This window comes from Kaistella yananensis, assembly GCF_026107505.2.
In the GTDB taxonomy this organism is placed as follows: domain Bacteria; phylum Bacteroidota; class Bacteroidia; order Flavobacteriales; family Weeksellaceae; genus Kaistella; species Kaistella yananensis.
Genome location: NZ_JAPCHZ010000006.1, coordinates 57,672 through 173,014, shown reverse-complemented (window position 1 = coordinate 173,014; position 115,343 = coordinate 57,672). Strand labels below are relative to the sequence as shown.

At 39.1% G+C, this 115,343-nt stretch carries 126 protein-coding genes and 2 pseudogenes (1 of these 128 only partly in view); 54 read left to right on the top strand and 74 right to left on the bottom strand.

Annotated features, from left to right (window positions below):
* Positions 1-153 precede the first annotated feature (153 nt).
* From OK344_RS12125 to OK344_RS12080, 10 genes are all read left to right on the top strand, one after another.
* Complete coding sequence (locus OK344_RS12125; RefSeq protein ID WP_265145022.1) at positions 154-606, top strand: hypothetical protein; 453 nt, start codon at positions 154-156, stop codon at positions 604-606.
* 283 nt (positions 607-889) lie between these two features.
* Positions 890-1,933, top strand: a complete 1,044-nt coding sequence (locus OK344_RS12120; protein ID WP_265145021.1) for a tetratricopeptide repeat protein — start codon at positions 890-892, stop codon at positions 1,931-1,933.
* 228 nt (positions 1,934-2,161) lie between these two features.
* The gene (locus tag OK344_RS12115; protein WP_265145020.1) at positions 2,162-3,562 is read left to right on the top strand and encodes a M48 family metalloprotease; all 1,401 of its coding nucleotides are present in this window, start codon (positions 2,162-2,164) and stop codon (positions 3,560-3,562) included.
* A gap of 175 nt (positions 3,563-3,737) precedes the next feature.
* Positions 3,738-4,241 carry a hypothetical protein gene (locus OK344_RS12110; protein WP_265145019.1) on the top strand — a complete coding sequence of 168 codons (504 nt, stop codon included), beginning with the start codon at positions 3,738-3,740 and terminating at the stop codon, positions 4,239-4,241.
* Positions 4,242-4,303: 62 nt separating this feature from the next.
* Entirely contained in the window at positions 4,304-5,137 is an 834-nt protein-coding gene (locus tag OK344_RS12105; protein WP_265145018.1) for a helix-turn-helix domain-containing protein, read from the top strand.
* Positions 5,138-5,246: 109 nt separating this feature from the next.
* On the top strand, positions 5,247-6,539 hold the full coding sequence (locus tag OK344_RS12100; protein WP_265145017.1) for a TolC family protein: 1,293 nt from the start codon (positions 5,247-5,249) through the stop codon (positions 6,537-6,539).
* Between the two features lie 11 nt (positions 6,540-6,550).
* The gene (locus OK344_RS12095) at positions 6,551-7,702 is read left to right on the top strand and encodes an HlyD family secretion protein (RefSeq protein ID WP_265145015.1); all 1,152 of its coding nucleotides are present in this window, start codon (positions 6,551-6,553) and stop codon (positions 7,700-7,702) included.
* 1 nt (position 7,703) lies between these two features.
* A complete protein-coding gene (locus OK344_RS12090; RefSeq protein ID WP_265145014.1) occupies positions 7,704-9,314 on the top strand; it encodes an MFS transporter in 1,611 nt (536 codons plus the stop codon).
* 98 nt (positions 9,315-9,412) lie between these two features.
* Positions 9,413-10,087, top strand: a complete 675-nt coding sequence (locus tag OK344_RS12085; protein WP_265145013.1) for a YceI family protein — start codon at positions 9,413-9,415, stop codon at positions 10,085-10,087.
* 199 nt (positions 10,088-10,286) lie between these two features.
* Positions 10,287-10,706, top strand: a complete 420-nt coding sequence (locus OK344_RS12080; RefSeq protein ID WP_143756224.1) for a pyridoxamine 5'-phosphate oxidase family protein — start codon at positions 10,287-10,289, stop codon at positions 10,704-10,706.
* Between the two features lie 80 nt (positions 10,707-10,786).
* Here OK344_RS12080 and OK344_RS12075 read toward each other — a convergent pair whose 3' ends face one another.
* The gene (locus tag OK344_RS12075) at positions 10,787-11,056 is read right to left on the bottom strand and encodes a hypothetical protein (RefSeq protein ID WP_265145012.1); all 270 of its coding nucleotides are present in this window, start codon (positions 11,054-11,056) and stop codon (positions 10,787-10,789) included.
* Positions 11,057-11,098: 42 nt separating this feature from the next.
* Here OK344_RS12075 and amyA point away from each other — a divergent pair, with 42 nt between their 5' ends.
* The 4 genes and pseudogenes from amyA (at position 11,099) to OK344_RS12050 (ending at position 15,774) form a co-directional block, all read left to right on the top strand.
* Positions 11,099-12,571 (top strand): alpha-amylase, encoded by a 1,473-nt coding sequence (gene amyA, locus OK344_RS12070; protein WP_265145011.1) that lies wholly within the window; start codon positions 11,099-11,101, stop codon positions 12,569-12,571.
* Between the two features lie 13 nt (positions 12,572-12,584).
* Positions 12,585-12,974 carry a barstar family protein gene (locus OK344_RS12065; protein ID WP_265145009.1) on the top strand — a complete coding sequence of 130 codons (390 nt, stop codon included), beginning with the start codon at positions 12,585-12,587 and terminating at the stop codon, positions 12,972-12,974.
* 63 nt (positions 12,975-13,037) lie between these two features.
* Positions 13,038-14,614, top strand: a pseudogene (locus tag OK344_RS12060) (Na+/H+ antiporter).
* A gap of 101 nt (positions 14,615-14,715) precedes the next feature.
* Complete coding sequence (locus OK344_RS12050) at positions 14,716-15,774, top strand: NAD(P)-dependent alcohol dehydrogenase (protein WP_265145008.1); 1,059 nt, start codon at positions 14,716-14,718, stop codon at positions 15,772-15,774.
* Between the two features lie 66 nt (positions 15,775-15,840).
* Here the strand turns inward: OK344_RS12050 and OK344_RS12045 are convergent, their stop codons facing one another.
* Entirely contained in the window at positions 15,841-17,106 is a 1,266-nt protein-coding gene (locus OK344_RS12045) for an alkaline phosphatase family protein (protein ID WP_265145007.1), read from the bottom strand.
* Between the two features lie 203 nt (positions 17,107-17,309).
* On the opposite strand from OK344_RS12045, the gene OK344_RS12040 reads away from it, so the two are divergent.
* On the top strand, positions 17,310-22,220 hold the full coding sequence (locus OK344_RS12040) for an FIDD domain-containing protein (protein ID WP_265145006.1): 4,911 nt from the start codon (positions 17,310-17,312) through the stop codon (positions 22,218-22,220).
* Between the two features lie 71 nt (positions 22,221-22,291).
* Here the strand turns inward: OK344_RS12040 and coaE are convergent, their stop codons facing one another.
* From coaE to ruvB, 5 genes are all read right to left on the bottom strand, one after another.
* Positions 22,292-22,912, bottom strand: a complete 621-nt coding sequence (coaE, locus tag OK344_RS12035) for a dephospho-CoA kinase (protein WP_265145005.1) — start codon at positions 22,910-22,912, stop codon at positions 22,292-22,294.
* 12 nt (positions 22,913-22,924) lie between these two features.
* A complete protein-coding gene (locus OK344_RS12030) occupies positions 22,925-23,791 on the bottom strand; it encodes an MBL fold metallo-hydrolase (RefSeq protein WP_265145004.1) in 867 nt (288 codons plus the stop codon).
* A 76-nt stretch (positions 23,792-23,867) separates the two neighbouring features.
* Positions 23,868-24,473 (bottom strand): FMN-binding negative transcriptional regulator, encoded by a 606-nt coding sequence (locus tag OK344_RS12025; RefSeq protein ID WP_265145003.1) that lies wholly within the window; start codon positions 24,471-24,473, stop codon positions 23,868-23,870.
* Positions 24,474-24,509: 36 nt separating this feature from the next.
* Entirely contained in the window at positions 24,510-24,881 is a 372-nt protein-coding gene (locus tag OK344_RS12020) for a four helix bundle protein (protein WP_265145002.1), read from the bottom strand.
* A 35-nt stretch (positions 24,882-24,916) separates the two neighbouring features.
* A complete protein-coding gene (gene ruvB, locus OK344_RS12015) occupies positions 24,917-25,939 on the bottom strand; it encodes a Holliday junction branch migration DNA helicase RuvB (protein WP_265145001.1) in 1,023 nt (340 codons plus the stop codon).
* Positions 25,940-26,088: 149 nt separating this feature from the next.
* On the opposite strand from ruvB, the gene hutI reads away from it, so the two are divergent.
* The 15 genes from hutI (at position 26,089) to guaB (ending at position 37,077) form a co-directional block, all read left to right on the top strand.
* On the top strand, positions 26,089-27,312 hold the full coding sequence (hutI, locus tag OK344_RS12010; RefSeq protein WP_265145000.1) for an imidazolonepropionase: 1,224 nt from the start codon (positions 26,089-26,091) through the stop codon (positions 27,310-27,312).
* A 36-nt stretch (positions 27,313-27,348) separates the two neighbouring features.
* Positions 27,349-27,630: a 1,2-phenylacetyl-CoA epoxidase subunit PaaB gene (gene paaB / locus OK344_RS12005; RefSeq protein WP_243550462.1), complete on the top strand. Its 282-nt coding sequence runs from the start codon at positions 27,349-27,351 to the stop codon at positions 27,628-27,630.
* Positions 27,631-27,714: 84 nt separating this feature from the next.
* A complete protein-coding gene (paaC, locus tag OK344_RS12000; protein WP_265144999.1) occupies positions 27,715-28,464 on the top strand; it encodes a 1,2-phenylacetyl-CoA epoxidase subunit PaaC in 750 nt (249 codons plus the stop codon).
* A gap of 20 nt (positions 28,465-28,484) precedes the next feature.
* Positions 28,485-28,949, top strand: a complete 465-nt coding sequence (gene paaD / locus OK344_RS11995; protein WP_265144998.1) for a 1,2-phenylacetyl-CoA epoxidase subunit PaaD — start codon at positions 28,485-28,487, stop codon at positions 28,947-28,949.
* Between the two features lie 76 nt (positions 28,950-29,025).
* Positions 29,026-29,823, top strand: coding sequence for an enoyl-CoA hydratase-related protein (locus tag OK344_RS11990; protein WP_265144997.1), 798 nt, complete (start codon positions 29,026-29,028; stop codon positions 29,821-29,823).
* An 81-nt stretch (positions 29,824-29,904) separates the two neighbouring features.
* The gene (locus OK344_RS11985) at positions 29,905-31,038 is read left to right on the top strand and encodes a 3-hydroxyacyl-CoA dehydrogenase NAD-binding domain-containing protein (protein ID WP_265144996.1); all 1,134 of its coding nucleotides are present in this window, start codon (positions 29,905-29,907) and stop codon (positions 31,036-31,038) included.
* 19 nt (positions 31,039-31,057) lie between these two features.
* Entirely contained in the window at positions 31,058-31,258 is a 201-nt protein-coding gene (locus OK344_RS11980; RefSeq protein ID WP_265144995.1) for a hypothetical protein, read from the top strand.
* A 23-nt stretch (positions 31,259-31,281) separates the two neighbouring features.
* Positions 31,282-31,695: a PaaI family thioesterase gene (locus OK344_RS11975; protein WP_265144994.1), complete on the top strand. Its 414-nt coding sequence runs from the start codon at positions 31,282-31,284 to the stop codon at positions 31,693-31,695.
* A gap of 77 nt (positions 31,696-31,772) precedes the next feature.
* Positions 31,773-32,066 carry a type II toxin-antitoxin system HigB family toxin gene (locus OK344_RS11970; protein WP_265144993.1) on the top strand — a complete coding sequence of 98 codons (294 nt, stop codon included), beginning with the start codon at positions 31,773-31,775 and terminating at the stop codon, positions 32,064-32,066.
* Between the two features lie 4 nt (positions 32,067-32,070).
* The gene (locus OK344_RS11965) at positions 32,071-32,427 is read left to right on the top strand and encodes a helix-turn-helix domain-containing protein (RefSeq protein ID WP_088469867.1); all 357 of its coding nucleotides are present in this window, start codon (positions 32,071-32,073) and stop codon (positions 32,425-32,427) included.
* A gap of 109 nt (positions 32,428-32,536) precedes the next feature.
* Positions 32,537-33,046, top strand: a complete 510-nt coding sequence (locus OK344_RS11960) for a GFO_1088 family ECF-type sigma factor (protein WP_265144992.1) — start codon at positions 32,537-32,539, stop codon at positions 33,044-33,046.
* The gene (locus OK344_RS11955; protein WP_265144991.1) at positions 33,021-33,689 is read left to right on the top strand and encodes a hypothetical protein; all 669 of its coding nucleotides are present in this window, start codon (positions 33,021-33,023) and stop codon (positions 33,687-33,689) included. The genes OK344_RS11960 and OK344_RS11955 overlap by 26 nt, the downstream gene beginning before the upstream one ends.
* 11 nt (positions 33,690-33,700) lie before the next feature.
* Positions 33,701-34,966, top strand: coding sequence for a DUF4252 domain-containing protein (locus OK344_RS11950; RefSeq protein ID WP_265144990.1), 1,266 nt, complete (start codon positions 33,701-33,703; stop codon positions 34,964-34,966).
* Positions 34,967-34,977: 11 nt separating this feature from the next.
* The gene (locus tag OK344_RS11945; RefSeq protein ID WP_265144989.1) at positions 34,978-35,499 is read left to right on the top strand and encodes a DUF4252 domain-containing protein; all 522 of its coding nucleotides are present in this window, start codon (positions 34,978-34,980) and stop codon (positions 35,497-35,499) included.
* A 117-nt stretch (positions 35,500-35,616) separates the two neighbouring features.
* A complete protein-coding gene (guaB, locus tag OK344_RS11940; RefSeq protein WP_265144988.1) occupies positions 35,617-37,077 on the top strand; it encodes an IMP dehydrogenase in 1,461 nt (486 codons plus the stop codon).
* A 69-nt stretch (positions 37,078-37,146) separates the two neighbouring features.
* Here the strand turns inward: guaB and OK344_RS11935 are convergent, their stop codons facing one another.
* Both OK344_RS11935 and OK344_RS11930 read right to left on the bottom strand, forming a co-directional pair.
* Positions 37,147-37,839: a T9SS type A sorting domain-containing protein gene (locus OK344_RS11935; RefSeq protein WP_265144986.1), complete on the bottom strand. Its 693-nt coding sequence runs from the start codon at positions 37,837-37,839 to the stop codon at positions 37,147-37,149.
* A gap of 3 nt (positions 37,840-37,842) precedes the next feature.
* Positions 37,843-38,424, bottom strand: a complete 582-nt coding sequence (locus OK344_RS11930; protein WP_088469689.1) for a phage tail protein — start codon at positions 38,422-38,424, stop codon at positions 37,843-37,845.
* A 166-nt stretch (positions 38,425-38,590) separates the two neighbouring features.
* On the opposite strand from OK344_RS11930, the gene OK344_RS11925 reads away from it, so the two are divergent.
* The 4 genes and pseudogenes from OK344_RS11925 to OK344_RS11910 all read left to right on the top strand — a co-directional run bounded on the left by OK344_RS11925 (position 38,591) and on the right by OK344_RS11910 (position 41,652).
* Complete coding sequence (locus OK344_RS11925; protein ID WP_265144985.1) at positions 38,591-39,040, top strand: DUF6759 domain-containing protein; 450 nt, start codon at positions 38,591-38,593, stop codon at positions 39,038-39,040.
* 130 nt (positions 39,041-39,170) lie between these two features.
* Positions 39,171-40,190: pseudogene (gene nirK, locus OK344_RS11920) on the top strand (copper-containing nitrite reductase); the annotation flags it as partial.
* Positions 40,191-40,235: 45 nt separating this feature from the next.
* The gene (locus OK344_RS11915) at positions 40,236-41,072 is read left to right on the top strand and encodes a formylglycine-generating enzyme family protein (protein ID WP_265144984.1); all 837 of its coding nucleotides are present in this window, start codon (positions 40,236-40,238) and stop codon (positions 41,070-41,072) included.
* Position 41,073: 1 nt separating this feature from the next.
* Positions 41,074-41,652, top strand: coding sequence for an SCO family protein (locus OK344_RS11910; protein WP_265144983.1), 579 nt, complete (start codon positions 41,074-41,076; stop codon positions 41,650-41,652).
* Positions 41,653-41,706: 54 nt separating this feature from the next.
* Here OK344_RS11910 and OK344_RS11905 read toward each other — a convergent pair whose 3' ends face one another.
* Both OK344_RS11905 and OK344_RS11900 read right to left on the bottom strand, forming a co-directional pair.
* Positions 41,707-42,327: a tetratricopeptide repeat protein gene (locus OK344_RS11905; RefSeq protein ID WP_265144982.1), complete on the bottom strand. Its 621-nt coding sequence runs from the start codon at positions 42,325-42,327 to the stop codon at positions 41,707-41,709.
* Between the two features lie 26 nt (positions 42,328-42,353).
* Complete coding sequence (locus OK344_RS11900; RefSeq protein ID WP_265144981.1) at positions 42,354-43,424, bottom strand: DUF4407 domain-containing protein; 1,071 nt, start codon at positions 43,422-43,424, stop codon at positions 42,354-42,356.
* Positions 43,425-43,694: 270 nt separating this feature from the next.
* Between OK344_RS11900 and OK344_RS11895 the strand changes: the two genes are divergently transcribed.
* The 3 genes from OK344_RS11895 to OK344_RS11885 all read left to right on the top strand — a co-directional run bounded on the left by OK344_RS11895 (position 43,695) and on the right by OK344_RS11885 (position 46,263).
* Positions 43,695-43,943, top strand: a complete 249-nt coding sequence (locus OK344_RS11895) for a hypothetical protein (RefSeq protein ID WP_265144980.1) — start codon at positions 43,695-43,697, stop codon at positions 43,941-43,943.
* A gap of 366 nt (positions 43,944-44,309) precedes the next feature.
* Entirely contained in the window at positions 44,310-45,716 is a 1,407-nt protein-coding gene (locus OK344_RS11890; RefSeq protein WP_265144979.1) for a hypothetical protein, read from the top strand.
* A 13-nt stretch (positions 45,717-45,729) separates the two neighbouring features.
* Positions 45,730-46,263 carry a phage tail-like protein gene (locus OK344_RS11885; RefSeq protein ID WP_265144978.1) on the top strand — a complete coding sequence of 178 codons (534 nt, stop codon included), beginning with the start codon at positions 45,730-45,732 and terminating at the stop codon, positions 46,261-46,263.
* A gap of 53 nt (positions 46,264-46,316) precedes the next feature.
* Here OK344_RS11885 and ruvC read toward each other — a convergent pair whose 3' ends face one another.
* Positions 46,317-46,871 carry a crossover junction endodeoxyribonuclease RuvC gene (gene ruvC, locus OK344_RS11880; RefSeq protein ID WP_265144977.1) on the bottom strand — a complete coding sequence of 185 codons (555 nt, stop codon included), beginning with the start codon at positions 46,869-46,871 and terminating at the stop codon, positions 46,317-46,319.
* 96 nt (positions 46,872-46,967) lie between these two features.
* On the opposite strand from ruvC, the gene OK344_RS11875 reads away from it, so the two are divergent.
* Positions 46,968-47,897: an MBL fold metallo-hydrolase gene (locus tag OK344_RS11875; protein ID WP_265144976.1), complete on the top strand. Its 930-nt coding sequence runs from the start codon at positions 46,968-46,970 to the stop codon at positions 47,895-47,897.
* On the opposite strand, the gene OK344_RS11870 is transcribed toward OK344_RS11875, so the two are convergent.
* Positions 47,898-49,016, bottom strand: coding sequence for a serine hydrolase domain-containing protein (locus OK344_RS11870; protein ID WP_265144975.1), 1,119 nt, complete (start codon positions 49,014-49,016; stop codon positions 47,898-47,900).
* A 93-nt stretch (positions 49,017-49,109) separates the two neighbouring features.
* Complete coding sequence (locus OK344_RS11865) at positions 49,110-52,472, bottom strand: methylmalonyl-CoA mutase family protein (RefSeq protein WP_265144974.1); 3,363 nt, start codon at positions 52,470-52,472, stop codon at positions 49,110-49,112.
* A gap of 225 nt (positions 52,473-52,697) precedes the next feature.
* Between OK344_RS11865 and OK344_RS11860 the strand changes: the two genes are divergently transcribed.
* The 4 genes from OK344_RS11860 to rpsB all read left to right on the top strand — a co-directional run bounded on the left by OK344_RS11860 (position 52,698) and on the right by rpsB (position 54,985).
* On the top strand, positions 52,698-53,030 hold the full coding sequence (locus OK344_RS11860) for a hypothetical protein (RefSeq protein ID WP_265144972.1): 333 nt from the start codon (positions 52,698-52,700) through the stop codon (positions 53,028-53,030).
* A 172-nt stretch (positions 53,031-53,202) separates the two neighbouring features.
* Positions 53,203-53,658, top strand: coding sequence for a 50S ribosomal protein L13 (gene rplM / locus OK344_RS11855; RefSeq protein WP_027376676.1), 456 nt, complete (start codon positions 53,203-53,205; stop codon positions 53,656-53,658).
* 5 nt (positions 53,659-53,663) lie between these two features.
* Entirely contained in the window at positions 53,664-54,050 is a 387-nt protein-coding gene (gene rpsI / locus OK344_RS11850) for a 30S ribosomal protein S9 (RefSeq protein ID WP_088469673.1), read from the top strand.
* Positions 54,051-54,217: 167 nt separating this feature from the next.
* A complete protein-coding gene (gene rpsB, locus OK344_RS11845) occupies positions 54,218-54,985 on the top strand; it encodes a 30S ribosomal protein S2 (protein ID WP_265144971.1) in 768 nt (255 codons plus the stop codon).
* Positions 54,986-55,094: 109 nt separating this feature from the next.
* Here rpsB and OK344_RS11840 read toward each other — a convergent pair whose 3' ends face one another.
* The 16 genes from OK344_RS11840 to OK344_RS11765 all read right to left on the bottom strand — a co-directional run bounded on the left by OK344_RS11840 (position 55,095) and on the right by OK344_RS11765 (position 73,907).
* Positions 55,095-55,709, bottom strand: a complete 615-nt coding sequence (locus tag OK344_RS11840) for a DUF6759 domain-containing protein (RefSeq protein WP_265144970.1) — start codon at positions 55,707-55,709, stop codon at positions 55,095-55,097.
* Between the two features lie 34 nt (positions 55,710-55,743).
* Positions 55,744-56,421, bottom strand: a complete 678-nt coding sequence (gene trmB / locus OK344_RS11835) for a tRNA (guanosine(46)-N7)-methyltransferase TrmB (RefSeq protein WP_265144969.1) — start codon at positions 56,419-56,421, stop codon at positions 55,744-55,746.
* A gap of 80 nt (positions 56,422-56,501) precedes the next feature.
* A complete protein-coding gene (locus OK344_RS11830; protein ID WP_265144968.1) occupies positions 56,502-57,251 on the bottom strand; it encodes a DUF6759 domain-containing protein in 750 nt (249 codons plus the stop codon).
* A gap of 161 nt (positions 57,252-57,412) precedes the next feature.
* A complete protein-coding gene (locus OK344_RS11825; protein WP_265144967.1) occupies positions 57,413-58,204 on the bottom strand; it encodes a hypothetical protein in 792 nt (263 codons plus the stop codon).
* A gap of 200 nt (positions 58,205-58,404) precedes the next feature.
* On the bottom strand, positions 58,405-61,338 hold the full coding sequence (locus OK344_RS11820) for a reprolysin-like metallopeptidase (protein WP_265144966.1): 2,934 nt from the start codon (positions 61,336-61,338) through the stop codon (positions 58,405-58,407).
* A 254-nt stretch (positions 61,339-61,592) separates the two neighbouring features.
* A complete protein-coding gene (locus OK344_RS11815; RefSeq protein WP_265144965.1) occupies positions 61,593-62,252 on the bottom strand; it encodes a DUF6048 family protein in 660 nt (219 codons plus the stop codon).
* The gene (locus OK344_RS11810) at positions 62,218-62,697 is read right to left on the bottom strand and encodes a DUF6452 family protein (RefSeq protein ID WP_088469666.1); all 480 of its coding nucleotides are present in this window, start codon (positions 62,695-62,697) and stop codon (positions 62,218-62,220) included. The genes OK344_RS11815 and OK344_RS11810 overlap by 35 nt, the downstream gene beginning before the upstream one ends.
* Positions 62,698-62,710: 13 nt before the next feature.
* Positions 62,711-64,120, bottom strand: a complete 1,410-nt coding sequence (gene rlmD, locus OK344_RS11805) for a 23S rRNA (uracil(1939)-C(5))-methyltransferase RlmD (protein ID WP_265144964.1) — start codon at positions 64,118-64,120, stop codon at positions 62,711-62,713.
* Positions 64,121-64,309: 189 nt separating this feature from the next.
* Entirely contained in the window at positions 64,310-64,606 is a 297-nt protein-coding gene (locus OK344_RS11800; protein WP_265144963.1) for a hypothetical protein, read from the bottom strand.
* Positions 64,607-64,683: 77 nt separating this feature from the next.
* Positions 64,684-66,189, bottom strand: coding sequence for a TlpA family protein disulfide reductase (locus OK344_RS11795; RefSeq protein WP_265144962.1), 1,506 nt, complete (start codon positions 66,187-66,189; stop codon positions 64,684-64,686).
* Positions 66,190-66,367: 178 nt separating this feature from the next.
* On the bottom strand, positions 66,368-67,135 hold the full coding sequence (locus OK344_RS11790) for a succinate dehydrogenase/fumarate reductase iron-sulfur subunit (RefSeq protein ID WP_265144961.1): 768 nt from the start codon (positions 67,133-67,135) through the stop codon (positions 66,368-66,370).
* A 22-nt stretch (positions 67,136-67,157) separates the two neighbouring features.
* Positions 67,158-69,170 carry a fumarate reductase/succinate dehydrogenase flavoprotein subunit gene (locus OK344_RS11785; protein WP_265144960.1) on the bottom strand — a complete coding sequence of 671 codons (2,013 nt, stop codon included), beginning with the start codon at positions 69,168-69,170 and terminating at the stop codon, positions 67,158-67,160.
* 54 nt (positions 69,171-69,224) lie between these two features.
* Complete coding sequence (locus tag OK344_RS11780) at positions 69,225-69,890, bottom strand: succinate dehydrogenase cytochrome b subunit (RefSeq protein ID WP_265144959.1); 666 nt, start codon at positions 69,888-69,890, stop codon at positions 69,225-69,227.
* A 116-nt stretch (positions 69,891-70,006) separates the two neighbouring features.
* Positions 70,007-71,683: a ComEC/Rec2 family competence protein gene (locus tag OK344_RS11775; RefSeq protein ID WP_265144958.1), complete on the bottom strand. Its 1,677-nt coding sequence runs from the start codon at positions 71,681-71,683 to the stop codon at positions 70,007-70,009.
* A 147-nt stretch (positions 71,684-71,830) separates the two neighbouring features.
* Positions 71,831-72,937, bottom strand: a complete 1,107-nt coding sequence (gene lpxB / locus OK344_RS11770) for a lipid-A-disaccharide synthase (protein ID WP_265144957.1) — start codon at positions 72,935-72,937, stop codon at positions 71,831-71,833.
* A gap of 10 nt (positions 72,938-72,947) precedes the next feature.
* Complete coding sequence (locus OK344_RS11765; protein ID WP_265144956.1) at positions 72,948-73,907, bottom strand: dipeptidase; 960 nt, start codon at positions 73,905-73,907, stop codon at positions 72,948-72,950.
* 58 nt (positions 73,908-73,965) lie between these two features.
* Here OK344_RS11765 and OK344_RS11760 point away from each other — a divergent pair, with 58 nt between their 5' ends.
* Both OK344_RS11760 and OK344_RS11755 read left to right on the top strand, forming a co-directional pair.
* Positions 73,966-74,475 (top strand): DUF2480 family protein, encoded by a 510-nt coding sequence (locus OK344_RS11760; protein ID WP_265144955.1) that lies wholly within the window; start codon positions 73,966-73,968, stop codon positions 74,473-74,475.
* A gap of 96 nt (positions 74,476-74,571) precedes the next feature.
* The gene (locus OK344_RS11755; RefSeq protein WP_265144954.1) at positions 74,572-75,234 is read left to right on the top strand and encodes a DUF937 domain-containing protein; all 663 of its coding nucleotides are present in this window, start codon (positions 74,572-74,574) and stop codon (positions 75,232-75,234) included.
* Between the two features lie 28 nt (positions 75,235-75,262).
* Here OK344_RS11755 and OK344_RS11750 read toward each other — a convergent pair whose 3' ends face one another.
* Both OK344_RS11750 and OK344_RS11745 read right to left on the bottom strand, forming a co-directional pair.
* The gene (locus OK344_RS11750) at positions 75,263-75,562 is read right to left on the bottom strand and encodes a 30S ribosomal protein THX (protein ID WP_265144953.1); all 300 of its coding nucleotides are present in this window, start codon (positions 75,560-75,562) and stop codon (positions 75,263-75,265) included.
* 72 nt (positions 75,563-75,634) lie between these two features.
* Complete coding sequence (locus OK344_RS11745) at positions 75,635-76,123, bottom strand: thermonuclease family protein (protein WP_265144952.1); 489 nt, start codon at positions 76,121-76,123, stop codon at positions 75,635-75,637.
* A gap of 377 nt (positions 76,124-76,500) precedes the next feature.
* On the opposite strand from OK344_RS11745, the gene aspS reads away from it, so the two are divergent.
* Positions 76,501-78,255 (top strand): aspartate--tRNA ligase, encoded by a 1,755-nt coding sequence (aspS, locus tag OK344_RS11740; protein WP_265144951.1) that lies wholly within the window; start codon positions 76,501-76,503, stop codon positions 78,253-78,255.
* Positions 78,256-78,481: 226 nt separating this feature from the next.
* Here the strand turns inward: aspS and OK344_RS11735 are convergent, their stop codons facing one another.
* Genes OK344_RS11735 through paaZ form a run of 4 tightly spaced genes read right to left on the bottom strand, consistent with a single transcriptional unit; the run spans position 78,482 to position 83,201 of the window.
* Positions 78,482-79,210: an SDR family NAD(P)-dependent oxidoreductase gene (locus OK344_RS11735; protein WP_265144950.1), complete on the bottom strand. Its 729-nt coding sequence runs from the start codon at positions 79,208-79,210 to the stop codon at positions 78,482-78,484.
* Positions 79,211-79,229: 19 nt separating this feature from the next.
* Positions 79,230-80,000: an enoyl-CoA hydratase/isomerase family protein gene (locus OK344_RS11730; protein ID WP_265144949.1), complete on the bottom strand. Its 771-nt coding sequence runs from the start codon at positions 79,998-80,000 to the stop codon at positions 79,230-79,232.
* Positions 79,997-80,683 (bottom strand): SMUG2 DNA glycosylase family protein, encoded by a 687-nt coding sequence (locus tag OK344_RS11725; RefSeq protein ID WP_265144948.1) that lies wholly within the window; start codon positions 80,681-80,683, stop codon positions 79,997-79,999. The genes OK344_RS11730 and OK344_RS11725 overlap by 4 nt, the downstream gene beginning before the upstream one ends.
* A 25-nt stretch (positions 80,684-80,708) precedes the next feature.
* Positions 80,709-83,201, bottom strand: coding sequence for a phenylacetic acid degradation bifunctional protein PaaZ (paaZ, locus tag OK344_RS11720; protein WP_265144947.1), 2,493 nt, complete (start codon positions 83,199-83,201; stop codon positions 80,709-80,711).
* Between the two features lie 189 nt (positions 83,202-83,390).
* Between paaZ and OK344_RS11715 the strand changes: the two genes are divergently transcribed.
* Positions 83,391-83,633 (top strand): hypothetical protein, encoded by a 243-nt coding sequence (locus tag OK344_RS11715; RefSeq protein ID WP_265144946.1) that lies wholly within the window; start codon positions 83,391-83,393, stop codon positions 83,631-83,633.
* Here the strand turns inward: OK344_RS11715 and OK344_RS11710 are convergent.
* Together OK344_RS11710 and eno are read right to left on the bottom strand one after the other, a co-directional pair.
* The gene (locus tag OK344_RS11710) at positions 83,609-84,895 is read right to left on the bottom strand and encodes a citrate synthase (RefSeq protein WP_265144945.1); all 1,287 of its coding nucleotides are present in this window, start codon (positions 84,893-84,895) and stop codon (positions 83,609-83,611) included. The two genes, OK344_RS11715 and OK344_RS11710, sit on opposite strands and share 25 nt — an antisense overlap.
* A gap of 78 nt (positions 84,896-84,973) precedes the next feature.
* On the bottom strand, positions 84,974-86,266 hold the full coding sequence (gene eno / locus OK344_RS11705; protein ID WP_265144943.1) for a phosphopyruvate hydratase: 1,293 nt from the start codon (positions 86,264-86,266) through the stop codon (positions 84,974-84,976).
* 174 nt (positions 86,267-86,440) lie between these two features.
* Here eno and OK344_RS11700 point away from each other — a divergent pair, with 174 nt between their 5' ends.
* The gene (locus tag OK344_RS11700) at positions 86,441-86,869 is read left to right on the top strand and encodes a hypothetical protein (protein WP_265144941.1); all 429 of its coding nucleotides are present in this window, start codon (positions 86,441-86,443) and stop codon (positions 86,867-86,869) included.
* 85 nt (positions 86,870-86,954) lie between these two features.
* Here OK344_RS11700 and rplQ read toward each other — a convergent pair whose 3' ends face one another.
* The 35 genes from rplQ to OK344_RS11525 all read right to left on the bottom strand — a co-directional run bounded on the left by rplQ (position 86,955) and on the right by OK344_RS11525 (position 106,515).
* Positions 86,955-87,491 (bottom strand): 50S ribosomal protein L17, encoded by a 537-nt coding sequence (rplQ, locus tag OK344_RS11695; protein ID WP_265144940.1) that lies wholly within the window; start codon positions 87,489-87,491, stop codon positions 86,955-86,957.
* A 6-nt stretch (positions 87,492-87,497) separates the two neighbouring features.
* The gene (locus tag OK344_RS11690) at positions 87,498-88,493 is read right to left on the bottom strand and encodes a DNA-directed RNA polymerase subunit alpha (protein ID WP_265144939.1); all 996 of its coding nucleotides are present in this window, start codon (positions 88,491-88,493) and stop codon (positions 87,498-87,500) included.
* A gap of 33 nt (positions 88,494-88,526) precedes the next feature.
* Positions 88,527-89,135, bottom strand: coding sequence for a 30S ribosomal protein S4 (gene rpsD, locus OK344_RS11685; protein WP_088469643.1), 609 nt, complete (start codon positions 89,133-89,135; stop codon positions 88,527-88,529).
* Between the two features lie 18 nt (positions 89,136-89,153).
* Positions 89,154-89,543, bottom strand: a complete 390-nt coding sequence (gene rpsK, locus OK344_RS11680; RefSeq protein ID WP_088469642.1) for a 30S ribosomal protein S11 — start codon at positions 89,541-89,543, stop codon at positions 89,154-89,156.
* A gap of 12 nt (positions 89,544-89,555) precedes the next feature.
* Complete coding sequence (gene rpsM / locus OK344_RS11675; protein WP_055041710.1) at positions 89,556-89,933, bottom strand: 30S ribosomal protein S13; 378 nt, start codon at positions 89,931-89,933, stop codon at positions 89,556-89,558.
* A 9-nt stretch (positions 89,934-89,942) separates the two neighbouring features.
* Positions 89,943-90,059, bottom strand: a complete 117-nt coding sequence (gene rpmJ / locus OK344_RS11670) for a 50S ribosomal protein L36 (RefSeq protein ID WP_007839480.1) — start codon at positions 90,057-90,059, stop codon at positions 89,943-89,945.
* Between the two features lie 139 nt (positions 90,060-90,198).
* Positions 90,199-90,414: a translation initiation factor IF-1 gene (infA, locus tag OK344_RS11665; RefSeq protein ID WP_031503426.1), complete on the bottom strand. Its 216-nt coding sequence runs from the start codon at positions 90,412-90,414 to the stop codon at positions 90,199-90,201.
* A gap of 7 nt (positions 90,415-90,421) precedes the next feature.
* Positions 90,422-91,801 (bottom strand): preprotein translocase subunit SecY, encoded by a 1,380-nt coding sequence (secY, locus tag OK344_RS11660; protein WP_265144930.1) that lies wholly within the window; start codon positions 91,799-91,801, stop codon positions 90,422-90,424.
* Between the two features lie 9 nt (positions 91,802-91,810).
* Complete coding sequence (gene rplO, locus OK344_RS11655) at positions 91,811-92,257, bottom strand: 50S ribosomal protein L15 (RefSeq protein ID WP_265144929.1); 447 nt, start codon at positions 92,255-92,257, stop codon at positions 91,811-91,813.
* A 71-nt stretch (positions 92,258-92,328) separates the two neighbouring features.
* Positions 92,329-92,505: a 50S ribosomal protein L30 gene (gene rpmD / locus OK344_RS11650; protein ID WP_088469638.1), complete on the bottom strand. Its 177-nt coding sequence runs from the start codon at positions 92,503-92,505 to the stop codon at positions 92,329-92,331.
* A gap of 10 nt (positions 92,506-92,515) precedes the next feature.
* Positions 92,516-93,037 (bottom strand): 30S ribosomal protein S5, encoded by a 522-nt coding sequence (gene rpsE / locus OK344_RS11645; protein ID WP_088469637.1) that lies wholly within the window; start codon positions 93,035-93,037, stop codon positions 92,516-92,518.
* Positions 93,038-93,055: 18 nt separating this feature from the next.
* Positions 93,056-93,403 carry a 50S ribosomal protein L18 gene (gene rplR / locus OK344_RS11640; RefSeq protein WP_255930717.1) on the bottom strand — a complete coding sequence of 116 codons (348 nt, stop codon included), beginning with the start codon at positions 93,401-93,403 and terminating at the stop codon, positions 93,056-93,058.
* Between the two features lie 17 nt (positions 93,404-93,420).
* A complete protein-coding gene (gene rplF, locus OK344_RS11635; protein WP_088469635.1) occupies positions 93,421-93,966 on the bottom strand; it encodes a 50S ribosomal protein L6 in 546 nt (181 codons plus the stop codon).
* Between the two features lie 17 nt (positions 93,967-93,983).
* Entirely contained in the window at positions 93,984-94,382 is a 399-nt protein-coding gene (gene rpsH / locus OK344_RS11630) for a 30S ribosomal protein S8 (protein WP_055041716.1), read from the bottom strand.
* A 143-nt stretch (positions 94,383-94,525) separates the two neighbouring features.
* Complete coding sequence (gene rpsN, locus OK344_RS11625; protein WP_031503409.1) at positions 94,526-94,795, bottom strand: 30S ribosomal protein S14; 270 nt, start codon at positions 94,793-94,795, stop codon at positions 94,526-94,528.
* A gap of 3 nt (positions 94,796-94,798) precedes the next feature.
* Positions 94,799-95,350: a 50S ribosomal protein L5 gene (rplE, locus tag OK344_RS11620; protein WP_055041717.1), complete on the bottom strand. Its 552-nt coding sequence runs from the start codon at positions 95,348-95,350 to the stop codon at positions 94,799-94,801.
* Between the two features lie 11 nt (positions 95,351-95,361).
* A complete protein-coding gene (rplX, locus tag OK344_RS11615) occupies positions 95,362-95,688 on the bottom strand; it encodes a 50S ribosomal protein L24 (RefSeq protein ID WP_055041718.1) in 327 nt (108 codons plus the stop codon).
* A gap of 18 nt (positions 95,689-95,706) precedes the next feature.
* On the bottom strand, positions 95,707-96,075 hold the full coding sequence (gene rplN / locus OK344_RS11610; protein ID WP_031503404.1) for a 50S ribosomal protein L14: 369 nt from the start codon (positions 96,073-96,075) through the stop codon (positions 95,707-95,709).
* The gene (gene rpsQ, locus OK344_RS11605; RefSeq protein ID WP_088263399.1) at positions 96,075-96,332 is read right to left on the bottom strand and encodes a 30S ribosomal protein S17; all 258 of its coding nucleotides are present in this window, start codon (positions 96,330-96,332) and stop codon (positions 96,075-96,077) included. The genes rplN and rpsQ overlap by 1 nt, the downstream gene beginning before the upstream one ends.
* Positions 96,333-96,344: 12 nt before the next feature.
* Entirely contained in the window at positions 96,345-96,533 is a 189-nt protein-coding gene (gene rpmC, locus OK344_RS11600; RefSeq protein ID WP_055041719.1) for a 50S ribosomal protein L29, read from the bottom strand.
* Positions 96,534-96,545: 12 nt separating this feature from the next.
* Complete coding sequence (gene rplP / locus OK344_RS11595; protein WP_031503399.1) at positions 96,546-96,971, bottom strand: 50S ribosomal protein L16; 426 nt, start codon at positions 96,969-96,971, stop codon at positions 96,546-96,548.
* Between the two features lie 81 nt (positions 96,972-97,052).
* On the bottom strand, positions 97,053-97,787 hold the full coding sequence (rpsC, locus tag OK344_RS11590) for a 30S ribosomal protein S3 (RefSeq protein WP_055041720.1): 735 nt from the start codon (positions 97,785-97,787) through the stop codon (positions 97,053-97,055).
* A gap of 7 nt (positions 97,788-97,794) precedes the next feature.
* The gene (rplV, locus tag OK344_RS11585) at positions 97,795-98,196 is read right to left on the bottom strand and encodes a 50S ribosomal protein L22 (protein WP_031503600.1); all 402 of its coding nucleotides are present in this window, start codon (positions 98,194-98,196) and stop codon (positions 97,795-97,797) included.
* A gap of 2 nt (positions 98,197-98,198) precedes the next feature.
* On the bottom strand, positions 98,199-98,477 hold the full coding sequence (rpsS, locus tag OK344_RS11580) for a 30S ribosomal protein S19 (protein ID WP_048499083.1): 279 nt from the start codon (positions 98,475-98,477) through the stop codon (positions 98,199-98,201).
* A gap of 2 nt (positions 98,478-98,479) precedes the next feature.
* On the bottom strand, positions 98,480-99,301 hold the full coding sequence (gene rplB, locus OK344_RS11575; RefSeq protein WP_265144927.1) for a 50S ribosomal protein L2: 822 nt from the start codon (positions 99,299-99,301) through the stop codon (positions 98,480-98,482).
* A 19-nt stretch (positions 99,302-99,320) separates the two neighbouring features.
* Positions 99,321-99,611, bottom strand: a complete 291-nt coding sequence (gene rplW, locus OK344_RS11570) for a 50S ribosomal protein L23 (RefSeq protein WP_055041722.1) — start codon at positions 99,609-99,611, stop codon at positions 99,321-99,323.
* A gap of 3 nt (positions 99,612-99,614) precedes the next feature.
* Positions 99,615-100,244, bottom strand: coding sequence for a 50S ribosomal protein L4 (rplD, locus tag OK344_RS11565; RefSeq protein WP_055041723.1), 630 nt, complete (start codon positions 100,242-100,244; stop codon positions 99,615-99,617).
* The gene (gene rplC / locus OK344_RS11560) at positions 100,235-100,861 is read right to left on the bottom strand and encodes a 50S ribosomal protein L3 (RefSeq protein WP_265144926.1); all 627 of its coding nucleotides are present in this window, start codon (positions 100,859-100,861) and stop codon (positions 100,235-100,237) included. The genes rplD and rplC overlap by 10 nt, the downstream gene beginning before the upstream one ends.
* A 264-nt stretch (positions 100,862-101,125) precedes the next feature.
* The gene (locus OK344_RS11555) at positions 101,126-101,257 is read right to left on the bottom strand and encodes a low affinity iron permease family protein (protein ID WP_265144925.1); all 132 of its coding nucleotides are present in this window, start codon (positions 101,255-101,257) and stop codon (positions 101,126-101,128) included.
* 127 nt (positions 101,258-101,384) lie between these two features.
* Positions 101,385-102,212 carry a GLPGLI family protein gene (locus tag OK344_RS11550; RefSeq protein ID WP_265144924.1) on the bottom strand — a complete coding sequence of 276 codons (828 nt, stop codon included), beginning with the start codon at positions 102,210-102,212 and terminating at the stop codon, positions 101,385-101,387.
* Between the two features lie 125 nt (positions 102,213-102,337).
* Positions 102,338-102,643: a 30S ribosomal protein S10 gene (gene rpsJ, locus OK344_RS11545; protein WP_031503579.1), complete on the bottom strand. Its 306-nt coding sequence runs from the start codon at positions 102,641-102,643 to the stop codon at positions 102,338-102,340.
* 19 nt (positions 102,644-102,662) lie between these two features.
* Positions 102,663-104,780: an elongation factor G gene (fusA, locus tag OK344_RS11540; protein WP_265144922.1), complete on the bottom strand. Its 2,118-nt coding sequence runs from the start codon at positions 104,778-104,780 to the stop codon at positions 102,663-102,665.
* A gap of 6 nt (positions 104,781-104,786) precedes the next feature.
* Entirely contained in the window at positions 104,787-105,263 is a 477-nt protein-coding gene (rpsG, locus tag OK344_RS11535; RefSeq protein ID WP_055041728.1) for a 30S ribosomal protein S7, read from the bottom strand.
* Positions 105,264-105,288: 25 nt separating this feature from the next.
* Positions 105,289-105,702, bottom strand: a complete 414-nt coding sequence (gene rpsL / locus OK344_RS11530) for a 30S ribosomal protein S12 (RefSeq protein ID WP_031503575.1) — start codon at positions 105,700-105,702, stop codon at positions 105,289-105,291.
* Positions 105,703-105,819: 117 nt separating this feature from the next.
* On the bottom strand, positions 105,820-106,515 hold the full coding sequence (locus OK344_RS11525) for a DUF8728 domain-containing protein (protein ID WP_265144921.1): 696 nt from the start codon (positions 106,513-106,515) through the stop codon (positions 105,820-105,822).
* Positions 106,516-107,511: 996 nt separating this feature from the next.
* On the opposite strand from OK344_RS11525, the gene OK344_RS11520 reads away from it, so the two are divergent.
* The 6 genes from OK344_RS11520 to OK344_RS11495 all read left to right on the top strand — a co-directional run bounded on the left by OK344_RS11520 (position 107,512) and on the right by OK344_RS11495 (position 113,814).
* Positions 107,512-109,140: a leucine-rich repeat domain-containing protein gene (locus tag OK344_RS11520; RefSeq protein WP_265144920.1), complete on the top strand. Its 1,629-nt coding sequence runs from the start codon at positions 107,512-107,514 to the stop codon at positions 109,138-109,140.
* Positions 109,141-109,221: 81 nt separating this feature from the next.
* A complete protein-coding gene (locus tag OK344_RS11515) occupies positions 109,222-109,698 on the top strand; it encodes a Dps family protein (protein WP_265144919.1) in 477 nt (158 codons plus the stop codon).
* 90 nt (positions 109,699-109,788) lie between these two features.
* The gene (pncB, locus tag OK344_RS11510) at positions 109,789-110,967 is read left to right on the top strand and encodes a nicotinate phosphoribosyltransferase (RefSeq protein ID WP_265144918.1); all 1,179 of its coding nucleotides are present in this window, start codon (positions 109,789-109,791) and stop codon (positions 110,965-110,967) included.
* 32 nt (positions 110,968-110,999) lie between these two features.
* Positions 111,000-111,500, top strand: a complete 501-nt coding sequence (locus OK344_RS11505; protein WP_265144917.1) for a YciI family protein — start codon at positions 111,000-111,002, stop codon at positions 111,498-111,500.
* 48 nt (positions 111,501-111,548) lie between these two features.
* Entirely contained in the window at positions 111,549-113,027 is a 1,479-nt protein-coding gene (locus OK344_RS11500) for a DNA recombination protein RmuC (RefSeq protein WP_265144916.1), read from the top strand.
* Between the two features lie 19 nt (positions 113,028-113,046).
* Complete coding sequence (locus OK344_RS11495; RefSeq protein WP_265144915.1) at positions 113,047-113,814, top strand: TrmH family RNA methyltransferase; 768 nt, start codon at positions 113,047-113,049, stop codon at positions 113,812-113,814.
* Positions 113,815-113,872: 58 nt separating this feature from the next.
* Here the strand turns inward: OK344_RS11495 and OK344_RS11490 are convergent, their stop codons facing one another.
* Positions 113,873-114,142, bottom strand: a complete 270-nt coding sequence (locus OK344_RS11490; protein WP_265144914.1) for a hypothetical protein — start codon at positions 114,140-114,142, stop codon at positions 113,873-113,875.
* A 180-nt stretch (positions 114,143-114,322) separates the two neighbouring features.
* Between OK344_RS11490 and OK344_RS11485 the strand changes: the two genes are divergently transcribed.
* Positions 114,323-115,343 carry the 5' portion of a hypothetical protein gene (locus OK344_RS11485; protein WP_265144913.1) on the top strand. The gene runs 149 nt beyond the window's last position, so only the first 1,021 of its 1,170 coding nucleotides appear in the window; it begins with the start codon at positions 114,323-114,325; its stop codon lies beyond the right edge, outside the window.

The following is a 115,343-nucleotide window of genomic DNA, read 5'->3' as shown; positions in this document are numbered from 1 at the left end:
CGGTGATGTTGCTTTTTTTTAATATTGACTTCGAATCTCTCAGCGAACCGCTGATGAACTGTTAACATAATAGCACTTCGCTACCAAACTATTTCCAAATCATAATTTCGTTATCTCTATCCGGGTCGACAATCGATAAATGAAAACAAACAAATGATGAATACTCAGAAAATTATAATCCGGATTTTAACAGGCATGCTGGCTTTAGTTATTGCTTTTCATTTTCTGATATTTTTCAAAATCATTCCTTTCAATATTGTATGGGGTGGACGGCTACAATCCGAACAGGAAATGTATATATTTGAAGGTGTCTCGATTATTTTAAATCTGTTGCTGATCTGGATACTATCATTAAAAGCAAAAAATGTTAACCGTAAATATGTTGACATCATCCTTTGGATTTTCTTCATCATATTTTCATTAAATACAATCGGTAATTTATTTGCTCAAACGAACTTTGAAAAATATTTCTCAATCCTGACCCTGATCTTCGCATTACTTTTATGGAAAATTCTTCGGGAGAAAAATGAAGAACAGCTTACAACAAAAAGAAACCAAAGACTATCTGAGCCAAAAACAGATAGTGAACTACATGGAACAAAATGAGAATAGAAAGGATTCCGGAAAATGAGAAAAACGCGTATGCCCAACTACAGATAATGAATGGAACCAAAAAAAATGTCGGCTAATGTTCCTTTACCGGAATGTGTGACTGAAGTTTTATAGAACATTTGTTTAATTAATGTTTTTTTGGGTGATTGTTCATTTTATTTTCAAAGGAATCAGAGAATTTAGGGTTTTGTTTCACATTTTTAATTAAATTAGTTTCAAGAAAAATTAATAACCCCACAAAGTTTTTACCATAATATTTGTCATTTAATCCCCACAGATGAGAAAAATCTATTACCTGTCCCTATTTGTTACCAATATCCTCCTTGCACAAAATGCAGAGCACGCCTATAAAAAAGTTGATGAAGGAATTGAACTTCACGATGCAGGAAAATACGACGAGGCTCTATCCAAATATAACGAAGCTTTAATCTTGGATAAAGACAATTCTTTTGCACTGTATGAAAAGGCAATGACCCTAGAAGCTTTAAAAAGATACGATGAGGCTGTTGAAACTTCTAAATATATTTTGAAGTTATATCCGAATGATGACAACAAAACAGTATATGTTACTTATGGAAATGCTTTAGATCATATGGGCAAACCAGATTTAGCTTTAAAAATCTATGATGAAGGACTAAAAAAACATCCTTCTTATTACCATTTATATTTTAATAAAGGAATTACTTTAGCTACTAGCAGGAAAAATGAAGAGGCAATAAAAGCTTTTCAGGCTTCTACAAAACTAAATCCCAACCATCCGGGTTCATTTAATGCTTTAGCGGTATTAAGTTCTTCTAACAGGATAGCTTCCATCTTAGCCTCAAGCAGATATCTTATTCTAGACAATAAAAGCACCCGGGCAAAAGGTAATCTCGATGCGATTATTTCGTTAATGAATAAAGGTGTTTCTAAACAGGGTGACAATTCAATTTCGTTAACAATAGATGAAAACACGCTGAATAAAGTAAATAAGAAAAGGAAATCAGAGAATGATTTTGCGACAGCTGATGTGGTTTTATCAATGTCTGCGGCGTTGGATTTTGATGAAAAAAACAAGAACAAAACTGATATTGAGAAATTTGCAGAGAAGTTCAAAAGTATCTGTGGTGCTCTGGATGAAACGAAAAAAAATCAACAGGGTTACTTCTGGGAATTTCTGGCTCCCTATTTCATTGAAATGAAAAACAGAAATTTAATTGAACCTTTTTCAAACATCATATTTCTATCTGCAAATAATGGTCATGCTACAGAATACAGCAGCCTAAACCCAGACAAAATCGACGAATTTTATCTCTGGTCAAAAAACTATGATTGGAAATAACCGCTCTTCTCCAAAAAGCGTATTGGCGTAAAGAAGTTTTAAATACAGCATTGCCTGGTTCCCGTAAATTTACTATTTCATATAGTTTTCAATTGATTTAGACAATCTGAATAGGCATTTGCCTCAGTCTGTTTTTTCACTTTTGGTTTCGGCCTTCCCGTTCTTCACATTTTTTCTTAATTAATTTTTTATCCAACTTCGGTCATCAAAAAATAATAAAAACAAAACATGAACATTCAAATATCATCGAACTTCAAAAAAATGACGGGTAAGGCTGTTTTTGCTATTATTTTGTTCATACTTGTTTATCTGCTTCTTTTGTCTTTAGCAGTTGGAATAACCGTTCTCTGCGTTATTGGAGGAATTGCGCTGATTGCAGCAAAACCCAGTATAATAACATTGGGACTGGGAATTGGCCTGGCGAGTCTTGGCTTTTTCATTATTATCTTTTTGTTTAAATTCCTTTTCAAACAGCATAAAATTGACAGAAGCCATCTGATTGAGATTTCTGAGCATGAAGAGCCAAGGCTGTTTTCTATTATAAGAGAAATTGTAGATGAAGTGCAGACGGACTTTCCTAAGAGAATATATCTGTCCAGTGATGTAAATGCCTCTGTATTTTACGACTCTAATTTTTGGAGCATGATATTTCCTGTTCGTAAGAATCTACAGATTGGATTAGGCTTGGTGAATACAGTTTCAGAACAGGAGTTCAAGGCAATCTTAGCTCACGAATTTGGCCATTTTTCGCAACGCAGCATGAAAGTGGGCAGCTATGTTTACAATGTAAATCAGGTGATATTTAATATGTTAAATGATAATGATTCATTTGACAATATGATGCAGAAATGGGCAAATATTAGCGGATACTTTTCAATATTCGTTGCCATTGCAGTAAAGTTAATCCACGGCATTCAGTGGGTTTTAAGAAAAATGTACGATTTTGTAAATGTCAGTTATATGGCATTGTCGAGAGAAATGGAATTTCATGCGGATGAAATTGCTGCAAATGTTGCAGGATATGTACCTCTGAAAGAATCTTTGCTAAGAATAGATTTAGCAGAGCATTCCTATAGCACGGTATTAAACTATTATGAAGCAAAAATACCGGAGAACATTAAAAGTAAAAACATATACAGGGAGCAGGAATTTATTATGAATTTTTTAGCAACCCAAAATAATCTTTCCTTCCGGAATAATTTGCCGGTCGTATCTGAACTGGACTTGAGTAAATATAATAAATCAAAATTAACAATTAAAGACCAGTGGGCATCTCACCCAAGTACCGAAGAAAGAATAAAGGCATTGGAATTGACTGGCATCCATAAAACAGGAGTTGAAAAACCCGCAATTCTATTGTTTGAAGACCAAGAAAATATACAGGAGAAAATCACAGAAAAACTGTTTTCTTCGGTTACATATGATCACAGTGCCTTGTCTTTGGATTTTGAAGAATTTAAAAAAGATTATACCGACACATTTAATAAAAACAGTTTCCCTCTTGAATATAACGGCTATTATGACGACAAAAGTCCGGTTGAATTTGACGTAAATAATTGTCTTGATTTTGATAGTACAGAAACCTTGGATCTCCTTTTTAGTAAAGGAAAAGGTAGATATGGTTTATGATGATATTGCTTTTGAAAACGACAGGAATATATGACTTAGTATTGCCAATAAGTCTATAGATATAAAATCATTCGACTATGATGGTAAAAAATACAAATCAGCTCAGGCTCAGGATTTAATCCCAAAAATAGAAAAACCACAAAACGCCATTCGGGAAAGAATAAAGGAAAACGATGTGAAAATTTATAAGTTCTTCTATAATGAAGCGCTAAAAAAAGGAAATGCAGCGGTCTTAAAAGAAAAGTACATCAGTTTCTTTAAACAGGATTCAGAATATGAAGATAAGGGATCATTGTATAACAACCTCTCTATGGCAACAGCGTTTATAAGCGTGGTAACACCATTTAAGCAAATAAAAGAGAATTTCAAAGCTCTTCTGCCTAAAGAAATTGAATTAAAAGAGGAAATAAAAAAATTGATGGTAGATGAAACTTTAAGTAGTGAAATACCCGCGCAGACTACAGAAAATTTTGAAAATTACCTCTCAAAAGAATGGGAGTATTTTAATGGCGAGGCTTATTCCAACGATAATCTTCAAATTCTTTTCGCTGCCATGAATGATTACTACTACCTCATATCCAGAAAGTACTTTTTAACTAAAGTAGATTTATTAAGTTACCAAATGGCGCAACTTGAACCAACTGAAAAACTGCAATTTAGCTCCTGTCTTACTCCCTAAGCCTGTCCCATTTTGTCGGGCGGTTACCCTCAAATTCTTAACTTTGCTCAAACCGTAATCTTTTGGAAAACCCGATAAAGATATTTGACGCGCAGAACATCTTCGATTATATTGAAATCGGATATCCCTATCACCCTAAAAATCCAGCGTTTTTCATCCTGAAAAAAGGGCGGGTAGTCTACACTGAAAATGTGGACCGGATAGAACTTACTGCAAATCATGTTGCCATTATTGATTCCCGCAGAGTCTACGAAATCCTGGAGATCAGCGATGACCTGGAACTGCTGCTGGTCGCATTTTCAAGGGAATACACCGAAAAACTGCCCCTTAACATCAACCGGCTCAATGCCTTTGTCTGGTTCCGCAACGAACTGGTTCGGCACTTCCGGCTGGAGCCGGAACCTTTCGACAGCATCTGGAAAACAATCGGTCTTCTGAAATCTGTGCTGCAGCGTCCGGAACCCTCCGCGCACCGCGACGAAATCATAAGGCACCTTTTTTCTTCCACGGTCTATCTATTTGCCGATATGATTGTGCATGCCTCGAGGTTTTCTAAAGAAAAGATCTCCAGAAAACAGGAAATCGTGCTGCAGTTCCTGAAAAATGTAGGTGACTGCTATCTGGAGGAGCGGGAAGTGAGTTTTTACGCTGACAAACAGTTTATTACTTCCAGACATCTTACTTCCGTTTTAAAGGAGGTGACAGGACAAACCGCGGGACAGATCATCGCAGCTTTTGTGATGAAGGAGGCCAAAGCTCAGTTATCCACCACAGAACAGTCACTTTACGAGATTGCACTTAACCTGAAATTCAGTGACCAGTATTCCTTCGGACACTTTTTCAAGAAACATTCCGGCGAAAGCCCCAACGCTTATCGAAAACGTTTCCGGGGTTAAATCTTACTTTTGAACATTTTATTCATTCTTTCCGTCATTTTATCGGGTGTGCTGATGAAGTACCTTTGTCCCGTTAAAAATCACGGAACCTATGATCCTAAAAAATAAAATGACTCTTGTAGTCCTGAGTCTGTTTTTTTCCACCGCCAACGCCCAGCTTACAGAGCGAACCATGACTCTGGAGGAAGTGGTGCAGCTGGCTCTGGAAAACCATACCCAACTTAAACTTTCGAAAGAAAACATACAGATCGCCAGACAGCAGACCAAAATCGCGGAACTGCAGAAACTGCCTTCTATTACCGCTTCCGCCAACGCGTTTTATCTTGGTGATGCGCTGATTCTGGACAAAGACCTGTCTAAAGTAGCCACCATCAACATGCCGCATTTCGGCAACACTTACAGTGTGCAGGCTTCTGAGTTGATCTTTAAAGGCGGACTCGTAAAAAAATCCATTGAAATCTCAGCACTGCGGGAACAGCTCGCGGAACTCGATCATGAGAAAGATGCGCAGAACATCAAATTTCTGGTGATGTCGACGTATCTGGACATCCAGAAAATCATCAACCAGAAAAACGTGTACCTCAACAACCGCAAACTCGCTGCGCAGAGGCTGGATAACGTAAAGAAATTTTACAAACAGGGCATGGTGACGCGCAATGAAATCATCCGCGGGGAACTTTTAATGAAAAATCTGGAACAGGGAATTCTGGTTCTGGACAATAACCGATCCGCGCTGAACTACCAGTTGGCCACCGCCATCGGCCTTGCACCCGATGTCCTTATTAAACCTTTCGGTTCTCTTAGTGATGCGGGTGAATCCCGGGAATTGCAGTATTATCAGGAGCTGGCGCATCAGAACCATCCCGTTCTGAAATCTGCCCAAACCGGCATCGATATCGCAAATAAGAATATCGAAATCATCAGAACCGATAAAATGCCCACCATCGCGGCTTTTGGCGGCTACAGCATGGCCAGACCGGTGACCAGTACAATACCTGCGCAGGATTTCTACACCAATACGTGGCAAACGGGAGTTTCTATCAGTTACAACATCGACAACCTGTATAAGACCAAAGAAAAAGAACAGCTCGGAAAGTTTCAGCTGAATCAGGCCAAAGACGTTCTCGTCCTTCAACAGCAGAATATCGATGTACAGACCAATGCCGCTTATCTTAAATGGCAGGAAGCCCTTCAGCAGGCGCAACTTTATAAGGAAAGCGAAGCTCTGGCTAATGAAAACTACCGCATTATTGAAGCCAAATACCTGAACCAACTGGCACTTCAAGCAGACATGACCGATGCCACCAATGCCAAACTTGAAGCGGAACTGCTCTACGCCAACAGCGAGATCAATGTGCAGTACCAATACTATAATTTAATGAAAACAACAGGAACCTTATAAAACCAAAAGAGATGTCAGAAAAAAATACAGCTGCAGAAAATATTCAGCCGGAAACCGAAGCCAAGGCTACAGCCCCTAAAACGGAAGAAAAACCTTCTCATGCTCAGAAAAAAGCAAAGAAAAAATCGAACAGAGTAAAGACCACCGTCATTAATTTACTCGTTTTTGCAATGGCGGTAGGCGGATTTTATTGGCTTGTAAAGCATTATTTCCATTTGAGTGAGGATAATTTCACCAATTCCGCGCAAGTGGAGGAATTCATCAATCCTGTGAATACGAGGGTGGCGGGATACATCAAAGAGATTAAATACAACGAACACCAGGCGGTAAAAAAAGGTGACACGCTTGTGATTCTGGATGAAAGGGAAATCCGCACCCAGCTTGCGCAGGCAGAAGCAGCCTACCAGAATGCGCTGGCTTCGAGAAATGTTACCTCATCTGCCGTGAATACAGTTTCAAATAACGTGAATGTGGCCAATGCCAATATCGCAGGCGCCAAAGCCAGACTCTGGAATGCTGAACAAAACCTGAAACGTTACCAAAACCTACTGGCCTCCGAAGCGGTGACAAGACAGCAGTATGATCAGGTAAAAACCGAGTACGATGCTACCAGAGCTGCCTACGAAACACTGATCAGTCAGAAAAATTCCGCGAGCCTTGCCACAGGGGAAACCCGCAGCCGCCTGGGAGTAAATGATGCTGAGATCAAAAGAACTGCCGCCATGCTCGATATGGCAAAGATCAACCTTTCCTATACCGTAATCACCGCGCCTTATGACGGCATTATGGGAAGAAGACTCATCAACGAAGGACAACTGGTGCAGCCCGGACAACAGTTGGGAACCATTGTGCTGAACGGCCAGAAATGGATCACCGCCAACTTCCTCGAAAGCCAGATGCCCGGCGTGAAAGTGGGTGAAAAAATGACGGTGACCGTAGATGCCCTCGGCGGGAAAAAATTCGTTGGGATGGTGACCGCGATTTCCGCAGCGACGGGTTCTAAATATTCGAATGTGCCTGTGGACAATTCCACCGGAAACTTTGTAAAGGTTCAGCAGCGCATCCCGGTGAGAATTGAATTCACTCCCGAAAACAAAAAAGAAGATCTTGACCAGCTTCGTGCAGGAATGAATGTGAATGTGACCATAAACAACATCAAATAAAATGTCTGATTACAATAAAGGACTCTTTAAAAACTGGGTTCCGAAACCCGTACAGCTTTTACTGATCCTCATTTTTACCTTTGTCATCATGTCGGTTAATCCAGTGAATATGGGAAACATCAGCATGATGGTGGGCGATCTCGGCACGATGTCCGAATACCTGATGATGGCCAACTTCGCTTCTTTTATCGGAATGGCCACTACAATGCCGCTGGTTTTACGGGTGAAAATGCGTTTCCGCACTAAGGAGATTATGATTGTCTCGCTGGCAGTAACCGCGCTGCTGTCCTTCGTGATTGGTACAACGGCAGTCCCTGAAATTATTGTGGCCGCTTCATTCCTTATGGGCTTTTTCAAAATGTTCATGATGATGGAATTCATTCTGCCTTTGATGTTTATTCTGAGTCCGGACGGAAAACGCGGTAAATTTTATGCGGTCTTTTATCCGTTTTCTATTATCGCAGGAAATATTGCTGGATATTATCTGGCCAAACTCGCCTACCATACCACGTGGCAGTACCCTCACCTGCTGACTGCCGGACTTTGCCTCATCCTGATCATGATTGTAGTGATCTTTCAGCACAACCAGCGGTTTGCCCGGAAGATGCCGTTCTCCCAGATCGACTGGCTCAGCATTGTACTTTTCGCCGCTACTTTTATGTTTATGGCCTTTTTTCTGTCTTTCGGAAAAACGCTGAACTGGTTCGAATCGCAAAATATCCGCATCTCATTTTGGGGCACACTCATCAGTTTTGTACTGCTCGCGCTGAGGCAGCTTACGCTGAGGAGAAGTTATGTTTCATTCGGAATTTTCACCAAAAGCAACGTCCAGAGCGGTCTGCTGATGCTGCTTTTCACCGGTGTATTTCTGGGCGCCGGTTCGTTGCAGAATACCTATACCATTGGAATTCTGGGCTATGATATGGTAACCAATGCGTCGCTGAATCTGATGACGGTTCCGGGCGTAGTCCTGGCTGGCGTAGTAGCCTTTTTATGGTTCAAAAATGAAAGACCTTTAAAGATGTTTATTTTCTCCGGTTTTGCGGCGTTTTTTCTGAATACGGTGATGATGTACTTCATGATGGTTCCCGAACTGAACTACGAAAGCTGGCTGCTGCCGATGATCCTAAAGGGTTACGGTTTAGGTGCACTCTTCATCGCAGTTTGGTTTTATATTCTGGACAAACTGGAGATGGAAGAAATGCTTCAGGCGATCGGGCTTGTTCTGGTTTTCCGGAGTTTTGTGGCTACGGCTGTATTTTCCTCATTCTTCTCCTGGCTGCAGTATCAGTTCCAGTGGCAAAGCGTGAATAATCTCGCCGTCTACATGGACGGTAATCTGATGTCGCCGCAAGCGGCACTGGCAGGCTATAAAAACATACAGTTGAATGCGATTCTTGTTGCCAATAAAAAAATATACGGTCTGATTTCCATCGCCGGAATTGGAATGATGATCTATGTTTTACAGCATCATTTCGGTAAACTGAGATTCACAAGATTCCGCTGGACAAAAGCACGCTTCAATGGATCGAAAAGACGGAGACAAGCGAATAAAGAAATCCTTCGGAAACGGGTTAAAGAACTGGAAGATGCTGCGGGTTCTTTTCTGTAAACTTTAAAATTCCGGTGCGTTTCTTATCATACATCAATTCGGGGACAGATTCCTTAGGCTACTTTTGCACTCGAATTAAACAACTAATTATTTATACAATGAAAAAATTATCAATTTTGGCCCTTTCAGCAGTTCTTGTTGCTGTATCATGTAAAGAATCAAAAACCGACAGCGTTACCACTGCAACTGAGCAGGCTGTAGCTGAACACACCGGAGAAACTTTTACAGTAAATACCGACAGCACTACTGTAAAATGGACTGCTTATCATAAAGGCGGATTGAACCCAAGATTCGGAACGACCAAAACCGCAGGAACATTTTCTGTAGAAAACGGAAACCTGGTATCCGGAAGCCTGACTTCAGACCTTAACACTTTAACTACTGACCCGGCTGCGGTTGATCCTGCAATGAGCGACGGAAAAACTTCTGCTGACCTTGATGCACACCTGAAAAGTGCAGATTTCTTTGATACTGCAAAATACCCAAGCGTGAAATTCGACATCACTAAAGTGGAAGACCTTGCAGCAGGAACTGAAAGCAAAGTGGCAGGTGCCAACAAAACAGTAAGCGGAAACCTTACTATTAAAGACAAAACCGTAAACGTAAGCTTCCCTGCGAAAGTAGAAGTTACTGAAAACGGACTGACAATGGTTTCAATCTTCACCATCAACAGACAAGACTGGGGATTGGCTTACGGAACTGAAGGAGATCCTAAAGACTGGATGATCTCTCAGGAAGTTGATCTTGAACTTAATGTAGTTGCAGGTAAATAATCTCCTGTAATTTAATATCATAAAGACCGCTTGTTGCGGTCTTTTTTTGTGGCGGCAAAAACAGTGGATTCCACATTCAGCAGATATTAAGGTAAGTTAACAGACTATTTTTTAATTTTTGGTAAAACATTTGATTACTGAAACGGATAATTTATTCTTTAGTAAGAAAAAAGTCAGTAACACTAAAAACCTCTATCCAATGGAAAAAGTATCCTTAAAAAAAGTAGCAGCCATGATGAAAAATCTTGATTTTTGCATGATGGTGACCAAAGACGGGCGCAACACGCTTCATTCCCGCCCCATGAGCAACAACGGGAAAGTTGAATACGACGGAGATTCGTGGTTTTTCTCTTACCGTGATTCCAACAAAGTAAAACAGATCGAAAATAATCCGATGATTTCACTGATTTTCCAGACGGATGATATGACTTTTGTAGACTGCTACGGCATGGCAACCATCACTGAAAACCGCAAAATGCTTGAAGAAAAATGGGTGAAAGGGTTGGAAATGTGGTTTCCCGACGGCATTGAAACCGAAGGAATCTGCCTGATTAAAGTTTCGGCACACAGAATCCAGTTCTGGGGCAAAAACGGCGACGGCGAATACAGAGCAGAATAAATCTGGTTAACACCGGTAATTAAGGACTTCTCCAAATAAAAATGCACAGCCCTGAACTGTGCATTTTTTTTCAATTTTGCTTAAAGAAGTTCGAAACCTCCGCCCACATGCAGCACATTACCATGTACATAACTTGCCGCATCAAAACTCAGGAACAGTAATCCTTGTGCTACTTCGCGCGGTTCATCCAACCTGCCTTCGCGGCTCATGGTCGGGATAATGTTTGCTTCAGTAAGGTTAAGGCCATAGCTGTTTATACAGATGATAAAAAGCGCAGGTCCTGGTTCTAATATTGAACTATGCAGGATAATCATCAGAAGAAAAATAAATCTGAGTAAGAGGTCCTGCATATTGGGATGATTTTTGCTCATGCGTCGTATTAAACTTTAACGATGAACGCAACGATGATTCAGTTTTTCCACTGGTATTCGGAGGGAGACTGTAAATTATATGACGAAGCTGCTAAGGCGGCTGATTATTTAAAGGAGCTCGGGATTTCAGCGGTGTGGTTTCCACCTGCATATAAGGCTAATGGCGGCGGTTATTCTGTTGGTTACGATCCTTATGACCTTTATGATTTAGGCGAATTTGACCAGAAAGGTACCATCCCTACAAAATACGGTACTAAAGAACAATATGTGAACGCGTGCAAAACTTTACAAGAAAGCGGCATTTCTGTAATTGCCGATATTGTTTTGAATCATAAAGCCGGCGGCGACGAAAAAGAAAAGTTCCATGCCGTAAAAGTAAATCCCGAAAACCGACAAGAAAACATTTCAGAACCTTTTGAAATTGAAAGTTACACGAAATTCACTTTTCCGAACCGTGAAAAAAAATATTCAGACTTCGAATGGAATTTTACCTGCTTTTCTGGCGTAGATTATGCGGAAGGTCAGGAAGAAGGAATTTACCAAATCTTCCACGATTTCGGCGATGGCTGGGAAGAAATGATCGATACCGAAAAAGGAAATTATGATTATCTGATGTACAACGATATCGACCACAGAAACCCATTCGTTCGGGAAGAACTCGACAAATGGGGCAAATGGTATCACGACCAGATTCATTTCGATGGAGTTCGTTTAGACGCGGTGAAACATCAATCTCCGGTGTTCTACAAAGAATGGCTGTACAAACTTCGGGAAAATACTGCTAAAAATATTTTCGCCGTCGGTGAGTATTGGGCTCCTGGCGAAGTAAATCTTTTGCAAAATTATATAGATGCCACCGAAGGTTGCATGAGTTTGTTCGATTCCTCTCTTCAACAAAATTTTCACATTGCTTCGAAAGAAGGTGCGGATTATGATTTAAGAAAAATATTTGATGAAACCTTGACTTTATTGAATCCCGCATTTTCTGTAACCGTGGTCGACAATCACGATACACAACCTCTACAAGCTTTGGAAGCTCCTGTTGAAACATGGTTCAAACCATTAGCTTATGCCCTTATTCTTCTTCGAGAGAACGGATATCCTTGTGTATTTTATCCGGATTTATTTGGAGCGCACTATACCGATAAAGACAAGGAAGGAAACGATCAGGAAATATTTCTGGACAAAGTAGAAAAAATTGAAGAACTGTTGAAAGCGCGACAACAATTCGCTTATGGAGCACAAAAAGATTATTTTGAAGACGCCAACTGTCTTGCCTGGACTCGCGAAGGTGACGATGAACACGCTGGTTGCGCAGTAGTATTAAGCAACAAAGATGCTTACGAAAAACCAATGGAAATGGGTGAAAGATATTCAGGGAAGCAATTCTATGATTTTATGGGATGGTTTTCCGAAAAAGTTACCATTGACGAAAACGGATGGGGGAATTTTCCGGTTCCGGCAGGAAATGTTTCGGTTTGGGTTCACGAATAGGTAAAAAATTCTGATGAAAAAAATTATTATCGAAGGCAAAAACATTAATAATATCGAGACCTTCTACGAGGAAGTAAACCGAGTGTTTATGTCACAAGAAAACTGGAAAATTGCGCAGAGTTTAGATGCTTTCAATGATATGTTATACGGATCTTTCGGCGAGATTAAAGGAAAAGAAAAAATCCAGCTGATTTGGAAAGATATCGAACAAAACAAGAAATCACTGGGCTTTCAAACAACCTTGGAGTTTTATCAAAACAAATTGAAATCTCCACAAATTTTTAACCGTAAATTTGTTCTAAGTAAAATAGATGAACTGCATAATGGTGTAGGACTCACTTTCTTCGAAATTGTCCTGGAAATCATTTCCGATCACGACAATATTACACTAATGAATGATTAAAAATTAAAAACTAATCGAAAAAATTTGCCGCCTTTGCAGTATTTTTACTGAAATTTTTTTGAAATGTTGCAAAATTTGGCCTTCTATCTTACGTTAGTCATTATCATTGTGCTGCTTATCATGCTTGCGCAAAAGATAAAAGTAGCGTACCCTGTTCTTTTGGTTTTAGCGGGATTGGGAATTAGTTTTATTCCGGGTACTCCAATTGTAGAGATCGAGCCAGAACTCATCTTCTTTATTTTCTTACCGCCCTTGCTTTATGAAGCCGCATGGAATTCTTCCTGGAAAGAACTTTGGAGATGGCGAAGGATTGTCTTTAGTTTTGCGTTTGTCGTTGTTTTTTTTACTGCAATTGTGGTCGCTTTTGCTGCAAACTATCTAATTCCTGGATTTTCTTTGGCATTAGGTTTTTTATTAGGCGGAATCGTATCTCCACCAGATGCAGTGAGTGCAGGAGCTATTTTAAAATTTGTAAAAATCCCGAAAAGATTCCAATCTATTTTAGAAGGAGAAAGTTTGTTGAATGATGCATCGTCCCTCATTATTTTTCGCTTTGCATTAATTGCTGTGGCAACAGGACAGTTTATATGGCATCAAGCCATTGTGGATTTTATTTGGATGTGTGTAGGCGGAGCAGGAATTGGGATTTTAATTGCTTTTCTCTTTATGAAAATGCATAAGTTACTGCCAACTGACGCCAATATGGATACCATTTTCACCCTTGCATCTCCGTTTATCATGTATCTTGCTGCGGAAGAATTTCACGCTTCCGGCGTACTTTCGGTCGTAAGCGGTGGATTGTTTTTATCAGTTCGCCGACATCACTTTCTTAGTGGCGCATCGCGGCTTCACAGCATTAATGTTTGGCAAAGTTTCAGTTTTTTACTCAACGGAATGGTATTTATGCTGATTGGGCTGGATCTTCCGCTAATTGTTTCGGGGCTTGGCGACACCAGCATTTATCAAGCAACGATGTATGGGGTGATAATCACCGTAGTTCTTATTATCATTAGAATGTTCGCCAGTTATGGAGCGGTTGTTTTCACTTTAATTATGCGAAATTTCATCAATGTTGCAGATGCCGAGTCTCCCGGTTGGAAAGTCCCAATCGTTCTCGGTTGGACCGGAATGCGCGGGGTGGTTTCGTTGGCTGCAGCACTTTCAATACCTGTGACTTTGGCGGACGGAAGCCCATTCCACACCGTAACCTCATCCTTTTCATCACTTTTGTTGTGATTTTACTTACTTTAGTTTTGCAAGGTTTAACGCTTCCTCTTTTACTGAAAAAAGTCAAATTAAAAGATAAAGATTTCATTAAATCCGAAAAAGAAATCGACTATGAAATCAGAAGCGAATTAGCAAAAATTGCCGTCGAAAAAATTAAAAAAGAGTATCCCGAAAAGTTGGAACAATTCCCAGCGCTCAAAGAGCAATTTCAAAGCTGGGAAAACAGAATTAACAGTTCCGAAATCATCATTAATTACCCCGAATACCAACAGATTTTTGCTGATATTTTGGAGCATCAAAGAATGTGGCTCATCAATAAAAACCGAGAAGAACTTCTTCTCGATGAAGAAATTGTTCGAAAACATTTAAGATTGATTGATCTTCAGGAAGAGAGACTAAGTCTCGGGAAATAAATTTTCTCCCAACGTTTTATTCATAATAGTTAAAACTTTAAGAAGAAATTATGACAACTCCATTTTTCTATTTTATAAATTTGAAGTCTTAAAAAATCTATATGAATACATCCTCTGTAAAAGCCTTCGGAACCGAAGCAAAAGATAAAGATTTGCAACTGATGCAAATTGAAAGAAGAGAAGTAACACCTACAGATATTGAAATCGATATCTTGTACTGCGGAGTTTGCCATAGCGACCTCCATACGGCAAGAAACGACTGGGGCGGAACCAAATATCCTTCTGTTCCGGGACACGAGATCATTGGCCGAATTACAAAAGTAGGTTCTGCGGTAACAAAATTCAAAGTAGGCGATTTAGCCGGTGTTGGTTGTTTGGTAGATTCTTGCCGAGAATGTGAGAGTTGCAAACAAAACCTGGAACAATATTGTCTGAATGGCTCTACAGGAACGTACAACGGAAAAGATCCATTTTTGGGTGGTCACACTTTTGGAGGTTACTCCGAAAAAGTTGTGGTTGATGAAGCTTTTGGGCTACACATCCCGGAAAATTTAGATTTAAAAGCTGTTGCACCGCTACTTTGCGCTGGCGTTACTACGTGGTCTCCGTTAAAACATTGGGACGTGAAGGAAGGGAGTAAAGTTGCAGTAGTAGGATTAGGCGGATTAGGACACATGGCGATTAAACTTGCTAAAGGTCTGGGCGCCAATGTTACTTTATTTTCCAGAAGCCCAGACAAAATTCAGGATGCCCTGGATTTGGGAGCCGATGCCGTAGTAATTTCAACGTATGAAAATGAAATGAAAGCCGTAAAAGGAAAATTTGATTTAATTATTGATACTGTTCCTTACGACCACGATATTAATCCTTATATCAGCACCTTAAACATCAGTGGAACTCTTGTATTGGTAGGTTATATCGGAAAAATGGAAGATGCACTTTTCACTCCACCGATGATTGGTGGAAGAAGATCTGTAGCAGGTTCTGTGATCGGAGGAATCAAAGAAACCCAGGAAATGCTCGATTTCTGCGGCGAGAAAAATATCCTTCCGGAAATAGAAATGATCAATATGCAAAATATCAACGAAGCTTACGAAAGAATGCTGAAAAGCGATGTGCGCTATCGTTTTGTGATTGATATGCAATCTCTGAAAAACTAATTTTTTGGCAATAAAAAAAAATAAAATATCCGGTTGATTACTCAGCCGGATATTTTTATATAAAGTCTATTTCAAAACCTTTTTTGCCGTTTTCGGTGAACCGTCAATAGTTTGGGAAACTTTTAATCCTAAAATTTCAGCAACCATCGGATAAAGATTCACATTCCGAAACTTTCCAATTTTTTTTCCTTCTTTAAAAGCTGGGCCGGAAGCAGCGAAAGTCGCCCTCATTTCCGGAACTTTAAATGGATTGTAACCATGCTTTCCCGGTGTTTTTTTAGATCCGGATTCCAAGAAAACCTTCGGAGCATTAGGAACTAAAAGAATCTGCCCAATCCTTCCGAAACGGTCATCAGAAGTACGATAATGCAATTTTTTAGGAAATTTATCGGTGAGATAAACTTTATAATCTCGCGTTCTATTTTTCTTTAATTCACGATAAACTTGCTTTACTTCAGCTTCATTTTTCACCATAACACGAAGTAAAGTTTGAGCATTGAAATAGGTGAAACGGTTCTTATTCAAAAGTAGTTCAGGAATTTCCAGGGGATTTTCCAAATCGACATCAATCATCCCGTGGTCCGATACAAAAATGAAATTTACATTCGGAAGCTGCAATTCATTCACTTTCTGAATTAATTTCCCTACAGCGTCATCTACAAACTCAACTGCTTCGCACAATTCGGGAGATTCTGTGCCATAAAGATGTCCATTTTTATCCACTTCAGGGAAATAAAAAGTGATCAGATGTGGCCTTTTATCTTCCGGAAGTTTCAGCCAGTTGAGGACGATATTGATTTTTTGATCGGCAGAAAATTTTTCATGATATTGATAATAATAAGTTGGTCGCACTCCACCGGCATCACTGTTGGAAGCAACCCAAAACAAAGAAGCAGCGAGCGTTCCTTGCTTCTCGGCGAGACTCCAAAGTGGAATTCCGCCGAGCCAGGAACCGTCGGAAATTTTGCTCTGAACACTCATACCGAAGGTATCCTTGCGCTTTTGATCATAAAAATAATTATCAACAAAACCGGTATGCGATGGGAAAAGTCCGGTGATCATCGTATAATGATTCGGTCCCGTAATCGAGGGATAAGAAGGAATCATCGCTTTTGCGGAAACACCTTTTTCGGCAAGTTTCAGTATGTTTTTCGCCTGATATTTTTTCGCATAATCATATCTGAAACCATCCGCAGAAATTAAAATCACATAAGGTTTTGTAAGAGAAGAGTATGTATTTTTTCGGTTCGGAACCACGACTTGTGCAGTATCGGTTTGAGAAAACCCTAAAACAGACAGCACGATAAACAATCCTAAAAATAATCGTTTCATAACTTAATTTATCGTGCAAATTTAATTGAAATTGTGCTGAGTTAAGGTTAAGTTCAGCTAATATGGGTTAGAAAAAAATTAAGAAAAATTTTAGCTTCAGCAAGCTTGAGGTGCATTTTAAGTAAATATAGTTAACATTTATTAACTATATTTCAGAAATTATTAATAAAATATTACATTTGTAAAGAACTCTATATTTTGTCATGAAAAAACTTCTACTCCTTCTCTTTGCCTTTATATCAATAACCACCACGGCCCAGCTCGACCGCGAACACTGGTTTGCGCCAATGGTGGACCGTGCGGTAAACGGTTCTAATTATCAAACTATTTACATGTCTACGAATGAAACAACTGCGTTTAAGGTGGATGTCTATAACAATAATACAATTATCGGCTCGGTAACCATCAGCAAAAACAACCCCGGAAAATTTAACGTTAACCGCAGTTATATCATTACTACCAGCCAATCAGACTTATTTAGATCGGTATCAAAAGGCATTTATTTAAAAGGAAATAAACCATTTTTTGCGAGTTTAAGGTTTTCCATTTTCAATCATGCGGAAATATTAACCTCCAAAGGAACTGCCGGCATAGGGACCGAGTTCCGGGCGGTGATGGCTGTAGCTAGAAAAACAGTAAATAACGGGAATAGCAATTTTATGGCAAGTGTGATGGCGACTGAAGACAACACAAACGTAACAGTCGCAGGGTTTAAGCCAGGTACCGTTTTCTCCGCAACCCCTCCCGGTATTGTAGGCAACAGTTTTACCTTCACGCTTAATAAAGGGCAATCGTATATTATAGATGGAATCTCATACGAATATCAAAATAAAGATAGTTTTATCGGATCAAAAATAACATCGGATAAACCGGTTACGATCACCAATGGAAATTTTAACGGGCAATATGTCGCCACCAGCGCAAACAGTACAGACATCTTAATGGATCAAGGTGTTCCGGTAGATAAACTGGGGCAAGAATTTGTTTTGATGAAAGGTAACGGGGACATTAACTCAGGCATGGAAAAAGCAATCATTGTAGCCACTGAAGATAATACAGAAATATATCTTAATAATAGCACCACGCCAATAGCAGTAATAAATGCCGGACAATATTATGAAACGCAAAATACTGCCTATGTATTGCAGGCTTTCAATCACTATAACATGCGCATTAATACCAGCAAAAATGTATATGTTTATCAACTGTTGGCGGGAGATGGAGGCAGCTCAATGATAGCGACGGGGGGATTTAATTATATTCCGCCATTAAGTTGTTATCTACCAAAAAAAATAGATGAAATTGGGCTCATTGATGAAAATTACTTCCAATCTAACTCTAATCCGGGAGGCATCTTAAATATCCCTACAAAACTTAATATCATTACCGAACGCGGTGCAACTGTAGATGTGAAAAGAAACGGAACATCAATGGTCCTCAGCGCGCTGAACGGCCCTTTTAACGTAGTAGGTAATGCAAATTGGGTAACCTATTCTATTCCGGGCGTTTACGGCAACATCGCTGTTTTTTCTTCAAAAGCAGTTACCGCAGGGATCTCCGCAGGAAATGATGCCGTAGGTTACGGTGGTTATTTTGCGGGATTTTCTTTTATACCCGCCATCACGAAAACCGAAGGCGAATGTTTGCCTGGTGTAAAACTGGAAGTTACCGAAGGTTTTGATTCTTATGAATGGCTGATCAAAAATCCGGACGGAACTTACAGTCCGGCACCGGGAACCAACAATACTTTTACTTATATACCGCCACAGGCAGGGATTTATGCCGTAAAAGTAAAACAGGGATCCTGTGCTGAGATACAAACCCAGGATTTTAAATTCTATAACTGTACAACTTTTACCAATTATGACTACAACAGCTGTGGCACCGAGACCATCACCCCCGCATTTGCTTTAAGCAGCCAGGCGGTAAATCCTTCCACCGTTCAGGTCGTAACACAGCCAACAAAAGGAACACTGAACATTGCTGCTGCGGACGGAAAAATAACCTATACTGCCTTTACCGGCGTAAGCGGAACCGATACTTTTAAATTTTCTTTCTGCGGAATCGGTCCGATTCCTGATTGCGAAACCGTGCAGATCACCATTAAAATGATCGAAAAGTATGACAAAGTTCTGGAAGAATGTTCAACTACAGGTATCGCTACTTACAACCTGACACTAGCTCCTGTTTCTCCTGATACGGATATCACCAAGACCTATTTCACCTCGCAGAACGGGGCTGAAAATGATATTGCTGCGGACAGAATTTCTAACTTTACCGCCTATACCACAGCGAATACCTCAGTATATGTCCGCATTAAAAACAGTATTGGCTGCGTTGCCGTGGCAAAAATTGATCTTCGCGCAAAACTGGCCCCCGAGGTAAAGGAAAATCTCTACACCAAATTACACTGTGATGAAGATGTGGACGGAAAGATTGACGGAATTTATAAAGTTGATCTGGCTACAATCACTCCTGTAGTTTTGCTACAGGCTTCCAGCTTTGTGGTGAAATACTATTCGGATGCCGGATTAAGCAACAACATTACCGGGGTTTACAGCTTTACAGGAGATACTTCGATCTGGATTAAAGTTGATGCGCCCAACGGATGCCCGTCTGTAACCAAAGAAATTCAGTTAAAGACCGGTGCCAAAAGTACATTGATCACCTCATCGGTAACCAAAGACGTCTGCGATCTTAATCTGGACAATTCGGAAGCGGTGAATCTTGCGGACTACCTCAGTTTCTTTACTGGAGCTGGCGGAACCGCAGTAACTTACTTCAACACCATTGCTGATGCACAGAACAATCAGAATCCTGTTACGGCCAACCAGACCATTACCGCTGACCGCAGTTTTTTTTACCGTATTACGGTGCCCAGTTCATGTGCAAACATTGGAACACTGAATCTGAAACTTTCTGCGGGAACACCTTCCACAACACTTCCGGCAACGGTAAATGTATGTCAGGGAGCAACAACTACTTTAAATGTCGGAACCGGATATACCGCCATTTCCTGGAGTACGGGTGCTACTACTACGACGATAAACGCAGGTGCTGGTACGTATTGGGTAGATCTTACCAATGCGTCCGGATGTGTGTACAAACAGACTGTAACGGTTGTCGATTCTCCAAAACCTCAATGGAATATCACAGCTTATAACGCCACAAACTGTGATGATAATTTCGACGGCATCATTAATGTGAGATTCTCCAACATTACCCCGCTGATCGTACAGAACTCCGCGCTGTTTACCGTGGAATACTCACTTTTCTCAGACTTTAGAACAATTTTGCCTAATGACTGGACTTATGATGCAGACACCACAGTATTTGTAAGAGCCTATTCAACCGTTTGTCCGGCTGAAGTAAAACAGATTGATTTCAAAATCGGGAATACTCTTCCGCTGATTTCTATAACTCAAACATTCACGGTTTGCGATAACGATGCGAACGGTACAGAAAATATTAATCTGGCAACTTACAGAAACCTTTTCAATACAGATGCTGCGGCAACCGTAAGATATTTCGCAACACTGGCAAACGCTGAAGCAAACACTCCGATAATTAACGCTGCACAGTCACTTACCGGAAACAAAACTTTTTATTATCGGTTTAAAAAAGCAGGTTTCTGTGACGTCATCGGGACTTTAAATCTGGAACTGAAAGCTGCGACACCCACTGCATTGCTGGATTCCTATACGGTTTGTCAGGGAAGTTCGATCACCCTTAATGCAGAATCAAGCTATACCGCCTGGCTCTGGAGAAAAGGAACAACGACTGTTTCTACCACACAGACTGCTGTCTTAAATGCAGGAATTTACACGGTATCATTTACAAATGCTTCAGGCTGTATTTTCACGAAAACCATTACGGTCACTGATTCGCCTAAACCTCAATGGAATATCGCGGCTTACAATGCAGTGAACTGTGATGATAATTTTGACGGTATCATTAATGTAAAATTCGCTACCATAACCCCATTGATTATACAGAACGCTGCGCTCTTTACCGTGGAATACTCACTTTTCTCAGACTTTAGGACACTTTTGCCTAATGACTGGACTTATGCTGCAGACACCACAGTATTTGTAAGAGCCTATTCAAGCGTTTGTCCGGCTGAAGTAAAACAGATTGATTTTAAAGTCGGAAATTCTTTGCCGCTTCTGCACGCGAGTGCTGCGGTAAAAGTGTGCGATGATGATTCCGACGCTGTTAAATCAGTTAATTTGGCGAATTATCTTAAGGAGTTCACCGCAGATTCGGGAGTAACAGCCTCTTATTATTTGACTTTAGCTGATGCTCAAAATAACGTAAATGGAATTTCGAATCAGGTAAGTGTTTCCGGTACTGCAACTTATTATCTGAGATTCCATAAAAATAATTTCTGTGATGTGATTGGGCAATTGACGGTAAATGTTCAGATTCCAAAGAAATCTACAGAACTATCAGATAAGCAAATTTGTCCGGGAACTACGACGGTATTGGATGCCGGAGCCGGATTCGATGCCTACCTCTGGAGCACGGGAGCTACCACATCATCGGTAACGGTACCGGTGGGTAATTATTGGGTAGATCTTACGCATAATGGCTGCACGTACAGGCAAACAGTTTCGGTAACCGCGGTTTCACTTCCGGAAATCACAAGCGTACAAATCCAGGGAAGTACAGTAACCGTAACCGCCACAGGAGGTAACCTGCCATATCAATATGCCATTGACGGTGGAACATACCAATCATCAAATATATTTACGAATGTAAGAGGAGGCGACCATATCATTTCCGTGATCTCAGCTGATAACTGTGCTCCTGTCACGGCGACCATTAACGTAATTGAACTTTACAACGCCATTACTCCAAACGGAGACGGAATTAATGATGTGCTGAATTATTCGGCACTTCTCCAGAAAGAGGAACCGTTCCTGCAGATTTTCGACCGTTACGGTAAGTTGGTGTTTACTGGTGATCGAAACAACCGATTTACTTGGGACGGACGAATCGGCGGAAAAGGTGTAGGCACAGGAACTTTCTGGTACGTAATGAGCTGGAAAGAACCGGGATTCACTGCGGTTACCGAATATAGCGGTTGGGTTCTTGTAAAAAACAGAGAATAACTGCTCTCCCACTATAATCAAAAAGCCTGAATCCGATGAATTCAGGCTTTTTTATTTTTCTAAGTAAATTATTAATCAACCAAATCGGTTAATTTCATGACTGTTTTTTCGGTTTCAGCCTTGAGGTCTTCAATATTGCTGTTGTTGTAGATGACAAAATCTGCTTTTTTCACTTTATCTTTTTCGGGCATCTGTTTATCCATCACCGCTTCAACTTCGCGGTAAGTTTTGTCGTCGCGGTCCATTACACGTTTGATTCTGATATTATCATCTGCCGTAACAAGAAGAGATTTATAGCAGCTTTCATGAAGCTTCAGTTCAAACAAAAGTGCGGTTTCTTTAAAAACAAATTCAGCGCTTTGACTGGCAACCCAGTTTTCGAAATCCAGCCTCACGGCAGGATGAATTAGTCCGTTCAGCTGCTTTAGCAGTTCATCATTATTGAAAACGAGATCTGCAACATACTTTCTATTGTATCTTCCTGATTCATCGTAAGCATTTTCGCCCAGAAGTTTGCGGATGTCATTTTTCAGATTTTCGTTATCATTAACGATTTCTTTAGCCCTCACATCCGAATAATACACCGGAAATCCCAGTTCCTCAATAAATTCGGCAACTGTAGTTTTGCCCGAGCCGATTCCGCCGGTGAGACCGATAATTTTTTTGTTGTGATTAAAATGTTCTTCTTCCATGCTGTTTTCAGGTTAATAGCCAAAAACTTCGTTCATGGAGAAAGTTTCATCCAGACGAACGCCTTTTTCAGTCATCTTCAGGCTGGCGAGTTCGTTATGGGCATCGTGTTCGAAAAACAACAGATATTCATTATCAACACACTGTTTCAGGAACTTAGCTTTTTCTTCCATCGTCAGAAGTGGCCGCGTATCGTAACCCATCACATAAACCTGCGGAATATGGCCAACCGTAGGAATTAAATCTGCCGCAAAAACAATGGTTTTTTCCTGATACTGAATTACGGGGAGCATCTGCTTTTCGGTATGGCCATCCACAAAAATCACATCCATTTTCAGATCTGGTGCGAAACCGTAATTGCCATTTTGCGGAATGGGCAGAAAGTTGAGCTGCCCGCTTTCCTGCATCGGAAGGATATTTTCTTTCAGGAAGCTGGCTTTTTCGCGCGGGTTTGGTTCCTTAGCCCACTGCCAGTGATTTTCGTTGGTCCAGAAATGTGCATTTTTGAAAGCAGGACGATAACCGGTTTTATCATCATTCCATTCAATTGCGCCGCCGCAATGGTCAAAATGAAGATGGGTAAGGAAAACATCGGTAATATCCTCGCGCACGAAACCGTATTTTTTAAGGTTTTTGTCTAAAGAATCATCGCCCCAAAGTGAATAATGACCGAAGAATTTTTCGTCTTGTTTGTTGCCGAGGCCGCAATCGATTAAGATTAATTTTTTGCCATCCTCCACCAAAAGCGAACGGGTTCCAAGCTCAATTAAATTTTTTTCGTCTGCAGGATTGGTCTTTTCCCAAAGCGTTTTCGGAACGACTCCAAACATCGCACCGCCGTCTAACTTAAATTTTCCGCACTGTATAGCATATAGTTTCATATTTAATTTTTTACTAAAATAAGGATTTTTTGAGATACTAATTTTGATGTTTGCAAAGATTTAATTGGCTTTTCGTTTAAAGATTTCTCATTTTCTCCGCAATCTTCCTCGAATTTTCATCCGAAGTTTCCTCTAGTTCTTTAATGATATTTCTAAAATCACTTTCTTTCCTGTTTTGGCTCAATTTATTGACAATAAAAATTTCTGTAGGGAAAATATGGATTCCAAAAGCGCCTTTCATTTCATTTTTCACATATTCATCTCCCATATTTTCAACCAACATCGGGCATTTCTGAGGTTTTTCATATTTAAAAGTCAGCTTTCGGAGATGCTCATAAAGTTCATCATCATTCATTAGTTTCATCTTACCACGGATCTGTACCGCTTCATAATTCCAGGTTGAAACATTTTTGTGATCATACCAAGATGACGAAATATAGGAATGCGCTCCAAGAAAATCGCACAAAACTTCGTCGCCATCTTTCAAAACTTTTGCCTGAAAATTGGCTTTTGAAATATGAGTTTCTAGATAGAAATTCCCTTCATTTTCATTTACCAAAAACATGGAATGTGTCGCGGATAATTTCTCTTTATCTGATATTAAAAGTGCAAAACCGTTTTCACTAATGATTTTTTTCATCAGATCTTGGTCTTCAGATTTGTAGATTTTGGGGATGTACATTTTTATAATGAATAATGAATAATTAAAAATGACTAATTAAGAATTTAGTTTTGCGGATTTGATGATTGAAGTCAGTAACTTAATTATTTCTTCTATATTTAATTTCAAAGATTCAAATTCAACATCATTGATATAATTTGTTCTATAAAGAAGTTTTATCCAATAAAAGGACTCATTTGCCTCTTTATATGAAATTTGCAATTTATAAATAAATTCTTTTTTACTAAAAGCCGCGATTCCTTCTTCAATATTTGCACCTATGGAAGTACCGGATCTCAGAAGCTGTTGGGATAGAATTTTTTCGTTTCTTTCGTAATAAAGAATTTTAAATAAATTCACAATCCTAACCGAAAATTCAAAGGATTTATGACGAATTACATTGTCTTTTTCTTTGAATTGATCCTCCATAATCTAATTATTCATTATTAATTTTTCATTACTCATTAAAACAAAGTATCTGGTCTTTTCGGCACCGAAATTTTCAAATGTTGATACGCTTTCTCTGTCACTTCCCGTCCTCTCGGCGTTCTGATAATGAAACCTTCCTGAATAAGAAATGGTTCATAAACTTCTTCCAAAGTTTCAGGATTTTCGCCAATCGAAGTTGCTAACGCTGATATTCCCACTGGTTTTCCACGGAAATTTTCGATCATCACGCGCATAATTTTATTATCCATATCATCCAATCCGAATTCATCAACATTTAAGGAATTTAATGCGAACTTGGTTATTTCAATTTCGATTTCACCATTGCCTTTTATTTCCGCAAAATCCCGAACTCTTCTTAACAGAGCATTTGCAATTCTGGGCGTTCCGCGGCTTCTTCGGGCGATTTCCAATGCAGCATCTTCATAAATCGGAACCCCGAGAACTCGCGCACTTCTTTCGATGATCATTCCTAACAGTTCAACGGTATAGTATTCCAGCCTCGATTGGATTCCGAATCTCGCCAACATGGGTTTCGTCAGCATTCCGGAACGGGTGGTTGCTCCGACCAAGGTAAAAGGATTTAAGCCAATTTGTACGGAACGCGCATTGGGGCCGGTTTCCAGCATGATATCGATTTTAAAATCTTCCATCGCGGAATACAGATATTCTTCCACAATCGGCGACAATCGGTGGATTTCATCAATAAACAGCACATCGTTTTCCTCCAAATTGGTGAGTAGTCCTGCCAAACTTCCGGGTTTGTCCAAAACCGGACCCGAAGTAATTTTACATCCTACACCCAATTCATTCGCGATGATGTGGGCTAAAGTAGTTTTTCCCAATCCCGGCGGACCATGCAAAAGCACATGATCCAGCGAGCCGCCACGATTTTTGGCAGCCGCCACGAAAACTTCTAGATTGTCCAATGTTTTTCGTTGTCCGGCAAAATCCTGAAAACTCTGGGGACGGATTTTTTCTTCTTGTAACAATTCCTCGTCGGAAAAATTTTCTTGATCTGGGTGAAGAAAATCTGGCATTTTTTTGTTTTAAATTTTAAGAATCAAAGATAATTCATTTTAATTATCTAAACACAAGACCATCAATAAATCCATCATACATAAGGCTTAGTTTATACATTGATAAAAAAACTTTGCGGGCATAATGTTTAAATGTTAAATTTACCAATATGAAAATAACTGGACCTTTCAAACAAATCGTGACGCTTGCCAATCTGCCGTTGCGGGGGAAATTGGCAGATGAACAACTCGAAATCATCGAAAACGGAGGAATTCTCTCCGAAAACGGAAAAATCGTTGATGTTGGAAATTTTAATGGTTTAAAAACAGCATATCCAACCGCTGAAATTGAAAATATCACAGGGTCGCAAGTTGCTCTTCCTGCTTTCACCGATGCACATACGCACATTTGTTTCGGCGGAAACCGCGCCAATGATTTTGCGATGCGAAATGCCGGAAAAACCTATTTGGAAATTGCCGAAAGTGGCGGCGGAATCTGGAGTTCCGTGCAACATACGCGAGCAGCTTCGGAGGACGAATTGCTGAAAACCACTTTAAAAAGAATTAATTTTTTAATTTCTCTGGGAATTACCACGATCGAGATAAAATCCGGTTACGGTTTGGATGTGGAAAACGAGCTAAAAATGCTCCGCGTGATAAAGAAAGCGCAAAATTTTACCAAAGCAACTTTAGTTCCGACTTGTCTTTCTGCCCATTTGAAACCAAGGGATTTTGAAGGAAATAGTGAGGAATACCTCCAATATATCTTAAATGAAATTTTACCTAAAGTAAAGGAAGAAAAACTTGCGAACCGCGTAGATATTTTTATTGAAAAATCTGCATTTCAACCGGAAGAAAGCCAAGATTTCCTTATGAAAGCCAAAGAAATGGGCTTTGAAATTACCGTTCACGCTGATCAGTTTACACCCGGAAGTTCGAGGATTGCTGTGGAAGTTGGCGCAAAATCGGCCGACCATTTGGAAGCTACAGCGGATGAAGACATCGATTTTATCGCCTCCTCGGAAACCGTTGCGATTGCACTTCCCGGAGCAAGTTTAGGTTTGGGAGAAAGATTTTCACCGGCGAGAAAAATTTTAGACAAAAATGGCATTTTAGCCATCGCATCCGACTGGAATCCCGGTTCGGCACCGATGGGAAATCTTATTACCCAAGCTTCTATTTTAGCCACTTTCGAGAAACTTTCTACGGCAGAAGTTTTGGCGGGAATTACTTTCCGTTCGGCTTTTGCGCTTGGTTTGGAGGATCGCGGAAAACTGGAAAAAGGCAAAAAAGCAGATTTTGTAACCTACGAAACCGATAATTTTCAGAATATTCTTTACCAACAAGGTAGCCTGAATGCAGCAAACGTTTTCGTTGACGGAGAAAAAATTTAATAAAAATAATTATCTTAACGCCTCAAAAATAATACAATGAGCAACTTAGAAATGTGGGAAGTTTTCATCCAAACAAAACCCGGACTTTCCCACAAACACGCAGGTACAGTACAGGCGGCTACTGCCGAAATGGCTTTGCAGAACGCACGCGACGTATATACCAGAAGAATGGAAGGAACCTCGATTTGGGTAGTTCCGAGCAAATATATGGTAACTTCCGAGGGCGTTGACAAGGAAGCTTTTTTCGATCCGGCTGATGATAAATTGTACCGCCATCCGACTTTTTACGAAATCCCGAACGACGTGAAAAATATGTAAATTCTTAGAAACAAGATTCAAGAACAAAGAATCAGAACTAACAATCTCGACTCTTAAACCTTGGCTCTTAAATCTTAAAAAAAAATGAATCCACTTTTTAATTATCTTTTAAAACTTGCCGATGACACGCTGATTTTCGGGCAACGATTGGGCGAACTCTGCGGACAAGGACCTTATCTGGAAGAAGATATCGCACTCACCAATATCGCACTCGATTATCTTGGGCAAAGTAACAATCTGTATCAATATGCTGCAAAGGTTCAGGATTTGGGAAAAACAGTAGACGATCTTGCTTTCCTGCGTTTGGAAAAAGAATATTTGAACTGCCAGCTTTCGGAAATGCCAAACGGTGATTATGCACAGACAATTTTGAAAGTATATTTCTTCTCCGTTTATCAGAAAATTCTGTATACCATTTTACAGGTGAGTGAAGATGCCCAGTTGGCTGCGATTGCAGAAAAATCCCTGAAAGAAGTAAAGTACCATTATACGCACACTTCAACATGGATTAAAATGTTTGCCGGCGGGACAGAAGAAAGCAAGACACGGCTGAAAAATGCAGTAGAAAACCTTTGGGAATATACCGCCGGAATGTTTGCAGAAACCGAAGGCGAAAAGGATCTTAGCCAACTCGGAATCGCGCCAAATGCACAGGATCTCTATGAAAACTGGAAATTTTTGGTTGCAGAGGATTTCAGAAATTTCGGTATTGAAATTCCGGAAAACGAATTCATGCAGAAAGGTTCCAGAACCGGCTATCACACAGAATATTTTGGTTACATCCTTTGCGAATTGCAATATATGCAGCGAACGTATCCGAATTGTGTTTGGTAATCTTTCATCAAAAGTAAATAATGTACAACCTTCTCGACATACTGGCTGAAATCCCCGATCCCGAAATCCCCGTGATCAACATCGTGGAGCTCGGAATTGTGCGCGATGCAAAAATGATTTCCGAAAATGAAGCAGAAATCGTGATTACACCGACTTATTCTGCTTGTCCGGCGATGTTTAATATTGAAGAAGACATCATTAAACTTTTCAAAGAAAAAGGAATTAAGGCAAAAGTCATCACCAAAATTTCCCCAATATGGACGACCGACTGGATCACCGATGAAGCACGGGAAAAACTCCGCATTTACGGGATTACACCTCCGGAAAAAGGCGCTCACGAAGATCACCTCAACATTCCGAAAAAATGTCCGAGATGCGGTTCAGAAAACACCAGACAGATCAGCCGCTTCGGCTCTACACTCTGCAAAGCCAGCTATCAGTGCAACGACTGCCTGGAACCTTTCGACTATTTTAAATGCCACTGATTTAATTTACTGCATAGTTTTAATTCTTCCGGACTTAAAAAATATTGGTAAATTGGAGCCATATAAACTCAAAAATATGTACACTCATCTCGAAATAGAAACCCATCTTGAAGGCAAACTTCAGATCGCTTACCTCAACCAGCCTGAAACGTATAACAGTTTAAACAAAACTTTACTGAAAGAACTCAGGAATTTTGTGCATGAAGGCTCCAAAAATCCCGAAGTACGATGTCTCGCCATTTCCGGCCGTGGAAAAGCATTCTGCTCGGGTCAGAACCTGAAAGACGCCATGTCTTACAACGACGATGGCGATGAGCGAGTGATCCAGCGAATTGTGATCGATTACTATAATCCTTTAGTTAAAGAAATTTCGAAATGCAGAAAACCTGTTGTTTCGCTCGTGAATGGTCCTGCAGTAGGCGCCGGCGCGATGTTGGCACTGATCTGCGATATTACGTTGGCTACGGAATCTTCTTATTTTTCCCAGGCTTTTGTAAACATCGGTTTGATTCCCGATACCGGCGGAACGTATTGGTTACCGAAACTTTTAGGACGTCAGCAGGCGAATTATCTCGCGTTTACAGGTAAGAAAATTTCTGCTACAGAAGCTAAACAAATGGGGTTGATTGCTGATCTTTTTGCGGACGATAGCTTCACCGGACAATCAATGGAAGTTCTTACCACCCTTTCGAATTTACCAACAAAGGCAATTTCGCTTACAAAAAAAGCATTTAATGAATCTTACGACAACAACCTGAGCCAACAGCTTGATCTGGAAGGCATCCTTCAGCAGGAAGCTGCAGAAAGTGCTGATTTTATGGAAGGCGTAGCAGCGTTTTTAGACAAAAGAAAGCCAAATTATCAGGGAAAATAAATCAATGTATGATGTAAAATGTATAAAGTACAATGTGCGGCAAAAATACATTCTACATTGTACATTTTACATTGTACAAAAATGAATAGAATAGGAATTATCGGTTCCGGAACGATGGGAATCGGAATTGCGCAGGTCGCAGCGACTTCGGGATGTAAAGTTTTTCTTTATGATGCGAATCCGGCTCAAACTGAAAAATCGTTGCAGAATTTACAGCAAACTTTAAATAAGCTGGCAGCCAAACAGAAAATTTCTGCCGAAAGAAGTGCAAAAATCTACGACAGTATAAAGCCATGCTCAAACATTTCTGATTTTAAAGACTGCGATCTGGTTATTGAAGCCATTATTGAAAACAAAGAAATTAAAAGCAAAGTTTTTCAAAATGTAGAAGAAATTGTTTCCGAAAACTGCGTGATTGCAAGCAATACATCTTCTATTTCCATCACTTCCCTATCTTCGGAACTGAAAAATCCGGAACATTTTATCGGAATTCATTTTTTCAATCCGGCGCCGCTGATGCCCTTGGTAGAAATCATTCCCGGACTTTTAACGAAAGAAAATTTAGCTGACGAGATTTTTAGTTTAATAAAAAGCTGGGGAAAAATTCCGGTTATTGCGAAGGATGTTCCCGGATTTATCGTGAACCGAATTGCCCGACCTTTTTATGGTGAAGCATTAAGAATTGCCGAAGAACAAATCGCCACTCCTGAACAGATCGACGATGCAATGCGCACGTTGGGAAATTTCAAAATGGGACCATTTGAATTGATGGATTTAATTGGAATTGATGTGAATTTTTCGGTGACAAAAACCGTTTATCAGGATTATTTTTATGATCCAAAATACAAACCTAGTTTGCTGCAGCAAAGAATGAGCGAGGCGAAATTACTCGGAAGAAAAACCGGAAAAGGGTTTTACGATTATGCAGAAAATGCGGAAAAACCTGCTCCAGAAAAAGACGATGAATTGTACCAAACCATTTTCAACAGGATTATTTCCATGCTCATCAACGAAGCTGTAGAAGCAAAAAGACTCGAAATTGCCAATGATGAAGATTTGGAATTAGCGATGCAAAAAGGGGTGAATTATCCAAAAGGTTTACTTGCTTGGGGAAAAGAAATTGGCTACGAAAAAGTTTCAAAAACGCTTCAAAATCTTTACGAAACTTATCAGGAAGAACGTTACCGACAAAGTCCGCTCCTGAAGAAAATGTAACTGATAAAAATTAAAATTTATGAATCCAAAAATACTTCCGGCGCTTATTTCTGTTGTTGTTTCTTTCATCGTTCTTACTGTTCTCAGTTTTTTCATGACAAAATTTTTATTGAATTCTAACCAGGATTTTATGACATTTTTCGAGGAAAAATGGTTACTGACGCTGGCTATTGTGGTCGTTTTTGTAGGCTACAAACACTTTTTCAGCAACAGAAAATAATTTCATTAAACTTTTATTTAAAAATGACCCCACTCGAAACCGCGCAATACATGCTCAATCAGGACCATTTCTCACAATGGATGGGAATCAAACTGATTGAGGTCCGCGAAAAGTATTGCTTAATTGAAATGCCTGTAAAACCAGAAATGATCAATGGTTTGAAAACGGTTCACGGCGGCGTTACCTTCGCATTTGCCGATTCTGCGCTGGCTTTTTCGAGCAACAATATGAATGAAGCTTCGGTCGCGTTGAATTGCACCATTAATTTCACCAAAGCTGTGAAAATGGACGATATTTTAAGAGCAGAAAGTATCTTAATTTCCGATACTCGAAAAACCGGAATTTACGATATCAAAATCACCAATCAAAAACAGGAATTGGTCGCTGCTTTTCGCGGAACGGTGTATAAAATTGATAAAAAAGTGACGGATTTGTAAATTCAATTCTCATAAAAATATTTCACAATTCCCATTTTGGGAATTTTTTTGTTATATTTGTATCAAATTATTTGGTTTTGAGAGTGATAGCAAAAAAAATTCTTCGTGAATTTTGGGAAAAACACAATGATTGTGAGCAGCAACTAAAATCGTGGTTTAAGGAAGCAAGCGTTGCAGAGTGGAAATATGCTCACGATATCAAAAGTGAATATCCAAGCGCAAGTATTTTAAATGATCAAAGAATCGTCTTTAACATTAAAGGAAATCATTACCGCCTCATTGTGAAACTCAATTACGATTATCAAATGATTTGGATTCGATTTATTGGTACTCACGCCGAATATGATAAAATTGACGCCAACGAAATTTAAAAAAATGGAAATTAAACCAATCAAAACTGAACAAGATTATTCCGATGCATTAATGAGATTGGAAGAAATTTTTGATGCAAAAAAAGGAACAAAAGAAGGCGATGAATTAGAAGTTTTAGGAATTCTCATTGAAAAATATGAAGATGAAAACTTTCCGATTGATTTGCCAGATCCTATTGAAGCAATAAAATTCCGGATGGAACAAATGGATTATTCCCAAAATGATTTGGCAAAAGTTATCGGTTTGAAAAGCCGGGCCAGTGAAATTTTAAATAAGAAAAGAAAACTTTCTTTGGAAATGATCAGAAACCTGCATTCCATCATGAAAATTCCCACAGAAGTGCTCATTCAGGCCTATTAAATTTTAGAAATTAATTTTCAAAACTCAACTTCAAAAAACAATTTTGAAGTTTTTTTTATTTCGATGTAACATATTTCCGAACTTCGTTGTCTTACCTATAAACTAAACTATGACTCACGCAATCTTTAAAGAAACGGTATTCTGTCTCAAGGATGAGATGTATCGTTTTGCAAAAAGATTTGTGATGAGCAGTGACGAAGCCGAAAATATTGTGCAGGAATTAATGATAAAATTCTGGCAAAAAAAAGAAGAATTGGCCACATTCGGAAACCTGAAATCATACGCGATGAAATCGGTGAAAAACGAATGTCTGAACCGGCTAAAGCATCACGATGTGAAAATGGGTTTTGCAGATTTTCAATTTCACCGTAGCGAGCTTTACCAAATTGAAACCAATAATTTGAAAGATCAGATTATTGCATTCATCAGGCAACTGCCGGAGAAACAAAAAACCGTGATTCACCTGAAAGATGTTGAAGAATATGAAATCTCGGAAATAGCAAAAATGTTGGAAATGGAAGAAAACGCAGTAAGAATAAACTTAATGCGTGCCCGACAAAAAATTAAAGAACAAATCACCAAATTGATGAATTATGAAAACCGACAAATCACAGGATAAATACGACGAAATCTTCCAAGAGCTAAGGGAAGAAAAGATGAACTGGGATTTCGAAGATTTCTTGGCGGAAGCTGAAAAAGAAAAAAATCTCACCACTAAAATTTCAGAAAAGAAAAGCGCGTCTTTCCCGAAGTTTTATTGGATGGCAGCGAGCGTAGTACTGCTTGTTTCTATCGGAGTTTTCTTTAAAATTTCCGACCAAAATAAGATGGATGAAAAAGACCAATTGGTAATAAATGAAATTTTAAAACAAAAAAATGATTTCGGTAACGGCAACGAGATTGTCGCGATCAATAACTCGAAAGATTCCCTGACAACAGCTTCTGACAGTTTGGTTACCGATTCAGTATCTATCAACGATGGTGATGATGTAATAGAAAAAATTCTTCCGAAAAGAGGAAGGATAAAAAGACAGACGCGGCCGCAGTTTGTCGACAATTCCACACCAGAAAAATCTGCAACGGGCAAAACTGCCCAAAATCCCGAGTATAAATCCAACTACGTGATTATCAACGGGCAAAAAATAGAAAACGAACAGGAAGCCATCGATCTAACGAAATATTCGTTCCGAATTCTTTCTGAAAACGTTTCTAAAACAGTAGCTTCGACTGAAGCAGTGAACAGCTTTATTAATGATTACTAAAATTTAAAATCATGAAAAAATTACTCTTAATATTCGCCATTACTTTCTCGTATTTTATCCAAATAAATGCCCAGAAAGACAAATTAGATCAGCTTTTTGATAAATACCAGGAATCCGAAGGGGTTACCTCCATCAAAATTGCAAAACCAATGTTCAACATGCTCAACAAGCTGAATATTAACGATTCCGAACTCGAGCAAATCAAACCTTTGCTAAGCAAAATCAATGGTTTACGAATCCTTATCGTAGAAAAACCGACCGCAGTAAACAATACGGGAAGCCAAAACAAAATAAATTTAGGCAATTTTCAAAGTCTTCAATCCGACATTAACAATTCCATTAAAAACATGAAATATGAGGAATTGATGACCGTGAACAGCAAAGACAATAAAATTAAATTCCTTTCTTCTGATGCAACCAACGGAATTTTGGACAATTTGCTTTTAAATATCAGCTCTGACGGGAATACCGTGTTAATGATGCTCGACGGGAAAATTTCTATGGATGATGTGAACAAGCTTATCAACGAGACGCAAATATATGCAATGGGTGGATCGGGAGAAAATAACATTTCAGCTTCATCCGGCTCAGCAAGGGAAGAAGTACGTAAAGTTGCCAGTTTCAGTGGCATTCAGGTTTCATCGGGCATCAATGTTTCTTTCACGCAGGATGCTCAACAAAAAGTAGTGGTAGATTCCGACAGACCAGAATTTGTAAAAACCGAAGTAGCAGGTGATATTTTGAAAATTTATGTCGATAACAACAATAACCGAAATCTGAAATTCAAAAAACTGAGTGTGATAGTCTCTGCTCCGGAGCTGAGCAAAGTCGCGGTAAATTCAGGCGCAAATTTTAACACCCTGAATACCGTAAAAAGCAATTATTTTCAGATTGCCGCAACTTCGGGAGCAAATCTGAAAGCTGACCTGGATACCAAAGGAAAAGTAGAACTCTCCACAACTTCAGGTTCAAACGTAAGACTAAATGTAAATGCAGACGAGCTCGAAATGAGTGCGACCAGCGGTTCTTCGGCAACATTATACGGAAAAATAAAAGAAACAACTTTCGATGTTTCCAGCGCGGCAACAGTGAACGCACAGGATCTGGAAACACAGAAATCACAAATCAAAGCTTCATCAGCAGCAAATATAAAGGTGAACGCAACTGAAAACATTAACGTTACAGGAACCTCAGGTGCGAGTGTAAGATACCGCAGCAACAATAATGTAAAGCGTAGTGCATCACTTAGTGGCGGAGCGTCCATGAAACCTTTATAAAAACTTTCACCATGAAAAATTTGATCCTTATTCCGGTAGCTTTATTACTGCTGAGTCTGCAATCCTGCATCGTATCGAGCACACCAAAAATGGGCTTTTTCGATAATCCTCATTACGACTACGGCGGTGCAAAATTTACCAGTGTTAATGTGCCCATGTTTCTCGCTAAACCTATCGTGAAAAAAGCTTTGAAAGAAGATGGCGAAAGCGAAGAACTCATCAACCTCATCAAAAAAGTTTCAGATGTGAAGATGATGACCGTGGAAAATGGCAACAAAGAAATGTTGGGTGATTTTGCCAAATACCTTACTTCCAATAATTTTGAAGAATGGATGACTGTAAAAAAAGCTGATGAAACCATCAATTTCCAAGCGAAACAAAGCGGTGATGTGATTAAAAAATTGATGATCACTGTGCATTCCGGAAAGGAATTGGTTTTTGTAGATGTCACGGGCAGATTTACCGCTGATGACATTTCAGGAATCATTAATTATTCCGTAAAAAAAGATGTCAAGAAACTTGTAGCCAATTAATTTTGAACCTCGGATTTTCTGGGGTTATTTTTTTGAATTTCAGATTAAATTTAATTCACAAAGCCAAACCTCTTTCATAATAAATAAAAAAAGATTAATTTTGCACAGAAAGTAAAGATGTCTATTCACAACAAAATCGTAGAAACGGCCATCACTTTCGATGACGTTCTACTTATCCCTTCTTACTCAGAAGTTCTGCCTAATCAGGTTTCCCTTAAATCAAGACTTTCCGATAAAATTACGCTCAATGCGCCAATCGTTTCCGCTGCGATGGATACGGTTACCGAAGCCGAAATGGCCATTGCAATGGCGAGAGTTGGCGGAATTGGTTTCATTCACAAAAACATGCCAATTGCCGAACAAGCCGCGCAAGTTTACCGCGTAAAACGTTCAGAAAACGGAATGATTTCCGATCCGGTGACTTTATCCAAAGATCATACTTTAGCTCAGGCAAAAGAAATGATGGCTAATTTCAAAATTTCCGGACTGCCCGTGGTTGATGCTGATAACAAACTTATCGGAATCATCACCAACAGAGATGTAAAATACCAGGAAAACCTCGATGCAAAGGTGGAAGAACTGATGACCAAAGAACAACTCATCACTTCCGACAAAGAAACCAATCTCGAACAAGCTAAAGCGATTCTTCTTCAAAACCGAGTGGAAAAACTTCCAATTGTGGACAAAGAATTCAAATTGGTGGGTTTAATCACCATTAAAGATATCGACAATCAATTGGAATATCCCAATGCCAATAAAGACCAAAACGGTCGCCTCATCGTTGGAGCAGGCGTTGGTGTTGGCGAAGATACCATGGATCGTGTTGCAGCATTGGTAAAAGCCGGTGTCGACATTATCGCAGTTGATTCTGCTCATGGCCATTCGAAAGGAGTTTTAGATAAAATTAAAGAAATCCGTACTGGTTTCCCAGATCTGGATATTGTAGGTGGAAATATCGTGACTGCAGACGCTGCAAAAGACCTCATCGAAGCTGGAGCAAATGTGCTGAAAGTAGGTGTTGGTCCTGGCTCAATCTGTACCACAAGAGTTGTTGCCGGAGTGGGTGTTCCTCAACTTTCTGCTATTTATAATGTTTTTGAATATGCTAAGACACAAAATGTAGCCGTGATCGCAGATGGTGGAATCAAACTTTCCGGAGATATCGTGAAAGCCTTGGCTTCCGGTGCAAATGCTGTGATGCTCGGTTCCCTTCTTGCGGGTACTGATGAAGCTCCGGGAGAAGAAATTATTTTCCAGGGAAGAAAATTCAAAGCCTATCAGGGAATGGGTTCTCTTTCTGCCATGAGACGTGGCGGCAAAGAAAGATATTTCCAAAGTGAAGCCAAAAAATTCGTTCCAGAAGGGATTGAAGGCCGAGTTCCTCACAAAGGAAAATTAGAAGAAGTTGTTTTCCAATTGACCGGCGGAATCCGCGCTGGTATGGGCTATTGCGGGACAAAAGACATCGACACTTTACAGAAAGACGGTAAAATGGTCATGATCACCGGAAGCGGTTTGAAAGAATCGCACCCTCATGATGTTATTATTACTCAGGAAGCTCCGAATTATTCGCTTTAGGAACATTAAAAACATACAAAAGGCGGCCACAGAATCCTGTGGCCGCCTTTTTAATAAATGATTTAAAAATTACTTTTTAATAAATTTCAGTTCGGTAGTGGTAGAATCTGATGAAATAACCTTCAGAATATAAAGTCCAGATTTCAAACTACTTAAATTAAGTTTGGTGGTAAAATCTAAAGATTTCACAAGCTGTCCTCCAGAATTGAAGATCTGAAGCGAACTTGCATTCGAAACACCAGTAATAGTCATAAAATCCGAAACCGGATTCGGAAACATCTGTATTTTCCCTTTTTTTACTGCTGTTGCTCCGAGTATAGAAGTATGTACATCTCCACTAATTGTTGAGTTGGTATCAGTAAGATTTCCACCACAGGCGCCTTCAGTGATGGCAACATTTTCAACCCACGTTCCTACAGTATTACTGGGCGGGTTCAGTGCACTGCTGTTGCCTGTGGAGTTGTAATAAATCAGATAAGGGTTCACGAAATCTCCGTTACCACTATCGGCTAGAAATTCCCACCGGTTCTGCGTAGTATTCCACTCTATTTTAAATTCGCAGGTACCCAACCCTCCACATTCCTGATCACCGTTTACGGGAGTAGTGATGTAGATCTTTTTATTATTGGTACTGACTCCTGTTTGGGTAAAGATAAAATCCTGATTTTCAAACAGATTATGACACCCATTGAAGTTAATGGTACTCTGAGCGAAGAAAAATGTACCCGCTGCTACTGTTAAAAAGCTAAAAATCTTCTTCATAGCTTATGGTCTTGACGGATAAATACCCTGAGTAGCAATAATGCATTTCAAAGAAAGGTAAGGTTGCATGTTGTTATGTGGTTGGCTTCCACCAGCTACTCCCACCATCTGCTGATTCATGGTAACATCCAGATTTGTACCCGTGCTGTATTCTTTATCCAGCGCTTTTGTATTCGCAGGTACAGCTCCAGTTGGTAAATTTGCATTTCCTTCATCACTGGTTGCTCTTACAATATGGCTGTGCGTAGGCATTTCAGTCGTAATTAATGTATGCGTTTCCGCTCCGCCAATTTGTCCCTGTGTTTTGGGAGAAAGGCCATTACCTGTTCCCGCATGAACAATAACCCTTCCACGCATATCCGGTAAAGCAAAAGTAGTTTGTCCGTTTCCGCCATACATAGTTCCAAGAAGGGAGAATAAAGCCGTGTTCTGGCTGATTGATAACAACTGTCCATTGCACTCCGCCCAACCTTGAGGAGCAAAATTAAATGCAACAAATGCAATCTGTCCTAAAAATGGCTCAGCTTGTGCTTTAATATTAATGGCGGAAGATACCAGCAATAACGTAAGTAAAGTTTTTTTCATGATTCTTTTTTTAATAGTTTAATATGTGTATTATTGATGAAAAATCATTTTGATGTGATTTTTAACAAAGTTAAAATAAATAATCCTATTTCATATTAATCTAATCATAATTTTTCCTACTGAGCTTTACATATTACATTTAAATTATTTTCATAAATTAGGTCACATGAAATACTTCAAAACGATCTCTTTATTTCTCACCCAATTACTGCTGTTTAACTGCAACGGATTGCGTACAAATTCCGGCTCCTATTCCGCTCCTTCAGTTTCTCCTGAATCCAGTGAGAAAAAAGAATTCGCAGACCTGATGGAAAAAGACCAAACCGATAAAAACAAGAAAACCGCCGAAGTACTCACTTACCTTCTTAACGATACAGATCCTGCCGATCCTTACACGGTTGCTGTCATCGACAACCTGTCGGTGTGCAATATCATCGTAAGGCTGGTAGCGGTAAAAGAAAATCAAATTTACAATCTGCCGGTTGCGAAAAACAGCAAAAATCATTTTAAAATAGCCAAAGGATCTTATACGATGCGTTCTAATGTATGCGAATCAAAATATTATTCTCAAAAATCGATTACTGAGCCGCTTATTCTGAAACTTTCTGCCCACTGATTTTGCTAAATGAACCAAGAAAAATTAGTTCAGAAGATTAAAATGATAAAACTCATAAGGCATAATTTTCAGAAATGATTTAATTAGGATAAATTTGTCCTATTAAAAAACAACAAAAAAAATATTATAAATGAAACAGATTTTCACAACCTTTGCACTGGCCCTTTTAACACTTCAGGCGTGCAAACAGAACCCGACAGATTCATCGGCAAAGTCTTCCGAGAACACCATGGAAATTAAAGTAAGCGGAGAAACTGAAACCCAGCAGAAAGTAAATCCACCTACAGTTCCGGCACCCGTTGGCGACAGAGCTGCAAAAAAAGTAATTGTTCATCTGGAAGCAACTGAAGAAGAAGGCGAACTGGCCGATGGCGTTACCTACAAATTCTGGACTTTCAACAGTACAGTTCCCGGAACTTTCATCAGAATCCGCGTTGGTGACGAAGTAGAACTTCACCTGAAAAACGCAAGTAACAGCGTAATGCCTCATAATATCGACCTTCATGCTGTGAACGGTCCTGGTGGCGGTGCAGAAGCTACAAATGTGGCCCCTGGAAAAACCGCAATTTTTAATTTCAAAGCCCTTAATCCTGGACTGTATGTATATCACTGTGCTGCTGCACCCGTTCCGATGCACATTGCCAACGGGATGTATGGTTTAATTTTAGTGGAACCTGCAGGCGGATTGCCAAAAGTTGACCGCGAATATTACATCATGCAGAGTGAATTCTATACCAAAGGAAAAACTGATGAAAAAGGTCTTCAGGACTTCGATCAGGACAAAGGGGTTGACGAAAACCCAACGTATGTAGTCTTCAACGGTAAGAAAAATGCACTGATGGGCGACAAAATGCTTGAAGCTAAAGTAGGTGAAACCGTAAGACTTTATGTAGGAAACGCAGGACCAAACCTTGCTTCATCTTTCCACGTAATCGGCGAAATTTTCGACAGAGTGTATGTTGAAGGTGGCTCCAAAATCAACGAAAACGTTCAAACCACATTAATTCCAGCTGGTGGAGCGGTAATCGTAGAGTTTAAAGTAGAAGAACCGGGCGAATATGTACTTGTAGACCACTCCATCTTCCGCGCATTCAATAAAGGTGCAATTGGAAAACTGAAAGTTACCGGAGAGAAAAATCCGCAGGTTTACAATAAAGTTCAATAATTATAAATCATCAATAAAAAAGAAACTGCTATGTACGCAATTTTAAAAACAGTCCTCTACTTCAGCGGTTTCTTTTTTATTTTACAAAGCTGCACAGAAACGGCTGCAGAAAACACCTCCAAAGAAGTAATCACACAAACAGAGGACGTAAAAATAAATCCTGATGTGAAGATGGTTACTATAAAAGGAGGAAAATACCAGCCTTTTTATGGAAGCGACAGTGCTCTGGTAGAAGTTCAGGATTTTTTACTGGATGAAAGACCCGTTACCAACCAGGAATTTCTGGATTTTGTAAAGAAAAACCCCAAGTGGAAACGCAGCAATGTAAAAGCCATTTTTGCTGACGAAACTTACCTCAGAGACTGGCAGAATGACGAAACATTACCAAAAAATGCGGACCCTGATGCGCCCGTAACTTTTGTTTCCTGGTTTGCAGCGAAAGCTTATGCAAAAAGTGCCGGCAAACGCCTGCCTACCATGGATGAATGGGAATATGTCGCCATGGCCGACGAAGAAACTGCCAACGCCAGAAACAAACCGAATTATTCTGCACACCTCATCAATCTTTATAACGAAAAATTCAGGGAGCGGAACAAAGTAAAAATTTCAAAACCCAATTACTGGGGTGTCTACAACATGTTCGATCTGGTTTGGGAATGGACGGATGATTTTAATTCGATCATGACTACAAGTGATTCCAGAACCGGCGAGTACGATGACAAGGGACTTTTCTGCGCATCTGCTGCAACAAGTGCCACCGACGTGCTAAATTACGCTTCATTCATGCGCTATGCATTCCGATCGAGTTTAAAAGCGAATTATACCGTTGAAAACCTCGGGTTCAGATGCGCCAAAAACCTTCAATAAGATGAAAAATATACTGCTCTTCCTTTTTTCGGTACTTACCATTTTATCGTGCAAAGAAAATACGGAACAAACCGCTCAGAATAAAGAAAATGCGAACAGTTCTATCTTTTTACTGGATTCCAAATGGCAGAATCAGGATGCCGAGGAACTTCAGTTAAAAGATTTGAAAGGAAAGAATCTCGTCATGGTCATGATTTTCACCAGCTGCAGAACGGCGTGCCCGATTCTTGTGGGCGATATGAAGAAAATTCATGCTAAAATTGAAAAAAACAAGCTGAAGGACACTTCACTGGTTCTTATTTCCATAGATCCCACGAACGATACACCAGAAGTTCTGAAAAAATTCGCAGCAGAAAGAAATATGGATTCCGCACCGTGGATTTTCCTGAGAAGTGATGAAGAATCTACCCGGGAGTTTGCCAATGTACTTGCGGTGAAATACAAGAAAATTTCTCCCATCGAGTTTTCACACTCCAATATCATCAGTGTTTTCAACCGAAACGGCGAACTGGTAAGCCAGGAAGAAGGCTCCGGAATCAATTCGGACGCGGTCGCAAAAACCGTGAACGAACTTAAGTAATTTTTGAATGCGACTTTAATGACATTCATTTTTCTTTGAACCAGAAATACAGAACTATTTAACGCAATGCAGGGCTTTCATCACATCAATGTCCCGGCGTTCATTCTGCTTATCCAATTGATCGGCCTTTTCAAGCTCGATGCAAGCTTCTGGAATTCTGTTCAATTTAATATAAGCAAGAGATCGCCCATAGCTTGAATCTAAATTTTCTCCGCCAAATTTCACCATCATATCAATCGCATCTAAAGCCGCCAGAAATTCGCCATTTTCAAAATACGTACTGGAAATCATATTGTAAATCTGTGGATTTTCGGGTTCTGTAATCGTCATCTTCCGGAAATTGATGATTGCTTCCTCAAACTTTCCTTGCTTCCTCAAAACATTTCCCATACGTAAATAAAGGCCTGCATATACGGGGTTTTTCTCCTGGGCTTTTCGGTAATAGGCAATCGCATCTTCTGAGTTTCCCAGATGAAATTCGCAGTCGCCCAAAATGGTATAAGTTTCCCAGGTTTTTTCTCCTTTTTCTAATAATTTAAGGTAATTTTCTTTTGTCGTAACAAAATCTCCTTTGCTCAACGCGGATAATCCCTGCCGCTTGAATTCTTTTTTAGATTGCCCAAAACACCAAGAAATTGTAAGCAATACAAATAAGACATTAAATGCTTTTCTCATTGATTTTTATTTGTAATACTATAAAATTATTTACCGAGATTGTCTTTAAAATCATCAATCCGCCAGTGGGTTCCGGCATTTCCTTTTTCGATTTTTTCTTTTGCATAAAGCCGGAAATCATTTTCTGTTTTATCCAGAAGATAATCATAAGGACCCACTGACGAAATTAATTTCACCAAAACCGGAGAAATCTCCAGACAGATAAAAAGTCCCATGATGAAAGCTGCTGCGATGCCGATAATGGGTGTGTTTTTCCCCAGTTCATCAAGCGCCTGCAGTCTTGCCGCAAACCCGTTGAATTTATCTTCGAAAGTTTCGGTTTTGTTTCTCTCCGTTTCTATATTGGTATAAACTTTAGAGATTTCTTTGTCTAAATATTCCAATCTTGGTGCGATCTGTTTTTGATAATTTTCCAAATCCTGGCGGCGCTGTTCTTTCAATTCAGATTTCCGTTTGGCATTGCTTCCGAAGCCCACTTTTCCTGATGTTAAGCCACTTTGTTTCCCTAAAATTTCTTTTTCGAGCTCCACTGTGGCAGAGTCATATGATTTCTGATATGATTCAATTTTAGCAGAAATCTGTTTCTTTTCCGTTTCAAATGGTCCTGACTGCTGAAGGATGCGGCTCTTCATCTCCGCCTGAAGCTGGGTTTTATTTCTTTGGATGATGGTATTCAGCTGCTTATTGACTTCTTTTTCGAAAATCTTCAGTTCTAAAGGTTTAGAAATTATAATTCCTAAGAATGTGGCGAGAATTAGCCTCGGGAGCGCCATTAAAATCTGATTCCACCAGGTTCCTGTTTTTTTGATAGAGGACACAATATATCGGTCTAAGTTAAAAATCATCAGTCCCCATAAAAGGGCAAAAGCAATAGAAATCCAGACATCATCAAACACTGTAAACATGGCATAGCCCGCAGATAGTGTGGCAAAAATTGCCGTAAAGAGAACAATTCCGCCAATGCCTGCAAATTTATTCCATTCGCTGGGCGTTTTTCTTAAGATATGAATATTTCCGCCAGAACAGACGAGCAGAAACTTTTGAAACCAATTCATTTTGTGGTTTACAGGACTTATATTTTGAGGTGCTTTTTGCATTGATTTAAAGTAAATGTTGTTATAATTTTATACAATTGGTCTTTGAAAACGAAGCATTGTTACAAATAGTATTAGGTTTTGCCAAGTAAAAATTATTAGATATACACAAAACAATATTACTGATTATCAATTATTTAATAGTTATTAAGTAACAAAACGTCTGTAAGCAACCCATTAATTTCTCTTGAATTTGGCGATGATGCGCGCGGTTTAATACTGTCTTATGTTGAAGGATCTGCCGCTAACACAGCGGTTGCAGGAATATTTATAATGGATCCGGCTGATAAAAGGGTTAAATTAAAGCTGGCAAATGGCACGTGGCAAAATTTATCGGGCGCAGCACAAGTTACCAATTCAATTCTTTGTGCACCCAGCACTATTCAGGAAAATGCGACAGCACAGTTGATCATTGGTTCAACTTCAATAACTCCGGCCCAGGTTCCAGGAATTCTTGTGCTTTCGGATCCCAACAAAGTGATAATTTTACCAAAAGTACCTTCTCCACATCTAAATATTTAGAATCCGCCAGCTGGAATGATTGTATAAGATTCCGCTGAGAAAATGCTGGCATTATTCAATGATACACAATGGGCATTTTGGAAGCCTTAGAAAATAATTTCTGCGAACACACTTCTCCTTCAACAGCTGTTGAAGGAGTTTTTTGCCAACAGAAAATACCGGTAGAAAATCATAAAAACGGCTTTTATAATCTTAACCACGATTAAATTTAATACAATAATTTTCTAGTATTTGATTAACATAATATTTCAAATTAATGCATATATTTATCGCGGAAAAAATACTCGGAGTCTAAAAGGCCTTTTAACCCCCTTAAAATGCATGCAAAAACTTCCGAAAAAGTTACTGATCAATTTAAAACTTACAATGACCCAAAATTTTACCTATTCTTACCGAAAGTTATACCAGAAACTTATACAACTCACCTTATTTTTATTCACTATTTTTATTTTCGCTCAATCTGCACCACCTCCGGTAGAAGGAGATTACCGTTCAAAGATTACCGGTAACTGGACCTCTGCCTCCACCTGGGAAATCTATTCCTGTACCGGCGGAGTTTGCGCCTGGGTTCCGGCAGTAACTGCACCTGGTGTAGGCACAACAGCTACGGCGCAGGGCAATTATAATGTATTTATTACGCAGGGTACTGAAGTAACGGTGAATACAAGCCAAACTTATTATTTCGGTAATCTGTATATACTGGCAAACAATCCGGTTTTGAATGTATTTTCTTCTGTTTCCTCAGGACCCGATGTGGGACGAATAAATTTAGAAAATGGCCCAATTGAATTTAAATTATTGGGCGATAATCAGAATATCTACATTTTTGGTGGTGTTTTCTACTTCAAAACACTTAGCGCTTCACTTGGGTTAAGGAGCGGAAACTCTATTGTCATCACAGATTACAACGCTCTGGGTACCGAAAGTGGTTTGGGATCCAATGGTCTGCAGCAATTGGGTATAACCTGTACCGGCGACCAGAAGATTAAATTTTATAACAGCGATGGCACCTTAGTAGAAACAGAGTATGGCGTTTGCGCTTCAAGTTCACCCTACAACTTTGTACAGCTAAACAATTATGGAGGAAGTTTGGCTGCTCAACTGCAACTTTATCCCCTGAAAGTTTGTGTAGGCGATACCAAAACTCCTGTTAATCTTACAGCCCACTATACCGGACTTATTCCTCCCGGGAAAAATGTTACTTACGAATTAAAACTAGAGAGCGGACCCGCAGGGTACAATTTCCCTACCCTTAGTGGAAGTTTCGTAAGCCCAGGAAATGCAGCCAGTATTCCTGATCCTTCCTTGGGACCATTTGCAATTGATGGCATATATACTTATTCCCTCACGGTATCTTATCCTTTTGATGACTCTCCTACTTCGCATCTAATATCTTCTACCAGGTCAATTACGCTAGAAGTAAGCCCCGCAGGCTCTATCAATTGTGCTTGTTATAAAGATCCCGTGATTGATACTGTAAATAAGTACCCAACAAAACTAGGCATTACTGCATTGGGAAGTGCAGGAGCAACATCAGGTACGCCGACCGATTTCTGGCCCGAAAAAGTGCAGGGAGGACATATCGCTCTGGAGTCCCGACACAAGGGCTTCGTTATCAACAGAGTTGAAAATACGGGGGCAATCCTAATCCCGGTGGAAGGAATGTTAATCTTTGACATGAGCGATGGGCAACCGAAAATTTACACCGTGAAATCAGGTGATACCACACCGGCCTGGCATACCTTCACTACCCCAACCTGCCCACCTTTTTAATTTTAAATAAGATATGAAAACATTTTTCACTCTATCAGCATTTTTATTTTCTACCATAGTTTTCGCACAGGTAATTATTAACCCTGGAACTAAAACAGAGGTTACCAATTCATCAGTTTCAGTAGAATTCGGATCACAAGAGCGAGGTATTATTCTACCGTATGTGGAAGAATCCGAAGCTTTAAACGCTGTTCCGGGAACTTTAATCATGGATTACAAGGATCGCATTATGAAACTGAAACTGGGTAACGGAGCGTGGCAAAACCTAACAGGAAATGCTAATAAAACCAACGGATTTGTCAATACACTTTTAGCATTTCAAGAAAACCCCAACACAAAAGCGATCATAGGCCCAACAACGGTTCCACAGGCACAGGTTCCGGGGATTCTTATCCTTTCAGATCCTAATAAAGCAATGATTTTACCTAAGGTAGCGTCGCCACATTTAAACATTAAAAATCCTGCAGCAGGAATGATGGTTTACGATTCCGAAAACAAAATACTGGCAGTTTTCAACGGTACACAATGGTCTTTTTGGCAACCTTAGAACAGCAGTAAAATGATAAAAAATCTCTTTCAAAATTTTTGAAGGAGATTTTTTTATTTCAAACGATCCGGATTCTGTTTCAGGAAACTTTCCCAACCGGAATAACTTTTCTCAGAAACCGCATTTCCCGAGTTGAAATGATGACATACCGCCACCGCCAGTCCATCGGAAGCATCAAGATATTTGGTCGGAAATTCTTTTAAATTCAGGAGGTTCTGCAGCATACCTGCAACCTGTTCTTTACTCGCATTTCCGTTTCCGGTGATGGCCATTTTTATTTTCTTCGGCGAATATTCGGTGATCGGAATGTCACGGTGCAGCGATGCGGCCATTGCAACCCCCTGCGCGCGGCCAAGCTTCAGCATACTTTGTACATTTTTCCCGAAAAAGGGAGCTTCCAGAGCCACTTCATCAGGATGAAACTCATCGATCAGCGCTAAAGTTTTATCGAAAATAACCTTCAGTTTGGTTTCGTGATTTGGATATTTTTTAAGAATAAGTTCGTGAATGGAAATCATTTCCATTTTTCCTTTCACCACAGAAATCAGCCCGAAACCCATAATGGTTGTTCCCGGATCAATTCCTAAAATAATTTTTTCGCTTTGCATTGCCGCAAATTTAAACAAATCATCGCAACTTAAAAGCGATTTAATTTCTTCCGCACGGTTGATGAAAAATGTTTAATTTTAATAAAAATATACAAAATGAACCGAAAAGAATTTCTCGCTACCACATTCGCAGCAGGCTTAGGATTGGCTTTTGTGCCGAGTGTGTTAAGCTGCAGTTCATCAAAAATTGTAAGTCAACAGTTGTTAGAACCCGTGAAGTTAAGTGCAGGAAACCTCGCAAAAGTTGTTGGCAACGTGAGCAGATATACCAATAAAGGCGGAACGGTGGGCATTTTTGAAACCAAAGACGGATTTGTGGTGATCGATTCTCAGTTTCCGGATTCCATCCAACCTGTTTTAGACGGAATTTCTGTTATAGGAAAACCTGTTCTTTACCTCTGTAACACCCATCATCACGGCGATCATACTTCAGGAAATATTGCTTTTAAAGATTCAAACACCAAAATAATTGCCCATAAAAGAGTACCGGAACTTCAGCGCCTGGCGGCAGAAAAAAGCAACAAACTCGCCGAGCAGCATTACGCCAGCATTCTTTTCGAAGACCGTTACAAAATTGATTTAGGAAACCAGAAAATCACCGGTTACCATTTCGGGAACGGACATACTTTCGGCGACGTTATGTATCATTTTGAAAATGATAATGTTGTACATATGGGCGATCTGATGTTTACCAACATGATTCCTGTTTACCGAACAGCGGATGGTTCAGATTCACGGAACTGGATTAAAATTCTCGAAAACGCGCAGTCGACATTTGATAATGATACGGTTTTTATCTTCGGCCACGGCAATAAACCGGAATTTACAACAGGCAACAAATCGAATTTAAAAGAAATGGCAAATTTTCTGGAAGCTTCCAATGAGTTTGTTTACGGTAATATGCTGGCCGGAATATCAACAGAGAAGATTCTTGAAAAACATCAGTTCATTCCCGGCTTTGAAAACAGAAAAACGCCTGAAAGATTCGCAGGATTTCTGGATGAACTCAGGAAAACACTTAGCTGATTATTTTAGTTCTGAAACGGCATTTTCAATGGCATCGATGATTCTTTTAACATCTTTATGAGGGTGAAAAATCGCATTTTTTCCTTTCGATTCATCTGCAATATTCGATAAAATCACCACCGAAGTTTTGGTTTTCGGATAATAAATATTGAGCGACGGCGAACCTTTCACATATCCGGAATGAAAATAAGACTCTAATTTCCCTTCATCCATCATGATTCCGTACCCGTAGCCTACTTTCCCCAAAATTGGATGAGCGGTTTCTGAGGATTTAGTTTTTAATTTTTCGAGCGTTGCTGGTTTAAGGATTTTTCCGCCGAAAAGTGCGGCATTCCACCGGTGCAGATCTGAAGCCGTTGATAAAATGCCGCCGGCTGCGACAGATATTTCTTTTGAAGCTAACCTTTTTGGCATATTTGCAATTTTTTCAAATCGTACAGCATTTCCCAGATACGCTCCAGCCAGATGGTTGCCTTCAAATGAATTTGCCGTGGAAGCATGCATCATTCCTATCCTTTCAAAAAGTTCTTTTGCATACTGATCGAAAGTTTTTTCTGAAACCCTGGCTACAATTTCTCCCAAAAACCGATATCCATTGTTGGAATAGTTAAAACTTTCACCGGGTTTCGACTGAAGTCCGCTCCCAAAATCACTGATTCCCGAAGTGTGGTTTAGCAACTGATGAACCGTGATATTTTCAAACTGTTTATTCTGAAATTCTGGCAAAAATTCAGAAACCCGGTCTCCGGTATTTAGCTTTCCTTCATCTTCCAGCATTAAGATCATCACGGCTGTAAACTGCTTGCTAACCGAACCAATCGCAAAAACCGAATTGCTGTCAAGTTTAGCTTTCGTTTTAAAATCCTCAAACCCATTTTGTTTTTCATAAAGTTTTTCACCGTTTCGAAATACAGAAATACTGCCGTTAAATTTCGTCTTCGAAAACACAGAATCGATTTGCTGCGCCAGTAATTTTTTCTGGAAAGCGGTAATGGTGCTGTCAATAATGATATTCCGCTCCTGGGCGGCGGTGGCAGCAATTTTTACCGGATCAGATTTGCAGGAAAATAAAATTAAAAATAAAACGAGAAGACCACCGGGATAAATTTTTGATGACATATTTGAAGTTTGAGTGACAGAATTCTATGGAAAGCAAAAACCGTGTCAAGCATTAACTTTTAACACGGCTTTTAAATTTATAAGCAGTTAAAATTACATATTCCTCCTGTACATCCCGCCGACTTCAAACAGAGCGTTCGTAATCTGACCTAAAGAGCAGTATTTTACCGCTTCCATCATCAGTTCAAAAAGATTCTCCTGATTAATGGCTCCGTGCTGCAGTTGTTTTAGAGCATTTTCAGTGTTTGCGGCATTTGCGTTCTGATAATTTTCCAGATTTTTGATCTGCAGTTGCTTCTCTTCTTCTGTTGAACGGATTACTTCACCCGGTAAAACCGTTGGTGAACCATCTTTGCCAAGGAAGGTATTCACCCCGATAATTGGATATTCGCCGGTATGTTTCAGCCATTCGTAATGCATGGATTCTTCCTGAATTTTGGATCGCTGGTACATGGTTTCCATTGCGCCGAGAACACCGCCTCTTTCGGTAATTCTGTCGAATTCTGCGTAAACAGCTTCTTCAACCAAGTCCGTGAGTTCTTCAATGATAAATGAACCTTGCAACGGATTTTCGTTTTTCGCCAAACCGAGTTCCTTGTTGATGATCAACTGAATTGCCATCGCTCTTCTCACCGATTCCTCGGTTGGTGTGGTGATCGCTTCATCATAAGCATTGGTGTGCAGCGAGTTGCAGTTGTCGTAGATCGCATAAAGCGCCTGCAAAGTAGTTCTAATATCATTAAAATCGATTTCCTGCGCGTGAAGCGAACGCCCGGAAGTTTGGATATGGTATTTCAACATCTGGCTTCTTTCGTTGGCATTGTATTTCTCACGCATTGCTTTTGCCCAAATTCTACGCGCAACACGCCCGATTACCGCATATTCCGGATCGATTCCGTTCGAGAAGAAAAAGGATAAATTCGGAGCAAAATCGTTAATATCCATTCCTCGTGAAAGATAATATTCCACATAAGTAAAGCCGTTTGCCAAGGTAAATGCCAATTGAGAAATCGGATTAGCACCCGCTTCAGCAATGTGATAACCGGAAATCGAAACCGAATAAAAATTCCTCACTTTTTCTTTAATGAAATATTCCTGAACGTCGCCCATCAATCTCAATGCAAATTCGGTAGAGAAGATACAAGTATTTTGCGCCTGATCTTCCTTCAAAATATCTGCCTGAACTGTTCCACGAACCGTTGCGATAGTTTCAGCTTTAATTTTAGCATAAGTTTCCGCATCTAAAATTTCGTCGCCGGTAAGTCCTAATAATTTCAAACCTAAACCATTATTGGAAGGCGGAAGTTCGCCGCTGTATGTTGGTCTTTTTAATCCTTTGTCATCAAATTTTTGCTTTAATCTGGCTTCAACTTTATCCCAAAGATTATTTTCATCGATGTATTTTTCAACATTCTGATCGATAGCTGCATTCATGAAAAACGCGAGCAGCATTGGCGCGGGACCATTAATCGTCATCGATACGGAAGTCATAGCATTTACCAAATCGAAGCCCGAATACAATTTTTTGGCATCATCCAAAGTGGCAATCGAAACGCCGGCATTCCCGATTTTCCCATAAATATCAGGCGGAAACGCAGGATCCTGACCGTACAGCGTCACCGAATCGAACGCTGTAGAAAGTCTTTTCGCGTCCATTTCCGCGGAAACGTAATGAAATCTTCGGTTGGTTCTTTCGGGACCGCCTTCTCCGGCAAACATCCTTGTGGGATCTTCACCGGTTCTTTTGAAAGGATAAATTCCCGCGGTGAAAGGAAATGCTCCGGGAACATTTTCCTGCCCTTTCCAACGAATTAAATCGCCCCAATCCTGGAATTTCGGCAAAGCAATTTTCGGAATCTTAAGTCCTGAAAGCGATTCTGATTTTGTTTGCACCTTAATTTCTTTACCGCGAACGAAGTATGAATAAGTATCTGCCTGCAGTTCTTCTTTGAAATGATGCCAGCCTTGCAGAAAAGCAGCATTTTCTTCAGTAAGTTCTTTTTTTGTTTTCAGAAAAACCTTTTCCAGTTTGTCACGGGTATGCTGATCGTCCTCAATAAGCACCCTGGAACCATCAAGGAGGTACATTTTCCTGGCGATAAGCACCTGATTTTCTACCTCTTTATCGTAATTTCTGTTGGTTTCTACAATTTCAGACAGATAACGCACTCTTTTTGGAGGAATAATGGTGGTGTCATCGGACACATTTTGCTCTACATAGCCGCTTAAATTAAGGCCCTCAAACTTTTCATTTACTTTTTTAATCAGTTCATTAAAAAGTTCCGTAGTTCCCCAATCGTTGAATTGGCTGGCTTTTGTAGAATATACAGGCATTTCGTCTAAAGGCTGCTCGAACAGCAGATGATTTCTCTGAAACTGCTTTTTCACCGCTTGCAGTGCATCCAAAGCACCGCGTTTGTCGGATTTATTTAACGCAACCAAATCTGCATAATCAAGCATATCGATTTTCTCCAATTGGGTTGAAGCACCATATTCCGGGGTCATAACATACATGGAAACATCGGCAATATCGGTAATTTCCGAACCGGACTGTCCAATTCCGGATGTTTCGAGAACGATGACATCGGGTTTTGCGATTTTTAAAATATTTAATGCAGAATGAATGTGCGGCGACACGGAAACGTTGTTCTCCCGAGTTGCCATAGAACGCATATAAACGCGCGGATCATTAATCGAATTCATGCGAATTCTATCTCCCAAAAGTGCTCCACCGGTTTTCTTCTTGGAAGGATCGATGGAAATGATGGCGATTTTTTTGTCTGGATTGGAGCGTAAAAATCTTCTAACCAATTCGTCGGTTAAGGAAGATTTTCCTGCGCCGCCGGTTCCGGTAATCCCGATAATCGGAATGGTCGAATTTTTTGCTCTCTCGTCGATTTCCTTCACTAAATCCGGTTTAGTTTCGGAGAAATTTTCTACTGCGGAAATGACTTCAGCAATTGATTTTGAATCTTCAAATTTAATTTTATCTAAATCTTGAACTGTAATTTTTTCTCCTGTTGGAAAATCAGATTTCTGCACCAAATCATCGATCATTCCCTGCAAACCGAGTTCGCGGCCGTCATCAGGAGAATAAATTCTGGTTACGCCATAATCCATCAAATCTTTGATTTCTTCAGGCAAAATAACGCCGCCTCCGCCACCAAAAATCTTGATGTGAGAAGCGTTTTTCTCTTTCAGGAGATCATAGATATATTTAAAGTATTCGTTGTGACCGCCCTGATAAGAAGTTAAGGCGATTGCATTGGCGTCTTCCTGAACCGCGCAGTTTACAACTTCTTCAGCAGATTTGTCATGTCCGAGGTGAATCACTTCCACGCCGGTTCCTTGGATTACGCGGCGCATAATATTGATGGCAGCATCGTGTCCGTCGAATAATGCGGCGGCGGTAACGATACGGATTTTGTTTTTTGGAGAATATTTTTGGGTTTCCATAATTGAATGTTCGTAAGATTCCAAATATAATCAATTCTTAAAAACTTAAAAGACGCTTATATATTTTTGATTGTTAACGAATTAAATAAAACACCGATCGAATGAGAATCTCTTTTATTCAGAAGCAATGCGAAATCCTGTATACATTACCAAAATTCATCGCATAGCATATAAATAAGTTGGTTTCAAATTTTTAATCTTTATTTTTGCGGAAACATTATTTTTATGCAGCGCGCGATTATCTATTTTTTAGCCGGAACCTTCGTGAGTTTTCTTCTGAATTATTTTCTTCTGGGAAGTCAGGGTTGGGCGCTGGATCTGTATTATGGTTTTGCATTCGGGGCTGCGTGGGGAATGGCGTATTTTCTGGATGACGAAAAATTCACCTTGCCTCAAAAACTGGGCATTTCTTTTTTGGGAATGGCAGTTTTAGTTGTGGTAGGTATTTTTCTCTTTGATTTGGAAAAAGCAGTTCCTTCTGTTATTAAATTTTCGATGGTTTTTGTGGCGTATTATATTTTTGCAAGTTTCAAAAGTTCGAAATCTCTCAGAAATTAGCCTGATTTAACGTATTAAAAAGATTACCGCTGTGGTTCTACGAAAGAAATAACCCCATCATTTTCAAAACCTTAGGATATTCTTCCCTAAAATATTTTCTGTTCCAAAAAAAATCTTTACCTTTGCACACCCTATTTAGGGAAAATTATGTTTAATCGTTAAACGAAAAAGTGTGAATACATTAAGTTACAAAACCGTTTCAGCTAACAAAGCTACCGCTAATAAAGAATGGGTTGTGGTAGACGCTGAAGGACAACCGTTAGGAAGACTAGCTTCTAAGGTTGCAAAGATTTTGAGAGGAAAGCACAAAACGAATTTTACGCCTCACGCAGACTGTGGAGATAACGTAATCGTTTTGAATGCTGGGAAAGTAACCCTTTCCGGGAACAAGTGGGCTGACAAGACTTACATTTGGCATACTGGATATCCAGGTGGTCAGAAGTCGATGACTGCTCTTGAACTTCAGAAAAAAGATTCTTTAAAAGTATTGGAAAAATCTGTAAAAGGTATGCTTCCAAAAAACAGATTGGGATCTCAGTTATTCAGCAACCTTTATTTATATGAAGGAACTGAACACAAACATGAAGCTCAACAGCCAAAAGTTATTAATATTAACGAATTCAAATAATTAATATGTCAATAGTTCATAAAATCGGAAGAAGAAAAACTTCAGTTGCAAGAGTTTATGTGAAACCAGGTTCTGGAGTAATCACGATTAACAAAAAGGATTCTAAAGACTATTTCGGTACTGATGTATTGGTTTACAAAATCAACCAGCCATTTTTGTTGACAGAAACTGTAGGTCAGTACGACGTAACAGTGAATGTTTTCGGAGGTGGAATTACAGGGCAGGCAGAAGCAATCAGACTTGGAATTTCCAGAGCAATGTGCGAAGTAAACGAAGAGTTCAGAGGATTATTGAAACCTCACGGATTGCTTACAAGAGATGCAAGAATGGTTGAAAGAAAGAAACCAGGTCAGAAGAAAGCAAGAAAGAGATTCCAGTTCTCAAAACGTTAATCAAAAAGATTCGAGATTCGAGACTTTCAAAAATCTTTGTTCTTGGCTCTTGGTTCTATTATCTAATCAAAAAATGCCCCGTTTAGTTTAGCACCCAAACTCTTCTCCCATCTAAAGAAAAGTTGATTGCGAAAAAGCGGAACGTAAACTAAAAACAAAAAAGCGACATGGCAAAAGCAAATGTTAAAGACCTTTTAGAGGCAGGTGTACACTTCGGTCACATGACCCGTAAGTGGAATCCAAATATGGCTCCATACATTTTTATGGAGAAAAACGGTATTCACATTGTAGACTTACATAAAACAGCAGTAAAATTAGACGAGGCGTGCAACGCTTTGGAAAAAATTACTTCTGCAGGCAAAAAAGTTCTTTTCGTAGCTACAAAGAAACAAGCGAAAGAAGTGGTGGCAAAACACGCTGCTGATCTTAATATGCCTTATATTACAGAAAGATGGCCTGGTGGGATGTTAACAAACTTTGTTACCATCCGTAAAGCTGTTAAGAAAATGAACCACATCGATAAAATGAAGAAAGATGGTACTTTCGAAACTTTATCTAAAAAAGAAAGACTTCAGGTTGACCGTCAGCGTGCTAACCTTGAGAAAAACTTAGGTTCAATTTCCGACATGGTACGTCTTCCTTCAGCAATTTTTGTTGTTGATATCATGAGAGAGCACATCGCAGTAACTGAAGCTAAAAAATTGGGTATCCCTGTTTTCGGTATCGTAGATACAAACTCAGATCCAAGAAAAGTAGACTTCGTAATTCCTGGAAACGATGATGCATCTAAATCTATCGATATGATCCTTAGCGTGGTTTCAGGTTCTATCAAAGACGGATTATCTCAAAGAAAAGCAGATAAAGAAAAATCTAAAGAAGAAGGAGAAAAAGTTTCAGCTGATGCTGATGCAGATTTCGATACTGCTGCAGAATAAGATTTTATCTTCAATATTGAAAAAGGTTCAGAAAATTTCTGAACCTTTTTTGTTTCTTTGAAAATAGTAAAAAAAGAATAGGCGCGGCGATCTTTAATCAGTTTATATTTTATTTTCCTTCAGCATTCTGCGCAAATTTTCCCTTCGGTAAAACAGTATCTGTTCTGTTAAGCGTAACCACAGTATTCTTTGCGATACTTTTCAAGGAAGAATAGTTGGCGTTGCACGCGTTTCCGCTGAGTTGATAATTTCCTTTCTTCAAAACCACAAAATTTTCACCGCCGGCACGAATAGGAATGTTATAGGTTTCATTACCCTGTACCTTAATGATCATGTTACAGCCGGAATTATTCTGGATGAGAAGGATCGCTTCTTTATTCGCAACATCATTATCAAAAAGTTGGTTCAGAAGCTTCACGGTTTTCTGCTCATGTGAACCGGGTCTTTCCATCGACAGCCTGCGGAATTCCGCCTCTTCTGTGGGTTTGTCAGCAAACTTTACGGCATGATCTGAAGACGTGTGGGGTACACGTGCAGCCTGTACTGTTTTAACTGTTTTTGAGCTTTTAAGAGCTGCCAATTTCCCTGTGAGGGCTGGTTTTCGCGGATCGTCGCGCTGAGCGGTTTTAAGGAAGATTTCGATCTCATGTGGATCGTTACTGTTCAGGATATTGCTGTTCTGTTTCTGGGCAGCAAGAGACATGCAGCTGAAGGCCGCAATCATAAAAAATGTTTTCTTCATTAATGAGAAACAGGAACTACTTGATTTTAAATTTAATGTAGGTAATCGTTTTGCCTTTCGCCGAAAATAAACCCTCATAATACGTTTTTATTTCCCTTAAAAGCGGAGTTCCCGGATCGTATTCCGGCGCTCCGTAAATATCATGATGGGCAGAAATAATCTCGTGGCCCTGTCCCTGCAGTAAACCTAAAGTATAGCCGTGCAGAAATTCTGAATCGGTTTTCAGATGAACGATACCATCCTTCTTCAGAATTTTTTTATAACGCTCCAGAAAATCCGGGTGCGTCATTCTGTGCTTTGTTCTTCGGTACTTGATTTGTGGGTCGGGAAAAGTGATCCAGATTTCATCAACTTCGTCGTGATCGAAAAAACAGTCTACCAATTCAATCTGTGTTCTCAGGAAGGCCACGTTGTTTAGTTTTTTTTCCACCGCTTCTTTGGCTCCAAACCAAAATCTGGCTCCTTTAATATCGATGCCAATAAAGTTTTTATCGGGGAAGGATTTTGCTAAACCTACGGAGTACTCACCTTTTCCGCAACCCAGTTCCAGTACGATAGGGTTATGGTTTTTAAAGACTTCGGATCTCCATTTTCCTTTTAAAGGATAATTATTGAGTGCCTCTTCTCTGGTTGGCTGAAATACGTTCGGAAGTGTTTTGTTTTCGGCAAATCTTGCCAGTTTATTTTTACCCATTTTCTACATTCAAAAACGTGCAAAAATAAATAAAATTGGTCAAGACTTATTTTTTTTCGTGAACTTTAACTTATTTATAACTACTGGTTTCCTAGTGCAACCATCACCGCTTTCTGAACGGTTTTCTGCGATGCATACTGGGCACCACAAACAAGGCTTGTGAAAAGATAATCGCCTTTGGCAACCACAATGGTGTTGTCGCTTTGCGCAGGTATTGCGAGCCTGTATTTGGTGTTACCAATACCTTCGATTCGCATGATAATATTACACTTCGATTTGTTTTCGATGAGTACGATGCTTTCTTTACTGTTCGGATCGTTATCAAAGAGAGAATTCAGGATTTTTACGGTATTGTTTTTATGTTCAACAGGATTTACCGACATCAGCATCTCGAATTCCGCCTCTTCCGGATTTACGTAACCGGATGATGCGCCGCCCGTAGATGTTGACGGGGCTGAAACACCGGCATTGCCGTAAACCTTGGTTACGTAATTACCTGGTTTCTTTGCGCTCTCTTCGCGGTATTTTGCAATTTGCTTCTGGCGGATGATGTCATTCATCTCATCGAAACTTATTCGTGTGGAGGGTTTTCTACGCAAAATTGCGAGCTTTTCCTGAAAATCCTTCACCCTTTGGTCTGATGGGTGTGCTGTTTTAATATATTCATTCAGCAGTTTTACGAGCCGGGGTTTCAGTACAGATCGTTTGGGGTCATCGGGATGCGCTATGCGCAGATAAGAATCGATCTCGTAAATATTGTTACTGCGGAGGATGTTGGTGTAATCTTTCCCCTTACGCTGGGCAGAGAGATTACAAAGTGACAACAACATTAAAAAACAAAATAAATTTTTAACAAACGACATTCAGTAAAATTTATGAGTTAACATAAGGCAAGGACACTAAAACGGCAATAAAATGCCATCATCCTTAATAACGCGCCGCCAAATATAAAACTTTTAATTTAACATAAAAAATTAAAAATCACGAAAAATCACTTTGCAGCCTCCATTAAGTGCGAATTCCGCAATCGGCGCTGGTAAATTGGCAGATATTTTTCAATGTAAAGTGATACCGCTTCGTAGTTATTGTGCTGCACGTAAGGCAGGATATTATCTGAAGTATAAACGAACTGCAGGAAGTTATCAATGTAATTTGCCGGTATTTTCAGGTTGGTAAAATATTCAGTTCCGAAATAATTCCTTATTCCTGCCACAGCTCCGTTCATTGTTTCGTATTGCTGGGCTCTTTCCTTCTTTTTCCGGTCACCGGAAAGAATGTCGTAGATACTTTCCAGGCTGAATGTAAGACCGCCGCCTGCAAAACCAGCTACGGGAAGTTGGGGTGGCGTACCATCCCCTTTCGGAGCTGGCAGGCCAATCATTTTCTGCAGGGCCATATTTTTTTCACCGTTTTTCAGGGAGCTTACGTCTTTCCGCAGATTTCCCGTAGGTTTAAATTTACTTATCACCACCTCCTGTATGTCGTAATACGCAATCTTCAGTTCCACGAAATTACTTGTATTCTGTAGGTCTTCAGCAGTAACGGCAACGTCTTTTCTGTCGGTAACAATAGAAGTAAACCTGATGACATCGCCAGGTTTTGCCGGAATCCTGAAAGCCCCGAAATAATCGGTATAAACCGTACTTTGAGAAGTAAGGTTTGTTACATACACCTGATTCAGGTAATACATCGACTTATCTCTGATGATAATTTCTCCGGAAAAAAACTGGGCCTGAACTTTAAAAATCAACAGTAAAGTGGCGAGCAAAAAAGACTTCTTCATATACACGGCAAAAATAAATGAAATATCACATAACGCACCGTGATAAGATGGTATTTTACGGTTAAAGTTAGGTTAAATGGAAGATAAAACTGTTAAAAAATCCCAAAGGATCAACGGCGTAAACCGCACTGAGGATGTTTTAAATGCACAAAAAAATCCCCGGTGGTATTCCGGGGATTAATTTCTATAAAAGATGAAAATTATTTTTTGATAAATTTCACTTGGTTTATCTGTCCGTTATTATCTACGGAAATCATATAAACTCCTTTCTCTAACTGAGACACCTGTACTTTACCATTGGTAACTTTACCTTTAGATACAGCCTGACCAGCCATGTTGTAAATGGTATAAGAAGCTTTATCAGATACTTTAGTAACATTTAGCAAATCGATTGCAGGGTTTGGATATACCTGAACAGCACTTGCTTTTACATTATCATTTACGCCCAAAGTAGCTGAAATCATTACTGCATAATCTTCTACTTCCCCGTAAGTATAACTACCGCAAGGAGTCATTTGAGGAGTACTGAATTTTAAAGCAACCCTCATTCCTACCGGTTTATCTCCGGAATATGCATCTGCAGGAACCGAGAAAGTATCGGTAACAGGAGTGGTTTTATCACCTGAAGTAGACATTACAAATTCATCATCATCAAAAGTTCCGCTTCTGTCGAAGTCGATCCAAACCGTCACCGCTTCGTTGTAGATTGATCCAGTCCAGGCTTTGGTAACAGAAATAGTGTTGTTATTTGTTCCTTTTGCCAAACGCACCAATCTTGCAGGATCAGATGAATAATTGGTATAAGTTGAAGCACCTGATGAACTGTCCACACCAGCAGCACCTTCAGCGGTAATCTTTACATTAGAGATATACTCATCACTTGAGTTGGTTGATGTGAGTGTACAGTACTGAAGATTTAATGTTGTGAAGTTAGTTACCGCAGTATACGTCCCTGTTGTACCTGAACACACAGAAGCAACCTGAACATTATAAGCTGTACCTTCATCTAAATTCGTGATGGTGTAAGTGTTGGCCGATACCGGAACTTCAGTCCAAGTAGCATCAGCAGCTTTTTTGTATCTCACGATATAGGTTGCACTTGCGATAGGATCCCATGCAACAACTGCAGAAGCGGTTGTAACACCAGTTACATTAAGTCCCGCAGGAGCAGTACCGTCGCACGCAACAATTGCAGAAACTGTAACCGGCGCAATAGCGTAGAATACGTTTCCGATTGCTGAGATTCTAACTTTCAGCGCAGTATTTGTTGGGAAAGATGCGAAACTGAAATCTTCACTACCGTCATTTGGTGTAGAAGCAGCAAGCTCCGTCCAGGTTGCACCGTTATCTGCGGTATAATCAATCTTCACGTTGGCAACATTAAAAGGAGCTGCGTTCGTTCCAACGACATCCCATGTCAATGGTCCCGGAGCATTGTTATATACTTTAGTAGAAGTAATTTTGAAAGGTCCATTGGCGTGTACGGTAACTTTCTGTAAAGCAGACTGCGTTTGCTTCTGAGCTACATCTGCATTGTTATCCCTTACGGTAACTCGGAAGTTGGTTGTTCTTGCTACGGTAGAAACCGCTTCCCAATCAGCATTGTTTTTAAGATTTCCTGCTAAAACGGTAGAAAACTTAGGGAAATAACGCGTAGGACTGGCTGTAGGAGTCCAGGATCTAAAAGTAGGTCCGTTGGTTAAAGTTCCAAGGTTGGCAATGGTAGTCGAAGTACTTGCATTGTCAACTTGCTCCCAAGTATAGGTTAATGGATCACCTTCCGCATCGGTAGCCTGCGCTGTCAAAACAAAAGCGGTACTTTTCGGGATGGTAACATCTGCCATCGCAGTAATTACTGGTGGATTGTTGTTCACTGGAGTTTCAATATCACAAGTTTTTGCGATAAGGTTGTTCTGCACCTGAATGATTGAGTTAACGTGGAAATAAGCATCAGAATGCTGCTGAACATTCTGGCTGGTAATTCCCGCATAACCCATGATGGTAGAACCTGAACCTGGTTCAACATTCTGTCCTGTACCTTCTAAACCATGAGAAAAAGTATGGTTTGCCCCAAGCTGATGACCAATTTCGTGAGCTACATAATCGATATCGAAGTTGTCTCCCATTGGGATCCCGTCTGCCGGAGAAGTAATTCCCGAGCCTTTACCGTTTCCTGTTGGTACACCAGAAGTATTTAATGGTGGACTTATACAAACACAACCGATACAACCAGCATTACCACCACCACCAGAAGCACCAAACATGTGTCCGATATCGTAGTTAGCTTCACCAGCTACTGCTGTAATTGCTTTCTGAGCAGAAAGGTTCCAGCTAGAAAGCGTAGTTGAATATGGATCGGTAGCAGGATCCGGATAAATCAATCCCGGGAAATCCTGAAGAATCAGGTGAAGACCAAAATCCATTTCAAAAATACCGTTACATCTTGTCAATGTTGCGTTAATTGCAGTCATTGCACCTGCAACACCTCCAAAATACTGGGTATATTCACCGTTTGTGGTCATCGCCAGACGCATGGTTCTGTATTTTTTATCAGAAGCCTTACTAAAATCTGTTGGATTATTGGTAAAAGACTTTCCGGACATATACATTTTGTCCATTTGTGCCTTGGTCAAAGGAGCTTCACTTGTAGAACAAACAAAAGCTTTATCTTCTTCAGTTTTATTGGTTTTTGGGTGAACACCGTATACTGTTTTTGAAGTATTCTGAGGCTCAATGAATTCATACTTGCCGTTTCTCACGATCATCGACTGGAAATCATTCGGCGCTACACTGAATCTCACAATTGCGGTCGGATCATCAATCCCAACCCCAACATACGAACCTAACTGGTATCGGTCTGCAATAGATTTCACCACAACAGGTGAACTGTATACTGCAAATCTTTCGATTTTACCGTTAAGTGTTGGGAGTTTAATTTCTACGGGAACAGCGTTGCTGCCGGTTTCCTGCGCATTGGCAAGTTTCGATCTCATTGCATTAAGATCCAAGGAATAATAACTCTTGACGTTTGACGCCGTTCGAATTTTCTCACCTTGCATCGACGTGGGGCTCCATTGGGCAAAAGCAGCCGTTGTCATCAATCCGCAAAGTACAGAAGTAAAAATTCTCTTCATAGATTAATATTTTTTTTATTGAATTAATCCCAAAAGTAATTTTTTTTTCCAGACCGTCAAAATAATAATGATATAATTTTATTTAGTTCACAAAACATTTTCCAATTATTACATAAATTAATTATACAATTCGGATAAAATATAAGAAATTAATAATAAAAATTTAATCGATAAAACAATTTTAAGAAATTTGACGCTGAAACCTGGCTGAAAATTTACAGGTAAATTATTCAAAGCATAATATTATAATCAACTTAGAAAAGGTAGGCAATATTCCACGCGAACCCTACATTGAATTTTGCAGAGCTTTTGCCAAAGCCGGGAACAATCATCGGCTTGATGTCGTCCTGTGTTGTTGAGAACAATAAATATCTCGGCTGGATATTCACATCGATATAAAACGGAGATTCAAAAAGCTGAACTCTTCCACCAACCGCAGCTTCCAGCCAGTAAGAACTTTGCGAAGAGGCAGGGAATGCTACAGTAGTGTCGCTCCCGGCGTAGCCACGAACCGGAACCGCTTTATATTCCTGATTATAAAATGAACCCGCTGCTTTGGCACCGGCATAAAAGCCGTTCAGCTCATTCTCTTTATCTTTTGCCAGCATATAAAAAGCACCCAGCTTGAGAAACGGACCGTTGGCAGTAGCATCGTAGCCGTTTTTCCGGTAAATATTTTTTTCATAACCTGCTTCGGCGACCGCATGAATGTTTTTCGAAACCCTCGAAGACACAAAACCCTGAAAAAGCTGTCGGTCCGAGAATACTCCGATTCCCGCATTCAACACATCAATTCCGACCATTAAATTGGGTTCATATTTCCCTTTAGTTTGCAGAGTGTCCGGCGCTTTCTGAGCAAAAGCAGCAAAAAACAGAAGACTAAAAAAGAAGGAAAAAATGAGTCTTGGATTCATCGGAAATTTGGGTTTGGTTTTGTTCGATATCGATTACGGGATCCGGAACCTCCAGAATTGCGCTTGCATTTTCATACACTTTTTTGATTCCGCAGGCCGGCGAAACGTACTCGGATTTTGTAGTGTAATTAATCTTTACCTCTGAAGTAACAGCGGTTTTTGATAAACCGACATATATTTTGGTGAACGGCGCGTCATCAACCCGCAACGGAATAAGTACAGAGTCGGTCTTTGTTTTGGCAGCAATTACAGGAATCTGACCGTTTCCGTAATCCACGTTCACAAAAAGAGAATCCATTGTTTTGAGTTTTCCTGTGGCCTTCGTCTTAAATTTCAGTTTCATTCTGGGAGTTGCTTCTCCACTGATACAGATATCATCATCACTTCCGCAGGAGAAAAGCGAAAATAAAAATACGCTAACGAGAAAAATTTTCAGGAACTTCATGACTCAAATGTAATTAAATCTTTACCAGAAGCGCAATATTCTCCACATGATGCGTCTGCGGGAACATATCTACCGGGAGAATCTTCACCAATCGGTAATGCTCTTTCATCAATGCCATGTCTCTTGCCTGCGTCGCCGAATTACAGCTTACATACACAATTTTCTCAGGCGATAGTTTCAGGATTTGTTCTACCACTTTCTGGTGCATCCCATCTCGCGGAGGATCCGTAATCAGAACATCAGCTTTCGGATGATTTGCAAGGAATTCATCATTAAAAATATCTTTCATATCGCCACAGTAAAACGTACAGTTCGAAAGCCCGTTCAGTTTGGCGTGTTCTTTTGCGGCGTTAATGGCTTCCTGAACGGATTCGATTCCGATGACCTGTTTTGCGTTTCGGGCAACGTACTGTGCAATGGTTCCGGTTCCGGTATATAAATCGTAAACTACCTCATCGCCTTTTAGATCTGCAAACTCCAGCGTTTTTCTGTACAGTTCCAGAGCCTGCTTATAATTGGTCTGGAAGAAAGATTTCGGACCGATTTTAAACTGAAGACCATCCATTTCCTCCATTAAAAATCCATCGCCGAAATACGTTACCACATGTTGATCATAGATGGAATCGTTTTGCTTTGAATTGATGCAGTACACTAGAGTTTTGATCTGCGGGAATTCTGAAAGTAAAAAATCGAATAATTTCTCGCGGTTTTCCTTTTCATCACGGAAAAACTGGAATAAAATCATCCATTCGCCTTTTGAGTTCTGGCGCAGCATTAAAGTCCGTAAAAAGCCGGTTTGTTCTTTCACATCGAAAAACTCCAATCCGTTGGCTACGGCATACTGTTTTACGGCAAGTCGGATGAAATTGGAAGGATCTTCCTGCAGCCAGCATTCCTTAAGGTCGAGAATTTTGCTCCACATCCCAGGAATATGAAAGCCCAGCGCATCGCGGTTACCGAAATTCTCTTCCGAACTGATTTCGTATTGGGTAAGCCAACGCGCATTGGAAAAAGAAAATTCCATCTTATTACGGTAAAAATACTGTTCTTCACTTCCCAAAATCGGCAACGTTTCGAAATCCTCAAAACCGCCAATTCTTTTGATATGATTGAAGACTTCGTCCTGTTTGAAATCCAGCTGTTTTTCGTAAGCAAGATTCTGCCATTTGCAGCCGCCGCAAACACCGAAGTGAATACATTTCGGCTCCACTCTGAAAGGTGATCTTTCCACAATTTCGGCAACATCCGCTTCAAAATATTTTGATTTCGATTTTTTCACTCGGGCATTAACCACATCACCGGGAACTGCACCGGAAACCAAAACAGTTTTGCCTTCTTCAGTTCTGCCTACTGCAACACCTTTCGCACCTGCTGAAACCAGTTTTATATTTTCTAAAACGATATTTTTACTTTTCCTTTTCATCTACAATTATAATGACCACAAAAGTAAGGTTTTGAAAATAAAAAAAAGGCGATAAATCGCTGGGAGGAATTTGAATTTCACTAAATTATTTTTTACTAAAATGCAGAATAAACAAAATTTAGTATAAAGTCAAATAATAATTTATAAAGAAATGCGCTAAAGCTCTTTGTTATTACATCAAACTTATAGTTATGCGGAATAAGATTGACGATTTCTCAAGTAAAAATATCCTACAAAAGCTGCAAAAAGTAGAAATCCCAATGTCCATAAAAATCTCGAAGGATTTTGGTTTTTAAAAACATCAATAATAAGAACAAAAGCAACAGTAAAATTGCACAACACCGCAACATATGATAATATTTTTCCCATCTGAAGTGAGATACCAAACGATGTAAGATCAAAACTTACTGAAAAAACAGTAAATATGATCCCGAAAAGGACCAACCAATAAAGTATGCTTGGAGAAATAAGTAAATCGTTTTTCATGATTTAATTTTAAACGAATATAAAAAAAATCCTGCCCAAATAAAATGAGCAGGAAATATTTCAATTTCTGATGGAAATTACTTTGTTGGAGCAACTTCTGGCTGTGGTGCCAACAAATCATTCTGTAAAGTAGCTTCAGGCTGCACGGTAGGTGCTTTCAGGCCGGTAAGTTTATCCAAAACGGTGATCAATTCCGGATCTCCTAAGTTGTAAAAGAAACGGCTTGCCATTTTTCCGTCTTTATCGATAACGACGAAAGAAGGAAGTTTGAAACCGTAAATTCCCAAATCTTTTGCAATCTGCGAGGTCAGTCCGCCCTCACCGTAAACATTGTTTCCGGGAATACCTTTCATCATGGCATTGCTGGTTTTGGTGAACTGGTCTTTAGTATCATCTAAATTCACGAAAGTGAAATCCATTTTAGATTTGTAGAAATTTACAACTTCTTTCAGAACAGGAACTGTACCTTCAGAAATGTACGGATTCCAAGATGCATAGAACATTACGAGGTTTGGTTTTCCTTTTACATCGGCCAGTTTAAAAGCGCTTCCGTCCTGTTTGATGAGTTTAGAATCCGGTGCCGCTTCACCAGCTTTCGGGCCGGCGATTACGAACTGAATTCGCTGCATATCTTTTTTAATGCCTGCATCTTTAATGTTTTCATTAATGATTTTATTAATTTTAGCAGCATTTTCATCCGTCATTCCCGGCGTAATATCACCACTTGAAAGTACGAATGCCAGAAGATAATCTTTGGTGAGCTGAGAAAGGTCTTTTTTGGTATCCAGAAATTTGGCAAATAATTCAGAAGATAATTGGTTGCCTGCTGTTGCCTGCTTGCTTGCAAAAGCCTGAAATTCCGGGCTTAGTTTACCCAAAAGATAATTTCTGTAAATCGGTTGGTTTTTCAGAAGTCTGTCGCTGTCTGCATTAAGCTTAGCTTCAGCATCTTTGAAATTTTTTGACGCTTTGTATGCTGGGTTTTGCGTAGCCTGCGGATGGTTAACTTCGTACTGGCTCATTAATCCTAAGACACTCGCATTCAGTTCGTCTTTTTTATATTCTACCACTTCATTATCTGCTGAAGTTTTTTTAGCAGCAGCATCAATGCTGTTCCCGATATCGGTACGGATTTTTTCAGCAGCTTTCAGGAAATCGGCTTCATTTTTCATTACAAGTTCGCCAACATTGATTTTCCCTGCATAACCCTGAATAAATTTGGTTACCTCTAAAAGGAAATCGTTATTGTTTTTTGCATCACCGGTAATGGTAAACTGATTGGGGAAGTTGGCTGCCTGGCCTGAAATATTAAGTTCCTGACCACCTTTAAGATAAATCATGGCTGTTTTTCCGGCGTAAGACATAATGTACATGCCGTTTTTAGGCGCTTCGAAGCTTCCGGAAAAACTCCCTTTACTGTCTACACCCAAATTCAGCAACGGAAGGGTTGCCACACCGGAGGCTTCTATAAACTCGATTCTTTCGAGTGGTGACCCGCCGGCAAAATTACCTTTTACCTCTACTTTTTTTGAACAAGACATTGCTACGAAAGCGAACATCAATAATAAAAAATATCTACTCATGTTTTTTTGATTGTATATAAATTTTTCGATTTTTAATTTCAACGGTGTAAACTTAATTTGCGCAAAAATAAGTTATATAAAGACTTGTAGAAAATTTTAATCATATAATTGGCAAAGTTTAACAAAGAAAAAACCGCTTTCGGCAGTGAAAGCGGCATTTTCGTAATGATTTTCTGTTTTATCCTCTGTCGATATTGGCAGAAATGTATTCTCTGTTCATTCTGGCGATTACTTCGAGGGAAATTCCTTTCGGACATTCCACCTCGCATGCGCCGGTATTCGAGCAGTTTCCGAAACCTTCTTCATCCATGGCCTTCACCATATTCAGCACTCTTCTTTTCGCTTCAACACGGCCTTGCGGAAGTAAGGCGTACTGAGAAACCTTTGCTCCTACAAATAACATGGCTGAACCGTTTTTACAGGTGGCCACGCAGGCACCACACCCGATACATGCTGCAGCATCCATCGCTTTGTCAGCATCTTCTTTAGGAACCGGGATCGCATTCGCATCCAGCGTGTTTCCTGAAGTATTCACAGAAACGAAACCTCCCGCTGCCATTACTCTGTCGAAAGCACTTCGATCTACCACCAAATCTTTAATTACCGGAAAAGCAGCACTTCTCCATGGCTCGATGTGGATGGTTTCGCCGTCTTTAAACATTCTCATGTGAAGCTGGCAAGTGGTGATTCCTGTATCCGGACCGTGAGATCGCCCATTGATGTACAGCGAGCACATTCCGCAGATTCCTTCGCGGCAGTCGTGATCGAAAGCTACTGGTTCTTTTCCTTCGTTTACAAGATTCTCATTGAGCATATCGAGCATTTCGAGGAAAGAAGAATCCGTAGATACATCAGAAATTTTATAGGTTTCGAACTGTCCTTTTGATTTATTGCTTTTCTGTCTCCAAATTTTCAGAGTCAGGTTTAATCCTTTTTTTGCACTCATTTCTATATTAATTTTTTGGAGATTATTTATAACTTCTTGTTTTAACTTCGATGTTCTCGTACACCAGTTCTTCTTTGTGCAATACTTCTTGGTTAATGTCTGCCCCCTGATATTCCCAGGCTGCTACAAATTTGAAGTTTTGGTCATCTCTCTCCGCCTCACCTTCCGGTGTTGCATGATCCCAACGGAAATGTCCACCGCAGGATTCTTCCCTCTTCAATGCATCAATCGCCATCAGCTGTCCTAATTCAAGGAAATCTGCCACTCTGAGCGCTTTCTCGAGTTCCATATTCATTTCATCATTCGAGCCTGGTACTTTTACATTTTTCCAGAAATCGTTTCTTACTTCCTCAATTTCCTTAATCGCTTCCTGTAGACCTTCAGGAGTTCTTCCCATTCCCACCTTATTCCACATAATGTGTCCTAATTTTTTGTGGAAATAATCTACAGAATGGGTGCCTTTATTATTGATGAAGAAATTGATTTTATCTTTCACCTCTTTCTCTGCCGCTTCAAAAGCTGCAGAATCTGTAGGAATTGAACCTGTTCTGATGTCTGCCGAAAGATAATCTGCAATGGTGTATGGAAGAACGAAATAACCGTCTGCCAGACCCTGCATCAGTGCAGAAGCACCCAATCTGTTTGCTCCGTGATCAGAGAAATTGGCTTCACCCAACACGAAACATCCCGGAATGGTTGACTGCAGGTTATAATCAACCCAAACACCACCCATGGTATAGTGAACTGCCGGATAAATCTTCATTGGAGTCACATAAGGATTCTCGCCTGTGATTTTTTCGTACATCACAAAAAGGTTTCCGTATTTTTCTTCAACCCAAGCTTTTCCTAAATCATAGATCTGCTGATCGGTAGGATTGTGAATATTTTTCTCGAGCGCTGCCTCTTTACCTTTTTTGGTAATTTCTGTAGAGAAATCCAGGTAAACGCCTTCTTTCGTATCATTATTTTCAATTCCGTAACCGGCGTCGCATCTTTCTTTTGCTGCTCTGGATGCCACGTCACGAGGTACAAGGTTACCGAAAGCAGGATATCTTCTTTCTAGATAATAATCTCTGTCTTCTTCTTTAATGTTTTCCGGTCTTAATCTTCCTTCTCTAATCGCTACTGCATCTTCAATTTTCTTAGGAACCCAGATTCTTCCTGAGTTTCTTAAGGATTCCGACATCAAAGTTAATTTAGACTGTTGTGTTCCGTGAACAGGAATACAGGTCGGGTGAATCTGTACATAACAAGGATTTGCGAAATAAGCTCCTTTTTTATGAATTTTCCAGGCTGCGGAAACATTGGATCCCATCGCGTTGGTTGAAAGGAAATAAACATTACCGTAACCACCTGAAGCAATAACTACAGCATGTGCAGAATGTCTTTCGATTTCTCCCGTTACCAGGTTTCTTGCGATAATACCTCTTGCTTTTCCGTCAACAATTACCAGATCAAGCATTTCATGACGGTTGTACATCTTGATTCTGCCTTTACCAATCTGGCGGCTCATCGCAGAATAAGCTCCTAAAAGTAGTTGCTGCCCGGTTTGGCCTTTTGCGTAAAAAGTTCTTTTTACCTGAACTCCACCGAACGAACGGTTATCCAGCTGGCCACCGTACTCTCTTCCGAAGGGTACGCCTTGCGCAACACACTGGTCAATGATATTTGCAGAAACTTCTGCAAGTCTGTAAACATTTGCTTCTCTTGCACGGTAATCTCCACCTTTAATCGTGTCGTAAAACAATCTGTAAGTTGAATCTCCGTCACCCTGATAGTTTTTAGCTGCATTGATACCACCCTGCGCAGCAATGGAGTGCGCTCTTCTTGGTGAATCCTGGTAGCAGAATGCTTTTACGTTATACCCCTGCTCTGCCAGAGTTGCAGCGGCAGAACCGCCTGCCAAACCTGTACCTACAACGATAATATCAATTTTATCGCGGTTGTTAGGGGCAACAAGGTTCATGTGATTTTTATGGTTAGTCCACTTCTCGGCTAACGGGCCGTGTGGAATTTTTGAATCTAATTTGCTCATTTTTAGAAATTTTAAATTTTAAATTTTAGATTTTGAATGATTCAAAACTTAAAATTAAGACTGCGTTAAAAAGTGATACAGTGCAATGATGATAAATCCTGCAGGAATCAAAATGGAATACCATGTTCCAAGCGCTTTGATTACCGGCGTATATTTGGGATGCCTTGCTCCGACCGACTGAAAAGACGACTGGAAACCGTGGGCCAAGTGAAGACCCAACAATACAAAAGCGATGATGTAGAAAATTACCCTCCACGCATCAGCAAATTTCGCATGAAGTTCGTGCCAGAATCTTTCGTTATCTGGTGCATTCGCTTCAACATATTTGAAGTTGATCTCGTGCCACCAGAAATCGTACATGTGCAGTCCCAAAAATGCCAACACTACCAATCCGGAGATAATCATGTTTCTGGACATCCATGTAGAGTTTGCTGAGCCGTTGTTCATTGCGTACTTTACTGGTCTTGCGCTTCTGTTCTTAAGTTCAAGAACAAAACCCATCACAAAGTGAAAAATGACTGCAAACCCCAGAATTGGCTGCATAAGGAACTGAATGAGCGGGTTGTAACCCATAAATTCGGAAGCCGAATTGAACGCACTTGGACTGAATACTGAAATTAAATTCACCGAAAGGTGCATGATAAGGAATAGGAGCAAAAACATTGCAGACAATGCCATTGCGTACTTTCTACCGATAGTAGAACTGGTTAATCCTGCCATAATATTGTTTAAATTGAATTTTCACAAAGTTAAAAAAATGTTAAGCTATAGAAAAGTGAGAAATGTCAGAAAATTTCAGTTTGTAATCTTTCTAAATAAGAAATGTGAAAACTGTTCTATTTCAAGTGATATTCTTTGCCGCTGATCACTATTTTTTCAACATCATCAGAAATGATTTCTGTTTTAAATTTACGGATTCTCCTCGATGTTAAATAAGGTTCAATAACAAATTTTTCAACCTTTCCCAAATTAGTATTTGCCCTCATCAGAAACCGAACCTCATCCTTCGTTTTTACAGAAATAATTCTTTCTTTATAGTAGTGATGGACCAAAACCTCGTTGATTTGTGACGCTCTGTAATTCAACAAAAACCTCAACGCAACAAATAGGATGATGAAATAAGAAACTTTAAGCACATTTTTCAAACTGAATGTAATCACTGCAAATCTTAAAAACCAAATAATGACAAAACCCACTGCCATTTCGAGCAGAGTCATTGGAATCATTCTGTGAAAAGCAAAATCCAGATCAGCAAAAAAGTGTATGAGTTGCAAAGCTTTTGTTACCAACTGATCGTAAATAAAATTAAGCCAATTAATTTGTACTGAAAACTCAATGAGTACGGTCATTAGCAATGAGAATATAATAAGAATCTCTGAAAACGGAATGACGATAAGATTCGCGACAATGGAAATAACAGAATACTGATGGAAATAAAAAACCACCAGCGGCAGTGTAACGATTTGCGCAGCAATACTTATCGAAACCACATTCACCATAAGATTCTGAAATTTATTTTTGGGTTTGGGAAGGTATTGCAGAATCGGTTGATTCAGCCAGAAAATACCGAAAACCGCAACAAAACTCAGCTGAAAACCCACATCGAAAAACTGATTGGTATCTGCAATTAAAATCCCGAATGCCGCCACCGCCATCGCGTGAAGAATATCGGGCTTCCGCTGCAGCGCAACAGAAAGATAATATGCCGAAATCATGATGCAGCTGCGCACTACAGAATTTCCGTAATCGATAAATATCGCGAAAGCCCAGATCAGAATAAGCGAAATAATTATTTTGTAATTCCTGAACCTGGGCGGAAATATGGGATTTAAGACCAGCAGAATCAGCCAGAAAATAATAGCCATGTGCGATCCCGAGATGGCCAAAACATGCATCAGACCAGATTTTGTGAAATCTTCCACCGTTTCGGCATCCATCTCGGTACGGTCGGCAAGGATGATTCCTTTGGTAAATTCGCGCGTTCGTTTGCTTAAATTCGCGCTGTCGATTTTACTTAAAGTTGAAAGTCTTTTCTGCCGGATTTCTTCAGAAAAACTTAAATCATTTCGTAAACCGCGCTGAAAAGAATTCGGCAGATAGGCCTGAAAATAAATATCCTTGCGCGAAAGATATTTACCGTAATCAAACTGAAAATCACTGTAAGGCTTCTGGAACCGGTTAATGTAGGCTTCCGCCTTGTAGTAATGAAGAAAATTAAGCTCAGCTTCAGATTTTGGGACGGAAAGCACACTCAGAAAAGTTTGTTTTCCTTTCCAGGCTGAGATTTCGTAACGCCTGTTTTTCTCGTTTGAATTGAGTTTTTTGGTGATTTTAAAAACGATAACTTCCTTGCTTTTCAGCTCAGGAAGAAGAGGTTTCTTTGAATTGAGAAAATGAGCAAAAATTCCCAATGAAAAGAAAAGAAAGAAAAGAGAAACATGCCTGATCCGATGAAAATAAAAATCTTTAACCAAATACAAAACAAGCATCAAAAAACTGAAAACCAGAAACATATAAATGTATTTGACTTCCAGTGAAACAAAGTCCTGCAGAAGAATCCCAAGAATAAAACAAATACAGAGGATAAGTAGAGGCTGTTTGTGCAAAGCAGTTTTTAGAGGTAAAATTATACATCTTTACTTCTACTGCGTACCGTAAAATCACCCATTTATGATAATATTTGCGGCGTGGTCGCTGGCGCCTCTCCCACCCAGTTTTTGGCGTAGAAATCCGAAATCATCAAGCATCTTCTGTCTGGCTTCCCCTACTAAAATTGCGTTCAGCTCCTTTACAAGATTTTCAGTATTTAAATCATTCTGGATAAGTTCAGTCACAATTTCTTCATCCATGATTAAATTTACCAGCGAGATATATTTAATGTTTTTTACAACTCTTTTACCAATTTCGTAAGAAATCCGGCTGCTTCGGTAACATACAACTTCAGGAATGTTCAGCAATGCAGTTTCCAGGGTTGCGGTTCCGGAAGTCACCAGTGCGGCTTTCGAACTCCGTAGTAAATCATAGGTTTTATTGGAAACAAAATGTACATTCTCGTCCACATACCTTTCATAAAAAGATTTAGGCAAACTCGGAGCGCCGGCGATGACAAACTGATAATCCTTAAAAAACGGACGGACCGAAAGCATAATTTCCAACATTTTAGCGACTTCCTGCTCTCGGGAACCCGGTAAAAGCGCAATAATGTCTTTACTGTTTAGGCCGTTTTCTTTTTTGAATTTTTCTGAATCAATAGGCTTCAGATCCGAAATCGCATCGAGTAAAGGATGTCCCACAAAGTGTGCATCAACTTCATGTTTCCGGTAAAAATCTTTCTCGAAGGGAAGAATCACCAGCATTTCATCCACGTAATTCTTTATTTTCTCAACACGGCCTTCCTTCCACGCCCAAAGCTGTGGCGAAATATAATAGATAATTTTTATGCCTAAACTTTTTGCAAACGCTGCAATACGAAGGTTAAATCCCGGATAATCGACCAGAATAAGCACATCAGGACGATGAGTTTTAATATCCTCTTTACAGAATTTAATATTTTTAAGGATGGTTCTCAGGTTTTTTGCCACTTCCAGAAAACCCATGAAAGCAAGTTCTTTATAATGTTTCACCGGCTGAATTCCCGCCACATCAGCCATCAGATCGCCTCCCCAAAACCGGAACTCTGGGTTTGTATCTTTCTTTTTAAGAGATTTCATGAGGTTTGATGCGTGCAGGTCACCGGAAGCTTCGCCTGCGATAATATAATATTTCAAAGTGCTGGGTTTAAATTTTGTGGAGTCTTTTAAAATAACAGAGTGCGTTTCTATGACTTATTTTCTCTTTCAACTCATCAGAAAACAGATCCGAAATTCTGCTGTTGATGGTTGAATACGCCGTTGAATCGCCAAATTCGGGAAAGAAAAACGGATATCTGTCCTGCTCAGGATGGGATTTATCATCAAAAAAATCGGCTCCAAAACAAAGATGGTCTTCTGCTCCAAGTTTTATGGCATGTTCGATATGACGGTAAATTTCATTGTGATTTTCGAGGTTTATAAAGTATTTCACAAAATTCAGTCCGATTAAGCCGCTGCGGTTTATAATTTCTGTTACAAGTTCATCGGGAAGATTCCTGTTATGATCAAAAACCGCCCGCATATTCGAATGACTTGCCAAAACCGGGATATCTAAATTATTTTGATCAATAAAATTTAAGATTCCGTACGCCAGTTGATCGCTGGTGTGGGATAAATCTACGGCGATTTTGCGGCCATCCAAATATTCAATCAAACGCTTACCGTCATCTTTAAGTCCTGTTTGCGTAAAATTTCCACCACCAAAACGGTTCTCCAGATGATGTGTTAATCCTACATACATGATTTTCGCCTGAGAAATCAACCAATCAAGATTTTTAAATGCATCTTCTATCGGCTGATCTTCTTCGCAAAGTCCGGAGGCGTTTTCTACCGCTGCAATAATTCCTAAACCTTCCTGAAGTTCGGCGTTTTCAGGACAAAATTCATAAACACCAGGAAGATTCAGTAGACTGCGGTAACGCTTAAGTTGTTGTCTAACCTCATCAACACTTCCTTTCGCTGTCGCGGAATAAAAAGCCATGACCTGCATTTTCACATGTCCTGTAAAAAGTTTATCTACTGAACAGCGTACATCTCCAGTGGGAGAAGAATTGGGCTGCAGAAGATAAGCAGTAAGATCACAGTGAAGATCAAAGTTTACTTCCATGGTGATTTAATTTTGTTCGCGAAAATTAACGTAATTTTGCGTCAAAGATAAAATAAAAATGTCGGAAGAATTTGAAATCAAAAATAAAGTTGCAGAGAGTGGTTTGGTAAATTTCGACCTTTCAGAACTGGTTCCGAAAGGCACACGAAAAGGGATCGATCTGAAAGATTTTCTTTGGGAAGGAATGATTCTTCGGGAAAAGGATTTCAGAGATAAAGTCGCCGCAATAAATCCGGAAGATTACCGGGAATGCTATGTTTACATTTATAATTCTGCGGATGCAATTGTGCCGCTTTGGGCCTATTTCCTATTGACCGCGAAAATTACCGACGATGCTAAAAAAATAGTTTTCGGTAACCGCGAGGATCTGGAAGTGTTGCTGATGCATAACGCAGTGCAGACTTACGATTTTACAAAACTTACAGACAAAAGAGTGTTGGTAAAAGGTTGCTCTGATGTAAATATCCCTGAAAACGCTTACATAGAACTTGTCGAACAGCTGAAACCCCTCGTAAAGTCACTGATGTTTGGCGAAGCCTGCAGCAATGTTCCTATTTTTAAAAATTAAACTTTAACAGTATTTTATTATTGTAAATATTCCTTATCGGAATAGATTTTGGTAACTTTGAGAATCTTCATTCAAGAAAACCAAAAAAAATAAAATATGAACTTAATCGAATTAATTACCGGAAACGCCGGAAATCAGGTAGCTTCTCAGGCCGAAAACAAATTCGGCATCAGTAAAAATCAAATTATTGCACTTCTTGCGGTAGCTGCACCGCTGGTAATTTCTTACCTGAGAAAAAAATCTCAGGAAGACCCCAATGAAGCCGAAGCGTTAAACAATGCGCTGGACAAAGACCATGACGGAAGTATTTTAGATAATCCTGCCCAGGTTGAAGCCAGAGTTCAGGAAGGAGGCTCGATCCTCGACCATATTTTTGGCGGCCAGAAAGCTCAGGTTGAAAACCAACTTTCGCAAAACACCGGAATTTCGATGGATAAAATCGGGCCGGTACTGGCCATGCTTGCGCCACTGATCATGGGATACATCGGCAAAGAAAAACAGTCGAGCGGCGTAAATTCCGGCGGCGGACTTGGCGATTTATTGGGCGGTATTTTAGGCGGTGCGCAAAACCAGGCACAGGCAGAACCATCAAACCCTTTGAATGATATTTTGGGCAGCGTACTGGGAGGCGGTTCTCAGCAGTCCTCCGGAAACCCGCTGAATGATATTTTAGGCAGTGTTCTTGGCGGCGGGCAACAACAGCAACAACAGCAAGGTGGCTTAGGCGGACTTCTGGGAAGTATTTTAGGCGGTAAATAAGCCTGAATTCAAATAAAAAAACCGAAGATTATTCTTCGGTTTTTTTTGTTTTCGCAGCTTTGGGTTTAGCTTCTTTTGTCTCTGCTTTTTCAGCTTTTGGTTTTGCTGCAGCTTTTGGTTTAGTTTCAGTGGGCATTTCGGCATTTTCAGATTTCTCTGTAGGATATCCCACTTCTTTTCTTACTTTAACTTTTGAATCTTTCTTCTCATCTTCATTCAAAACCTTTACCGGAATATTTTTAACGGATTTCGATTTTCGCGGCCTTTTTTTACCATAACTTCCTGCAGTCACTTTTCCGCGTCTTGATTTCTGATCTCCTTTTCCCATAATTAATACTGTTTTTTTGTTATTGATTTACACAAAGTTAAATAAAAAACACAATCATTGAAGCCTAAATTTTCATAAATTTTGCACTTTCTTTCGTTTAGATTTTCGCCAGTTCCAGGGAGCAATCGGATCTTTATCCCTCCAAAGGCCAACTTTCTTTTTTCTTGCCGCTGTTTCCAGATCTGCATAGTTTGCACTTTTCGAATAGCGTTTATAATGCCACGCCAACCCGTTGCGCACCAGTTCTTTGTTTAGGTTTTGGTTGTTATAAAAAATTTCACCAATCCATCTGCCGTTACGGTCTTTCTTACCATTCCCGATTACTACAACCGTCTTCCCGAAACAAAAATCTGAGGCAAATTGTTTTGCTCTATTGCCAAATGGCTGGTTTTTCTCCGGCGCGTCAACATGTTCAAGCCTTACAACAATTTCCTTTTTTTTCTGGAGAACAACAAACGTGTCACCGTCTTTTACACCAACAACTTTCGCCGTAATTTTCTGTGAAAAAACAAATGCATAACACAATACAATACATAATAAAACCAGTAACCTCTTCTTCATTTACAAAAATATATTGCAAAGCTACCTAAAAAATATCATCGTTTAAATGGCCGGATTGCCGACTACGATATGCTGGTGACAACTAAAAAAACTTTTCGTTCGAGAGGTTGAACTGTAGTTTTACCGTACCAAAGGCTAGTCACAGTAATGTTTAAGTAATGTAAGAGTAATATTTAAAGAAGATAAAACTTATGTCTTGCTTAAACGAGAGAAAAACAATCTGAAAGACTCTGCCAACCCTTCGTTTAACAAAGATTTTCTCAATCAAAAATCATATCTTTGCACCTATTGAAATTGGACGTTCTGAGACTGCTGCTTTAATGCATTCCCGGCGTTCCTTACAATGATTAAACAACCAGAAACGACAAACTGAATATATGTTTAGAACACACACCAACGGAGAATTATCGCTTAAAAATCTTAATGAAGAAGTAACCCTTTCCGGCTGGGTTCAGACCATCCGCGACAAAGGTTTTATGATTTGGATTGATTTACGCGACCGTTACGGAATTACGCAATTGGTGTTCGATGAAGACCGCTCTTCGAAAGAATTGTTGGAAAGCGCCAAAAAATTGGGACGTGAATTTGTCATTCAAGTGGAAGGAAACGTGATTGAACGTGCTTCCAAAAACCCGAAAATTCCAACCGGAGAAATTGAAATTTTAGTTGAAAATTTAACAATTTTAAATGAATCTCAACTTCCGCCCTTCACCATTGAAGACGAAACCGACGGTGGCGAAGAACTGAGAATGAAATACAGATATTTGGACATCCGCAGAAATCCGGTGAAAGACAAACTTATTTTCCGCCATAAGATGGCACAAAAAGTAAGAAATTATCTTTCTGATCAGAATTTTATCGAAGTTGAAACTCCGGTTCTTATTAAATCAACTCCGGAAGGAGCGAGAGATTTTGTGGTTCCGAGCCGTATGAATCCGGGCCAGTTTTATGCACTTCCGCAGTCGCCACAAACTTTCAAGCAACTCTTAATGATTGGCGGAATGGACCGATATTTCCAAATTGTAAAATGTTTCCGTGATGAAGATTTAAGAGCGGACAGACAACCGGAATTTACGCAAATCGATTGCGAAATGGCATTTGTAGAACAGGAAGATGTTTTGGAGATTTTTGAAGGAATGACCACTACTTTATTGAAAGACATCACCGGTAACGATTTCGGAAAATTCCCAAGAATGACTTTCGCAGACGCCATGAAAAAATACGGAAACGACAAACCTGATATCCGTTTCGGAATGGAATTCGTGGAAGTAAATGAATTGGTAAAAGGAAAAGATTTCAAAATTTTTGATGACGCAGAATTGGTAGTTGGAATCAACGTTGAAGGTTGCGCAGATTATACCAGAAAACAAATTGACGAGCTGATCGATTGGGTAAAACGACCACAAATAGGTGCTTCCGGAATGGTTTGGATTAAATTCCAAAACGACGGCGTTGTCACTTCTTCTGTAAATAAATTCTACAATGAAGAGGATTTAAAGAAAATCACAGAAAAATTCGTGGCAAAACCAGGAGATTTAATTTTCCTCATGTCCGGAAACGAAAATAAAGTAAGAACCCAACTTTCCGCTCTCAGAATGGAATTGGGGAACCGTCTGGGTTTAAGAAAAGGAAATGAATTTGCGCCACTTTGGGTCATCGATTTCCCATTGTTGGAATGGGACGAAGAGTCCGGAAGATATCATGCAATGCACCACCCATTTACCTCGCCAAAACCGGAAGATTTGGAACTCATTCATACTGAACCCGGAAAAGTTCGCGCCAATGCTTATGATTTGGTTTTGAACGGAAATGAAATCGGAGGCGGTTCTGTAAGAATTTTCGATAAGGATTTGCAGAGCAGAATGTTCGATTTGTTAGGATTCACCAAAGAAGAAGCAGAAGCACAATTTGGATTTTTGATGAACGCTTTCAAATATGGAGCACCGCCTCACGCAGGTTTGGCTTTCGGTTTCGACAGATTGGTTGCGATTTTGGACGGAAATGAAGTGATCCGGGATTACATCGCTTTTCCTAAGAACAATTCCGGAAGAGACGTGATGATTGATGCACCGAGTCCGATTGCGGATTTGCAGTTGGAAGAATTGGCATTAAAAGTTGATATGAAGGAATAACTATTTAAACGGAAGGTTTAATTGTTTAGCGTTTTATTGTAGAAAGCAAAATTGCTTTTCCATCAAATCCAAGCGAATGAATGATGCGAATTAATTCGCTCTTTGCTTACTAAAATGTTCAAAATTTAAAGCATTCTGGTTTAAAGAATTTCTAAAAATACAGAAGCAATCTCAATATTGGGATTGCTTCGTCATTTTTAAGAAAAATCAGCGCCGTTATAATATATTACGGCAACTTCGCCACCAAACTTTCCGGTAGATTTTTAAGAATTACATAAATCGCTTTCCATTTAAAATTAGGGACATGGACAAAAGAATTTCCAACATTCACAATTTTTTTAGCAACATAATCCGGTTCCATCATTAGAGATTCGTTCAATTGTAAACCTTCATTAATTTTACTTCGGATGTAACCCAACACAAAAACATTTACCTTAATATTTCTTGGAGAAAGTTCCTGGCGAAGTCCGGCCAGATAAGTGGTGAAAGCCGATTTTGTGCTTCCATAAACAAAATTGCTCTTCCGACCGCGAACTCCCGAAAGCGAGGATAGACCGACGATTCTTTCCAGATTTTTGTTGGTTTTATCCATGGCGATGATATTCAAAATGGAAACCGCACCTGAATAATTGGTGTGCATCATCTGTAAAGTCTTATCAAAATCCTGAAAAGCATCTTCATTTTGTACCAAAAACCCCGCTGAATACAATACGACGTTTGGTTTGAAAGGCAATTCAGTATAAAACTTTTGATGGGAAGCGAAATCCACAGCATCAAAATACCGCAAATGAATTTGATCAGCATTCAGATGGTTTTCTTTGATGAATTTCTCCATCGATTTTAAATTTCTCGAAGCCATCATCACGCGGAAATTTTTCTGCAAATACAGTTTCGCACATTCTTTTGCCACATCGGAATTGGCTCCTAAAATCAAAACACTTTTTTCTGAATTCATTTGAAATCTCAAGAGAATTTTATTGTTTCATCCTCAATCTTTCCTTAATCTTTTGAATATTCTGTTTCGCTGAATCTTCCAGGATTAAACTTGCGCTCATCAAAATTCTTTCCGGCATTAATTGATCAAAATGTTCAGATCCTTCCCACGATACTTTCTTGATTAAAGCCAAAGCATCCGCACTTCTTTCGGATAATTTCTTCATAAAAGCTTCAATTCCCCCATCCATTTCCTCAATATTTTCAGAAACGGAATGATAAACATCGTGTCTTTCGCACCAATCGGCGCTGCGGAAATCGGCATCAATCGACATCGCAGCGTAAGCTGATTTCCCGATTTTTCTTTCAACATAGGGTCCAATGACGAAAGGTCCGATTCCCAAGTTCAATTCTGTTAAAGCCATTGCGGCATCTTTTGTTGCAAAGCAATAATCAGCAGCACACGCTATTCCTACTCCACCTCCTGTTGTTTTTCCCTGAACACGCACAATAACAAGTTTGCCGCAAGACCGCATCGCATTCAGAACTTTTGCAAAGCCACCAAAAAATATCTTTGAATTTTCCAAATGGTCAATTTCGAGCAACTCATCGAAGCTAGCGCCTGCACAAAACGCTTTTTCTCCGGCAGATTTTAAAAGTATGGCTTTAACCTCAGGTTTTGCACCTTCATCAAGAATAGTCTGAGCCAGTTTCTCCAGGATTTCTCCGGGTAATGAATTGCTTTTTTCGGTTCCGAAAGTGATTTCGGAGATTTGATTTTTGATTTCTGTATTTACGAATCCGTTGTTCATGAATTTTTATTTAGGGCAATTAAATATTTGTCGATGTATAATTGTTTTTCTTTGCTTTTGTACTGCTGAATATATCTGGGATGTTCCAAAACCGTCATTTTATCGAAAAAATGTTCGTGACTGTTGATTTTATCAATAAAATTGGCATTCTTTTTTCCTAAAATAAAGACCTCCGAAGTGTCCAAACCCAAACTTATATGATCCTTTAAACTCTGAATCATAAATGGTTTTACGGCTTCGAAAAGATTTTTGTCGTCATAGTAATTGGCGTTTAAATTACCTTTAATCGTATTCCTGACAATCGCTAAAGGAAAAGGAGAATTGATGTAAAATTCTTTATAGAAAAGTTGCGGTCCGCCGAAATTTTCAATTACATCATAAAGAAATACTGATGAAATTTCGTGCGTGTGAGCAGATTTCATTTCGATTCCGCAAACAGTTTCCAATCTTTTGGTATCGGTAAACGGAACGCCTGTAACTCCGGCGCCGTGGCGGCTTGGGTTGATTCCTATGATGAATTTTCGTTCTTTATGATCATTGTAAAACTTTTTGTAAAAAGCTGTCATTACACTGAAGGTTTCGGGATTGTCAAGAAACGGGTTTATGACCTGAAAGCCTGTCGGAAGCTTTCCGGTATATTTTAAGTTGCTGTTGAATTCTACGACTTGTTCTCCGAAGGTCATTCTGTTATAATGTTAAATCAGTAAATTAAACCAGATTAAACTGCTCAAAATGGTGCGTAAAATGTTTCCGGTGGAACAGTTCCATCATTTCTTTGTTCAGCATTCCGAACCTAGGATGATAATGCTCGGCTTGCGGGTTCTCGCGGTAATAGATCAGGAATTCTTTTAAAGTTTCCAGGAGCTTTTCTTTTGCTTCCGTAAGATTCTTAAATCGTAACTGCGGTTCTTCCCCTTCTTTAAGGAGCGGATATTGTGCACCCGGCCTGATTTTCTGGTCCGTATAAATCCAGTCCTGAAGCAGCTCGAGTTTATCGGTCGGGATTTCAGGAAAGTCAGAAGGCTCCAAAGAAGCGAAACCATTTCGCAAAACCTCCTCCAGATGTTCCACCATCAGTTGAGGCGTCATCAAACCAAATTTTCTTTCTGAATTTTCGGTGAGATTATTTAATATTTTCTGAATTTCTTTTGTTTTTAAATCAACGAAAGGAGATTTTTTTGCGACCAAAGTAAGAATGGTTGCTACGCAAACGATTTCATCGCGCTGATTGACAACTTCAACCAACCATTTCACCACGCCGTTCGGGATATTTCTTCCTTTCACGCCTTTGTTGATTTTCTCTTTTGCAGTTAAATAAACAGTAATGGTGTCTCCCGCATAAACGGGTTTGAAGAAACTCGCATTTTCCAATCCATAATTGGCGATAACAGGACCTTTTTTTCCGGAAACAAACAAACCAGCTGCTGCAGAAAGGATAAAGTATCCATGTGCCACGGTTTTATCGAAGATTGTTCCATTGAGAGAAGTTGCGTCGGTATGCGCATAAAAATGATCCCAAGAAACATTCGAAAAATTCACGATATCTGCCTCTGTTACTGTTCTTCCCGCTGTTTCCAAAGAATCTCCAATCTCTACTTCTTCAAAATATTTTCTGAAAGGATGTCTATCTGAAAAGTTTTGCGTTGCACCTTGTTGATAAATTTTGGTTATCGCCGTCAAAATATCGGGTGAACCTTGAATAGCTGTTTTTTGCAAGAAAAAATGCAACCCGTTCAAACCGCCCATTTCTTCACCGCCGCCTGCTCTTCCTGGTCCACCGTGCATTAAAGTAGGTAGCGGAGAACCGTGACCTGTTGATTCTTTCGCATTATCACGATTTAAGACAAAAATTCTTCCGTGGGTTGTCGCCATCTTCCAGGAAGTTTCGGCAACAAATTTTTCGTCGTGAGAAATGATGGAACCTACCAAACTTCCTTTTCCTCGTTTTGCCAAAGCAGCAGCTTCTTCCGCATCTTTGTAAGGCATCAATGTGGAAACCGGACCGAATGCTTCTACTTCGTGCGAAATATTTTTATCAAAAGGTTTGTCGTTCAAGAATAGTTTTGGGGACATAAATGCACCGTTTTCGTAATCCGCATCAACTAAATCGTGTTTTCCGTCGTAGATGAGTTCGGTTTCGGCTTTTAATAAATCTATTTTTCTTTGAACTTCATCATACTGGATATTTCCGACCAAAGAACCCATTCTCGTTTCACGATTGAGCGGATTTCCAATTTTTGTTTGGTCTAATGCCTTTGACAAAGAATTTTGAACATCGCCAATTAAATTTTCAGGAACGATAATTCGGCGGATTGCCGTACATTTTTGCCCGGCTTTTGTCGTCATTTCATTGCGAACTTCTTTGATGAACAAATCAAATTCGGGAGTTCCGGGTTTTGCATCCAAACCGAGAATAGAACAGTTTAAAGAATCGGCTTCCATATTGAATCGCACCGCATTTTTGGAAACGGAAGGAAGTGATTTTAATTTTCGTCCCGTATTTGCAGAACCGGTGAACAAAACGCGGTCGCCGTCCTGAACATAATCCAAAATATTACCGGGTTCGCCACAAACCAATTGAATTGCGCCTTCTGGAAGCAAACCACTTTCAATCATATCCTGAAAAACTGCATTCGTAAGATATGAACCAAAAGGTGAAGGTTTAACAATGCTCGGAACTCCCGCTAATAAAGAAGTTGATAACTTCTCCATCATTCCCCAAACCGGAAAGTTGTAGGCGTTGATCTGTAAAGAAACACCTTCGCTTGGCGTAAGAATGTGAGTTCCAAGGAAAGTTCCATTGGCAGAAATTTTCTGCGTGTCCCCATCCACCCAAAAAGGCGTATTCGGGAGCATTCTTTTTGCCAAACCTGAGTACGTGAAAAAAGTTCCGAAACCACCCTCAATATCTACCCAAGAATCTGCGTGAGTTGCTCCGGTTTTATAGGAAAGATCGTAGTATTTTTTCTTTCTTTCGAGAAGATAAAGTGCGACTTTTTTCAACATTTCACCGCGATCATAGAAAGTCATGGAGGAAAGATTTTTGTACCCGACGGTTCGTCCGTAATGAAGGGCTTCTTCGAAATTAATCCCTTGTGTATCGGAAATGGCGACCAATTCTCCGTTTACGGCGTTGTGTAGGGAAATTCCGTTTCCGGTGCCTTCAATCCATTGTCCGGCTATATAGTTTTTGAGTTTCATTTTGAAGTTTTAAAAAGTCTGAAAATTAAAGGTGTTAAGATACTGAAATTTTCAAATTTTTGGTTTCATAATTCTTCGGAAGCTTTTCATTAGTTTTATATTTCACTGTATACTTAACACTTAGTTGCTCAAAATTAACATTTTCATCATTTTATCATCATTTTTTTATGAATTTGGTTAAAAAAATCAATGAAAATTATTGCGGAGCCATTTCTAACACTTGCGGAGCCATTTCTAACACTTGCGGAGCCATTTCTCGCACTTGCGGAGCCATTTCTATTGGCTGCGGAACCATTTCCAAAGGTTGCGGGATCATTTCTTAGAGTTGCACACGGAAAACTGAGATATGCGCCAAAAAAAATCCCCTTCAAAAAAATTGAAAGGGAAATTAATAAATGTATTGCAAATTATCTTGCGTTTAAATCTACATAATCGCGTTTTTGCGCGCCTTGATAAACCTGTCTTGGTCTTCCGATTGGGTCGTTGTGCAGACGCATTTCTTTCCATTGAGAGATCCAGCCTGGAAGTCTTCCCAATGCGAACATTACGGTAAACATTTCGGTTGGAATGCCTAATGCTCTGTAGATGATTCCTGAATAGAAATCCACGTTTGGATATAATTTTCTGCTTACGAAATATTCGTCTTCAAGAGCTACTCTTTCCAACTGCATTGCGATGTCTAAAGCTTTGTCTTCAATTCCAAGTGCATCCAAAATATCGTCTGCTGCTTTTTTGATGATTCTTGCTCTTGGATCGAAGTTTTTGTAAACTCGGTGTCCGAATCCCATCAAACGGAAATTATCGTCTTTATTTTTAGCTTTTTCTACATATTTTGCTACGTCGCCTCCATCTTTCTCGATCATTTCAAGCATTTCGATTACTGCCTGGTTGGCACCACCATGAAGTGGTCCCCAAAGCGCAGAAATACCTGCAGAAACTGATGCGAATAATCCGGTGTGTGCTGAACCAACCATTCTTACAGTTGATGTAGAACAGTTTTGCTCGTGATCTGCGTGAAGAATCAATAATTTATCCAAGGCTCCTACAACAACCGGATCGAGTTCAAATTCGATATTCGGACGACGGAAACACATTTTGTAGAAGTTTTCTACATAGTTCAGGCTGTTATCGCCATGGTTGATGGATAAACCCAGTTTTTTACGGTATGTCCACGCACAAAGATGCGAGAATTTCGCGATGAGCATTTCAGCTGCGTGATCCAGATCTTCTTTGGAAGTAACATCCACCGCTTTTGGGTTAAATGCTGTAAGCGCAGATGTAAGAGAAGACAAAACTCCCATTGGGTGCGCTGAACGTGGGAATACATCCAGGATTTTCTTCATTTCATCGGCTACGAAATTATATTTTTTAATTCCGCTTTCGAATTTTGCAAACTCATCCTCTTTCGGTAATTCACCATGAAGTAATAAATACATTACTTCTGTAAAATTAGATTTTTCGGCAATCTGCTCAATCGGATATCCTCTGTAATACAACTCCCCGTTGTCACCATCAAGGTAAGTGATGTCGCTTAAGGTAGCGCCTGTATTTTTGTATCCTAAATCTAATGTAATTAAACCGGTTTGGTCTCTAAGCTTTGAAATATCGATACCTCGGTCTCCGATTGTGCTTTCTACGATAGGATATTCAAAAGAATTCCCGTCATAGTTCAATACTACTTTATTATCTGGCATTATGTAATTTTTTACTAATTTATGAATACTGATAGAAAATGGCAAATGAATTTCGCCGTTTCCAATCAATTTTTTCTATTATCGTTTTATTTTGAATGCATCTAATCCCGGGAACACTGCCGTTTCTCCCAAAGCCTCTTCGATTCTTAAAAGTTGGTTATATTTCGCCATTCTGTCGGAACGTGATGCGGAACCTGTTTTTATCTGCCCGCAGTTCATTGCAACTGCCAAATCAGCAATGGTAGAATCTTCAGTTTCACCAGAACGGTGAGACATTACTGAGGTATATCGGTTGTGCTGTGCCATCTGTACTGCAGCCATGGTTTCGGAAAGAGAACCGATTTGGTTTACTTTTACAAGAATTGAGTTTGCAATACCTTCGTTAACTCCTCTTGAAAGTCTTTCTACATTGGTTACGAACAAATCGTCGCCAACAAGCTGAACGCGGTCTCCGATTTTTTCGGTAAGCATTTTCCACCCTGCCCAGTCGTCTTCGTGCATACCGTCTTCTATTGAAATGATCGGATATTTAGCAGCCAATTCTGCCAAATAAGAAACCTGCTCGCTGCTGCTGAATACCGCTGAATCAGGAGTTTGGAATTTTCTGTAATCGTAGTTTCCGTCTTTATAGAATTCTGAAGCTGCGCAATCTAACGCAATCATCACATCGTCGCCTGGTTTGTAACCTGCCTTTTCAATGGCTTGAAGCAAAGTATCCAAAGCATCTTCAGTTCCTGTAAAGGTTGGTGCAAAACCTCCTTCATCACCTACTGCAGTGGAAAGTCCACGTGAATGAAGGATTGATTTAAGGTTGTGGAAGATTTCAGTTCCTTTTCTCAAAGCGTGAGAGAAAGAATCTGCTTTTACCGGCATCACCATAAATTCCTGGAATGCAATAGGCGCATCGGAGTGCGAACCACCATTGATGACGTTCATCATCGGAACAGGAAGTGTATTGGCATTAACACCACCCACATATTTGTAAAGTGGAAGACGAAGTTCGGTTGCGGCTGCTTTTGCGGCTGCTAATGAAACACCAAGAATGGCGTTAGCTCCTAAATTGCCTTTGTTTTTAGTCCCATCCAGCTCAATCATAATCTGGTCGATGAAATTCTGGTCATAAACCGGAAGTCCTACCAATTCTGGAGCAATAACCTCTCTTACATTTTCAACAGCTTTCAGGACACCTTTTCCCATGAAATCTGTACCGCCATCGCGTAATTCTACGGCTTCGTGCTCACCTGTTGATGCTCCTGAAGGAACCGCAGCACGGCCCATTGCACCGCTTTCTGTAAAAACGTCTACTTCTATTGTAGGATTTCCGCGGGAATCCAAAATCTGTCTTGCTTCAATGTAGGAAATGTAACTCATCTTATGATTTTTTATCTTTATTTTAGGTTTACAAATTTAATGAAAATAGAACTATTTTAAGAGTTTCACCACATGATTTTGATGAGGTATGCGTTAAACTTTCGTTAACGGTAATGATTTTTTAATTTTTTGAAAAGTAATCGTAAATTTGATCTACCTAAAAACAAGATTATTATGAAAAAGAGTGTTTTTATTGCGTCCGCAGTTATACTTTTTACCATTGTGGGCTGCAAGAAATCAACAGAGGGCAATAAAAGTATTATTGTGGTAGATTCTGCTGTAACGAGCAAAACTGAAGAACCGGTAAAAACCGACAGTGTGGCGGTAGTAACCGAGAGCGAAAACGGTGTGAAAAAAGGTGAATATACCGACCGTTATGTTGCTGAAGATGGTTCTTCGGCTTTGGTGACTTTTAAAAATACCGATAAGGAAAATACGATCAGCGTTCGGAGTAACAACAAAACGATTTCGGCTCCGAAGAAAACAGATGCCGGGCCGGGAGTTTATGGAAATTTCGATTTTGAAATCGTTTCTAAAAACGACAGCGTAATCATTACCCAGGGAAATAACATCATCAGCCTTAAAAAGGCGAGAGGGCAATAGTAAAATCGCAGGAAAAGCAAAATTTAGTACAATAAAAAGCCGCTCAATAAAATTGAACGGCTTATTTATATAAAATCTGCAAGTATTACTCAGCAGCTTTTTCTTCTGTAGAGTCTGCAGCTTCTGCAGTTGGTTCTTCAGTTTTAGCATCAGCTTTTGCCGGAGCTTCCTTTACTTCAGCAGCAACTGCTTCAGTTTTAGGAGCGGCAGATCTTCTGCTTCTTCTTGTTGTTTTCTTTTCTTCAGCGTTCGGGTTGTAAAGTTCGTTGAAATCTACAAGCTCGATCATTGCAGTATCTGCAGCATCGCCTGGTCTGAATCCAGTTTTGATGATTCTGGTGTAACCACCATTTCTTTCTGCAATTTTAGGAGCAACAGTTCTGAATAATTCAGTAACTGCTTCTTTGCTTTGCAGGTAAGAGAAAACTGTTCTTCTGTTGTGAGTTGTATCTTCTTTTGCTTTTGTTAAGATAGGTTCAACAAAAACTCTCAAAGCTTTCGCCTTAGCAACAGTTGTGTTGATTCTTTTATGCTCAATAAGAGAACAAGCCATATTAGAAAGTAATGCACTTCTGTGTGAAGCGGTTCTTCCTAAGTGATTGAATTTTTTACCGTGTCTCATTGTTTTTTATTTATCAGCGTCTAATTTATATTTAGCAACGTCGAAACCGAAGTTAAGACCTTTTGCATGCACTAATTCTTCTAATTCTGTTAAAGATTTTTTACCGAAATTTCTGAATTTCATCAAATCAGACTTAGTATAAGAAACCAGTTCTCCTAAAGTTTCCACTTCAGCAGCTTTCAAGCAGTTTAGTGCTCTTACAGAAAGATCCATATCTGTTAATTTAGATTTAAGGAGCTGTCTTGTATGTAAAGTTTCTTCGTCGTATTGGATCGATGCTTTCACGGCTTCAGTTTCCAGGGTAATTCTCTCATCAGAGAACAACATGAAGTGATAGATTAATATCTTAGAAGCTTCTGTTAATGCATTTTGTGGGCTGATGGATCCATCAGTCTCAATATCCAAAACAAGTTTTTCGTAGTCTGTTTTTTGCTCTACACGATAGTTTTCAACACTATACTGCACTTTTTTGATAGGAGTAAAGATGGAGTCGATTGCAATGGTTCCGATAGGAGCGTTGCTGGATTTGTTTTGTTCTGAGGGAACATAACCTCTTCCTTTTTCGATATTGAAAGTGATTTCAAATTTCACATCTTTATTGAGAGTACAGATTACCAATTCCGGATTTAAAACATCGAATCCCTGAATTGATTTTCCTAAATCTCCTGCTGTTACAGTAGTTTGACCGGAAACTTTTGCTGTAACTGTTTCTGCAGTTGCAGATTCAGCTTTAGCTTTAAGTCTTAATTGTTTCAGGTTCAGAATGATTTCTGTTACGTCTTCAATTACACCGGGAATTGTTGAAAATTCGTGCTCTACGCCTTCTATTTTAATAGATGAGATAGCATATCCTTCTAGAGAAGAAAGTAATACTCTCCTCAAAGCATTACCGATGGTAAGTCCGAAGCCTGGTTCTAATGGTCTGAATTCAAATTGACCTTTGAAATCATCAGAGTTAAGCAGGATTACTTTATCGGGTTTAATAAATGTTAAAATTGCCATATAATTTGGGGTTGAGCAAAAATTTGAAAAAAATTATTTAGAGTAAAGTTCGACGATCAACTGTTCTTTGATATCTTCCGGGATTTGGATTCTCTCCGGAGCTGATACGAAAGTACCTTGTTTTGTTTCGTCGTTGAACTGTAACCACTCATAGTTTGCTTTAGAAGCCAATGCATCAGTAATTACTTCCAGAGATTTAGATTTTTCTCTCACTGCAACTACATCACCAGCTTTAAGCAAATAGGAAGGAATGTTTACCAATTCTCCGTTTACAGTAATGTGTCTGTGAGATACCAATTGTCTTGCTCCTGCTCTTGTTTTCGCAAAACCAAGTCTGTAAACAACGTTATCTAATCTAGATTCACATAACTGCAACAGTACTTCACCTGTTACGCCTTTTGCTCTTTGCGCTTTTTCGTATAGGTTCGCAAACTGTCTTTCTAAAATACCGTAAGTATATTTAGCTTTTTGCTTTTCCATTAACTGGACAGCATATTCAGATTTTTTTGCTCCTCTTCTTTTGTTAACACCGTGTTGTCCCGGCGGTTGGTTTTTTCTTTTCTCGAAGTTCTTATCGTCTCCGTAGATTGCAGCACCAAATTTTCTTGCAATCTTAGTTTTAGGTCCAATATATCTTGCCATAATGGTAATTTCTAAAAATTATACTCTTCTTCTTTTCGGTGGTCTACATCCGTTGTGTGGCATTGGAGTCACATCTACGATTTCACTAACTTCAATTCCTGAATTGTGAATGGTTCTGATAGCAGATTCTCTACCTGCACCAGGACCTTTTACAAACACCTTTACTCTTCTAAGACCTGCATCGTGTGCAACTTGTGAGCAATTTTCAGCAGCCATTTGAGCTGCGAAAGGAGTATTCTTTTTAGAACCTCTGAATCCCATTTTTCCGGCAGATGCCCAAGAGATTACTTCTCCGTTTTTATTTGTCAAAGAAATGATGATATTGTTGAATGATGCCTGAATGTGTGCTTCGCCGATCGCTTCAACTTTTACTTTTCTTTTTTTAACAACTTTAGTCTGTTTTGCCATAATTCTTACCGATTATTTACTTGCTTTTTTCTTGTTAGCAACAGTTTTTCTCTTTCCTTTTCGGGTTCTAGAATTGTTTTTAGTTCTTTGGCCTCTTAAAGGTAATCCCAGTCTGTGACGTATTCCTCGTTGGCAACCAATATCCATCAATCGCTTGATGTTTAATTGTGTTTCAGAACGCAATTCACCTTCTACTTTAATGTTTTCAGTGATGTAGTTTCTGATCAATGCCAATTCATCGTCATTCCATTCGTTGACTTTCTTGTCTTCGCTTATGCCGGCTGCTTTCAGGATTTCGGATGAAGTGCTTCTTCCGATTCCGTAGATGTAAGTTAAGCCGATAACGCCTCTTTTGTTTTTTGGTAAATCAATACCGGAAATTCTCGCCATAATTTAATTTTAGCCTTGTCTTTGTTTAAATTTTGGGTTTTTCTTGTTGATTACAAACAGAACGCCTTTTCTGCGAACGATTTTGCAATCAGCACTTCTTTTTTTGATAGATGCTCTAACTTTCATTTGTTTTGGTTTAATTTTCCAACGGTTAGATGAACTCCAAGTGATTCCACCCCCTTTTGTTTAAATATTTAAATGACCAATAAAACCGAATGATTTTATTTAGTTTTCTTGTTATAATAATTCCCAGATCACTGTGTAATTAGTATCTAAATGTAATTCTTCCTTTCGATAAATCGTAAGGAGAAAGTTCTAACTTTACCTTATCACCAGGTAAAAGTTTAATATAATGCATACGCATTTTACCTGAGATATGAGCGATTAAGACATGCCCATTCTCAAGTTCAACACGGAACTGCGCATTGGAAAGTGCTTCCGTAATAACGCCGTCTTGTTCTATATGTTTCTGTTTTGCCATTTATTAATTACAGGTTTGTTGTTCTGGATAATTTCGACTGCATCAACCCATCATAATGGTGGTTCAGCAAATACGTGTTGATCTGTTGAACTGTATCGAGGATTACCCCAACCATGATTAAAAGCGATGTACCCCCGAAAAACAGGGCAAATCTATCCGTCTGAACAAACGTTCCGTACACAATTGCAGGAAGGATTGCAAAGATAGCTAAAAATATTGAGCCGGGCAAAGTAATTTTTGAGAGAATATCATCCAGATAATCAGCGGTATCTTTACCGGGTCTTACCTTAGGAATCAGTCCACCGTTTCTCTTCAGATCATCTGCCATCTGATTTACCGGAATGGTAATCGCTGTATAGAAGAATGAGAAGATAATAATTAACAGTGCAAACAATACATTATACTGCCAGCTGAATACATTTTTAAATCCTGCCAGGAAGGTGTTGGACTCATCAACTTTAGTTAAAAGTCCCGGAACAAACATTAAAGCCTGTGCAAAAATGATCGGCATTACTCCCGAAGCATTTACTTTAAGTGGAATCCACTGTCTTGCACCTTGCATTAAATTTCTATTTGATCCGCCTCTTGCCTGAGCACGGCTTACATACTGAATAGGAATTTTTCTTACAGCTACTGAAAGGATGATTGCTAAAAGCACCACCAACATCCAGAATAAAACTTCAATTAAAATCATGATTGTTCCTAAACCGCCTTTACCGGTTTGTGTAGCGATTTCCTGGATAAATGCTCCCGGAAGATCTGCCAAGATCCCTACCATAATTAAGATTGAAATACCGTTTCCGATACCTTTATCTGTAATTTTTTCTCCTAACCACATTGCGAATACAGATCCTGCCACCAAAATCACGATACTTGGCAACCAGAACATAACCGATTCGGGATGCACGTAATATGCCGAACCGAACTGTGCGTGCGGTAAGAACATCTGCGTAATTGAAGTAAGGTAAGACGGTGCCTGTACCAAACAAACTGCAATCGTTAACCATCTTGTAATTTGGTTCAGTGTATTTCTGCCGCTTTCACCATCTTTCTGTAATTTCTGAAGGTAAGGAATTGCCATACCCATCAGCTGAACGATAATGGAAGCAGAAATATAAGGCATAATACCGAGTGCCATGATCGACGCCCGGCTGAATGCACCTCCCGTAAACGAAGAAAGCAACCCAAGAAGACCTGCTCCCTGCTTGTTGCCACCCTGGTTTTGGTAATGTTCCAAAAGATTCCCCACCTCGGCCATGTTAATGGCAGGTAGGGAAATATAAGATGCGAATCTATACACGAGGATCAACCCAAGGGTAAAAAGTATCTTCTCCCTAAGTTCCTTAAGACTCCAAATGTTTTTTAGTGTTTGTATAAATTCTTTCATTCGTGTAGATTAAAGAGTAATTGCTTTACCTCCTGCTTTAGCGATAGCTTCTTCAGCAGATTTTGTGAATTTGTGTGCAGAAATTGAAACTCCTGATTTCAATTCGCCTCTACCCATAATTTTCACGATTTCGCTCTTTTTAGCCAATCCGTTTTCTACTAAGATGTCTTTAGTAATTTCGGTGATGTTTTTCGCATCAGCCAAAAGTTGGATGGTATCAAGATTGATCGCTCTGTAATCTTTTCTGTTTACGTTATTGAAACCGAATTTAGGAAGTCTTCTTTGTAAAGGCATCTGTCCACCTTCGAATCCGATTTTCTGAGAATATCCGGCTCTGGCTTTCTGACCTTTGTGTCCTTTTGCTGAAGTACCACCTTTTCCGCTTCCCTGCCCTCTACCAAGTCTTTTTGAATTGTGAGTTGAACCCGATGCCGGTCTGATATTATTTAAATTCATTATTTTAAAATTAAAGGTTAAGGTTAAGGCAGAGGTTGAGCATTAACTCAACCTAATCCTTATCCTAAAAATTATTTTTGAACTTCTACTAAATGACTTACCGCCGCTACCATTCCTAAGATAGAAGGAGTAGCTTCGTGTTCAACAACTTGGTGAAGTTTTTTTAATCCTAATGCTTCAAGCGTTCTTTTTTGGGTTTTAGTTCTACCAATAGCGCTTTTTACTTGTTTTACCTGAATTTTTGCCATTGCTTTTATATTAACCGTTAAACACTTTACTTAATGAAACACCTCTAAGTTTTGCGATGTCCTCTGGTCTTCTGATATCCAACAATGCTTTGAAAGTAGCTTTCACCACGTTGTGTGGGTTAGATGAACCTTTAGATTTTGAAAGGATATCGTGTACACCTGCAGACTCCAATACCGCTCTTACCGCACCACCGGCGATAAGCCCTGTACCGTGAGAAGCTGGTCTTAAGAAGATATCAGCTCCACCGTATCTTGCAGAAGTCTGGTGAGGGATTGTGTGGTTGATAACCGGAACTTTCACTAAGTTTTTCTTTGCATCTTCTACTGCTTTAGCAATAGCGGAAGCAACTTCTTTAGATTTTCCTAAACCGAAACCTACGGTTCCTGCCTCGTCTCCTACAACTACAATTGCAGAAAATCCGAAAGCACGACCACCTTTGGTAACTTTGGTTACTCTGTTTACAGCAACGAGACGATCTTTAAGTTCTAATCCTCCCGGTTTTACTTTTTCTATATTATCTAGTCCTAACATATTTCCGAAATTTAATGATTAGAATTTTAGTCCGCCTTCTCTCGCACCGTCAGCAAGAGCTTTCACTCTACCGTGGTAAACGAATCCGTTTCTGTCGAACACTATATTTTCAATACCTGCAGCTTTAGCTTTTTCAGCGATTGCTTTACCTACTTCTGCAGAGATTTCTACTTTATTACCTTTTGCGTTAAGGCTTCTTGAAGAAGCTGATGCTAAAGTTTTACCTTCTTTATCGTCGATTAATTGCGCGTAAATTTCTTTGTTGCTTTTGTAAACAGATAATCTTGGTAATTCTGAAGACCCAGAAATTTTTCCTCTTACTCTTCTTTTAATTCTATTTCTTTTTTCTAATTTGCTTAGTGCCATTTTCTTAAGTTTTAAAATTAAGCAGATTTACCAGCTTTACGTCTAACAATTTCTCCTACGAATCTAACTCCTTTTCCTTTGTATGGTTCAGGTTTTCTGAAAGATCTGATCTTAGCAGCAACCATCCCAAGAAGTTGTTTGTCGTGTGAAGACAAAGTAATAATAGGGTTTTTACCTTTTTCAGATAAAGTATCTAACGTAATTTCTTTTGGAAGGTCCATCACGATAGCGTGGGAGAATCCTAAAGCCATATCCAGTCTGTTACCTTGGTGTGATGCTCTGTAACCTACCCCTACAAGCTCCAATTGCTTAGTGAAGCCTTCAGATGTTCCAACGACCATATTGTGAATTAACGCTCTGTAAAGACCGTGTAATGCTTTATGTTGTTTTGAGTCGGACGGTCTTTCTAAAGTAAGTATTCCGTCTTCTTGTTTTAGAGTGATTCCTTCACTGATTTGCTGTGTAAGTTCGCCTTTCGGTCCTTTCACAGTTACTAAACCGTCTTTTTCGGTTATGGTAACATTAGCTGGAATTTCTATAATTGATTTACCAATTCTTGACATTTTCCTTTGATTAAAAATTAATAAACATAGCAGATTACCTCTCCACCTACTTTTTCTTGTCTAGCTTTTTTATCTGTCATTACTCCTTTAGAAGTTGAGATAATAGCAATACCCAAACCGTTCAATACTCTTGGCAGTTCTTCAGAACCTTTGTATTGTCTTAAACCTGGTCTTGAAGCTCTTTGAATGCTTTTGATAGCAGGTTTGTTGGTTTGTTTGTCGTACTTCAAAGCGATTTTGATATTTCCTTGAACAGCGCTATCTTCGAACTTGTAGTTCAGGATATAACCCTGGTCAAATAAAATTTTTGTAATCTCCTTTTTGATTTTCGATGCAGGAATATCCACCACTTTGTGGCCTGCGCTTTGTGCGTTCCTTACTCTGGTTAGGAAATCTGAAATTGGATCTGTTACCATTTTTCTATTTTAAATTATTGGTTTATGATAGTTAGTTTTTATGGCTTTAGGCTGTAAGCATTAGGCTTTGTGCATTTTTGCCTCCGGCTTATTGCCTACAGCGTACGGCTCATAAACTTTACTATCTCGATTGTTCTAAATTGTTACCAACTTGCTTTTTTCACTCCCGGGATCAAGCCTGCATTTGCCATCTCACGGAAAGTTACTCTAGAAATACCGAAAGTTCTCATGTATCCTCTTGGTCTTCCTGTTAATTTACATCTGTTGTGTAATCTTACTGGTGAAGCGTCTTTCGGCAATTTTTGTAATGCTTCGTAATCTCCGGCTTCTTTCAAAGCTTTTCTTTTCTCGGCATATTTTGCTACTGTAGCTTCTCTTTTGCGCTCACGCGCTTTCATTGATTCTTTAGCCATCTTTTAGTTCTTTTTGAAAGGTAAACCGAAGTGAGTTAATAATGCTTTTGCTTCTTTGTCAGTTTTCGCGGTAGTAACGAAAGTAATGTCCATCCCTTGGATTTTTTTCACTTTGTCAATTACGATTTCAGGGAAAATGATTTGTTCAGTGATTCCCAAGTTGTAATTTCCTCTACCATCAAAACCATCAGCTTTAATACCAGAGAAATCTCTGATTCGTGGTAAAGCTGAAGAAGTAAGACGATCTAAGAACTCATACATTTGGTTAGCTCTTAAAGTTACTCTTGCTCCTACTGGCATTCCTTTTCTTAGTTTGAAAGCTGCCTCATCTTTCTTAGAGATTGTACCAACTGCTTTTTGGCCGGTGATTGCGGTAAGTTCTTCCACTGCATAATCCACAATTTTTTTATCGGCTGTAGCAGCTCCTAAACCTTGCGAAATAACGATTTTTTCTAATTTAGGTACCTGCATTACAGATTTGTACCCAAATTCTTCCATCATCGCAGGAACAATTTTCTCTTTATAATTTTGTTTTGGTCTTGCTATATATTGCATCGTCTTTTTAATTATAAGGTTTCACCGGTTGTTTTGGCAACTCTTACTTTCTTATCACCTTCCACTTTTACTCCAGTTTTGGTAGCTTTACCATTTTTGTCGATAAGTGCTACGTTTGAAATATGGATAGATGCTTCTTTTTCTACAATTCCGCCTTGTGGGTTTGCTGCTGAAGGTTTCGTATGTTTTTTAACGATATTTAAACCTGCAACGATCACTCTAGCGTCTTTGCCTTCTTTTCTGATCACTTCAATAACTTCACCTTTTTTACCTTTGATTTCTTTTCTTCCGGTAGTGATGATTACGTTATCTCCTCTTTTAATTTTTAACTTTGTCATTTTCTGTAAATTTTAAAATTAAAGTACTTCAGGAGCTAATGAAATGACTTTCATATATTCTTTATCTCTTAGTTCACGAGCAACCGGTCCGAAAACACGGGTTCCTCTCATTTCTCCTGCAGCATTTAGAAGTACGCAAGCGTTATCGTCGAATTTGATGTATGAACCATCTTTTCTTCTTACTGCTTTTTTAGTTCTTACAACTACTGCTTTAGAAACGGTTCCTTTTTTAGCGTTTCCTTGTGGTGTAGAATCTTTGATAGTCACTACGATTTTATCACCAACTGAAGCATATCTTCTTCTGGTTCCTCCCAGAACTCTGATCACTAGTACTTCTTTTGCACCTGTGTTATCAGCAACTTTTAATCTTGATTCGGTTTGTAACATTACTTAGCTTTTTCAATGATTCGTACTAATCTCCATCTTTTACTTTTACTTAAAGGTCTTGTTTCAGTAATTAATACTGTATCGCCTTCAGTACACTCGTTGTTTTCGTCGTGAGCGGTATATTTTTTCGTTTTTAGAACGAATTTACCGTACATCGGGTGCTTTACTCTGGTAGTTTCACTTACAACAATGGTTTTTTCCATTTTATTGCTGGAAACAATTCCGATTCTTTCTTTTCTTAAATTTCTATCCATGATAAAATGAAATTCTTATTGTTGTTTTAGTGTTAATTCAGTTTCTAGACGAGCGATAGTTTTTCTCAAGTCTTTGATTTGAATTGGATTTTCAATCGGGCTGATCGCGTGTGCCAATTTCAATTTGTTGAAATCTGCTTTAGCTTCAGCTAATTTGTTCTGGATATCTCCTGCGCTTAGATTTTTGATGTCAGCTTTTTTCATAATAATTGAAGATTATTGAGGTTGAACAAAATCGTTAGCGACTACAAATTTGGTAACTACCGGTAATTTTTGTGCGGCAAGTCTTAGTGCTTCTTTCGCTACATCGTAAGGAACACCACCTACTTCGAACATAATTTTTCCTGGTTTTACTACAGATACCCAATATTCCACGGCACCTTTACCTTTACCCATACGTACTTCGGCTGGCTTCTTGGTGATAGGTTTATCCGGGAAGATTTTGATCCATAGTTGACCTTCTCTTTTCATATATCTTGTAGCAGCGATACGAGCTGCTTCAATTTGTCTTGCAGTGATCCAAGCTCCTTCTGTTGCTTTGATACCGAAAGTTCCGTAAGCAAGTTGATTCCCTCTTTGGGCAATCCCCTTCATTTTCATCTTGTGAACTTTACGGAATTTGGTTCTTTTTGGTTGTAACATAATTTCTTAAATTTTAGATTTTAGATTTTAGCTTTTAAAAAAGTAACGGTCATTTAAAACTGTCCTCTAAAATTTTATTAATTATTTTCTTTCTCTTGGTCTTCTGTCTCCTCTATCGCCTCTATCGTTTCTCTCACCTCTTCCTCCAGATGCTTTCTTTTGTTGGCCTACTAATGGAGATAAGTCTCTTTTTCCGTAAACTTCTCCTTTCATGATCCAAACTTTCACACCTAGTTTTCCGTACTGAGTTAATGCTTCACCGATATGATAATCGATATCTGCACGGAAAGTTGACAATGGGATTCTTCCTTCTTTGAAAGATTCGCTTCTTGCCATCTCGGCTCCGTTCAATCTACCAGAAATCTGAACTTTGATTCCTTCCGCTCCCATTCTCATGGTGCTTTGAATTGCCATTTTCACGGCTCTTCTGTAAGAAATACGGTTTTCGATTTGTTTTGCGATGCTGTCAGCAACCAATACAGCGTCCAGTTCAGGTCTTTTGATTTCGAAGATATTGATTTGGATATCCTTATCGGTAATCTTTTTCAATTCTTCTTTCAATTTATCAACTTCCTGTCCTCCTTTACCGATGATTAATCCCGGTCTAGCGGTAGTGATGGTTACTGTTACTAATTTTAGGGTTCTTTCAATATAAATTTTTGAAATACCACCTTTAGATAATCTAGCTTCAAGGTATCTTCTGATTTTGTAGTCTTCAGCGATTCTGTCGCCGTAGTTTTTACCACCAAACCAGTTCGAATCCCATCCTCTGATGATACCTAATCTGTTACCAATTGGATTTGTCTTCTGTCCCATACCTTGATTATTTATTGTCTTTAGTACCTAAAATTAGTGTAATGTGGTTCGATCTTTTTCTGATTCTGTGTCCTCTACCTTGTGGTGCAGGTCTTAGTCTCTTCAATTGTCTAGCACTATCAACCATAATTTCTTTTACGATTAAGTTTGCTTCTTCGATATCCGCTCCTTCATTTTTAGCTTGCCAGTTTGCCATTGCAGAAAGAAGAACTTTCTCCAATTTGTTGGAAGCTTCTTTTTTAGAAAACTTAAGGATAGCTAAAGCTTTATCTACTTCTACTCCTCTGATGATATCAGCAACTAATCTCATCTTTCTTGGAGAAGATGGGCAATCATTATGTAACGCTTTTGCTACATCTTGGTTTGCTATTTTACGTGCTAATGCACTTTCTCTTTTTCTTGATCCCATGATTATCTACCTCCTTTATTTTTGTTACCACCGTGACCTCTGAAAGATCTTGTCGGAGAAAATTCGCCTAACTTGTGACCTACCATGTTTTCGGTTACATAAACTGGGATAAAAGATTTCCCGTTGTGTACTGCGATGGTTTGTCCTACGAAGTCCGGAGAGATCATTGACGCTCGAGACCAAGTTTTAATTACTGTCTTCTTACCAGACTCTATATTTGCCTGAACCTTCTTATCTAAAGTATGATGAATGAAAGGTCCTTTCTTAAGTGATCTTGCCATAATTATTTTCTTTTAGATACGATAAATCGGTTAGACGCTTTGTTTTTCTTTCTAGTTTTGTAACCTTTAGCCGGTTTACCGTTTCTAGATCTTGGGTGACCTCCTGAAGAACGTCCTTCACCACCTCCCATTGGGTGATCAACTGGGTTCATTACTACTGGTCTAGTTCTAGGTCTTCTGCCTAACCATCTGCTTCTACCTGCTTTACCAGATACGGTAAGTTGGTGGTCGCCGTTAGAAACAGATCCAATCATAGCCATACACTCAGTAAGAACCATTCTGGATTCTCCTGAAGGTAATTTTACGATTGCATATTTACCGTCTCTTGAAGTTAATTGCGCTGAAGATCCTGCACTTCTTGCCATTACAGCACCTTGACCAGGTTTTAGTTCGATACAAGATACTACAGTACCTAAAGGAATATTCTTCAACTTCATTGCATTACCTACGTTAGGTTCTGCAGCCTCCGCAGCGATTACTTTCTGATCTACTTTGATACCGTTTGGAGCGATGATGTATCTCTTCTCTCCATCTGTGTATTCTACTAGAGCGATGAAAGCCGTTCTGTTCGGATCGTACTCTACAGTTTTTACCGTTCCTTCAACATCAAACTTGTTTCTTTTGAAGTCGATAATTCTGTACTTTTGTTTGTGTCCACCTCCGGTGTAACGCATGGTCATTTTACCAGTATTGTTACGACCACCTGACTTTTTAATACCAACGGTTAGAGACTTCTCTGGTTTGTTGGTAGTAATTTCCTCAAAGTTGTTTACAACTCTGAATCTCTGTCCCGGGGTGATAGGTTTTAATTTTCTAACAGACATTACTATTGTTTATAATTAATTAATTCGTTGCAAAAATATCAATTACTTCACCTTCTACAAGGGAAACAACTGCTTTCTTCATTTTGTTGGTTTTCCCAACCTGTAATCCTTTTTTGGTGTATTTCGATGAAACTTTAGGAGCGTAAATCATTGTTCTTACGTCTGCTACTTTCACACCATAAGCATCTTCTACTGCTTTTTTGATCTGGATTTTATTCGCTTTTGTATTTACAAAAAAAGAATAAGCTCCTCTCAAATCGGTAAGATAGTTTGCTTTTTCTGAAATGATTGGTTTAATAATAATAGACATGATTTATTTTCTTAAGTTTTCCTGAAATTTCTCGATAGCACCTTCTAAAAATACAATCTCTCCAGCATTTACTAAATCATAAGAACTGATCTCGTTGTAAGTCAATACTTTAGTTTTAGGTAAGTTTCTTGATGACAGATATACATTTTTGTTAGCTTCCGGTAAAATGTAAAGAGATTTTTTACCTTCGAATCCTAATGCATTGTTCAGTGTGATAAATTCTTTAGTTTTTGGAGCTTCAAAGTTGAAAGCTTCTAAAACTTTAATAGAATTGTCTCTCATTTTCTGAGAAAGCACAGATTTTTTCGCTAATCTTTTCAAAGCTTTGTTCAATTTGAATCTGTAGTCTCTTGGTTTTGGACCGAAAACTCTACCTCCACCTCTGAATGTAGGAGATTTGATATCCCCGTATCTTGCAGATCCAGATCCTTTTTGCTTTTTAAGCTTTTTAGTAGAAGCTGTAATTTCGCTTCTTTCTTTTGATTTATGTGTCCCTTGTCTTTGTGCAGCAAGGTATTGTTTCACTTCTAAGTAAACCGCGTGCTGATTTGGCTCAATTCCGAAGATTGCCTCGTCTAACTGAACTGTTCTTCCGGTTTCTTTTCCTGATGTATTGAATACTACTAGTTCCATTTTCTGATAATTACATAAGAATTTTTTGCTCCCGGAACAGCACCTTTTACTACTAAAAGATTTTGTTCTTCATCTACTCTTAACACTTGAAGGTTTTGTACAGTAACTTGCTTACCTCCCATTCTACCTGCCATACGCATTCCTTTGAATACTCTAGACGGGTCGGATCCCGCACCGATAGAACCAGGAGCTCTTAATCTGTTGTGCTGTCCGTGAGTCGCTTGCATTACCCCACCGAAGTTGTGTCTTTTAACAACCCCTTGGAAACCTTTACCTTTTGAAGTTCCTGTAACGTCAACAAATTCGCCTTCTGCGAACAAATCAACTTTCACTTCATCTCCTACAGATAAATTGTCTACGAATTCATTATAGAATTCCACCAATTTAGCTTTTGGAGCAGAACCAGCCTTCTTGAAATGGCCGGCTAACGCTTTACCAACGTTCTTTTCACTCTTGTCATCGAAACCAAGCTGAGCAGCTTTATACCCATCTTTTTCTACGGTTCTGACCTGTAAAACCGAGCAAGGACCAGCCTGAATAACTGTACATGGCATGTTTTTGCCATTTTCGTCAAACAAGGAAGTCATCCCGATTTTTTTACCAATAATACCTGACATTATTTATATATTATATTAAGTTCACGTTTGTCAATCGAGGTTTAGGTGATTTCTATTTCTGAAATAGGCATACTTCTTCCCTAAATTGAGTGTGCAAATGTATGAAGTTTTTTTGAATTGACAAACAGTGAGTTAAAAATATTTTGCGAAAAATGCAAAAAACTTCAGCGCCTGCTGAAGTTCTGAAGTCATTGATTATGAAAGCAAAAGGATTTCGCTTAATTTGGGCGAAAAATGTTATTTTTTAGGTTCGGAAGCGTTTATTTATTCGAGCCCAGTTCCTGCCCATATTATAATTAAAGTCAATGCAATCAAAAACGCAGAGGGACTTCCAGCTGCAGCTGTTGCCCATTCGGAAAAACGGTCAAAGAAACTTTTGTTTTGTTCATTATCCATTTTTATTGATTTTTATTTCGATGATAAAAAAAGAAATACTATGCTAAATTTCTATGGAAGTTATTCAGAAAGAGAACATTACAAAAGATTCCCTCTTTGTTCGACACGGACGTTAAATATTTAATTACTAATCAAGATAACTAATTTTAAGACTTAATTCCAAAGGGTTATTATATTTTCTGATTCGATATCGCTCTGCGGTTTCGTACGCGCGGAATTTTTGCTCATTGTCGATCTTTGTTCCGTCTTCGGTGATCAGCGGACTTTTTTTATAATCAATTTCCCGCGTAATGAGGGTTTGCAAGGGTGATTTATAATGCTGAAGGAGCATCTTCTCATATTGTGCGTAGGAAATTTCAACCGGTTTTATGAACTGATTGTTATACCACAGGTCGACGACGGACGTTTCTTTTATCAATTGAGAACGGATGAGTTTAAAGCTGAAATTATTGCCGTCATCGCTCAATTCAGCGATCAATCCCGGAAGTCCGGAGAATTTGTGAGGACCTTCCTGAAACGGAATTTCAGCAGCAAACCAAGCTTCCCAATTTCTGCCGCTCCAAGTAGTTGTTGCCTTCTGTAGTTTCAGGTTGCCCAACTTTTTGGATTCCTGATGTATTTTCCAGTTCTGAGACGGTTGGTCTTTCAGTAAAAAACTGTCAAATCCTTTAAATGTGATGGTAGAAACTTTGCCACCTTTTCTGTCCCTGGACAAAAGGTCCGTCATCTTTCCTTCGAGCCCAAAAGGTTGATTGGCTTTTTGAAGCGAATCTGCAATAAAATACTTACGTTCGTAGAAATAGGATTTATCGGAGTTTACATCCAGATGAAAGTAGGCTTTTTTTGTCAGCGTATCTTCAGCACTTAATTTATATTGATAATCGTAAATAAAGCGGTGGGTCTGGGCATAGAAACCAACAGAAATGAGCATAAATGCAGCGTACAGATTCTTCATTCATTATATTTGTGATGTAAATCTATAAAAAAATTCCCTTTTCTTGCGAAAAGGGAATTTCTATCATAGCATAGTAGTTTCTGGCTGAAGGCTAATAGCGCTTGGCTAAAAGCAAGCCGCCACAATCACACTTTAATTTCTACATCAACTCCTGAAGGAAGCTCTAATTTCATTAGCGCATCTACAGTTTTAGAAGAAGAAGAATAGATGTCCATCAATCTCTTGTGAGCTGAAAGCTGGAACTGTTCTCTTGCTTTTTTGTTTACGTGCGGAGATCTCAACACAGTGAAGATTCTCTTGTTAGTTGGCAATGGAATTGGTCCGTTTACAACAGCACCAGTCGCTTTTACCGTTCTCACGATTTTCTCAGCAGATTTGTCTACCAAATTGTAATCGTAAGATTTTAATTTTATTCTGATTCTTTGTGACATTTTAATCTAAATTTTAATATTAACCTCTTGCTTTAGCGATTACGTCTTCGGCAACGTTTGTAGGTGCTGCTTCGTATTTTTCAAATTCCATAGAAGAAGTTGCTCTACCTGAAGATAGGGTTCTAAGTGAGGTTACGTATCCGAACATTTCAGAAAGTGGAACGAATGCTTTAATTACTTTCGCGTTATTTCTGTCGTCCATACCGTTTACAGTACCTCTTCGTCTGTTCAAATCTCCTACGATGTCTCCCATATATTCTTCCGGAGTTACAACCTCCAGTTTCATAATTGGTTCCATGATCACAGGCTTAGCTTTCTTACCAGCTTCTTTGAAGCCCATCTTGGCAGCAAGTTCGAAAGAAAGTTGGTCAGAATCCACTGGGTGGAAAGACCCGTCTTTCAATACTACTTTGATACCATCGATTTCGAATCCAGCAAGTGGACCGTTTTTCATCGCTTCTTTGAAACCTTTTTCTACTGCAGGTACGAATTCTTTTGGAATGTTACCCCCTTTGATTTCATTTACGAATTCAAGACCAGCTTTGTTATCTTCTGCAGGACCAATTTCAAATACAATATCTGCAAATTTACCTCTACCACCAGATTGTTTTTTGTAAACTTCTCTATGGTTAGCAACCATGGTAAGGTTTTCTTTGTATTCTACTTGAGGTTGACCTTGGTTTACTTCAACTTTGAACTCTCTTCTCATACGGTCAACAATAATGTCGAGGTGAAGCTCACCCATACCGGAAATGATTGTTTGTCCAGAAGCTTCGTCAGTTTTCACTGTGAAAGTAGGATCTTCTTCTGCTAATTTAGCAAGAGCGTTACCCATTTTATCTTGGTCAGCTTTAGTTTTTGGTTCAACAGCGATACCGATTACTGGATCAGGGAAAACCATAGATTCTAGAACGATTGGGTTCTTTTCGTCTGATAATGTATCTCCAGTTTTGATATCTTTAAAACCTACAGCAGCACCAATATCTCCAGCTTCAATAACTTCTACTGGATTTTGCTTGTTAGCGTGCATTTGGTAGATTCTAGAAATTCTTTCTTTGTTACCAGATCTTGTGTTCAATACATAAGATCCCGCATCTAGTTTCCCGGAATAAGCTCTAAAGAATGCTAATCTTCCTACGAAAGGATCAGTTGCAATTTTAAATGCTAATGCGGAGAATGGTTCGTTTACGTCTGGTTTTCTAGTAATTTCAGCGTCTGTTCTTGGATCAGTTCCTTTGATATCGTCTTTATCCATTGGAGAAGGAAGATATTTACAAACTGCATCAAGCATGAACTGAACTCCTTTATTTTTGAATGAAGAGCCACAAGTCATCGGGATGATAGACAAATCGATGGTTGCTTTTCTTAATGCTTCGTTGATTTCCTCTTCAGAGATAGAATCTGGATCTTCGAAGAATTTCTCCATCAAAGTTTCGTCGTAATCAGCTACTGCTTCTACTAGTTTTTCTCTGTAAAGCAACACATCATCTTTCATATCATCAGGAATTGGAACTACTTCGAAAGTAGCACCTTGTCCTGCTTCATCCCAAACGATTGCTCTGTTTTTAATAAGGTCTACAACCCCTTTGAAATCTTCTTCAGCACCGATTGGCAAAACGATTGGAACTGCGTTAGATCCTAACATCTCTTTAACCTGGTTTACCACGTTAAGGAAGTCAGCACCTTGTCTGTCCATTTTGTTTACGAATCCCATACGTGCAACTTTATAGTTATCCGCAAGTCTCCAGTTGGTTTCAGATTGTGGTTCAACCCCATCTACTGCAGAGAAAAGGAATACCAAACCATCCAGTACACGAAGAGAACGGTTTACCTCTACGGTAAAGTCAACGTGTCCCGGTGTATCGATAATGTTAAAGTGGTATCCTTTAGTTTCAGGAAGAGTTTTTCCCTGATCGGTTGGGAAGTTCCAAGTACAGGTAGTTGCTGCAGAAGTAATAGTAATACCTCTTTCAGCTTCTTGCTCCATCCAGTCCATTGTAGAAGCACCTTCGTGAACCTCTCCGATTTTGTGGGTTTTACCTGTGTAAAACAAAATTCTTTCTGTTGTGGTGGTTTTACCTGCATCAATGTGAGCAGCAATACCGATATTTCTTGTAAATTTAAGATCTCTTGCCATTTCAGATTAGAATTTAAAGTGTGAAAATGCTTTGTTAGCTTCAGCCATTCTGTGCGTATCAGTTTTTTTCTTGAACGCAGCACCTTCTTCTTTTGCAGCAGCGATAACTTCAGCAGCTAATTTCTGAGCCATTGATTTATCGTTTCTTGCTTTCGAATATTTGATTAACCATTTCATTGCCATAGAAATTTTTCTATCTGCTCTGATCGGCATAGGAATTTGGAAGTTTGCACCACCGATTCTTCTTGAACGTACTTCTACGTGAGGCATCACGTTGGTTAAAGCATCTTTCCAGATTTCCAAAGAAGTTTTTTCATTATCTCCTTTTTTACTTTCTACGATATCTAAAGCATCATAGAAAATTTTGAATGCGATAGATTTTTTTCCATCAAGCATCAAATTGTTTACGAATCTCGTTACCAGTTGATCATTAAATTTAGGATCCGGTAACAACGGTCTTTTTTTCGCTTTTGTTTTTCTCATTGTTTCGTTTCTTACTAATTAATGATTACTTTTTCTTACCTTTTGCAGGTGCTGCAGCTGCCTGACCTGGTTTTGGTCTCTTAGCTCCGTACTTAGATCTTCTCTGAGTTCTTCCGTTTACTCCTGCGGTATCCAAAGCTCCACGAACAATGTGATAACGTACTCCCGGTAGGTCTTTCACCCTTCCTCCGCGTACCAATACTATCGAGTGCTCTTGAAGATTGTGTCCTTCGCCCGGGATATAAGCGTTGACTTCTTTACCGTTAGAAAGTCTTACCCTTGCAACTTTTCTAAGTGCAGAGTTAGGTTTCTTAGGTGTGGTAGTATATACTCTTGTACATACACCTCGTCTTTGTGGACAGGAATCAAGTGCAGCCGATTTACTCTTCTTGGTAAGTGCGACTCTTCCTTTTCTAACTAATTGTTGAATAGTAGGCATTTAATTGCTTTTTATTTTAGGGTGCAAAAGTAAGTAATATTTTTTAATCTGCAAAACACAATAATCTAATTTATAAGATTTTGCGATTTGCGTTTCATTATCATCAATTTAGTATTATTACCGATATCTATAAAACCACTGTTTTACATTACTATCGAGGTTAAATTTGGAAAGATTCCGCTGAAGCGGCGCCACCTCTTCAGGTTTTAAAGCATAGAAAACAACCCTGCTGATAGCCGGCCCATACGGTGTGGAAGAAGTCCATAACGAAACAGGAATCCAATTTTTGGGTGGATCTCCCGGAAACCATTCGGGGTAAATTACAGCTATTCCGCAATTTTTTTCTCTGACGTAATGTGTAATATATTTTTTGTTCTCTGTAATGTAACGTTCCCGCGAATGATGCTTATTATTAATTTTTATTGTTGCAATATCGGTACTTCCAAGACCCACCATATCCAACAACTGCACATGACCGAAATAAGAAATTGCCCCAATATCATTAGCCAACACTTTTTCTCCTTTGTAATATTCTGCCAGAAATCTGGACATTTCTATTTGCTGCTCACTGATACCTTTGCTTGAGTATTTCAGCGGTAAATGATGATAAATAAAACGGTATGCAGAAACCATGATCACAAAGGTCACGCTGCCAATCATTAAGAAGTTCGAAATATTTATTTTTATGTTTTTGAATGAAAACTCTTTAAAAACTTCAGCAATAATCGGGATAATGACCAGAAAGACAGCAATCATCAAGTAATTCTCGTACCTATATTTCAATAAAGCAAAAAGAGAATGTAGAATTGCCATCGAAACCACCGTTATGATTAATGTTTCATATTTAAAAAAAACAGTAATTTTTAACTTTCTGTATTTATTAAGTAAATAAACCAATATAATTACAAACGGAAAAAAAAGACATTTATAAAAACTGGAATTGAATAAAATTCCTTTTTCCAGAATATTCCATATACTATATAAAAAATTTTCATCTGAAGGATAATTTCCCTTTATCATGACAGAATTGGGAAAAAAATATCCCCCATTTTTTACAGAGATTAAGCCGAAAATCACAATTGGCAAAAAGCCTGTGATCAAAACCAGCACCGATTTCCGAATTTCTTTTCTCAGCGAAAGTGCAAGAGCTAAACTTACTGTAAAAAACATACTTTCAAACCTTATAATTGAAATGAAAAATACAACGGCCAGCATTTTCAAAAAGTCCCTTCGATCGAAATCAGAATTTGCGTTTTGATGAATAAGATAAACTGCAACAGCTATTAAGAACATATGCAGCGTATGCTCCATACCCAATAAAGCAGAAAAATATAACATAGAAAAAGGAAGTAGCAATACAATTGCCCACTTGATCTCGCGCTCCCCATAATTTTCTTTGAAATATCTGTACACCATATACACAGTGAGATATCCAAAAAAAATGTTTATAATTAACGGATAATATTCCCAGTCTCCGAAGACTTTTATTAATGCAGAAAGAAACAATGTATATAATATGGAGGAAGAGGCACTGTCAAAGCCAGTGGTGTTAACACTCCATATTCCATAATCTGCTAAATTCCTTGCTAAAGCTAGATGAATATACACATCATCAATAGGATAAATATAGCGATGACCTTCCTGCAACTGCGACCAACCAAGAAAAAAATAAAGACCAGTGACAATTGTGAAAATTAGTAAAAATGTATATAAATACTTCCTCATCGTGCAAATATGCAAATTTTTAATATCGTATCCCGCGTGTTTTAAGTTTTAATATATATTTGTAAACCAAAAAACACAGCATCTTTGAAGAAATTTCTATTTTTTTTATTCTTGTCGCAGCTATGTTTTTCGCAGAAGTGGAGCATTTCATTTGCGGAAAGAACAGCGCTCATCAATATTTACAACAGCACTTCCGGTGATCAGTGGAGCCAGAAATGGGATCTGGATAAAGACCCCAAAAACTGGTATGGAGTACAAATTAAAAACGGAAATGTAACCGAAATTAACCTTCGCGGCAATGCTTTGAAAGGAAATTTCCCCACCATTTCAGGTTTTTCTAAATTACAGAAACTTGATTTAAGCTCCAATCAGCTTTCGGGAGAAATTTCTCCGTCGGTGGCTTCACTCACTAATCTGGTTCGTTTCGACATCAGCAACAACCGTTTAACAGGCGATCCTACCTCGCAAATCCTTCCGCTTTCGAATTTGTCAGAACTTTCTCTCGGTAATAATCAGTTCACTTTTGCTGATATTGATGCTTTTCTGCAGAATTTCAGCGGACTTAAAGTTTTGGATTTATCGCACACGGGGCTTACATCAATTCCACAGAAAATTTCATCTTTGCCTCATCTTGAATCACTCAATTTAAGCAACAATACACTGACTCAAAATTTCAGTAATTTATCGCCGCTTGTTCAACTCACCGATCTTAATCTTTCAGGAAACCAACTCACAAAAATCCCATCAGAGATAGGATCACTAAATTCTTTACGCACCCTCGAGGTAAGCAATAATAAATTTTCCGCAAATTATGCATCAGCTTTACCAAATCTTAAAAACCTGGAATGGCTTTCTCTTCAAAACAATCAAATAACAGAATTTCCGGCCGAATTATCGCAACTGAAAAATTTGGTTCATCTAAATATGTCTGGCAATAAAATCTCCGGCGGTTTCGAAAGCCTTTTGATTTTAAAGAATCTGGAGCAGATTTATCTCGACAACAATTTAATTTCAGGCAATTTCCCTACCGCCTTGCTTCAATTGGAAAAACTGCAGATGCTCTCTCTTACCGGTAATAAACTTTCGGGTGAAATCCCTGAAAGCATTCCGCCGCTTACGTTTCTGGAAAACAATAGATATTCAAGACAGAACATCAAAAATTTTATTCTGAGAGAAAAAAAACTGGCAGATTTTACGTATTCGCCCCAAAGATACGATGAACCAAAAACCGTTTACGCCTCACTGGGAAATCCAGTATTTATTTCTCAATCCATTTCTGGAGATGATTATGCTTTTGCTTGGTTTAAGGATTTAGACAAAAAAACACCAGTGACCACAGAAACCTTCCATATCAATAATGTAGAAGAGGAAGATTTCAGCACTTACACCTGCGAAGCCTATGTTTTTGAAGAACTGCCGAAAGAACTGATGGAAATATCATTTTTTCGTGAGCCTGTAATTTTAGCTAAGGATTTGGGAACTGAAGAAATCAACCGCGACTTAAGTGTATATCCAAACCCGACAAAAGATTTCATCAACATCAAAACCAATAAAATAAAGGTTGAAAAAATATTTATTTTCGATTTCAGCGGTAAACTACTCTTCACCACGTCCGAACGAAGGATTAATGTGAGTCATTTGCCGGCGTCAACCTATATTCTTTCTGTTAAAACTCCTGATTCGGTAAAATCTTTTAAGTTTATAAAGCTTTAAATTCTTACTCATAGCTAAACTCAATCGCTGATATTTTGCAAGCCATAAACCGTTTCGTAACTTTGTTAAAAGTAAAAAGTTATGAGAAACGCTACGATCATTGGGCTGCAGGAAAAAGACTGCAAAGCCATCGCTGAAAAATTAAACGAACTGCTTGCTAATTATTCTGTATTTTATCAGAATACCCGAGGCGCGCACTGGAACATTAAAGGAAATGATTTCTTTACACTTCATCCAAAATTCGAGGAACTTTACAATAACTTAGTTCTTAAAATTGATGAAATTGCGGAAAGAATCCTTACACTTGGTGCAGTGCCTAACCATAATTATTCCGACTATCTAAAACTTTCAACAATTAAAGAAAGTCGCGAAGTTTCAAACGGGACTAAATGTGTAGAAAATATTTTGGCTTCTTTTAAAATCGTAATCGATCTTCAGCGCGAAATTCTGGACATGACAGAAAAAGCTGGGGATGAAGGTACAAACTCGCAGATGAGCGACTACATTACCGAGCAGGAAAAAGAAGTTTGGATGTACAATTCGTACCTCGGCAAATAATTGAGCAACAAATCTAGTTTAAAAATCGTCTCTCACAAGGCGATTTTTTTGTTTTGAATCTTTACTTTTGTTACAGAAAATTTCTCACCCATGAGCGAAGTCCGTTTAAAATCAATCCTCGACAACGATTTTTATAAAATCACAATGCAGAACGCGGTGGTAAAACTCTTTCCGAGTGAAAAAGTTAAATACAGCTTCATCAACCGCGGAAAACATCATTTCCCCAAAGGTTTTGATGAGGAACTGCGCAAATCGGTCAATGCCATGGCAGAAATGAAACTCACCAAAGAAGAGAAAGAATATCTGCGGAACACCTGTCCATATCTCGATTTGCCTTATCTCGATTTTCTGGCAGGCTACCAGTACGATCCTTCCGAAGTGCAGATCGTACAGACAGAAAACGATTTGGAAGTTACGGTTGTGGGCGAATGGTACCGAACCATTTTGTGGGAAGTTCCTTTGCTGGCTTTAATTTCTGAACTTCATTATGTAATGAACGGAATAGAAAGGGATTCCGACGAAACCGTAATTCGCAACACCCTTGAAAAAGCCGAAGAACTCGATAATCTGGGAGTTAACTTCGCTGAATTTGGCACCCGCCGCCGGCATTCTTATCAGGTTCATGACTTGGTTGTAGATGCCTTAACACAAAATAAATCCTCAAAATTTACGGGATCTTCCAATGTCCATTTTGCAATGAAATACGGTGTAAAACCCATTGGCACCCACGCCCACGAGTGGTTTATGTTCCACGCTGCAGAATATGGTTTTAAAATGGCGAACGCTCTGTCGCTGGAACATTGGGTGGATGTTTACCGGGGCGACCTCGGTGTAGCGCTTTCCGACACCTACACCACAGAAGTTTTCTTCCAACAGTTTGATAAAAAGTTTGCAAAACTTTTCGACGGCGTGCGGCACGACAGCGGTGATCCCATAGAATTTGCGGAAAAGACCATTGCCCACTACGAGCAGAACGGAATTAATCCATTATTTAAATACATCATTTTTTCTGATGGGCTGAATCTGGAAAAAGTAGCAGAAATTACCCACGCCTGCAGAGGAAAAATTGGTATTTCTTTCGGAATCGGAACCAATCTTACCAACGATGTAGGCGTAAAACCGATGAACATTGTAATGAAACTTATAGCGGCGCAATCGGTGAACGGAGACTGGATTCCGACAGTAAAACTCTCAGATGAACACGGAAAATATACCGGCGATCCCAAAATGATCGAGCTTGCAAAGGAATTTTTGAGAATTAAAGATTAATTCCACAAACTGAAAAAACAACAACCGGCATCATGAAAAATCTTCTCTTGTTATCAGTGATTTCTCTCTACCTTTTTTCCTGTGCTGTTAAGCCAAAAGAAAAAGAAGCAAAACAAGTTCTGTATGAAATGTCTTCCAATTTTGATCTGAAACTTGCCGATTCACTGGGTGCAGACGAAAGAGGAATGAAAAACTATATGCTCGTTATCCTGAAAACCGGACCAAACGATGCAAAAATCACTGATAAAACAGAAAGAGCCGAACTTTTTAAAGGACATTTCTCTAATATGACAGCCATGGAAAAAGCCGGAAAACTGAAAATGGCTGGTCCGTTCGCGACAAAAAACTCACTTGGGTATCGTGGGATTTTTCTTTTGGATGTAAAAACCGAAGATGAGGCAAATACTTTGTTACAGAATGATCCAACGATTAAATCCGGGGTGTTCGAAGTAGAAATATTACCATGGTACGGTTCTGCGGCCCTTCCAATGCATCTCAAATACCATAAAAAAATTTCCAAGGAAGCTCCGTAAATTTTCACTTAAAGCAAAAAGTCACTTTTTTCTTCCTATTTTTGAAATATGGAAATCTTTTCTTTATTTACCGGTCTTATTATCGGCGCAGTTTTAGGCTGCCTTATACTTTATCTTATCTTGAAATCCCGAAATATTCCGCGCGAAATTTTTGATGAACTCAACACTAATTTCATCCGCACAAATGCTGATTTACAAAACAATCAACTGAAAATCAGCGAATTGACTAATTTATACCAAAATGAAAAAGAAGTAAATTTTCATCAAGCTAATGTTTTAAATGATCTTAAAAATGAAATCGCCAGTATTTCTGCAGTGCATCATGCTTTGCAAAATCAGTTTCAGGAGCTTCGCGAAGTAAACGCAAAACAGCATTCACAAATTGAAATTTTAACGGGTGAAAATCAAAAAATATTTGGGCGAAATGCAGAGCTTTCAGCAATCAATAACAGCTTACAGCAAGCCCTGAACAAGCAGAAAGCCGAAATCGAACAGATCCAGGAAACGGCTAAAAACGAATTTAAAAATCTTGCCAACGAAATCTTGGAAGAAAAATCCAAAAAATTTACCGAATCCAACAGGGAAAACCTTGATCTACTGCTGAAACCGCTCGGCGAGAATCTCGAGACTTTTAAAAAGCGAGTAAACGAAGTCTATGAAAATGAAGCGCGCGAAAGATTTTCATTGAATAACACCATCAAATTGATGATGGAACAAACCAACAAAGTAAGTCAGGAAGCAAACAATCTCGCAACAGCCCTGAAAGGCCAAACGAAAGCCCAGGGCGACTGGGGTGAAATGATTCTTGAAAGAATTCTGGAAGATTCGGGCTTAACAAAAGACCGTGAATATTTCTCGCAATATCATATAAAAAATGAACACGGAGAAAATCAAAGACCAGATTTTGTTTTAAAACTTCCCGGAAATCAGTTAATTATCATTGATTCAAAAGTTTCTCTAAACGCTTATGAAAGAATGGTTTCTGCTGAAAATGAGGACGAAAGGAAACAGAATCTTGCACTTCATATCGCTGCGCTTAAAAAACACATCGACTCGCTTTCACAGAAAAAATACGATGATCTAAAAGATTCCCTGGATTTTACAATCATGTTTATTCCTGTGGAACCTGCCTTCCTCACAGCGGTTCAGTATGATACCCAACTTTGGAACTATGCTTATCACAAACATATTATTCTACTGAGTCCGACCAATCTTATTGCATACCTGAAACTGATTTCCGATGTATGGAAACGGGCAGATCAAAATACAAATGCCCTTGAAATCGCTGAACGGGGCGGAAAACTTTACGATAAATTCGTAAGTTTTGTTGAAAATCTCGAAAAAGTGGGCAAAAATATAGATTTAGCAAAAAGTTCTTACACCGATGCCTTCAAACAGTTAGCCAGCGGAAAAGATAATCTTATAACCCAAACTCAGAAATTAAAGTCACTTGGCGCAAAAAACAGGAAGAACCTATCTTCAGGTTTGGTTGAAAATGCTGAAAATCAAGTAGAATTCGGTGAATAGAAATTACTAAATTTGCACCATGTTAATTGAAAGCCTTCAGAACGAAAAAATAAAAAACCTTACCCGATTAATAACCGACAACCGTTTCAGAAAAAAATCTGGAACTTTTGTGGTTGAAGGGCAGCAGGAAAATACAATGGCCACAAATTTCGGTTTTGAATTGCAGGAATATTTTATCTGCGAAAGCATTTACCGCGAAGACTTTCCAAAAGGCAAAATCAATTTGGTTTCTGAAAAAGTATACGATAAAATAGCGTATCGCGGTAGTTCAGAAGGAATTATCGGCATTTATAAATCCAAATATCCTAAATTGAATACATTTGTTCCTAAAGAAAATTCCTCTGTCATTATCGTTGAAAGCATCGAAAAGCCGGGAAATTTAGGTGCAATATTAAGAAGTTGTGAGGCTTTTGGGATTGAAGCGTTAATCATCACTGATCCAAAGGTTGATTTTTACAATCCAAACGTTATACGATCCAGTGTTGGCTGTCTTTTCGGAATGAAAGTTTTCCAATCAGCAAATGAAGAGCTTTTTGAATTTCTACAGGAAAAAGGTTTTAATATTTTCACCACTTTAATGGATGAAAGCGCAGAGCATATCGATCAGCAAAATTTTAAAGGCAACAGTGCACTTCTTTTTGGTACCGAACATTCCGGACTCAGCGATTTTTGGATTGGAAAAGGTAAAAACACCCTAATCCCTATGGCAGGAAGTATAGACTCTTTAAATTTAAGCAACGCTGTGGCAATAAGCTGTTATGAAATTTTACGACAAAAGCTAAATTAACAGCATAAAAAAACCGCTTCTCTGAGAGAAACGGTTATTTTGTACTTGTGGAGTTAAATTATTTAACTTCAGCAGCAGCATCAGTAGCAGCTTCACCAGCAGCTTTAGCAGCATCACCAGCAGCTTCAACAGTAGCAGCACCAGCTTCAGCAGTAACAGCAGCAGCAGAATCAACAACAGCAGCAGCAGAATCAACTACAGCAGCAGCAGAGTCAACAGTTTCAACAGCAGCAGAATCAGCAGCGTTAGCAGTTTCTACAGTTTCAGTTTTTTTACAAGCTACAAGAGCTAAAGCAGCGATACCAGCTACGAATAATGACTTTTTCATAATAAATTAAATTTAATTGTTTTGTTTACTAATTTGTTTGTGTTCTCATTTATCATTTTGAACAGGACAAAGGTATGGTGAGAATTAAATTTGTATTAGAAAATTAATTGTAATATATTTGTAAAATTGTTTTACAAAAAAAGATATTTGATAATCAATTCATTACGTAATTTTTAGCAATTGAGCGATTTAGATTTATTACACTTTGAACAGCTAAAATCTGAGGTTCAGTCTCAGTATTTAAAAGATCACAGCCCTTCATTTGATGAAATTTCAAAATGGAAGGGAATTGATATCATCTATTTTCAGGAAGATCTGCGAAAAAAGGCAAAAGGAAATATCAGCGAAAAGTCTTTTTACACCTACTTTAAAAATTCCCCTGTCACGAAACTACCACGCATTGATATGCTCAATATTCTCTCTGTTTATGCGGGTTACGTGTCATGGTATGACTTTAAAAAGAACCATCTTTTTGCAGATGAAATCCTTAAAGATTACGAAGAATTACAGGAATCTGAAATTGAAGAACTCGAAAAAGAAGTTGAAAACACACAGATCCTAGAACCGGATACTGAAAAAGAAGAAATCCCTCAAATTGCAATCCCAAAAGAGACAAATTTAGCGGAAGAAAAATCTATTTTACAAAATAACGATATTGATAATCAAACAATTGAAATAAAAAAGGAAGAATTATCTACGTATGATCTTTCAGAAAATAAATCTACATTTTCTCTTGTAAAAAAATACATCTGGCTTGGTATTTCCGCAATTTTGGCAATTCTGGCAGGACTTTTAGGTTTTAAAGATGAAATTTTCAGTAAAAAATATTATTACAGTTTTATTGATGCCGACAGAAACTCAAAAATAAATGCCGAACTTCAGGTACAGATTCTTAAAGAAAACGAAACACCGATTCTTTACGTAGCAAAACCGAATGAGCCGTTTGTTTATACCACTAAATCCAAATCGCTAACTATGGTTGTTTCCTCGCCTTTTTACAGGACCGACACCATACAGAGAAATCTGGAAACTGCGCCGGAAGCTGAAAACATTGAGTTGAAACCCAATGATTACGCGATTATGCTTTTTTACTACTCGAAATCCCTGAAAGATTTAAAAAAGAAAAGGGTGAGCTTAAACTATCTGATAAGTGATGACGCGCTTATTTATCAGGTTTTCGACAATCAGTTTTATGGGGTGG

Coding starts and splice junctions, on each gene's coding strand:
- OK344_RS12125 (WP_265145022.1), top strand. CDS start 154: ATGATGAATACTCAGAAAATTATAATCCGGATTTTAACAGGCATGCTG.
- OK344_RS12120 (WP_265145021.1), top strand. CDS start 890: ATGAGAAAAATCTATTACCTGTCCCTATTTGTTACCAATATCCTCCTT.
- OK344_RS12115 (WP_265145020.1), top strand. CDS start 2,162: ATGAACATTCAAATATCATCGAACTTCAAAAAAATGACGGGTAAGGCT.
- OK344_RS12100 (WP_265145017.1), top strand. CDS start 5,247: ATGACTCTTGTAGTCCTGAGTCTGTTTTTTTCCACCGCCAACGCCCAG.
- OK344_RS12095 (WP_265145015.1), top strand. CDS start 6,551: ATGTCAGAAAAAAATACAGCTGCAGAAAATATTCAGCCGGAAACCGAA.
- OK344_RS12090 (WP_265145014.1), top strand. CDS start 7,704: ATGTCTGATTACAATAAAGGACTCTTTAAAAACTGGGTTCCGAAACCC.
- OK344_RS12085 (WP_265145013.1), top strand. CDS start 9,413: ATGAAAAAATTATCAATTTTGGCCCTTTCAGCAGTTCTTGTTGCTGTA.
- OK344_RS12080 (WP_143756224.1), top strand. CDS start 10,287: ATGGAAAAAGTATCCTTAAAAAAAGTAGCAGCCATGATGAAAAATCTT.
- OK344_RS12075 (WP_265145012.1), bottom strand. CDS start 11,056: ATGCAGGACCTCTTACTCAGATTTATTTTTCTTCTGATGATTATCCTG.
- amyA (WP_265145011.1), top strand. CDS start 11,099: ATGAACGCAACGATGATTCAGTTTTTCCACTGGTATTCGGAGGGAGAC.
- OK344_RS12065 (WP_265145009.1), top strand. CDS start 12,585: ATGAAAAAAATTATTATCGAAGGCAAAAACATTAATAATATCGAGACC.
- OK344_RS12050 (WP_265145008.1), top strand. CDS start 14,716: ATGAATACATCCTCTGTAAAAGCCTTCGGAACCGAAGCAAAAGATAAA.
- OK344_RS12045 (WP_265145007.1), bottom strand. CDS start 17,106: ATGAAACGATTATTTTTAGGATTGTTTATCGTGCTGTCTGTTTTAGGG.
- OK344_RS12040 (WP_265145006.1), top strand. CDS start 17,310: ATGAAAAAACTTCTACTCCTTCTCTTTGCCTTTATATCAATAACCACC.
- coaE (WP_265145005.1), bottom strand. CDS start 22,912: ATGGAAGAAGAACATTTTAATCACAACAAAAAAATTATCGGTCTCACC.
- OK344_RS12030 (WP_265145004.1), bottom strand. CDS start 23,791: ATGAAACTATATGCTATACAGTGCGGAAAATTTAAGTTAGACGGCGGT.
- OK344_RS12025 (WP_265145003.1), bottom strand. CDS start 24,473: ATGTACATCCCCAAAATCTACAAATCTGAAGACCAAGATCTGATGAAA.
- OK344_RS12020 (WP_265145002.1), bottom strand. CDS start 24,881: ATGGAGGATCAATTCAAAGAAAAAGACAATGTAATTCGTCATAAATCC.
- ruvB (WP_265145001.1), bottom strand. CDS start 25,939: ATGCCAGATTTTCTTCACCCAGATCAAGAAAATTTTTCCGACGAGGAA.
- hutI (WP_265145000.1), top strand. CDS start 26,089: ATGAAAATAACTGGACCTTTCAAACAAATCGTGACGCTTGCCAATCTG.
- paaB (WP_243550462.1), top strand. CDS start 27,349: ATGAGCAACTTAGAAATGTGGGAAGTTTTCATCCAAACAAAACCCGGA.
- paaC (WP_265144999.1), top strand. CDS start 27,715: ATGAATCCACTTTTTAATTATCTTTTAAAACTTGCCGATGACACGCTG.
- paaD (WP_265144998.1), top strand. CDS start 28,485: ATGTACAACCTTCTCGACATACTGGCTGAAATCCCCGATCCCGAAATC.
- OK344_RS11990 (WP_265144997.1), top strand. CDS start 29,026: ATGTACACTCATCTCGAAATAGAAACCCATCTTGAAGGCAAACTTCAG.
- OK344_RS11985 (WP_265144996.1), top strand. CDS start 29,905: ATGAATAGAATAGGAATTATCGGTTCCGGAACGATGGGAATCGGAATT.
- OK344_RS11980 (WP_265144995.1), top strand. CDS start 31,058: ATGAATCCAAAAATACTTCCGGCGCTTATTTCTGTTGTTGTTTCTTTC.
- OK344_RS11975 (WP_265144994.1), top strand. CDS start 31,282: ATGACCCCACTCGAAACCGCGCAATACATGCTCAATCAGGACCATTTC.
- OK344_RS11965 (WP_088469867.1), top strand. CDS start 32,071: ATGGAAATTAAACCAATCAAAACTGAACAAGATTATTCCGATGCATTA.
- OK344_RS11960 (WP_265144992.1), top strand. CDS start 32,537: ATGACTCACGCAATCTTTAAAGAAACGGTATTCTGTCTCAAGGATGAG.
- OK344_RS11955 (WP_265144991.1), top strand. CDS start 33,021: ATGAAAACCGACAAATCACAGGATAAATACGACGAAATCTTCCAAGAG.
- OK344_RS11950 (WP_265144990.1), top strand. CDS start 33,701: ATGAAAAAATTACTCTTAATATTCGCCATTACTTTCTCGTATTTTATC.
- OK344_RS11945 (WP_265144989.1), top strand. CDS start 34,978: ATGAAAAATTTGATCCTTATTCCGGTAGCTTTATTACTGCTGAGTCTG.
- guaB (WP_265144988.1), top strand. CDS start 35,617: ATGTCTATTCACAACAAAATCGTAGAAACGGCCATCACTTTCGATGAC.
- OK344_RS11935 (WP_265144986.1), bottom strand. CDS start 37,839: ATGAAGAAGATTTTTAGCTTTTTAACAGTAGCAGCGGGTACATTTTTC.
- OK344_RS11930 (WP_088469689.1), bottom strand. CDS start 38,424: ATGAAAAAAACTTTACTTACGTTATTGCTGGTATCTTCCGCCATTAAT.
- OK344_RS11925 (WP_265144985.1), top strand. CDS start 38,591: ATGAAATACTTCAAAACGATCTCTTTATTTCTCACCCAATTACTGCTG.
- OK344_RS11915 (WP_265144984.1), top strand. CDS start 40,236: ATGTACGCAATTTTAAAAACAGTCCTCTACTTCAGCGGTTTCTTTTTT.
- OK344_RS11910 (WP_265144983.1), top strand. CDS start 41,074: ATGAAAAATATACTGCTCTTCCTTTTTTCGGTACTTACCATTTTATCG.
- OK344_RS11905 (WP_265144982.1), bottom strand. CDS start 42,327: ATGAGAAAAGCATTTAATGTCTTATTTGTATTGCTTACAATTTCTTGG.
- OK344_RS11900 (WP_265144981.1), bottom strand. CDS start 43,424: ATGCAAAAAGCACCTCAAAATATAAGTCCTGTAAACCACAAAATGAAT.
- OK344_RS11895 (WP_265144980.1), top strand. CDS start 43,695: ATGGATCCGGCTGATAAAAGGGTTAAATTAAAGCTGGCAAATGGCACG.
- OK344_RS11890 (WP_265144979.1), top strand. CDS start 44,310: ATGACCCAAAATTTTACCTATTCTTACCGAAAGTTATACCAGAAACTT.
- OK344_RS11885 (WP_265144978.1), top strand. CDS start 45,730: ATGAAAACATTTTTCACTCTATCAGCATTTTTATTTTCTACCATAGTT.
- ruvC (WP_265144977.1), bottom strand. CDS start 46,871: ATGCAAAGCGAAAAAATTATTTTAGGAATTGATCCGGGAACAACCATT.
- OK344_RS11875 (WP_265144976.1), top strand. CDS start 46,968: ATGAACCGAAAAGAATTTCTCGCTACCACATTCGCAGCAGGCTTAGGA.
- OK344_RS11870 (WP_265144975.1), bottom strand. CDS start 49,016: ATGTCATCAAAAATTTATCCCGGTGGTCTTCTCGTTTTATTTTTAATT.
- OK344_RS11865 (WP_265144974.1), bottom strand. CDS start 52,472: ATGGAAACCCAAAAATATTCTCCAAAAAACAAAATCCGTATCGTTACC.
- OK344_RS11860 (WP_265144972.1), top strand. CDS start 52,698: ATGCAGCGCGCGATTATCTATTTTTTAGCCGGAACCTTCGTGAGTTTT.
- rpsI (WP_088469673.1), top strand. CDS start 53,664: ATGTCAATAGTTCATAAAATCGGAAGAAGAAAAACTTCAGTTGCAAGA.
- rpsB (WP_265144971.1), top strand. CDS start 54,218: ATGGCAAAAGCAAATGTTAAAGACCTTTTAGAGGCAGGTGTACACTTC.
- OK344_RS11840 (WP_265144970.1), bottom strand. CDS start 55,709: ATGATTGCGGCCTTCAGCTGCATGTCTCTTGCTGCCCAGAAACAGAAC.
- trmB (WP_265144969.1), bottom strand. CDS start 56,421: ATGGGTAAAAATAAACTGGCAAGATTTGCCGAAAACAAAACACTTCCG.
- OK344_RS11830 (WP_265144968.1), bottom strand. CDS start 57,251: ATGTTGTTGTCACTTTGTAATCTCTCTGCCCAGCGTAAGGGGAAAGAT.
- OK344_RS11825 (WP_265144967.1), bottom strand. CDS start 58,204: ATGAAGAAGTCTTTTTTGCTCGCCACTTTACTGTTGATTTTTAAAGTT.
- OK344_RS11820 (WP_265144966.1), bottom strand. CDS start 61,338: ATGAAGAGAATTTTTACTTCTGTACTTTGCGGATTGATGACAACGGCT.
- OK344_RS11815 (WP_265144965.1), bottom strand. CDS start 62,252: ATGAATCCAAGACTCATTTTTTCCTTCTTTTTTAGTCTTCTGTTTTTT.
- OK344_RS11810 (WP_088469666.1), bottom strand. CDS start 62,697: ATGAAGTTCCTGAAAATTTTTCTCGTTAGCGTATTTTTATTTTCGCTT.
- rlmD (WP_265144964.1), bottom strand. CDS start 64,120: ATGAAAAGGAAAAGTAAAAATATCGTTTTAGAAAATATAAAACTGGTT.
- OK344_RS11800 (WP_265144963.1), bottom strand. CDS start 64,606: ATGAAAAACGATTTACTTATTTCTCCAAGCATACTTTATTGGTTGGTC.
- OK344_RS11795 (WP_265144962.1), bottom strand. CDS start 66,189: ATGAGTAGATATTTTTTATTATTGATGTTCGCTTTCGTAGCAATGTCT.
- OK344_RS11790 (WP_265144961.1), bottom strand. CDS start 67,135: ATGAGTGCAAAAAAAGGATTAAACCTGACTCTGAAAATTTGGAGACAG.
- OK344_RS11785 (WP_265144960.1), bottom strand. CDS start 69,170: ATGAGCAAATTAGATTCAAAAATTCCACACGGCCCGTTAGCCGAGAAG.
- OK344_RS11780 (WP_265144959.1), bottom strand. CDS start 69,890: ATGGCAGGATTAACCAGTTCTACTATCGGTAGAAAGTACGCAATGGCA.
- OK344_RS11775 (WP_265144958.1), bottom strand. CDS start 71,683: ATGTTTCTGGTTTTCAGTTTTTTGATGCTTGTTTTGTATTTGGTTAAA.
- OK344_RS11765 (WP_265144956.1), bottom strand. CDS start 73,907: ATGGAAGTAAACTTTGATCTTCACTGTGATCTTACTGCTTATCTTCTG.
- OK344_RS11760 (WP_265144955.1), top strand. CDS start 73,966: ATGTCGGAAGAATTTGAAATCAAAAATAAAGTTGCAGAGAGTGGTTTG.
- OK344_RS11755 (WP_265144954.1), top strand. CDS start 74,572: ATGAACTTAATCGAATTAATTACCGGAAACGCCGGAAATCAGGTAGCT.
- OK344_RS11750 (WP_265144953.1), bottom strand. CDS start 75,562: ATGGGAAAAGGAGATCAGAAATCAAGACGCGGAAAAGTGACTGCAGGA.
- OK344_RS11745 (WP_265144952.1), bottom strand. CDS start 76,123: ATGAAGAAGAGGTTACTGGTTTTATTATGTATTGTATTGTGTTATGCA.
- aspS (WP_265144951.1), top strand. CDS start 76,501: ATGTTTAGAACACACACCAACGGAGAATTATCGCTTAAAAATCTTAAT.
- OK344_RS11735 (WP_265144950.1), bottom strand. CDS start 79,210: ATGAATTCAGAAAAAAGTGTTTTGATTTTAGGAGCCAATTCCGATGTG.
- OK344_RS11730 (WP_265144949.1), bottom strand. CDS start 80,000: ATGAACAACGGATTCGTAAATACAGAAATCAAAAATCAAATCTCCGAA.
- OK344_RS11725 (WP_265144948.1), bottom strand. CDS start 80,683: ATGACCTTCGGAGAACAAGTCGTAGAATTCAACAGCAACTTAAAATAT.
- paaZ (WP_265144947.1), bottom strand. CDS start 83,201: ATGAAACTCAAAAACTATATAGCCGGACAATGGATTGAAGGCACCGGA.
- OK344_RS11715 (WP_265144946.1), top strand. CDS start 83,391: ATGAAAATTATTGCGGAGCCATTTCTAACACTTGCGGAGCCATTTCTA.
- OK344_RS11710 (WP_265144945.1), bottom strand. CDS start 84,895: ATGCCAGATAATAAAGTAGTATTGAACTATGACGGGAATTCTTTTGAA.
- eno (WP_265144943.1), bottom strand. CDS start 86,266: ATGAGTTACATTTCCTACATTGAAGCAAGACAGATTTTGGATTCCCGC.
- OK344_RS11700 (WP_265144941.1), top strand. CDS start 86,441: ATGAAAAAGAGTGTTTTTATTGCGTCCGCAGTTATACTTTTTACCATT.
- rplQ (WP_265144940.1), bottom strand. CDS start 87,491: ATGAGACACGGTAAAAAATTCAATCACTTAGGAAGAACCGCTTCACAC.
- OK344_RS11690 (WP_265144939.1), bottom strand. CDS start 88,493: ATGGCAATTTTAACATTTATTAAACCCGATAAAGTAATCCTGCTTAAC.
- rpsD (WP_088469643.1), bottom strand. CDS start 89,135: ATGGCAAGATATATTGGACCTAAAACTAAGATTGCAAGAAAATTTGGT.
- rpsK (WP_088469642.1), bottom strand. CDS start 89,543: ATGGCAAAACAGACTAAAGTTGTTAAAAAAAGAAAAGTAAAAGTTGAA.
- rpsM (WP_055041710.1), bottom strand. CDS start 89,933: ATGGCGAGAATTTCCGGTATTGATTTACCAAAAAACAAAAGAGGCGTT.
- rpmJ (WP_007839480.1), bottom strand. CDS start 90,059: ATGAAAGTTAGAGCATCTATCAAAAAAAGAAGTGCTGATTGCAAAATC.
- infA (WP_031503426.1), bottom strand. CDS start 90,414: ATGGCAAAACAGAAACATATAGAACAAGACGGCGTTATTACGGAAGCA.
- secY (WP_265144930.1), bottom strand. CDS start 91,801: ATGAAAGAATTTATACAAACACTAAAAAACATTTGGAGTCTTAAGGAA.
- rplO (WP_265144929.1), bottom strand. CDS start 92,257: ATGAATTTAAATAATATCAGACCGGCATCGGGTTCAACTCACAATTCA.
- rpmD (WP_088469638.1), bottom strand. CDS start 92,505: ATGGCAAAAATTCAGGTAAAACAAGTAAAAAGCGCTATTGGTAGAACT.
- rpsE (WP_088469637.1), bottom strand. CDS start 93,037: ATGTTAGGACTAGATAATATAGAAAAAGTAAAACCGGGAGGATTAGAA.
- rplR (WP_255930717.1), bottom strand. CDS start 93,403: ATGGCACTAAGCAAATTAGAAAAAAGAAATAGAATTAAAAGAAGAGTA.
- rplF (WP_088469635.1), bottom strand. CDS start 93,966: ATGTCAAGAATTGGTAAATCAATTATAGAAATTCCAGCTAATGTTACC.
- rpsH (WP_055041716.1), bottom strand. CDS start 94,382: ATGGTAACAGATCCAATTTCAGATTTCCTAACCAGAGTAAGGAACGCA.
- rpsN (WP_031503409.1), bottom strand. CDS start 94,795: ATGGCTAAAGAATCAATGAAAGCGCGTGAGCGCAAAAGAGAAGCTACA.
- rplE (WP_055041717.1), bottom strand. CDS start 95,350: ATGCAATATATAGCAAGACCAAAACAAAATTATAAAGAGAAAATTGTT.
- rplX (WP_055041718.1), bottom strand. CDS start 95,688: ATGACAAAGTTAAAAATTAAAAGAGGAGATAACGTAATCATCACTACC.
- rplN (WP_031503404.1), bottom strand. CDS start 96,075: ATGTTACAAACCGAATCAAGATTAAAAGTTGCTGATAACACAGGTGCA.
- rpmC (WP_055041719.1), bottom strand. CDS start 96,533: ATGAAAAAAGCTGACATCAAAAATCTAAGCGCAGGAGATATCCAGAAC.
- rplP (WP_031503399.1), bottom strand. CDS start 96,971: ATGTTACAACCAAAAAGAACCAAATTCCGTAAAGTTCACAAGATGAAA.
- rpsC (WP_055041720.1), bottom strand. CDS start 97,787: ATGGGACAGAAGACAAATCCAATTGGTAACAGATTAGGTATCATCAGA.
- rplV (WP_031503600.1), bottom strand. CDS start 98,196: ATGGGATCAAGAAAAAGAGAAAGTGCATTAGCACGTAAAATAGCAAAC.
- rpsS (WP_048499083.1), bottom strand. CDS start 98,477: ATGGCAAGATCACTTAAGAAAGGACCTTTCATTCATCATACTTTAGAT.
- rplB (WP_265144927.1), bottom strand. CDS start 99,301: ATGTCTGTTAGAAAATTAAAACCTATCACCCCGGGACAGAGATTCAGA.
- rplW (WP_055041722.1), bottom strand. CDS start 99,611: ATGTCTATTATTATTAAACCAATCATTTCAGAAAAAGCAAACTATCTT.
- rplD (WP_055041723.1), bottom strand. CDS start 100,244: ATGGAACTAGTAGTATTCAATACATCAGGAAAAGAAACCGGAAGAACA.
- rplC (WP_265144926.1), bottom strand. CDS start 100,861: ATGTCAGGTATTATTGGTAAAAAAATCGGGATGACTTCCTTGTTTGAC.
- OK344_RS11555 (WP_265144925.1), bottom strand. CDS start 101,257: ATGGATAATGAACAAAACAAAAGTTTCTTTGACCGTTTTTCCGAATGG.
- OK344_RS11550 (WP_265144924.1), bottom strand. CDS start 102,212: ATGAAGAATCTGTACGCTGCATTTATGCTCATTTCTGTTGGTTTCTAT.
- rpsJ (WP_031503579.1), bottom strand. CDS start 102,643: ATGTCACAAAGAATCAGAATAAAATTAAAATCTTACGATTACAATTTG.
- fusA (WP_265144922.1), bottom strand. CDS start 104,780: ATGGCAAGAGATCTTAAATTTACAAGAAATATCGGTATTGCTGCTCAC.
- rpsG (WP_055041728.1), bottom strand. CDS start 105,263: ATGAGAAAAACAAAAGCGAAAAAAAGACCGTTGTTACCGGATCCTAAA.
- rpsL (WP_031503575.1), bottom strand. CDS start 105,702: ATGCCTACTATTCAACAATTAGTTAGAAAAGGAAGAGTCGCACTTACC.
- OK344_RS11525 (WP_265144921.1), bottom strand. CDS start 106,515: ATGGCAATTCTACATTCTCTTTTTGCTTTATTGAAATATAGGTACGAG.
- OK344_RS11515 (WP_265144919.1), top strand. CDS start 109,222: ATGAGAAACGCTACGATCATTGGGCTGCAGGAAAAAGACTGCAAAGCC.
- pncB (WP_265144918.1), top strand. CDS start 109,789: ATGAGCGAAGTCCGTTTAAAATCAATCCTCGACAACGATTTTTATAAA.
- OK344_RS11505 (WP_265144917.1), top strand. CDS start 111,000: ATGAAAAATCTTCTCTTGTTATCAGTGATTTCTCTCTACCTTTTTTCC.
- OK344_RS11500 (WP_265144916.1), top strand. CDS start 111,549: ATGGAAATCTTTTCTTTATTTACCGGTCTTATTATCGGCGCAGTTTTA.
- OK344_RS11495 (WP_265144915.1), top strand. CDS start 113,047: ATGTTAATTGAAAGCCTTCAGAACGAAAAAATAAAAAACCTTACCCGA.
- OK344_RS11490 (WP_265144914.1), bottom strand. CDS start 114,142: ATGAAAAAGTCATTATTCGTAGCTGGTATCGCTGCTTTAGCTCTTGTA.